This is a genomic window from Achromobacter sp. 1012554356, from assembly GCF_059760815.1.
In genome coordinates, this window is the sequence record NZ_JCBANC010000007.1 from 1 (window position 1) to 112300 (window position 112300).

The 112300-nt window shown below is 65.3% G+C and carries 113 protein-coding genes (1 of these 113 cut by a window edge); 66 read left to right on the plus strand and 47 right to left on the minus strand.

What is annotated here, in order from left to right; all coding sequences use genetic code 11:
- The 10 genes from AC6LJW_RS04750 to AC6LJW_RS04795 form a co-directional block, all read left to right on the plus strand.
- Positions 1–590 (plus strand): flagellar basal body L-ring protein FlgH (locus AC6LJW_RS04750; protein WP_498086640.1); only part of this gene is annotated, 590 nt, incomplete at its 5' end.
- 3 nt (positions 591–593) lie between these two features.
- Positions 594–1730, plus strand: coding sequence for a flagellar basal body P-ring protein FlgI (locus tag AC6LJW_RS04755; RefSeq protein WP_056570204.1), 1137 nt, complete (start codon positions 594–596; stop codon positions 1728–1730).
- A gap of 5 nt (positions 1731–1735) precedes the next feature.
- Positions 1736–2713, plus strand: coding sequence for a flagellar assembly peptidoglycan hydrolase FlgJ (flgJ, locus tag AC6LJW_RS04760; RefSeq protein WP_056570206.1), 978 nt, complete (start codon positions 1736–1738; stop codon positions 2711–2713).
- A 73-nt stretch (positions 2714–2786) separates the two neighbouring features.
- Complete coding sequence (gene flgK, locus AC6LJW_RS04765) at positions 2787–4460, plus strand: flagellar hook-associated protein FlgK (protein WP_056570207.1); 1674 nt, start codon at positions 2787–2789, stop codon at positions 4458–4460.
- A gap of 46 nt (positions 4461–4506) precedes the next feature.
- Complete coding sequence (flgL, locus tag AC6LJW_RS04770; protein ID WP_056570208.1) at positions 4507–5766, plus strand: flagellar hook-associated protein FlgL; 1260 nt, start codon at positions 4507–4509, stop codon at positions 5764–5766.
- Positions 5767–5907: 141 nt separating this feature from the next.
- Entirely contained in the window at positions 5908–7761 is a 1854-nt protein-coding gene (locus tag AC6LJW_RS04775) for a methyl-accepting chemotaxis protein (protein ID WP_498086641.1), read from the plus strand.
- Between the two features lie 101 nt (positions 7762–7862).
- Positions 7863–9728 carry a methyl-accepting chemotaxis protein gene (locus AC6LJW_RS04780; RefSeq protein WP_427988100.1) on the plus strand — a complete coding sequence of 622 codons (1866 nt, stop codon included), beginning with the start codon at positions 7863–7865 and terminating at the stop codon, positions 9726–9728.
- Between the two features lie 29 nt (positions 9729–9757).
- Positions 9758–10225 carry a hypothetical protein gene (locus AC6LJW_RS04785; RefSeq protein ID WP_056570214.1) on the plus strand — a complete coding sequence of 156 codons (468 nt, stop codon included), beginning with the start codon at positions 9758–9760 and terminating at the stop codon, positions 10223–10225.
- Between the two features lie 133 nt (positions 10226–10358).
- Positions 10359–12083, plus strand: a complete 1725-nt coding sequence (locus AC6LJW_RS04790) for a methyl-accepting chemotaxis protein (RefSeq protein ID WP_056570221.1) — start codon at positions 10359–10361, stop codon at positions 12081–12083.
- Between the two features lie 548 nt (positions 12084–12631).
- A complete protein-coding gene (locus tag AC6LJW_RS04795) occupies positions 12632–14227 on the plus strand; it encodes a methyl-accepting chemotaxis protein (RefSeq protein ID WP_498086642.1) in 1596 nt (531 codons plus the stop codon).
- A 57-nt stretch (positions 14228–14284) separates the two neighbouring features.
- On the opposite strand, the gene fliR is transcribed toward AC6LJW_RS04795, so the two are convergent.
- The 13 genes from fliR to fliF all read right to left on the minus strand — a co-directional run bounded on the left by fliR (position 14285) and on the right by fliF (position 25709).
- Positions 14285–15073, minus strand: a complete 789-nt coding sequence (gene fliR, locus AC6LJW_RS04800) for a flagellar biosynthetic protein FliR (RefSeq protein ID WP_056570225.1) — start codon at positions 15071–15073, stop codon at positions 14285–14287.
- A gap of 34 nt (positions 15074–15107) precedes the next feature.
- Entirely contained in the window at positions 15108–15377 is a 270-nt protein-coding gene (gene fliQ / locus AC6LJW_RS04805; protein WP_056570227.1) for a flagellar biosynthesis protein FliQ, read from the minus strand.
- Positions 15378–15395: 18 nt separating this feature from the next.
- Positions 15396–16187 carry a flagellar type III secretion system pore protein FliP gene (gene fliP / locus AC6LJW_RS04810; RefSeq protein WP_369818995.1) on the minus strand — a complete coding sequence of 264 codons (792 nt, stop codon included), beginning with the start codon at positions 16185–16187 and terminating at the stop codon, positions 15396–15398.
- A 34-nt stretch (positions 16188–16221) separates the two neighbouring features.
- On the minus strand, positions 16222–16545 hold the full coding sequence (gene fliO / locus AC6LJW_RS04815) for a flagellar biosynthetic protein FliO (RefSeq protein WP_056570231.1): 324 nt from the start codon (positions 16543–16545) through the stop codon (positions 16222–16224).
- Between the two features lie 11 nt (positions 16546–16556).
- A complete protein-coding gene (gene fliN, locus AC6LJW_RS04820; protein WP_056570233.1) occupies positions 16557–17105 on the minus strand; it encodes a flagellar motor switch protein FliN in 549 nt (182 codons plus the stop codon).
- Entirely contained in the window at positions 17098–18105 is a 1008-nt protein-coding gene (gene fliM / locus AC6LJW_RS04825; RefSeq protein WP_056570235.1) for a flagellar motor switch protein FliM, read from the minus strand. Before fliM ends, fliN begins: the two co-directional genes overlap by 8 nt.
- 2 nt (positions 18106–18107) lie before the next feature.
- Positions 18108–18749: a flagellar basal body-associated protein FliL gene (gene fliL, locus AC6LJW_RS04830; RefSeq protein WP_056570237.1), complete on the minus strand. Its 642-nt coding sequence runs from the start codon at positions 18747–18749 to the stop codon at positions 18108–18110.
- Positions 18750–18918: 169 nt separating this feature from the next.
- On the minus strand, positions 18919–20310 hold the full coding sequence (locus AC6LJW_RS04835; protein ID WP_498086643.1) for a flagellar hook-length control protein FliK: 1392 nt from the start codon (positions 20308–20310) through the stop codon (positions 18919–18921).
- A gap of 24 nt (positions 20311–20334) precedes the next feature.
- The gene (gene fliJ, locus AC6LJW_RS04840; RefSeq protein WP_400520476.1) at positions 20335–20787 is read right to left on the minus strand and encodes a flagellar export protein FliJ; all 453 of its coding nucleotides are present in this window, start codon (positions 20785–20787) and stop codon (positions 20335–20337) included.
- Positions 20780–22207, minus strand: coding sequence for a flagellar protein export ATPase FliI (gene fliI / locus AC6LJW_RS04845; protein WP_056570602.1), 1428 nt, complete (start codon positions 22205–22207; stop codon positions 20780–20782). Before fliI ends, fliJ begins: the two co-directional genes overlap by 8 nt.
- 86 nt (positions 22208–22293) lie before the next feature.
- Positions 22294–23037, minus strand: a complete 744-nt coding sequence (gene fliH, locus AC6LJW_RS04850) for a flagellar assembly protein FliH (RefSeq protein ID WP_056570243.1) — start codon at positions 23035–23037, stop codon at positions 22294–22296.
- Positions 23030–24040 (minus strand): flagellar motor switch protein FliG, encoded by a 1011-nt coding sequence (gene fliG, locus AC6LJW_RS04855; RefSeq protein ID WP_056316680.1) that lies wholly within the window; start codon positions 24038–24040, stop codon positions 23030–23032. Before fliG ends, fliH begins: the two co-directional genes overlap by 8 nt.
- Entirely contained in the window at positions 24030–25709 is a 1680-nt protein-coding gene (gene fliF / locus AC6LJW_RS04860) for a flagellar basal-body MS-ring/collar protein FliF (protein WP_498086644.1), read from the minus strand. The genes fliG and fliF overlap by 11 nt, the downstream gene beginning before the upstream one ends.
- A 332-nt stretch (positions 25710–26041) precedes the next feature.
- Between fliF and fliE the strand changes: the two genes are divergently transcribed.
- Positions 26042–26374, plus strand: a complete 333-nt coding sequence (fliE, locus tag AC6LJW_RS04865; protein WP_056570247.1) for a flagellar hook-basal body complex protein FliE — start codon at positions 26042–26044, stop codon at positions 26372–26374.
- A gap of 54 nt (positions 26375–26428) precedes the next feature.
- On the opposite strand, the gene AC6LJW_RS04870 is transcribed toward fliE, so the two are convergent.
- The 7 genes from AC6LJW_RS04870 to AC6LJW_RS04900 form a co-directional block, all read right to left on the minus strand.
- Positions 26429–27232, minus strand: coding sequence for a flagellar brake protein (locus AC6LJW_RS04870; RefSeq protein WP_056570250.1), 804 nt, complete (start codon positions 27230–27232; stop codon positions 26429–26431).
- A gap of 14 nt (positions 27233–27246) precedes the next feature.
- Positions 27247–27573: an EscU/YscU/HrcU family type III secretion system export apparatus switch protein gene (locus tag AC6LJW_RS04875; RefSeq protein WP_056570252.1), complete on the minus strand. Its 327-nt coding sequence runs from the start codon at positions 27571–27573 to the stop codon at positions 27247–27249.
- Positions 27573–28946: a flagellar hook-length control protein FliK gene (gene fliK / locus AC6LJW_RS04880; protein WP_056570254.1), complete on the minus strand. Its 1374-nt coding sequence runs from the start codon at positions 28944–28946 to the stop codon at positions 27573–27575. Before fliK ends, AC6LJW_RS04875 begins: the two co-directional genes overlap by 1 nt.
- Entirely contained in the window at positions 28943–29293 is a 351-nt protein-coding gene (locus AC6LJW_RS04885) for a flagellar protein FliT (RefSeq protein ID WP_056570256.1), read from the minus strand. Before AC6LJW_RS04885 ends, fliK begins: the two co-directional genes overlap by 4 nt.
- Before the next feature lie 47 nt (positions 29294–29340).
- Entirely contained in the window at positions 29341–29769 is a 429-nt protein-coding gene (gene fliS / locus AC6LJW_RS04890; protein WP_056570258.1) for a flagellar export chaperone FliS, read from the minus strand.
- A gap of 20 nt (positions 29770–29789) precedes the next feature.
- Positions 29790–31175, minus strand: coding sequence for a flagellar filament capping protein FliD (gene fliD / locus AC6LJW_RS04895; RefSeq protein ID WP_056570260.1), 1386 nt, complete (start codon positions 31173–31175; stop codon positions 29790–29792).
- 142 nt (positions 31176–31317) lie between these two features.
- Positions 31318–31695, minus strand: a complete 378-nt coding sequence (locus AC6LJW_RS04900) for a flagellar protein FlaG (RefSeq protein WP_056570262.1) — start codon at positions 31693–31695, stop codon at positions 31318–31320.
- Positions 31696–31835: 140 nt separating this feature from the next.
- On the opposite strand from AC6LJW_RS04900, the gene AC6LJW_RS04905 reads away from it, so the two are divergent.
- Positions 31836–32573 (plus strand): IclR family transcriptional regulator, encoded by a 738-nt coding sequence (locus AC6LJW_RS04905; protein WP_056570263.1) that lies wholly within the window; start codon positions 31836–31838, stop codon positions 32571–32573.
- A gap of 28 nt (positions 32574–32601) precedes the next feature.
- On the opposite strand, the gene AC6LJW_RS04910 is transcribed toward AC6LJW_RS04905, so the two are convergent.
- The 4 genes from AC6LJW_RS04910 to AC6LJW_RS04925 form a co-directional block, all read right to left on the minus strand.
- The gene (locus tag AC6LJW_RS04910; protein WP_056570264.1) at positions 32602–33768 is read right to left on the minus strand and encodes an acyl-CoA dehydrogenase family protein; all 1167 of its coding nucleotides are present in this window, start codon (positions 33766–33768) and stop codon (positions 32602–32604) included.
- Positions 33758–34999 carry a CaiB/BaiF CoA transferase family protein gene (locus AC6LJW_RS04915; RefSeq protein WP_498086646.1) on the minus strand — a complete coding sequence of 414 codons (1242 nt, stop codon included), beginning with the start codon at positions 34997–34999 and terminating at the stop codon, positions 33758–33760. Before AC6LJW_RS04915 ends, AC6LJW_RS04910 begins: the two co-directional genes overlap by 11 nt.
- On the minus strand, positions 34996–35967 hold the full coding sequence (locus tag AC6LJW_RS04920) for a Bug family tripartite tricarboxylate transporter substrate binding protein (RefSeq protein ID WP_056570268.1): 972 nt from the start codon (positions 35965–35967) through the stop codon (positions 34996–34998). Before AC6LJW_RS04920 ends, AC6LJW_RS04915 begins: the two co-directional genes overlap by 4 nt.
- A 70-nt stretch (positions 35968–36037) precedes the next feature.
- Positions 36038–36454, minus strand: coding sequence for a cupin domain-containing protein (locus tag AC6LJW_RS04925; protein ID WP_056570270.1), 417 nt, complete (start codon positions 36452–36454; stop codon positions 36038–36040).
- Positions 36455–36620: 166 nt separating this feature from the next.
- Between AC6LJW_RS04925 and folC the strand changes: the two genes are divergently transcribed.
- The 4 genes from folC to purF all read left to right on the plus strand — a co-directional run bounded on the left by folC (position 36621) and on the right by purF (position 40862).
- The gene (folC, locus tag AC6LJW_RS04930; RefSeq protein ID WP_056570272.1) at positions 36621–37931 is read left to right on the plus strand and encodes a bifunctional tetrahydrofolate synthase/dihydrofolate synthase; all 1311 of its coding nucleotides are present in this window, start codon (positions 36621–36623) and stop codon (positions 37929–37931) included.
- Between the two features lie 73 nt (positions 37932–38004).
- Positions 38005–38823 carry an SPOR domain-containing protein gene (locus AC6LJW_RS04935; RefSeq protein ID WP_056570273.1) on the plus strand — a complete coding sequence of 273 codons (819 nt, stop codon included), beginning with the start codon at positions 38005–38007 and terminating at the stop codon, positions 38821–38823.
- Positions 38823–39311, plus strand: coding sequence for a CvpA family protein (locus AC6LJW_RS04940; protein ID WP_056316730.1), 489 nt, complete (start codon positions 38823–38825; stop codon positions 39309–39311). Before AC6LJW_RS04935 ends, AC6LJW_RS04940 begins: the two co-directional genes overlap by 1 nt.
- Positions 39312–39341: 30 nt before the next feature.
- A complete protein-coding gene (purF, locus tag AC6LJW_RS04945; protein ID WP_056570275.1) occupies positions 39342–40862 on the plus strand; it encodes an amidophosphoribosyltransferase in 1521 nt (506 codons plus the stop codon).
- A gap of 81 nt (positions 40863–40943) precedes the next feature.
- On the opposite strand, the gene AC6LJW_RS04950 is transcribed toward purF, so the two are convergent.
- The 5 genes from AC6LJW_RS04950 to map all read right to left on the minus strand — a co-directional run bounded on the left by AC6LJW_RS04950 (position 40944) and on the right by map (position 46243).
- Entirely contained in the window at positions 40944–41465 is a 522-nt protein-coding gene (locus AC6LJW_RS04950; RefSeq protein ID WP_056570277.1) for a M48 metallopeptidase family protein, read from the minus strand.
- 16 nt (positions 41466–41481) lie between these two features.
- Positions 41482–41967: a disulfide bond formation protein B gene (locus tag AC6LJW_RS04955; protein ID WP_056570278.1), complete on the minus strand. Its 486-nt coding sequence runs from the start codon at positions 41965–41967 to the stop codon at positions 41482–41484.
- Positions 41968–42016: 49 nt separating this feature from the next.
- Entirely contained in the window at positions 42017–42730 is a 714-nt protein-coding gene (locus tag AC6LJW_RS04960) for a MarC family protein (protein ID WP_056570280.1), read from the minus strand.
- Positions 42731–42798: 68 nt separating this feature from the next.
- Entirely contained in the window at positions 42799–45405 is a 2607-nt protein-coding gene (locus tag AC6LJW_RS04965) for a [protein-PII] uridylyltransferase (RefSeq protein WP_056570282.1), read from the minus strand.
- Between the two features lie 16 nt (positions 45406–45421).
- Positions 45422–46243, minus strand: coding sequence for a type I methionyl aminopeptidase (gene map, locus AC6LJW_RS04970; RefSeq protein WP_105238529.1), 822 nt, complete (start codon positions 46241–46243; stop codon positions 45422–45424).
- An 878-nt stretch (positions 46244–47121) separates the two neighbouring features.
- Between map and rpsB the strand changes: the two genes are divergently transcribed.
- The 20 genes from rpsB (at position 47122) to AC6LJW_RS05070 (ending at position 64966) form a co-directional block, all read left to right on the plus strand.
- On the plus strand, positions 47122–47871 hold the full coding sequence (gene rpsB / locus AC6LJW_RS04975; protein ID WP_056570286.1) for a 30S ribosomal protein S2: 750 nt from the start codon (positions 47122–47124) through the stop codon (positions 47869–47871).
- Between the two features lie 180 nt (positions 47872–48051).
- Entirely contained in the window at positions 48052–48930 is an 879-nt protein-coding gene (gene tsf, locus AC6LJW_RS04980) for a translation elongation factor Ts (protein WP_056570288.1), read from the plus strand.
- Between the two features lie 178 nt (positions 48931–49108).
- On the plus strand, positions 49109–49825 hold the full coding sequence (pyrH, locus tag AC6LJW_RS04985) for a UMP kinase (RefSeq protein WP_056570291.1): 717 nt from the start codon (positions 49109–49111) through the stop codon (positions 49823–49825).
- 15 nt (positions 49826–49840) lie between these two features.
- Complete coding sequence (gene frr / locus AC6LJW_RS04990; RefSeq protein ID WP_056570293.1) at positions 49841–50401, plus strand: ribosome recycling factor; 561 nt, start codon at positions 49841–49843, stop codon at positions 50399–50401.
- Positions 50402–50576: 175 nt separating this feature from the next.
- A complete protein-coding gene (uppS, locus tag AC6LJW_RS04995; protein ID WP_498086649.1) occupies positions 50577–51341 on the plus strand; it encodes a polyprenyl diphosphate synthase in 765 nt (254 codons plus the stop codon).
- A 51-nt stretch (positions 51342–51392) separates the two neighbouring features.
- Complete coding sequence (locus tag AC6LJW_RS05000; RefSeq protein WP_498086650.1) at positions 51393–52250, plus strand: phosphatidate cytidylyltransferase; 858 nt, start codon at positions 51393–51395, stop codon at positions 52248–52250.
- The gene (locus tag AC6LJW_RS05005) at positions 52247–53446 is read left to right on the plus strand and encodes a 1-deoxy-D-xylulose-5-phosphate reductoisomerase (protein ID WP_056570298.1); all 1200 of its coding nucleotides are present in this window, start codon (positions 52247–52249) and stop codon (positions 53444–53446) included. Before AC6LJW_RS05000 ends, AC6LJW_RS05005 begins: the two co-directional genes overlap by 4 nt.
- A gap of 42 nt (positions 53447–53488) precedes the next feature.
- Positions 53489–54820: an RIP metalloprotease RseP gene (gene rseP, locus AC6LJW_RS05010; RefSeq protein WP_498086651.1), complete on the plus strand. Its 1332-nt coding sequence runs from the start codon at positions 53489–53491 to the stop codon at positions 54818–54820.
- Positions 54821–54873: 53 nt separating this feature from the next.
- Positions 54874–57207 carry an outer membrane protein assembly factor BamA gene (bamA, locus tag AC6LJW_RS05015; protein ID WP_056570302.1) on the plus strand — a complete coding sequence of 778 codons (2334 nt, stop codon included), beginning with the start codon at positions 54874–54876 and terminating at the stop codon, positions 57205–57207.
- 109 nt (positions 57208–57316) lie between these two features.
- Positions 57317–57877 carry an OmpH/Skp family outer membrane protein gene (locus AC6LJW_RS05020; protein WP_056570303.1) on the plus strand — a complete coding sequence of 187 codons (561 nt, stop codon included), beginning with the start codon at positions 57317–57319 and terminating at the stop codon, positions 57875–57877.
- Between the two features lie 17 nt (positions 57878–57894).
- Positions 57895–58992, plus strand: a complete 1098-nt coding sequence (lpxD, locus tag AC6LJW_RS05025) for a UDP-3-O-(3-hydroxymyristoyl)glucosamine N-acyltransferase (protein WP_498086652.1) — start codon at positions 57895–57897, stop codon at positions 58990–58992.
- 67 nt (positions 58993–59059) lie between these two features.
- Entirely contained in the window at positions 59060–59515 is a 456-nt protein-coding gene (gene fabZ, locus AC6LJW_RS05030) for a 3-hydroxyacyl-ACP dehydratase FabZ (RefSeq protein ID WP_056570307.1), read from the plus strand.
- A complete protein-coding gene (gene lpxA / locus AC6LJW_RS05035; RefSeq protein ID WP_056570309.1) occupies positions 59516–60310 on the plus strand; it encodes an acyl-ACP--UDP-N-acetylglucosamine O-acyltransferase in 795 nt (264 codons plus the stop codon).
- Positions 60307–61503, plus strand: a complete 1197-nt coding sequence (lpxB, locus tag AC6LJW_RS05040; protein ID WP_056570311.1) for a lipid-A-disaccharide synthase — start codon at positions 60307–60309, stop codon at positions 61501–61503. The genes lpxA and lpxB overlap by 4 nt, the downstream gene beginning before the upstream one ends.
- Entirely contained in the window at positions 61490–62098 is a 609-nt protein-coding gene (gene rnhB, locus AC6LJW_RS05045; RefSeq protein WP_498086653.1) for a ribonuclease HII, read from the plus strand. Before lpxB ends, rnhB begins: the two co-directional genes overlap by 14 nt.
- On the plus strand, positions 62095–62883 hold the full coding sequence (locus tag AC6LJW_RS05050) for a TrmH family RNA methyltransferase (RefSeq protein WP_056570315.1): 789 nt from the start codon (positions 62095–62097) through the stop codon (positions 62881–62883). The genes rnhB and AC6LJW_RS05050 overlap by 4 nt, the downstream gene beginning before the upstream one ends.
- Before the next feature lie 132 nt (positions 62884–63015).
- Complete coding sequence (locus AC6LJW_RS05055; RefSeq protein WP_498086654.1) at positions 63016–63483, plus strand: DUF2846 domain-containing protein; 468 nt, start codon at positions 63016–63018, stop codon at positions 63481–63483.
- A 167-nt stretch (positions 63484–63650) separates the two neighbouring features.
- Positions 63651–63983: a hypothetical protein gene (locus tag AC6LJW_RS05060; protein WP_498086656.1), complete on the plus strand. Its 333-nt coding sequence runs from the start codon at positions 63651–63653 to the stop codon at positions 63981–63983.
- The gene (locus AC6LJW_RS05065) at positions 63980–64453 is read left to right on the plus strand and encodes a DUF2846 domain-containing protein (RefSeq protein WP_498086657.1); all 474 of its coding nucleotides are present in this window, start codon (positions 63980–63982) and stop codon (positions 64451–64453) included. Before AC6LJW_RS05060 ends, AC6LJW_RS05065 begins: the two co-directional genes overlap by 4 nt.
- 33 nt (positions 64454–64486) lie before the next feature.
- Complete coding sequence (locus AC6LJW_RS05070) at positions 64487–64966, plus strand: DUF2846 domain-containing protein (protein ID WP_056570323.1); 480 nt, start codon at positions 64487–64489, stop codon at positions 64964–64966.
- Between the two features lie 45 nt (positions 64967–65011).
- Here AC6LJW_RS05070 and ppsR read toward each other — a convergent pair whose 3' ends face one another.
- Positions 65012–65839, minus strand: a complete 828-nt coding sequence (gene ppsR, locus AC6LJW_RS05075) for a posphoenolpyruvate synthetase regulatory kinase/phosphorylase PpsR (RefSeq protein ID WP_056570325.1) — start codon at positions 65837–65839, stop codon at positions 65012–65014.
- Positions 65840–66054: 215 nt separating this feature from the next.
- Between ppsR and ppsA the strand changes: the two genes are divergently transcribed.
- The 5 genes from ppsA to AC6LJW_RS05100 all read left to right on the plus strand — a co-directional run bounded on the left by ppsA (position 66055) and on the right by AC6LJW_RS05100 (position 75321).
- Positions 66055–68421, plus strand: coding sequence for a phosphoenolpyruvate synthase (ppsA, locus tag AC6LJW_RS05080; RefSeq protein WP_056570326.1), 2367 nt, complete (start codon positions 66055–66057; stop codon positions 68419–68421).
- 291 nt (positions 68422–68712) lie between these two features.
- Entirely contained in the window at positions 68713–70839 is a 2127-nt protein-coding gene (locus AC6LJW_RS05085) for a type VI secretion system Vgr family protein (RefSeq protein ID WP_498086659.1), read from the plus strand.
- Positions 70840–70847: 8 nt separating this feature from the next.
- A complete protein-coding gene (locus AC6LJW_RS05090; RefSeq protein ID WP_498086660.1) occupies positions 70848–71720 on the plus strand; it encodes a DUF4123 domain-containing protein in 873 nt (290 codons plus the stop codon).
- A complete protein-coding gene (locus tag AC6LJW_RS05095; RefSeq protein ID WP_498086661.1) occupies positions 71633–74326 on the plus strand; it encodes a T6SS effector BTH_I2691 family protein in 2694 nt (897 codons plus the stop codon). Before AC6LJW_RS05090 ends, AC6LJW_RS05095 begins: the two co-directional genes overlap by 88 nt.
- Positions 74326–75321, plus strand: a complete 996-nt coding sequence (locus AC6LJW_RS05100; RefSeq protein WP_498086662.1) for a DUF6708 domain-containing protein — start codon at positions 74326–74328, stop codon at positions 75319–75321. The genes AC6LJW_RS05095 and AC6LJW_RS05100 overlap by 1 nt, the downstream gene beginning before the upstream one ends.
- A 59-nt stretch (positions 75322–75380) precedes the next feature.
- Here AC6LJW_RS05100 and AC6LJW_RS05105 read toward each other — a convergent pair whose 3' ends face one another.
- Together AC6LJW_RS05105 and AC6LJW_RS05110 are read right to left on the minus strand one after the other, a co-directional pair.
- Positions 75381–76226 (minus strand): bifunctional transcriptional activator/DNA repair enzyme AdaA, encoded by an 846-nt coding sequence (locus tag AC6LJW_RS05105; RefSeq protein WP_056570336.1) that lies wholly within the window; start codon positions 76224–76226, stop codon positions 75381–75383.
- A 125-nt stretch (positions 76227–76351) separates the two neighbouring features.
- Positions 76352–77092, minus strand: a complete 741-nt coding sequence (locus AC6LJW_RS05110) for a glutamine amidotransferase (protein ID WP_056570338.1) — start codon at positions 77090–77092, stop codon at positions 76352–76354.
- 169 nt (positions 77093–77261) lie between these two features.
- On the opposite strand from AC6LJW_RS05110, the gene AC6LJW_RS05115 reads away from it, so the two are divergent.
- From AC6LJW_RS05115 to AC6LJW_RS05125, 3 genes are all read left to right on the plus strand, one after another.
- On the plus strand, positions 77262–77693 hold the full coding sequence (locus AC6LJW_RS05115) for an NfeD family protein (protein ID WP_400520428.1): 432 nt from the start codon (positions 77262–77264) through the stop codon (positions 77691–77693).
- Positions 77694–77789: 96 nt separating this feature from the next.
- On the plus strand, positions 77790–78716 hold the full coding sequence (locus AC6LJW_RS05120) for an SPFH domain-containing protein (protein ID WP_008167745.1): 927 nt from the start codon (positions 77790–77792) through the stop codon (positions 78714–78716).
- A 26-nt stretch (positions 78717–78742) separates the two neighbouring features.
- Positions 78743–79930 (plus strand): GGDEF domain-containing protein, encoded by a 1188-nt coding sequence (locus AC6LJW_RS05125; RefSeq protein WP_056570343.1) that lies wholly within the window; start codon positions 78743–78745, stop codon positions 79928–79930.
- A 1-nt stretch (position 79931) separates the two neighbouring features.
- On the opposite strand, the gene smpB is transcribed toward AC6LJW_RS05125, so the two are convergent.
- Positions 79932–80531, minus strand: coding sequence for an SsrA-binding protein SmpB (gene smpB / locus AC6LJW_RS05130; RefSeq protein ID WP_255357214.1), 600 nt, complete (start codon positions 80529–80531; stop codon positions 79932–79934).
- A gap of 60 nt (positions 80532–80591) precedes the next feature.
- Here smpB and AC6LJW_RS05135 point away from each other — a divergent pair, with 60 nt between their 5' ends.
- The 7 genes from AC6LJW_RS05135 (at position 80592) to AC6LJW_RS05165 (ending at position 86112) form a co-directional block, all read left to right on the plus strand.
- On the plus strand, positions 80592–81026 hold the full coding sequence (locus AC6LJW_RS05135) for a type II toxin-antitoxin system RatA family toxin (protein ID WP_056570347.1): 435 nt from the start codon (positions 80592–80594) through the stop codon (positions 81024–81026).
- Positions 81016–81363: an RnfH family protein gene (locus AC6LJW_RS05140; protein WP_056570349.1), complete on the plus strand. Its 348-nt coding sequence runs from the start codon at positions 81016–81018 to the stop codon at positions 81361–81363. Before AC6LJW_RS05135 ends, AC6LJW_RS05140 begins: the two co-directional genes overlap by 11 nt.
- Before the next feature lie 201 nt (positions 81364–81564).
- Positions 81565–82719, plus strand: a complete 1155-nt coding sequence (locus AC6LJW_RS05145; RefSeq protein ID WP_056570351.1) for an acyl-CoA dehydrogenase family protein — start codon at positions 81565–81567, stop codon at positions 82717–82719.
- Positions 82716–83891: an enoyl-CoA hydratase/isomerase family protein gene (locus AC6LJW_RS05150; RefSeq protein WP_056570353.1), complete on the plus strand. Its 1176-nt coding sequence runs from the start codon at positions 82716–82718 to the stop codon at positions 83889–83891. Before AC6LJW_RS05145 ends, AC6LJW_RS05150 begins: the two co-directional genes overlap by 4 nt.
- A gap of 126 nt (positions 83892–84017) precedes the next feature.
- Positions 84018–84908, plus strand: coding sequence for a 3-hydroxyisobutyrate dehydrogenase (gene mmsB, locus AC6LJW_RS05155; RefSeq protein WP_056570355.1), 891 nt, complete (start codon positions 84018–84020; stop codon positions 84906–84908).
- A gap of 1 nt (position 84909) precedes the next feature.
- Positions 84910–85347, plus strand: coding sequence for a PaaI family thioesterase (locus AC6LJW_RS05160; protein WP_056570356.1), 438 nt, complete (start codon positions 84910–84912; stop codon positions 85345–85347).
- Between the two features lie 75 nt (positions 85348–85422).
- Positions 85423–86112: a VIT1/CCC1 transporter family protein gene (locus AC6LJW_RS05165; RefSeq protein WP_056570606.1), complete on the plus strand. Its 690-nt coding sequence runs from the start codon at positions 85423–85425 to the stop codon at positions 86110–86112.
- 52 nt (positions 86113–86164) lie between these two features.
- On the opposite strand, the gene ygfZ is transcribed toward AC6LJW_RS05165, so the two are convergent.
- Positions 86165–87163, minus strand: coding sequence for a CAF17-like 4Fe-4S cluster assembly/insertion protein YgfZ (gene ygfZ / locus AC6LJW_RS05170; RefSeq protein WP_498086663.1), 999 nt, complete (start codon positions 87161–87163; stop codon positions 86165–86167).
- A 159-nt stretch (positions 87164–87322) separates the two neighbouring features.
- On the opposite strand from ygfZ, the gene mltG reads away from it, so the two are divergent.
- From mltG to AC6LJW_RS05225, 11 genes are all read left to right on the plus strand, one after another.
- A complete protein-coding gene (gene mltG / locus AC6LJW_RS05175) occupies positions 87323–88411 on the plus strand; it encodes an endolytic transglycosylase MltG (protein ID WP_498086664.1) in 1089 nt (362 codons plus the stop codon).
- Positions 88408–89031: a dTMP kinase gene (gene tmk / locus AC6LJW_RS05180; RefSeq protein WP_056570362.1), complete on the plus strand. Its 624-nt coding sequence runs from the start codon at positions 88408–88410 to the stop codon at positions 89029–89031. Before mltG ends, tmk begins: the two co-directional genes overlap by 4 nt.
- Positions 89028–90077 carry a DNA polymerase III subunit delta' gene (gene holB / locus AC6LJW_RS05185; RefSeq protein ID WP_427984975.1) on the plus strand — a complete coding sequence of 350 codons (1050 nt, stop codon included), beginning with the start codon at positions 89028–89030 and terminating at the stop codon, positions 90075–90077. The genes tmk and holB overlap by 4 nt, the downstream gene beginning before the upstream one ends.
- Positions 90078–90094: 17 nt before the next feature.
- The gene (locus tag AC6LJW_RS05190) at positions 90095–90865 is read left to right on the plus strand and encodes a TatD family hydrolase (RefSeq protein ID WP_056570366.1); all 771 of its coding nucleotides are present in this window, start codon (positions 90095–90097) and stop codon (positions 90863–90865) included.
- 38 nt (positions 90866–90903) lie between these two features.
- Positions 90904–91782 (plus strand): ankyrin repeat domain-containing protein, encoded by an 879-nt coding sequence (locus tag AC6LJW_RS05195; protein ID WP_498086665.1) that lies wholly within the window; start codon positions 90904–90906, stop codon positions 91780–91782.
- Between the two features lie 185 nt (positions 91783–91967).
- Complete coding sequence (locus tag AC6LJW_RS05200; protein WP_427984972.1) at positions 91968–92708, plus strand: IclR family transcriptional regulator; 741 nt, start codon at positions 91968–91970, stop codon at positions 92706–92708.
- 127 nt (positions 92709–92835) lie between these two features.
- Positions 92836–93579, plus strand: coding sequence for a transporter substrate-binding domain-containing protein (locus tag AC6LJW_RS05205; protein ID WP_427984971.1), 744 nt, complete (start codon positions 92836–92838; stop codon positions 93577–93579).
- Complete coding sequence (locus tag AC6LJW_RS05210; RefSeq protein WP_313701137.1) at positions 93576–94244, plus strand: amino acid ABC transporter permease; 669 nt, start codon at positions 93576–93578, stop codon at positions 94242–94244. Before AC6LJW_RS05205 ends, AC6LJW_RS05210 begins: the two co-directional genes overlap by 4 nt.
- Entirely contained in the window at positions 94241–95029 is a 789-nt protein-coding gene (locus AC6LJW_RS05215) for an amino acid ABC transporter ATP-binding protein (RefSeq protein ID WP_056570376.1), read from the plus strand. The genes AC6LJW_RS05210 and AC6LJW_RS05215 overlap by 4 nt, the downstream gene beginning before the upstream one ends.
- A complete protein-coding gene (gene hutG, locus AC6LJW_RS05220; protein WP_498086667.1) occupies positions 95026–95973 on the plus strand; it encodes a formimidoylglutamase in 948 nt (315 codons plus the stop codon). The genes AC6LJW_RS05215 and hutG overlap by 4 nt, the downstream gene beginning before the upstream one ends.
- A gap of 428 nt (positions 95974–96401) precedes the next feature.
- The gene (locus AC6LJW_RS05225; RefSeq protein ID WP_056570380.1) at positions 96402–97691 is read left to right on the plus strand and encodes a Glu/Leu/Phe/Val family dehydrogenase; all 1290 of its coding nucleotides are present in this window, start codon (positions 96402–96404) and stop codon (positions 97689–97691) included.
- 160 nt (positions 97692–97851) lie between these two features.
- Here the strand turns inward: AC6LJW_RS05225 and AC6LJW_RS05230 are convergent, their stop codons facing one another.
- The 6 genes from AC6LJW_RS05230 to AC6LJW_RS05255 all read right to left on the minus strand — a co-directional run bounded on the left by AC6LJW_RS05230 (position 97852) and on the right by AC6LJW_RS05255 (position 101988).
- Positions 97852–98670: an RsiV family protein gene (locus tag AC6LJW_RS05230; protein ID WP_056570382.1), complete on the minus strand. Its 819-nt coding sequence runs from the start codon at positions 98668–98670 to the stop codon at positions 97852–97854.
- Between the two features lie 28 nt (positions 98671–98698).
- The gene (locus tag AC6LJW_RS05235; RefSeq protein WP_056570383.1) at positions 98699–99475 is read right to left on the minus strand and encodes a lipoate--protein ligase family protein; all 777 of its coding nucleotides are present in this window, start codon (positions 99473–99475) and stop codon (positions 98699–98701) included.
- Positions 99472–99747 (minus strand): lipoate-protein ligase small subunit, encoded by a 276-nt coding sequence (gene lplB, locus AC6LJW_RS05240; RefSeq protein ID WP_056318682.1) that lies wholly within the window; start codon positions 99745–99747, stop codon positions 99472–99474. The genes AC6LJW_RS05235 and lplB overlap by 4 nt, the downstream gene beginning before the upstream one ends.
- Before the next feature lie 38 nt (positions 99748–99785).
- Positions 99786–100250, minus strand: a complete 465-nt coding sequence (locus AC6LJW_RS05245) for a GNAT family N-acetyltransferase (protein WP_498086669.1) — start codon at positions 100248–100250, stop codon at positions 99786–99788.
- Between the two features lie 17 nt (positions 100251–100267).
- Entirely contained in the window at positions 100268–100966 is a 699-nt protein-coding gene (locus tag AC6LJW_RS05250) for a glutathione S-transferase N-terminal domain-containing protein (RefSeq protein ID WP_056570388.1), read from the minus strand.
- Positions 100967–101082: 116 nt separating this feature from the next.
- Positions 101083–101988, minus strand: coding sequence for a DMT family transporter (locus AC6LJW_RS05255; RefSeq protein WP_056570390.1), 906 nt, complete (start codon positions 101986–101988; stop codon positions 101083–101085).
- Between the two features lie 123 nt (positions 101989–102111).
- Here AC6LJW_RS05255 and AC6LJW_RS05260 point away from each other — a divergent pair, with 123 nt between their 5' ends.
- The gene (locus tag AC6LJW_RS05260; protein WP_105238577.1) at positions 102112–102579 is read left to right on the plus strand and encodes an Lrp/AsnC family transcriptional regulator; all 468 of its coding nucleotides are present in this window, start codon (positions 102112–102114) and stop codon (positions 102577–102579) included.
- Here the strand turns inward: AC6LJW_RS05260 and AC6LJW_RS05265 are convergent.
- Positions 102576–103067 (minus strand): glutathione peroxidase, encoded by a 492-nt coding sequence (locus AC6LJW_RS05265; protein WP_056570392.1) that lies wholly within the window; start codon positions 103065–103067, stop codon positions 102576–102578. The two genes, AC6LJW_RS05260 and AC6LJW_RS05265, sit on opposite strands and share 4 nt — an antisense overlap.
- Positions 103068–103226: 159 nt before the next feature.
- On the opposite strand from AC6LJW_RS05265, the gene AC6LJW_RS05270 reads away from it, so the two are divergent.
- On the plus strand, positions 103227–103559 hold the full coding sequence (locus AC6LJW_RS05270; RefSeq protein WP_082579030.1) for a tetratricopeptide repeat protein: 333 nt from the start codon (positions 103227–103229) through the stop codon (positions 103557–103559).
- Between the two features lie 36 nt (positions 103560–103595).
- On the opposite strand, the gene AC6LJW_RS05275 is transcribed toward AC6LJW_RS05270, so the two are convergent.
- Positions 103596–105275, minus strand: a complete 1680-nt coding sequence (locus AC6LJW_RS05275) for a methyl-accepting chemotaxis protein (RefSeq protein ID WP_498086671.1) — start codon at positions 105273–105275, stop codon at positions 103596–103598.
- Positions 105276–105367: 92 nt separating this feature from the next.
- Positions 105368–106786: a deoxyribodipyrimidine photo-lyase gene (phrB, locus tag AC6LJW_RS05280; RefSeq protein WP_498086672.1), complete on the minus strand. Its 1419-nt coding sequence runs from the start codon at positions 106784–106786 to the stop codon at positions 105368–105370.
- A gap of 304 nt (positions 106787–107090) precedes the next feature.
- Between phrB and AC6LJW_RS05285 the strand changes: the two genes are divergently transcribed.
- Positions 107091–108539, plus strand: a complete 1449-nt coding sequence (locus tag AC6LJW_RS05285; RefSeq protein WP_498086674.1) for a CoA transferase — start codon at positions 107091–107093, stop codon at positions 108537–108539.
- A 68-nt stretch (positions 108540–108607) separates the two neighbouring features.
- Here the strand turns inward: AC6LJW_RS05285 and AC6LJW_RS05290 are convergent, their stop codons facing one another.
- The 4 genes from AC6LJW_RS05290 to AC6LJW_RS05305 form a co-directional block, all read right to left on the minus strand.
- Positions 108608–109144, minus strand: a complete 537-nt coding sequence (locus AC6LJW_RS05290) for a peroxiredoxin (protein WP_056570399.1) — start codon at positions 109142–109144, stop codon at positions 108608–108610.
- A 76-nt stretch (positions 109145–109220) separates the two neighbouring features.
- A complete protein-coding gene (locus AC6LJW_RS05295) occupies positions 109221–110645 on the minus strand; it encodes an adenylate cyclase (RefSeq protein ID WP_498086676.1) in 1425 nt (474 codons plus the stop codon).
- Between the two features lie 31 nt (positions 110646–110676).
- Positions 110677–110844, minus strand: a complete 168-nt coding sequence (locus tag AC6LJW_RS05300) for a hypothetical protein (RefSeq protein ID WP_200949468.1) — start codon at positions 110842–110844, stop codon at positions 110677–110679.
- 272 nt (positions 110845–111116) lie between these two features.
- Positions 111117–111524, minus strand: a complete 408-nt coding sequence (locus tag AC6LJW_RS05305) for a DoxX family protein (RefSeq protein WP_056570401.1) — start codon at positions 111522–111524, stop codon at positions 111117–111119.
- Positions 111525–111872: 348 nt separating this feature from the next.
- Here AC6LJW_RS05305 and AC6LJW_RS05310 point away from each other — a divergent pair, with 348 nt between their 5' ends.
- Positions 111873–112300, plus strand: the start of a protein-coding gene (locus tag AC6LJW_RS05310) for an SWIM zinc finger family protein (protein WP_498086678.1). The gene runs 964 nt beyond the window's last position; 428 of the gene's 1392 nt are visible here — the first part of the coding sequence; its start codon is at positions 111873–111875; the stop codon falls past the right edge of the window.

A 112300-nucleotide genomic window follows, 5' to 3' on the forward strand; every position in this document is an offset into this window, starting at 1 on the left:
CGCGGCGGCCCCCGCCGCCGCCGCCGATGCCGATGGCGCAGCCCACGGGCTCCATTTACCAGCCCACGACCTACGGCAATTACCCGCTGTTCGAAGACCGCCGGCCGCGCAATGTGGGCGATATCGTCACCATCGTGCTGAACGAACGCACCAACGCGTCCAAGAACGTGGCGACGAACACCAACCGCACCGGCTCGGCCACGCTGGGCATCGCTGCGGCGCCGTCCTTCATGGACAGCTGGGCGAACGCCAATCTGAACACCGAGGCCAATGGCGGCAACGTGTCGCAGGGCAAGGGCGACAGCAGCGCCAACAATGCCTTCACTGGCACCATCACCACCACGGTGGTGGGCGTGATGTCCAACGGCAACCTGCAGGTCGCCGGCGAAAAGCAGATCGCCATCAACCGCGGCAGCGAGTACGTGCGCTTTGCCGGCGTGGTCGATCCGCGCTCCATCACGGGCACGAACACCGTGTCGTCCACGCAAGTGGCTGACGCGCGCATCGAATACCGCAGCAAGGGCGTCATGGACGAAGTCCAGACCATGGGCTGGCTGCAACGCTTCTTCCTGATCGCTTCGCCGTTCTAAATCATGAAACAACAGACTCCGATATCCACCTTGCTGTCCCTGTTGGCGCGGGTGTGCGTGGCCGTCGGGCTGGCCGCGGGCGCCGGCGCGGCGCACGCCGAACGGCTCAAGGATCTGGCAAGCATCCAGGGCGTCCGGGGCAACCAGCTCATCGGCTACGGCCTGGTCGTGGGCCTGGACGGCAGCGGCGACCAGGTGCGCCAGACGCCTTTCACGCAGCAAAGCCTGACCAACATGCTGTCGCAGCTGGGCATCACTGTGCCCGCCGGCAGCAACATGCAATTGAAGAACGTGGCCGCGGTCATGGTCACGACCACCTTGCCCGCATTCGCGCGGCCCGGCCAGACGCTGGATGTGGTCGTGTCCTCGATGGGTAACGCCAAGAGCCTGCGCGGCGGCACGCTGCTGATGACGCCGCTCAAGGGCGCGGACAGCCAGGTCTACGCCATTGCCCAGGGCAACATCCTGGTTGGCGGCGCCGGTGCATCCGCGGGCGGTTCCAGCGTGCAGATCAACCAGCTGAACGGCGGCCGCATCAGCGCGGGCGCCATCGTCGAACGCGGCGTGCCCACCACGTTCGCGCGCGACGGCTACGTGCATGTCGAACTGAACAATACCGACTTCGGCACCGCGCAGAACGTGGCGACGGCCCTGAACCGCAAGTTCGGGCAGGGAACCGCCACGGCGCTGGACGGCCGCGTCATCCAGGTGCGCACGCCCATGGAGCAGGGCTCGCAGGCCCGCTTCCTGTCGCAGATGGAAGACCTGCAGGTCGCGCGCGCACCCACCGTCGCCAAGGTCATCATCAACGCCCGCACCGGCTCGGTCGTCATGAACCGCACGGTCATGATCGAAGAGGCCGCCGTGGCGCACGGCAACCTGTCCGTCATCATCAACCGCCAGAACGAGGTGGTCCAGCCGGACACGCCGTTCACGCAGGGTCAGACAGTGGTGGTGCCCAACACCCAGATCGAAGTGCGCCAGGACAACGGCTCGCTGCAGCGCGTGAGCACCAGCGCCAACCTGGCCGACGTGGTCAAGGGCCTGAATGCCCTGGGCGCCACGCCGCAGGACCTGCTGGCCATCCTGCAGGCGATGAAGACCGCGGGCGCCTTGCGCGCCGAACTTGAAATCATCTGACGGCCATGGCTTATACCAGCGACGCGGGACGCACCAACACCCGGCAGGATTCGGTCTTTGACATGGGCCGCCTGTCGGACCTGAAGCGCGACGTCAAGAAGGATCCCGCCGGCACCGAGCAGCAGAAACAGGTCGCCAAGCAGTTCGAGGCGCTGTTCCTGCAGATGATGGTCAAGCGCATGCGCGAGGCCACGCCCAAGGAAGGCCTGTTCGACTCCCAGCAGACGCAGATGCTGCAGTCCATGGCGGACGAGCAACTGGCCCTGCACTTGGCCTCGCCCGGCATTGGCTTGTCCCAGGCCATCCTGGCGCAGATGCAGCAGGGCAAGCCCGGCGAGATTTCGGACGAATCGGTCAAGCGCATCGGGCAGGGCGGCGATCTGGACTTCCAGACCGGCGGCTCGCGTGAAGTGTCGGCGCTGCTGAACGTGATGCGCAACAACCGGCCGGCCGACCGTGCGCTGGCCGCCGCCGAAGGCGCGCCCGAACACGTGGTCGACTTCGTGTCCAAGATGTCGCGCGCGGCCAACCTGGCGTCGCAGCAGAGCGGCGTCCCGGCCCGTCTCATCATGGGCCAGGCGGCCTTGGAGTCCGGCTGGGGCAAGCGTGAAATCAAGCACGAGGACGGCAGCACCAGCTTCAACCTGTTCGGCATCAAGGCCGGTGCGAGCTGGAAGGGCAAGGTCGTCAACGTGCTGACCACCGAATACGAAGACGGCGTCGCCCGCAAGGTGACGCAGCCGTTCCGGGCCTATGCGTCGTACGAGGAATCGTTCGCCGACTACGCCCGCCTGATCGGCAACAGCCCGCGCTACGAGAGCGTGACGACGGCCCGCAACGAGGTCGAGGCGGCCCGCCGGATCCAGGACGCGGGTTACGCGACGGACCCGCGTTACGCCCAGAAGCTCATCGGCATCATGGGTCAGCTGCGGGGCGCGGCATCCAACGTGGAAAATTCGCGCCGGATGTTGGAAGGACTCTAAATTTGGGTGATCCCCTGCCGTAAACGGGGTATCCAGAGATAACAGCTGCGGTTACATACGGGGCATTGTCAGCATGAATTTGTACAAAACGGCATTGGGCGGGTTGAACGCGGCGCAAGCCGGCCTGGCCACCACCGGCCATAACATCAACAATGCCACCACGGTCGGCTACAACCGCCAACGCGTCATGACCTCGACGGCGGGCGCGCAAGCGACCGCCAACGGCTACATCGGTCGCGGCGTCCAGGTCGACACCGTCGTGCGCAGCTACGACAGCTTCCTGTACAAGCAGCTCGTCGGCGCAACCGGCAGCGGCGCGCAGCTCCAGGCCCAGCTCGACCAGGTCTCGCAGATCAACAACCTGTTCTCCGACCGCACCGTGGGCATCGCCCCGGGTCTGACCAATTTCTTCACCAGCATGAACACGGTGGCCAGCAAGCCGGCGGATCCCGCCGCGCGCGCCGACCTGCTGGGCCAGGCCAACAGCCTGACCACGCAGATCCGCTCGGCCTACCAGGAGATGCAGAAGCAGCGTGAAGGCCTGAACTCGCAGATCAGCACCACGGTGGAACAGGTCAACAGCTACCTGACCCGTATCGATGACCTGAATCAACAGATTTCCGTCGCGGCCGGCAAGGCTGGCGGCAGCCCCCCCAACGACCTGCTCGACCAGCGCGATCAGGCCGTCATGGAACTGAACCAGCTCATCGGCATCACGACGTACGAGCAGGGCGACAAGATCAGCATCTCGCTCACGAAGGGCGGCCAGTCGCTGCTGTCGGGCAACACGATTTACCCGCTGCAAGCCGTGCCGTCCTCCGCGGACGCCGGCCGCACGGTCATTGCCTACACGCTGCCCGCGGGCACCGGCAAGACCATCGCGGTCGAAATGAAGGACACGGAAATCTCCGGCGGCAAGCTGGGCGGGCTGCTGCAGTTCCGCGCCTCGTCCCTGGACGTCATGCAGAACCAGCTCGGCCAGATGGCCGTCGGTCTGGCGCTGTCGTTCAATGACCAGCACAAGCAGGGTCTGGACCAGGGCGGCAATCCGGGCACGGACTTCTTCGGCATCGGTTCGCCCCAGGGCGTGCCGAACACGCAGAACAAGAGCAACGCGCAGATCTCGGGTGAATTCACCAACCTGGCAAACATCAATGCCAAGGACTACGAGATCTCGTTCGACGGCACCAACTACCAGGTCGTGCGCATGCCGGAAGGCTCGCAGGTCTACAACGGCCCGGCCACCGGCACGCCGCCCACCGCCACGCTGAACCTCGAAAGCGAGATGGGCCTGACGCTGACCATCAATGCGCCGCCCCAGGCCGGCGACAAGTGGTCGCTGTCGCCCACGCGCGATGCCGCCCGCGACATCAACGTCCTGATCACCGATCCCGACAAGGTTGCCGCGGCGGACGCGGACGGCGGCGACGCCAACGGCAAGAACGCCCTGAAGCTGGCGCAGCTGCAGACCAGCAAGGTGCTGGGCCACGGCACGATGAGCATCAACGACATGTTCGCGCAGGTCGTGAACACCGTCGGGGTGCAGACGCAGCAGATCAAGACGGCCGCCACTGCGCAGGTCAACCTGGTCAAGCAGACGACCGCGGCTCAGCAGGCGGTGTCGGGCGTGAACCTGAACGAAGAATACGTAAGCCTGTCGCTGTACCAGGAGCAATACCAGGCCAGCGCCCGCATCATCGATGTGGCAAGCACCATTTTTGACACGCTGTTGGGCCTGCGCGGCTGATCAGAACGTTGACTGTGAATACTAGAAAGCATTACGGAGCTGCACCATGCGTCTGAGCACCACGATGATGTACTCGAACGGACTGAGCGGCGTTCTCGCTCAGGAATCCGACATGAATCGCCTGGTCGAACAGGTTGGCAGCGGCCGCAAGTTCCTCTCGCCCGCGGACGATCCGCTGTCGGCATCCCTGTCGATCGGCGTCGCGCAGACGCAGAGCATGAACACGACGTACGGGCTGAACCGCAACACGGCCAAGACCAACCTCGGGCAGGAAGCCAACGTCCTGGACTCGATCACCGTCGCGCTGCAAGACGTGCGCACCCGCGTCGTGCAGGCGGGTAACGGCACGTTCGCCGACAGCGACCGCCAGGCCCTGTCGACGGCGCTGAAGAGCGCCCGCGACGCGCTGCTGGGCCTTGCCAACAGCACCGACGGCAACGGTCAGTACCTGTTCTCGGGCTACGAAGGCGGCGTCGTGCCTTACGCGCAGGATGCCACCGGCAAAATCGTCTACAGCGGCGCCACCGGCGAGCGTACCGTGCAGGTCGACCAATCGCGCCAACTGTCCACCAGCGACCTGGGCAGCGACATCTTCGGCCGCGCCAATCCGGGTTCGACCGCCTACGTCAGCACCGCCGCGCCGACCAACGGCGGCACCGCGCAGTTCGGCACCGTCTCGGTCACGCCGGGCAGCCCCAATATCGGCAAGAACTTCAGCCTGCAATTCGAATCGGATCCCGCCACGGGCAACATGGGCTATCGCGTCATCACGACCGACCCGACCGCCAACCCGCCCGTGCCGCCGGTGACCTCGCCCGCGCCGCCGGCCGGTCCGACCCAATACACGCCGGGCTCCAGCATCGACTTCGGCGGTGTCGCCGTGGTGGTCAAGGGCACGCCGCAGAACGGCGACGTGATCGACGTTGAAAGCATTCAGTCGGCCGATGTGGACATGTTCAACACGCTGGACAACCTCATCAAGGTGCTGGATTCGCCCATCGCGGGCGATGAGAAGGCGCTGGCCCGTCTGAACAACGAACTGGCGACGGCGAACAAGAAGCTGGCGTCCAGCTACGACAACGTCCTGACCGTGGGCGCCTCTGTGGGCGCGCGCTTGAACGAACTGGAGGCGCTGGACGCCACCGGCTCGCAGAAGGGCCTGTCGTACTCGAAGTCGCTGTCGGATCTGGAAGACCTGGACTACTACGCCGGCGCCAGCCAGCTCGCACTGCGCCAGGTGGCATTGCAGGCGGCCTCGGCCGCGTTCATGACCATCCAGGGTTCCAGCCTGTTCAGCCGCAAGTGATGCGGTAGCTTTCAGCGCGGCGCCGCTTGCGTGCGCCGCGGGTGGCGCACTTTTCGGACGCTGCCGGCCAAGGGCCGGGGCGTCCGTAGTGCGTATAGGGTAGGTTGTGTCGTTCTTCGTTGCTTAACGCTCGGATATTTCATGCTTGGTAATTTAAAAGTTCGCACCTGCATCATCCTGGTGCTGTTGCTCTTCACGGGCGCCATGTTCATTTCGAACGGTGTGGCGTGGATGGGATTGAATTCCAGCAACGACAAGCTGGAACGGGTCAATGACGCCTATTCGAATCAGGCGACGCAATTGCATCGCGGCTATAACGCCTTTCTGCGCGGCCGCCTGCTGCTTGCCACTTCGCTGATGGACATGCAGCAGGGCAAGACGGAGCAGTCCAACGCGCAGGCCAAGCGGGCAAACGAGCTGATGGCTGAAGGCGCCCGGTCGCTGGACGCGTTCCGCAAGGCGCCGCGCCTGCAGGGTTCCGATGAACTCGTCCAGAAGCTCGAGGTCGCCTACAAGCAGTTCGACGACGTCTACAAGCGCCAGGCCGCCGCATTGGCGAATCTTTCCATCCAGGAGTACCTGGATCTGAATGACGCCGGCAGCGCTGCCAACACCGCGTTCCGCGAAGCCGTCAACAATGTGCTGGAGTTCGTGGACACCCGCACCGACGATCTCGTCGTGCAGGCCGAAGCCGACCACTACATTTCGCGCACGGTCACCATCGTGCTGCTTGCCATCGCCCTGGTCCTGGCGCTCGGCTGCTGGATCTTCATCAATCGCACCGTGCTGCGTCCGCTGCACGAGGCTGGCGATCATTTCGAGAAAATTTCCGCTGGCGACTTCACTGGCCGCATCGAAGTGCGCAGCACCAACGAGATCGGCCACCTGTTCGGCGCGATCAAGCGCATGCAGGAAAGCCTGACCCGCACGGTGGCGACTGTTCGCCGGGGCGTGGAAGAAATCAACCTGGGCGCGCGTGAAATTTCCGCGGGCAACACGGACCTGTCCAGCCGCACGGAGCAGCAGGCGGCCTCGCTCGAGGAAACCGCGGCGTCCATGGAAGAGCTGGCGTCCACCGTGAAGCAGAACGCGGACAACGCCCGCCAGGCCAATCAGTTGGCGGCCAGCGCGTCGGACGTGGCCGAGCGCGGCGGTTCGGCGGTGTCGGAAGTGGTCAGCACGATGCAGGAAATCTCTGCCAGCTCGCGCAAGATCTCGGAAATCGTGTCGGTCATCGACGGCATTGCGTTCCAGACGAACATCCTGGCGCTGAACGCCGCGGTGGAAGCCGCCCGTGCGGGCGAGCAGGGCAAGGGCTTTGCGGTGGTGGCGGGCGAAGTGCGCTCGCTGGCGCAGCGCAGCGCCCAGGCCGCCAAGGAAATCAAGGGCCTGATCGAGGACTCCGTAAGCAAGGTGGGTGCGGGTTCGCAACAGGTCGAACGCGCCGGCTCCACCATGCAGGAGATCGTGTCCTCGGTGAAGCGCGTGACGGACATCATGGGCGAGATCTCGGCGGCGTCCGAAGAGCAGTCCAGCGGTATTGACCAGGTCAACCGCGCGGTGTCGCAGATGGACGAAGTGACGCAGCAGAACGCGGCGCTGGTGGAAGAGGCCGCGGCCGCCGCCGGCTCGCTGCAGGAACAGGCGCAGCGCCTGGCCGAAGCCGTGTCCGTGTTCAAGATCAACGCCGGCGAAGTCATCGAAGTGCCCGCGCGCCAGTTGGCGCAGCAACGCAGCGCGCCGCTGATGCCCGCGCCGAAGCCCGCGCAGGAAGCTGCCGCCGCGCCGGCCACGCAGCCCGAGCCTGCCGCCAAGGCCGCGCCCGCACCCCGTCTGACCCAGGTCGCCCGGCCCAAGCCGGCGGGCGCCACCGCCGCGCGCCCGTTGCGCCGGCCGGCCCCGCGCGCCGCCGATGCCGCGGACGTGACCGCGGCGGCGCCCAAGCCCGCCTCGCGTCGTCCGCCGCCCTCGGATGACGATTGGGAGTCTTTCTGACGGACCCGTTCCGCCAATGCATTGAACAGGCAGTAGAGAAAATCCCTTTTACGTGCTGACAGCCACGAAGCGCCGCCAGCACGATTACCGGAACTACGGAAATGTTTAGCAATCTGAAGGTGCGCACCGGCTTGATGCTGGCCCAGCTGGCAGTTGCATTGGCCGCGCTCGTTGCCATCGTCCTGGGTTGGAACAGCATGCAGTCCAACGCCCGGGCGATCAACACCTTGGATTCTCTGAGCGTTCAGCAGAGCAACCTGATCAAGGATTCGTACACGCAGATGCTGCGCGCCACTGTGCGCGCCGACATTGCCGCCGCCCAGCGCGCCGCAGGCGACACGAGCGGCGCTGCCGAAAACTCGCGCACCGTCCAGCAGCTGATCGCGGACGCCAAGAAGAAGATGGAGACCTTCAAGGCGATTCCGAAGACGACCGAAATCGGCAAGGCTTCGGAAGGCGAACTGCTGTCCGCCTTCAACGGCTTTTCGGGTTCCCTGCAAAGCATGATGGCCGCCCTGGACAAGGGCGATGCCGCGACCTACCTGTCGATCAAGAACACCCAGGCGGGCGCCGCCAGCGGTCTGTTCTTCAAGCAGCTCACCGATTTCGCCGCCAACATCAACACGTTCAGCGAACAGATGGTGAGTTCGTCGCGCGCGCAGGCGTCGATGATGACCTACGTCTACATCGGGCTGGCGCTGCTGATCCTGGTGGTGTCGCTGGGTGCGTTCCTGTTCATGAACCGCGTCGTGCTGCGTCCGCTGCGCGCCGTGGGCGAAAGCTTCGACAAGATCGCCGCGGGCGACCTGACCGTGCGGGTGGACGTCAATTCCACCAACGAGATCGGCGCGCTGATGGCGGCCGTCAAGCGCATGCAGGAAAGCCTGGCGCGCACCGTGTCGGCGGTGCGCCGCGGCGTGGACGAAATCAACGTCGGTTCGCGCGAGATCTCGGCCGGCAACACGGACCTGTCCAGCCGCACGGAAGAGCAGGCCGCTTCGCTGGAAGAGACCGCCGCATCGATGGAGCAATTGGCGTCGACGGTGAAGCAGAACGCGGACAACGCGCGCCAGGCCAACCAGTTGGCGGCCAGCGCGTCGGACGTGGCCGAACGCGGCGGCTCGGCGGTGTCGGAAGTGGTCAGCACCATGGAAGGCATTTCGGCCAGCTCGCGCAAGATTTCGGAAATCGTGTCGGTCATCGACGGCATCGCGTTTCAGACGAACATCCTGGCGTTGAACGCGGCGGTGGAAGCCGCGCGTGCCGGCGAGCAGGGCAAGGGCTTTGCGGTGGTGGCGGGCGAAGTGCGCTCGCTGGCGCAGCGTAGCGCCCAGGCCGCCAAGGAAATCAAGAGCCTGATCGAGGATTCGGTGTCCAAGGTCGGCGCCGGTTCGCAGCAGGTTGAACGCGCCGGTGCGACGATGCAGGAGATCGTGGCGTCGGTCAAACGCGTGACGGACATCATGGGCGAGATCTCGGCGGCGTCCGACGAGCAGTCCAGCGGCATCGATCAGGTCAACCGCGCGGTCGCGCAGATGGACGAAGTGACGCAGCAGAACGCGGCGCTGGTGGAAGAGGCCGCGGCCGCCGCGGGCTCGCTGCAGGACCAGGCGCAGCGCCTGGCAGAAGCGGTGGCCGTGTTCAAGATCAATGCAGGCGAAGTCATCGAAGTGCCGGCGCGCCAGTTGGCGCAGCAGCATCGGCCGGCCGCCCGCGTGGCCGCGCCCGCGCCCGAGGTTGCACCGCAACCCGCTGCGCCGGCCGCCAAGCCAGCCGCTGCTGTGCGCCTGACACACACTGCCCGCGCCAAGCCGGAACCGGCCGCCGGCGCCTCGGCAGCGCGCCCGCCGCGCAAGCCCGCGGCGACGCGTCCGGCACCCGCGGCAAAGGACGTTTCGAAGCCCGCGCCAGCACCGGCCGCAAGCCGGCGGCAGGCGCCTTCGGACGACGATTGGGAATCTTTCTGACGCCGGCGTTGCCGGCAAATAGGCAGGGTATGCGAGGTTATCTACATCTTCTGGCAGCGGCCGCTTTTGCGGCCCTTGTCGCTGGCTGTGCAGCAACGGGTCACAACTTCGACCCGAGCAAGCTGTCGACCCTGACGCCCGGGCAGACGACCATGGAAGAGGCCGCGCGCGCGCTGACCGCCCCGCCTGCCCAACAGTTCAAACAGAGCGACGGCACCGTGCTGGTGCTTTGGTCCCACAAAATCACCTTTGTCACCGACGGCCTGTACAGCCGTAAGGAAGCGCTGCTGCAGTTCGGCCCCGATGGGCGGCTGATGCGGCTCGTCGACAGCACCAATATTCTGCTGGAACCTTGGGAACGCCAGAAGTTGCTGGGACCTGCCCCCGCGCCTGCATTGACGCAGGACTGGGCACAACCTGCGACGGAGCCCGAGGTGCAAACCATCTACATTCCGGGCCCGGGCGAACCGGCCGGTCTGGCGCCGCAGGGCAAATAGCCTGCGGTTCGGCAGAAGACATCGGGCGTCAAGCCCGATGTTCGTCGCCCTGAGTGCATACCCTGTGTAACAGGGCGTGTCCACAGGGTGGTTTTTCATTTGGTCAGAGCAGTTCTGAGGGATGGGGAAATAAATGGAAGCGAGTCTCGAATCCGGGGGCAAAGCCGGCAAGGCCGGCAAGAAAAAAGCCGCGCGCGCACCCAAGGTCAAGCGCAAACTGAGGCTGCGCGATGCCCGCGTTGGCACGATGCTGCTGTGGGTGATGGCGTTTTTCGCGCTGCTGATTGCGGCGGTGGGCGGCTTGGCCGCGTACTTTCTGCAAAGCAACTATGAATCGATCCGCGAGGTCAACGCCCTGACGGCGCGCGCCAAGCAGGTCGAAATCATCAACAGCGACATGCTGCGCGCCCGCGTGAGCCTGATGGTGGCCGCCCGCCACCTGCAGGAATCCGGCTGGGGCAGCGGCGAAAACTCCGCGCGTGACGCGGCCGCTTCGCTCAAGGGCGCGACGGATCTCCTGACCGGCGTGCGCAGCCGCTTCGCCGACTTCCAGAAGAACATGCTCGAGGACGACACTGGCCGCCAGCTGTCGATGAACCTCGTGCGCCGCTATCGCTCGTACATCGACGACGGCGTGGACACGATGGTTGAAGCCCTGCGCAGCGAAGACTATTCGACGTTCTACATGGTGAACAACGAATACGGCACGCCCCGCAGCGCCGCCTTCATCGAGGCGATCGGCCAATTCGACAAGTACATCGCCGACCAGCAGCGCGAAACGATCGAGCAGGCCGAGGCGAACTTCAACCTGGCCATGATCGCCGTGGGCGTGGCGGTTGCGCTGGCGCTGCTGCTGATGGTGCTTGCCCGCATCCTGTTCGGCCGCCTGGTGGTACGTCCCTTGGTCGAAGCGGGTCAGCACTTCGACAAGATTGCCGCCGGCGACCTGACGGGCCGCGTGGAAGTGCGTTCGCACAACGAGATCGGCCAGCTGTTCGCCGCGCTCAAGCGCATGCAGGAAAGCCTGACGCGCACCGTGTCGACGGTACGCCGTGGCGTGGACGAGATCACCGTGGGTTCGCGTGAAATCTCGGCCGGCAACACGGACCTGTCCAGCCGCACGGAAGAGCAGGCCGCCTCGCTGGAAGAGACCGCCGCATCGATGGAAGAGCTGGCCTCGACCGTCAAGCAGAACGCGGACAACGCCCGCCAGGCCAACCAGTTGGCGGCCAGCGCGTCGGACGTGGCCGAGCGCGGCGGTTCGGCGGTGTCGGAAGTGGTCAACACCATGGAAGGCATCTCTGCCAGCTCGCGCAAGATCTCGGAAATCGTGTCGGTCATTGACGGCATCGCGTTCCAGACCAACATCCTGGCGCTGAACGCCGCGGTGGAAGCTGCCCGTGCGGGCGAGCAGGGCAAGGGCTTTGCGGTGGTGGCGGGCGAAGTGCGCTCGCTGGCGCAACGTAGCGCCCAAGCCGCCAAGGAGATCAAGGGCCTCATCGAGGATTCCGTGACCAAGGTGGGTGCGGGTTCGCAGCAGGTGCAACGCGCCGGCGCGACGATGCAGGAAATCGTGGCCTCGGTCAAACGCGTGACGGACATCATGGGCGAGATCTCGGCGGCGTCCGAAGAGCAGTCGAGCGGCATTGACCAGGTCAACCGCGCCGTGTCGCAGATGGACGAAGTGACGCAGCAGAATGCGGCACTGGTGGAAGAGGCCGCGGCCGCCGCCGGCTCGCTGCAGGAACAGGCGCAGCGCCTGGCCGAAGCGGTCGCTGTGTTCAAGATCAACGCTGGCGAAGTCATCGAAGTCCCGGCGCACCAGCTCGGTGGCTATGCCGCACCGTCGCTGAACTGATCGTCTTGATCCGAGCCGCGCCCGATCCTGCTGACGCGGGATCGGGCGCGGTTTTTTTTTGCGCTCGTTGGCACGGTGTCAGACACCCATGCGGCATTCCATCAGCTTGGCGGTCTTCTCTGGCGGGTGTCAGACACCTGGAATGAGCCAAGGTGTCTGACACCCACTGAATTGCCGCCACATGCCGATGACGCGCCACCCGGGTGTCAGACACCGTCCCGAGACACCCATGCGGCATTCCATCAGCTTGGCGGTCTTCTCTGGCGGGTGTCAGACACCTGGAATGAGCCAAGGTGTCTGACACCCACCGAATTGCCGCCACATGCCGATGACGCGCCACCCGGGTGTCAGACACCGTCCCGAACAAATACATGCCCTCCGGGTTGGGCTTGTTTTATATCCACAAGTTATATGCGCGTTGACTCAAATCATAAGCACGTTAAGTTTTCCGCTTTATGACCGTAAATAATGTCAACGCCTGATTTTTCAGGACGAAAACACAGTAATCGATGGTGGCCGGGGGATCGGGCGCCAGCTGGAGACAAAACGTGCGCGTCAATCTACCTGTCACCAATGTGGAAACCAAGCTGCGCGAGGACCAGTATCTGATCTCTCGCACGGATACCAAGGGCCGCATCGTCTACGCCAACCCGGCGTTTGTCGACGTCAGCGGCTTTTCCCGTGACGAACTCATCGGCAAGGCGCACAACATCGTGCGCCATCCCGACATGCCGCCGGAAGCCTACGCGGACCTCTGGGAGACCCTGGAAGCGGGCGAGTCGTGGCTGGGCGTCGTCAAGAACCGCCGCAAGGATGGGGGCTACTACTGGGTGCTGGCCAACGCCACGCCCATCGTCGAGAACGGCGAGGTCGTGGCCTATTCGTCGGTGCGCGTGCGGCCGTCGGAAGAACAGATCGAGATGGCCGAAGACCTCTACGCGCGCATGCGCGAGGGCACGGCCAAGGGCGTACGCATCCTGCGCGGCCGGCCCGTGCGCGCGGGCTGGCGCCGCGGCCTGGACGTGCTGGCGTTCCCGTTTCAGCCCGGCGTGCGCAACCGCATGCTGCGTCACGCCACGCTGTCGTCCGCCATCGTCGGCGCCGCCGGGGCGTATGGCCTGCATGCCAATTGGGCCGGCCTGAGCCCGTGGGGCGCGGCGCTGGGCTGCGGCGCGATCGGGCTGGGTATCGTCGCCATCTACGCGATGGGCTGGAGCCTGTCGCGTTCGCTGCTGGGTCCGATGCTCGACGCCGCGAACATGGCGCGCCAGGTTGCCGCCGGCAACCTGACCACGCAGATCGTGCCGGACTCGGATGACGAGGTGGGCAGCCTGAAGTTTTCGCTGGAGGTCATGCGCAAGAGCCTGATCGGCATCGCCCAGGACGTCTATCGCGGCATCGAGGGTACGACGCACGCCGCGGTGCACATCGCCCGCGGCAACCAGGAACTGGCCGGCCGCACGGAAGGGCAGGCGGCTTCGCTGCAGCAGACGGCCGCCAGCATGCAGCAACTGACGTCCACCGTGCGCCAGAACGCCGACAACGCGCGGCAAGCCAACAATCTGGCCGCCAGCAGCATGGACGTGGCGCGGCGCGGCGGCGTGGCCGTCGGGCAGGTGGTCAACACCATGCACGGCATCTCGGACAGCTCGCGCAAGATCGCCGACATCGTCACCATCATCGAAGGCATCGCGTTCCAGACCAACATCCTGGCGCTGAACGCGGCGGTGGAAGCGGCCCGGGCCGGCGAGTCCGGCAAAGGCTTTGCGGTGGTGGCGGGCGAAGTGCGCAGCCTGGCGCAAAAGAGCGCGCAGGCCGCCAAGGAAGTGAAGACGCTGATCGAAGACTCGGTGGATCGCGTGACCGAAGGCTCGGCCCAGGCGGAACAGGCCGGCGCGACCATGCAGGAGATCGTGGACGCCGTGCACCGCGTCACGGCCATCATCGGCGAGATCTCGCGCGCCTCGCAGGAACAGTCGACCGGCATCGAGCAGGTGGATACCGCCGTCTCGCAGATGGACGTGATGACCGTGCAGAACACGGCGCTCGTGCAGGAATTGGGCGGGGCGGTGATGCAACTGGGCGATCAGTCCGGCGCGCTGCGCGAGACCATCCGCGTCTTCCGCGTGGTGGGGCAGCACTGACAGGCGGCGGCCGGTTGAACGCGTTGCCGGCCGCTGGCCGCCGGCAACGTGGCGAAACTATCGGCCCGCCAGCGCGTCCACGACGCGGCTCATCGCCGTCAGGCCCGATTCAAACAGCGATTCCAGGAAGGGGCCGGCGTGGGGCAGCACGATCGCAAGCACCGTCACGCCGATGATGAGCGTGACGGGAAAGCCCACCGAAAACACGGAAAGCTGCTGGGCCGCGCGGTTCAGGATGCCCATCGCCAGGTTGATGGTGAGCAGGGCGCAGATCAGCGGCAGCGCCAGCAGCAGGCCTGATACGAATACCGTCTTGCCCCATTCCACGACCGCGCCCCAGCCGTTCTGGTGCAGCTGGATCATCGCGATGGGCAGGGTGTCGAACGAACGCACCAGCGCCGCCAGCACCAGCAGGTGGCCGTCCAGCGCCAGGAAGGTCAGCATCGCGACAATGTTGAACATGCGCGACAGCACGGCGGTATTGGCGCCCGAGCTGGGATCGAAGAACGACGCGAACGACAGACCCATCTGCAGGCCCACGAATTCACCCGCCGTCTGCACCGCCGCGAAGACGATGCGCATGGTGAATCCCATGGCGATGCCGATCAGCACCTGCTGCATCACCATCCACAGGCCGGCGTAGGAGCCGGGCGCGACAGGCGGCATGGCGTCCAGCGCCGGGCTGATGGCCACTGCCAGCACGAACGCCAGGCCGATCTTGACCTTGACGGGAATGAGCGATTCGGAGAACAGCGGCGCGGTCGCCACGAGCGCCAGGATACGCACGAACGGCCAGAGAAACTGGCCGATCCAGCCGTTGAGCTGCTCGAGCGTGAAAGAGAACATGGCGTGGCAACCCTTGTCCCGCGGCGGGCGCCGCTCAGGACACCAGCATGGGGATCTGGCCGATCAGTTGCCGGATGTAGTCGACCATGACGCCGATCAGCCACGGACCCAGCAGCACAAGCACGCCGCACATGGCCAGCAGCTTCGGAATGAACGACAGCGTCATTTCGTTGATCTGCGTGGCGGCCTGGAAGATGCTGATGACCAGACCCACGGCCAGCGTGACGAGCAGGAGCGGACCGGCCATCGCCAGAACGATCTTCATCGCCTGGTAGGTCATGGTCATGACGGTTTCGGCAGTCATGGCGATCTCCTTTCCGCGTTACTGGTAGAAGCTCTGGGCCAGCGAGCCCATGAGCAGGTTCCAGCCGTCGGCCAGCACGAACAGCATCAGCTTGAACGGCAGCGCCACGGTGACGGGCGGCACCATCATCATGCCCAGCGCCATCAGGACGCTGGCAACCACCAGGTCGATGATGAGGAAGGGAATGAAGATCGTGAAGCCGATCTGGAAGGCGGTCTTCAGCTCGCTGGTGATGAAGGCCGGCACCAGGATGCGCATCGGCACCTGCGAGGGGTCTTCCAGCGCGGGCTGGTTGGCCAGGTTGGCAAAGAGCGACAGGTCGTTCTCGCGCGTCTGGTGCAGCATGAAGGTGCGCAGCGGATTCGCGGCGCGTTCGACCGCGGCCTCGAACTGGATCGTGCCTTCGGACAAGGGTTTATAGGCGTCGGTGTAGATCTTGTCGAACACCGGCGACATCGTATAGAAGGTCAGGAACAGGGCCAGGCCGATCAGCACGTGGTTGGGCGGCGACATGGCCGTGCCCATCGCGCTGCGCAAGAGGCCCAGCACGATGATGATGCGCGTGAAGCCCGTCATCATCAGCAGCGCCGCCGGCAGGAACGAGAGCGACGTCATCAGCAGCATGGTCTGCATGCTGAGCGAGTAGGTCTGCGAGCCGTTCGCGCCCGGCGTGGCCGTCAGCGCGGGCAGCGTGGCCTGCGCCACGACGCCGGCCGGGAAGAAGGCCAGGCCCAGCACCGCGGCGGCAGCCAGCATGGGCAGCGCACGCTGGGCGGCGCGGGCGGTAGACGTGCGAGAAGGCAAACTCATGGGTATCGCTTGATTCGCGCCGGGGCGTACAGCCCTAGCGGCGCTTGAGTGCCTGGCCCAGCTTGGCCGCGAAAGCGGCCGTGGGCAGAGGCGAACCCTCCGGCAACTGGCCGGCGGGCAGGGTATGCAGCGTGGTGAGCTGGTTCGGGCCAACGCCCACCACCAGCCAGGTGTCTTCGATCTCGACGACGACGACGCTTTGGCGCGGACCGACCGGCATGCTGGCAACCTGGCGCAGCACGTTGCCGCCGCCGCGCTGGACCAGTCCGGCGCGCTTGGCAAGCCACGCGGCGGCCAGAATGGCGGCCACCACCAGCACAAGACCGATGATGACGCGCAGCAGGGCAGGTTCGGTCATGGCGCCAGGGATCAACGACGGTTGTTCAAGCGGTTGATCCGCTCGGACGGGGTGATGATGTCGGTCAGGCGGATGCCGTACTTTTCTTCGACGACGACGACTTCGCCCTGGGCGATCAGGTAGCCGTTGACGAAAATGTCCATCGGTTCGCCGGCCAGGCCGTCCAGTTCCACCACCGAGCCTTGGCCCAGCTGGAGCAGGTTCTTGATGGTCAGGCGGGTGCGGCCCAGCTCAACCGTCAGCTGGACGGGTACGTCCATGATCAGGTCGATGTCGGTGCCCTGGCCGGGCGTGGCGCCGGCCAGCGGCTTGAACACGGACGCGGCGGCCGATGCCGAGGCAGCCGGTGCCGCGGCGGGAGCCGGGGCCGGCGCCGGGGCGGGAGCAGGCGCCGCTGCTTCGGGTGCAGCGGCCTGTTCGGCCATCGCGGCGGCCCAGTCGTCCTGCGGCTTCAGACCGTCGGCTTGCGTGGGCGGGTTGGCGCGGGATTGTTCGGCGAGCGCGTCGGCCCAGTCGTCGGCCGGGGACGAGCCAGTGCCGGGCTCGTTCTTGTCAGTCATGGTCAGAGGCCTCGTTGGGTTCTGTATCGTGGGTAAACAGGTTTTGTACGCGCAGGGCGTATTGGCCGTTGAAGACGCCGTAGCCGCATTCCATCAGCGGCACGTCGTCGACGTGGGCGATGACGGTTTCAGGCACGTCGACCGGAAGGACGTCGCCGACCTTCAGGCTCATCAGTTCGCGGATCGACGACGGGATGCGGGCAAATTCCGCGACCACGTCGATGTCGGCGCTGCGCACCTGGCGGGAAAGCTGCTGCGACCAGCGCTGATCGACTTCCTCGAGCGTGGTTTCCTGCAGCGGACGCGTCAGCAGATCGCGCACCGGCTCGATCATGGAATACGGCAGGCAGATGTTCAGGTCGCCGCCGGTCGCGCCGAATTCGATGTGGAACGACGAGACGACCACCACTTCGTTGTTGCCGGTGATGCTGGCGAACTTGGTGTGCATCTCCGAGCGGACGTATTCGAACTCGATCGGATAGACGGGGTCCCAGGACTTGCCGTAGCTTTCCAGGGTCAGGTTGAGCAGGCGCCGGATGATGCGCTGTTCGGTGGTGGTGAAGTCCCGGCCTTCGACCCGCGTGTGGTAGCGGCCATCGCCGCCGAACAGGCTGTCGATGACCAGGAACACCAGGTTCGGGTCATAGGTAAAGAGCGCCGTGCCGCGCAGCGGCTTCATCTGAATCATGTTCAGATTGCTGGGAACAGGCAGGTTGCGCTCGAAGTCCGCGTATTTCTGGATCTTGATCGAGCCGACGGTGATGTCGGCGCTGCGGCGCATGAAGTTCAACAGCACGTTGCGCATGTTGCGCGCAAACCGCTCGTTGATGAGCTCCAGCGTCTGCATGCGGCGGCGCACGACGCGCTCGGGCGAGCTCAGGTCGTAGGCGCGCGCACCGGCGTTCTGGCCGTCGGATTCCTTTTTACTATCGCTCTCGCCGGTGACGCCAGCCAGCAGCGCATCGACTTCGTCCTGCGAAAGAAACGCCTCGTAGGCCATGCTTATTGCACCACGAACGCCGTGAACAGCACGTCGGTCACGTACTGGCCGTCAGGCAGGGGCGAGAAGGGACGGTTCACTGCCTGCTTGATGGCCGCGACCATGTCGTTCTTGCCTTGCTGCGTTTGCACGGCAGTGGGCGACTGGGACGACAGGACCATCAGGATGCGGCTGCGCACTTCCGGCATGTACTTTTCCAGACGCGTGCGGGTATGTTCGTCGCTGACGCGCAGGGTCAGGCCAACGTGCATGATGCGTTCCGTGTCCGCGTTCTGCAGCGTGACCGTGAAGGCTTCGATCGGCACGAAGATCGGCGCGGGAACGGCGATCGGGGTGGCGGACGGCGCGACGAAGGTCGTCGGCGTGGCCTGCGGGCCTTGGCCGGGCTGGCCTTGCACGCTGCCCGGCTGACCGGGTTGGCCAGGCTGGCCGGGTTGGCCGCCAGGCACCTGGCCGACGCCAAGCTGCACCGGAGCGCCGCCTTGCGGTTGCTGCAGGCGCTGCGTGATGAACCAGGTTGCGCCCGCACTGGCTGCGGCAACGAGCAGCAGCACCAGGATCGCCAGCAGCGGGCGAAGAATGCGGCCGATGCCGCCGGAGGACGCGCCGCGCGCCGGCGCGGGAATGGGTTTGATTGTCGCCATCTGGAGTTCGATGCGTGTTTGCCGCTGGTGAAAACGGATTCTTAGTGGATGAAAGCATTCTGCCCGAATTCACGCCGCCGCTTGGAGGCGAAAAACAGGGCGAAAGCCGCGTATCTCAAGCTATTGCTGCACTGCCCGCATCCGTTGCCGGATACGGGCCGCCGGATCATTACGCGAACGTGTCGACCAGCGCGTTGGCATTGCGCGACACCGTCACCGCGGGCTGGGCGGCATCCGCCCCGCCGTCCGCCACTGCGGCGCCGCCGCCTTGCTGACGCTGCGAGCCGTTGCCGCCTTGCTGCGCGAATTCCTGCTGCGCGGCCTGTTCACCGACGCTGGTCTGGCCCAGCGAGATGCCGGCCTGGGCAAGCGCCTGCTGCAACTGCGGAATCGCGACTTCGATCGCCTGGCGCACCGACGCATGCGCCGACACGAACGAGGCGGTGGCCACGCCGTCCGCCAGGTTCAGGCTGACGCGCAGCGGACCGAGGTCCGGCGGATCCAGCCGCAGTTCGGCGGTCTGCATGCCTTGGCGCACGTTGCTGCTCATCATGACCATCTGCTGGCCGAGCTCGGTGCCCCAGTGGGTGGCGCCGACCGGGGTGGCCACTTGCATGACGACGGGAACGATCGGCTGCGCGATGGCGGCCTGGTTGACGACCGGCAGCGCCTGGCGCTGCGTGGCGGCGGCCAGCGCGTGGGCCAGCGCCTCCTGCGGGTTGGCGCCATGCTGCGGCGCCTGGAATTGCGGGGTCGTGCCGGCCAGCAGGTCGGGCTGCTCTTCGTCGGCCATGTGGGCGGGCAGCGCGGGTGCGCCTTCTTTTTGATCCGCGGGCACATCTCGCGCGACGCGCGGCAGGGGCAGTTCCGGCGCGGCCTTCGAGGCGTCGGTCTTGACCGCTGCCTTGGGGTCGATGGGGGTCTGGGCAAGCGGGGCGGAACCCGGCTTGACGGCGGCGGTGACCACCGGCAGCGCGGCTTCGGCTTCGCGGGCGATTTGCGCTGCCGCGGCCTGCGCCTGGCCGGCGGTCGCGGCCACCGGCGTCTGCGCCTGTAGCGCGGCCTGCGGCACCAGCGTGTCGGCGGCGTTCAGCGCGGCCGTCAGCACGGCAGCGCCCTGGTTCATGGCGGTGGCGGTCGCAGCGGCATTGCCGCGCGCAAGCTGCACCTGCTCGGCGGCCTGGGCCGCGATCTCCAGGGCTTGTTGCGGCAGGTCGGACGCGGCCACCGGTTGCTGCGCGGCGACGGCGAGAGCGCCGGCTTCGGCCTGCGCGGCGCTTTGCACTGCATCATTGATGGCGCCGCCGGCAGCGCCTTCGGCCGTGCTGGCGGGATCGCTGGCCTTGCCGTCCTTGGACGGCGTCTTGCTGTTGCCGTTTGCGGGACGGGCGTCGGCGGCCTGGTTGGGCCGCTGCTGCGCCGGACGTTGCTGAGCCAGCACGTCCGAGAAGGAGGGTCCTTTGTCTTTCTTGTTCGCGGCAGCCGGTTTGGCGCCAAGCACGTCGTTCATCGACGTCGGGGCGGCCGGTGCAAGCGAAGGCAAGGGCAGGGGAGCGGTCATCTTGGGCTTCCTGTGTGGAACTGCTTAATGCATGCCGCTGGCCTGGCGCTGGACCAGACGGGCGGAGTATTCGTCGTTGGCGCGCTGTTCGCGGCGCGAATCCACGAGGGCCTGGGCGCGCTGCTCGCGCTGCGCCAGGGCATCGTAGGAGTTGAGCTTGCGTTTTTCCTGCTGCCAGTAAAGCTGGCCCTTAGCGAGGTTGTCCTCGGCCTGGCGCAGCACGCCCTGCTGCTGGCCGATCGCGTCGTCCAGCGTGCCGATGAAACGCTGATAGTTGTGGCAGTCGCTGGCCGCCATGCCGCTCGTCATCGCCGTCTGAAGGCGCTCGAGGTAGTCCTGGCGGTAGTCGTGCAGCATGGAAAGCTGGCGCTGCGCATTGCTGCGTTCGGCGGTCAGCCGGCCCAGGAGGCGGGCGGCTTCGTCCGTGCTCTCCTTGGCCAGGTTGATCAGCATGTCCAGAGGCAGTTGGCTAGGCATAGGTGTCCCGTGATTCGAAACTGGCTCGCAATTGATTGACGGCGTCTTCGTATCCGATGTTCTCGCCGATGTCCTGCTGCAGGAAGGCTTCCAGGCGCGGGTAGCGCGCGATGGCGTCGTCCAGCTGCGGGTCGTTGCCGGCGGCGTAGGCGCCGACGGCGATGAGGTCGCGATTGCGCTGGTAGCGCGACAGGCTTTGCTTGAAGCGGCGCACGATCGAGAACTGCTGCGGCGTGATGAGCGAGGTCATCGCCCGCGAGATCGACGCTTCGATGTCGATGGCGGGGTAGTGGCCCGATTCGGCCAGGTGCCGCGACAGCACGACGTGGCCGTCCAGGATCGCGCGCGCCGAGTCGGCGATCGGATCCTGCTGGTCGTCGCCTTCGGCCAGCACGGTATAGAACGCCGTGATGGAGCCCGCCTTGCCGGACGGACCCGGCGCGCCCATGCCCGCGCGTTCCACCAGCATCGGCAGCTTGGCAAATACCGACGGCGGATAGCCCTTGGTGGCGGGCGGTTCGCCGATGGCCAGCGCGATTTCCCGTTGCGCCATCGCGTAGCGGGTCAGCGAATCCATGATCAGCAGCACGTCCAGGCCCTGGTCGCGGAAATGCTCGGCCAGGCGGGTCGCATACGCGGCGCCCTGCAGGCGCAGCAGCGCCGACACGTCGGCCGGCGCGGCCACCACGACCGAGCGCGCGAGGCCTTCGGGGCCCAGGTTGTGCTCGATGAATTCCTTCACTTCGCGGCCCCGCTCGCCGATCAGGCCCACGACGATGACGTCGGCCTTGGTGTAGCGGGCCATCATGCCCAGCAGCACCGATTTACCGACGCCGGAGCCGGCGAACAGGCCCATGCGCTGACCGCGGCCGACGGTCAGCAGACCGTTGATGGCGCGCACGCCCGTGTCCAGCACCGTGTCGATGGGCGCGCGCGACAGCGGATTGATGGGCTGGGCCGACAGGGGAGCGAGTTCGGCGCCCGTCAGCGGACCCAGTCCGTCCAGCGGGCGGCCGGCGCCATCCAGCACGCGGCCGAGCAGCGCGTTGCCGACCGGCAGGTGGCGGCCAAGCTGGGGCTTGGCGTTGCCGTTCAGTTCGGCCTTGCGCGGCAGCGGAATCTGGCGCTGCACGGGCGGTTCACCGGGCACGACGCGCGCGCCGGGGGGCAGGCCGGAAATGTCGGCCTGCGGCATCAGGTACAGCGTGTGGCCGTCAAAGCCCACGACTTCGGCGTCTGCCCAATGGTCGTGGCCGCGCGCAATCTCGATGCGGGCGGCGGCGCCGACGGGCAGGCGCAGGCCGGTGGCGTGCAGCACGAGGCCGGTCGCGCGCGTGATCTTGCCGCTGACCAGCCAAGGATCGGTGGACGCCGCGCGGATCGAGCCGATCTCCAGCTGCGTCTGCCAGCGGTCGAGCACGGGCGCGGTCGGCTTGGCCGCCGCGGAAGCGGCTGCGGCGCCCGCAAGGGGCGCCTGGCCGGATTGCTCGGAGGCCGGATTGCCGTTCACACCGGCTCCTCCCAAGTTGCGTTGCGGCCGAGCGAGGCGGCCACGCGGCGCCAGCGGGTCTGCAAGGTGGCGTCGATGTCGCCGAAAGGCGTCTCGGCGCGGCAGCCGCCGCGCAGAATGGATTCATCGGCCAGCACGCGCCAATGGCCTTCCTTCAGTTCGTCGGCCAGGTGCAGGCGGATCAGCTCGATATCGTCCGGGTTCGCCCACAGGCGCATCTGGCCGCCAGCGGTCGGATTGATGTGCAGGACGTCGCGAACCGCGTTCACGACCGTCTCGGGCTGTTCGGCAAGGGTGGTGCGAACCACTTGCTGGGCAATGTCCAGTGCCAGCGTCAGCAGGCTCTGGCCCATCTTTTCTTCCAGCGCGCCGATCGACACGGCGCAGGCTTCGACCAGCGTGTGCAGGCGTTGCGCCTCGGCGGCGCCCTGTTCGCGGCCCTGGGCCAGGCCTTCCGCATGACCGGCTTCGCGGCCGGCGGCAAGGCCGGCCTCGTAGCCTGCCTGCTGGCCGGCTTCCTGGCCCGCGGCGTGGCCGCGCGCCAATCCTTCCTCGTGTCCTTCCGCGATGGCCTGGGCGCGCAACTGCGCCATGACCACGGCGGGATCGGGACCCGGATCGGGTTCGGGCTCGGGTTCGACTTCGACGGGCGCCGGCTCGTCGAACGACAGCATCTGCCAGCGACGCCAGGCGGCGCTGCGCGAGATGAGCGTCGCCGCGCCGTTGTCCGCGTCAGACATACGCGTCGTCTCCGGAATTGCCCAGCACGATCTGGCCGCTTTCCGCCAGGCGGCGGGCGATCTGCAGGATCTTCTTCTGTTCGGTTTCGACCTTCGACATGCGGATCGGGCCCTGGGCTTCCAGGTCCTCGCGCAGCATTTCGGCCGCACGGCTGGACATGTTGCGCAGGAACTTGGCGCGCAGCTCTTCCTGGGCGCCCTTGAGCGCGACCATGAGCGTGTCGTTGTCGATTTCCTTGAGGATGAGCTGGATGGCGCGGTCCTCGACGTCGAGCAGGTTGTCGAAGACGAACATCTCGTCGATGATCTTCTGCGCCAGGTCGTTGTCGCGTTCGCGCAGGCTGGCGACCACGGTCTCTTCCTGCGTCGAGTTCATCATGTTCAGGATCTCGGCCGCGGTGCGCACGCCGCCCATCTTGCTGCGCTTGGCGCCCTGGCCAGCCAGCACGGAGTTCAGCACTTCGGTCAGCTCCGACAACGCCGCCGGCTGCACGCCGCCGAACGTGGCGATACGCAGCATCACGTCGTTGCGCAGGCGGTCCGTCAGCAGGGCCAGCACGCCGGCCGCGCGGTCGCGCTCCAGATGAACCAGGATGGTGGCGATGATCTGCGGGTGCTCATCGCCGATCAGCTCGGCCACGGTGTTCGGGTCCAGCCAGTTCAGCGCGTCGATGCCGCTGCCGCCGTCGCCGGCTTCCAGAATGTCTTCGATCAGGCCAGCCGCGCGATCGCTGCCCAGCGCCTTGGTCAGTACGCTGCGGATGTAGTCGTCCGAGCCCAGCGTCACGGCCATGAATTGGTCGGCTTCCTGGCGGAACTCCTCCAGCACGACGGCGACGTCGTTGCGCGTGACCTGCTTTAAGCTCGCCATCGCGGCGCCGACCTGCTGCACTTCACGGGCGCTCAGGTACTTGAACACTTCCGCCGCGGCGTCTTCGCCCAGCGACATCATCAGGACGGCGCTGCGCGTCATGCCGTCCATTGGCAGGGAATCATTTTTCATCTTTGGTCATCCAGGTGCGCAGGACCATCGCGACGGCGCGCGGATCCTTGTTGGCCATGGTGCGTGCGCGCTCCAGGTTGTCCTGGTAGCGGTCGGTTTCCTTGGCGCGGGCCAGATCCTGGGCTTCGCGGGCGGCTTCGACGCGCTCGGCTTCGGCCACTTCCGGATCCACCGGCGGGTACAGGTACTCGGTCACCGAGCGGCGCAGCTTGCGATACAGCCACAGTGCCAGGACGCCACCAATCAGCCAGGCCAGGATCGTCTTGAACAGCGAGATCATTTCCGGATCGCGCCACATCGGCAACGGCGGCGGGCCATCGTTGAACTGGCTGTTGACCAGGTTGAGCGAGTCGCCTCGGCCTTCGGAATAGCCCATGGCTTCGCGCACCAGGTTGGTGAGCTTGTTCAGTTCTTCGGGCGGCAGGGCCTGCAGTTCGCCGTCCTTGTCGCGCACGTAGTTCACGACCACGGCCACCGACATGCGTTTGAGGTTGCCCGTCGGCTGCTTGATGTGGCTGATGGTGCGGTCGACTTCGTAGTTCGTCGTCGCGTCGCGGCGTTCGTTCAGGTTGGCCGCGGGGGCCTGGGTGCCGGTCTGCTGCTGCTGTTGTTGTTGCTGCTGCTGCGCGTTGGGCTGCGGCGGCTGGCCGGGGCGGGGCGGCTGTTGCTGCGGCGGATTGGTGATCGGCGCCTGCGCGTCGGCGGGCGCCTGGTTCGACAGCGCGCCGGGCACGCCCTGGGCGGGGCCGACGCCGCGCTGCGTGGAATCGCTGGTCTGCTGGCTGCGCACGGCGGCCTGGCCAGGTTCCTGGTTGGGACGGTAGACCTCGGACGTTTCTTCGCGGCGCGAGAAATCGACGTCCGCAGTGGCCTGGGCGTGCACGTTGCCGGGGCCGACCAGGGGATTCAGGATGGTGAGGATGCGCTCGACGGTGCGCTGCTCGATCTCGCGCACGAAGCGAAGCTGGTCGGCGTCCATGCCGCGGCCTTCGCCCAGCGGGGAGGACAGCAGCCGGCCGTTCTGGTCGACGATGGACACGCTTTCGGCGGTCAGTTCCGGCACGCTGGAAGCCACCAGCCAGGAAATCGCGGACACCTGCGCGTCGCTCAGGCTGCGGCCCGGATACAGGTTCAGCAGCACGGAGGCGGTGGGCGCCTGGCGCTCACGCACGAACAGCGACTGGCGCGGCATGGCCAGGTGGACGCGGGCGTGCTGCACGGTGTGCATTGCTTCTATCGAACGGGCCAGCTCACCCTCCAGACCGCGCTGGTAGTTGATCTGCTCGGCAAACTGGCTGGCGCCGAAGCGGGCGTTGTCCATCAGCTCGAAGCCGACGGAACCGCCGCGCGGCAGGCCTTGCGACGCAAGCTGCAGCCGGGCGTCATAGACGCGGTCGGCGGGCACGAGCAGCGCGGTGCCGTTTTCGTTGTAGCGGTAGGGAACGTTCATCGTGCCCAGGGCGGTCACGATGGCGCCGCCATCGCGGTCGTCCAGGTTCGAGAACAGAACCTTGTATTTCGGTTCGCTGCTCCACATGGCCACGGCGACGATCACCGCGACAAGGGCGGCGGCGGCGCCGATCAGGACGGGCTTGGGAAGCGCGCGGACCCGTTCCAGCACGGGGAACTTGGCCAGAAGCGACGAGCTCAGGGTAGCCTGCTGATTCATTGACGGCTCCCGCTGGCTTCGCGGAGCAGGGAAAATGACTTCATGTCTGGGTAGGGCCGATTACACATGCAACGTGCTTCTGGTCTGGGGAGAGCGTGGATTATTGCCCCTGAGACAGCGATCCCAATCGATGAAAACAGCCGTTTTTTGGCGTTACTTAATCCCTATGTCGGCGGCAAGACGCAAAGCGGGGCCGCATCCCCGGCCAGGGATGTCGGCATTCGTTGAAATGTCGGGTTTTTTGGCGGTTCTTGTCGGCTATGGGCCGGCCCGATCGGCGTTACGCTGCGTGTGCACTTTGGCGTAATCCACCCACCAGCAAGGAATAGGTAATGGCTGTATCAGGCTTGTCCGGCATCGAAGGCATGCTCCAGCAGATGCGCTCGGTCGTGAGCAAGGCGGAGACCGGTAATCTGGGCGCCGGCGACGCCGTTGCGCAGCCCGACGGTTTTGCCGCGGAACTGCAACGTTCCATTCGACGCGTGACCGCCGCGCAGAACGCCGCCAGCAATCAGGCCAAGGCGTTCGAACTGGGAGCGCCCGATATCTCGCTCAACGACGTCATGATCGACCTTCAGAAGGCCAGTCTCGGCTTCCAGACGGCGGTCCAGGTGCGCAACAAGCTGGTTGCGGCCTACAAGGAAATCTCGTCGATGGCCGTTTAAGGCCCGCGGCTTGGTAAAAGGCCTTCCCGCGGGAAGGCCTTTTGCGTTTCACGTTCAGTTGCGCTGCGCGCCTTTTTCCAGACGCCACACCACCTGCTGCAGCCAGTTCTCCTGGCGGGCGTTCAGGTTCATGAACAGCGCGCCCACGTGGCTGACCGGCGGTTCGCCCGTCAGCGACACGTGCTTGGGCGCTTCGCCATCGGTGCTGCTGTCGGCCGAGGCCATCGGCTGGCCCGACACCGGGTAGATGTTGCGCACTTCCAGGTCGGCGCTCAGCTTGCCAAGCTCGCCGAAATCCAGCTCCACGTCTTCCATCACCGCGCCGCGCTGGGGCAGCTCGCCCACCGCCAGGCCCACGCGCAAGCCCACCCCGTCCACCGAAATGTCGCGCACGGTGAAGCCCATCGGCTTTTCCGGCGCTGCCGGTTGCCAGGTGGCCATGCAGCGGTTGGCGCTGGAGATCATCGAGGCGCGGAACATCTTGCGGCGCTGGATGCGGGCAAGCCGATCGGGGAAGGGCGACATCAACGCCGCACTGCCGTCATCGAAATGAATGATTTCCGGTCGCTGGACGCGAAAGCGGATCTGCACGCCGCCATAGGCGGTGGCATTGAAGTGGAAGGTCGTGCCGCTCAGCAGGCCCATGCTGTCGGACTGTTCAAAATCCGCGCCGTCGTAGTCGCGCGGCCGCCAGAAAAATTGGCGGGTCTGCTTGTCGGCGCCCAGGATCAGCACGGCGATCTCCCGGTCCGCGGCATCGCGCACCAGGATGTGGCTGTCGGGGTGCGTCAGCTCGAAGAGCGCGGAGCGCATGTCTTCCGGCCGGGTCAGCAGGAATTCCGGATCGGCAGCATCCAACACGGTGATCGTCCTTAGGTAGAGATTTCGGGCCGCGCGGCCTGGGGGATGTCGCGCGATTCCAGGCGGTACAGCCAGGCGAGCAATTCTGCCACCGCGACATAGAGTTGGGGGGGGATATGTGCGTCCAGGTCGACCTGCATCAGCAGGCCCACGAGCTCGCGGGATTCGTGCACGTACAGCCCGTTTTCCTCGGCCGCCCGGACAATCGTGTCCGCCAGCTGGCCATAACCCTTGGCGACCACGCGCGGCGCGCCGTCGCTTTCGTCATACGAGATGGCGACCGCCGCGTTGCGGTTGGCGTTCGGGCCGGTGTCCGCGGGGGAGGAGGGGGTGTTCATCAGAAATCGGTCGGGATGACGGGACGGGGTTCAACCACGTTGACCGTCAGATTGCTCAGGGTCAGGCCGGCGGCCAGGAGGCGCGAGCGTAGCATGTCCGAGGAATCGTTGATTTCGGCCGCGCTGTGCGGCGCAATCAGCTGCAGCACGATCTGGTCGCCGGCGAGGTTCAGGCGGGCGTCGACCAGGCCAAGGCGCGGCAGGTCCAGCTTCACGCGGGTGGCCCAGGTTGGCACGGCCGATTCGCGGTCCTCGCCGTACGGGTCGCGCTCGACTTCCCACTCCATCTGCGTGCCGGGCCAGGCTTCGCCCTGCCAGTTCAGCGTCTGATTGGCCAGCACATCGAGCTGCTGGCGCACCAGCACGGTCAGATCCTGATGGATGCCGGCGATCGGCGTGCCGGGCGTGTTCGTGGAAGACGACGTGCCAGAGCCCGAGGGCGCATCGGCGCTGGCGCCCGAGCGGCCGGCGCCGGCGGCTTCGCCGCGGCTGCGCGCCTGGGTGCTGGCGTGCGCGGCGGTGTCGCGCGACATCCTGGCTTGGGGCTCGTTTTCCAGGGTGGACGGGTTCTTGCGCCCAAACACCATGTCGGTCAGGTGCGATTCGTAGAAGAGGCCGCTGGTCTGCAGGGCATTGCGCAACGCCTGGCCAAGGGCGCGGGCGGACGGGCCGCCGGCAGCCAATGAGGCATGCGATGCGGCTTGCGTCCCTTTCGCGCCGCCGGCCTGGTCCCCCGCATGCGCGGCGCCTGGCTTGGCGTTGCCATTCGCGGCATCCGCAGCGGCAGTGGCCGAAGGCGTGGCGGTGGCGGCGGGCAGGGTGGTCGACGCCGGAAGCTGGGCCGTCGTCGCGGCGGCCGGCTGTCCAGGCTGACCCGCCTGCGCGGGCTGGCCGGGTTGGCCGGCCTGGGCCGCGGGTTGGCCGCCTGGCGCGGCGCCACCGGGTTGCTGTCCGCCCTGCGCGTCGGCGCTCCAGAGCGGCGCGCGCCCCTGCACGGCCGGGGCCGCTTCGGGGTATTGGGCGAGCAGGGCGAGGATGGTGCGTGCGGTCGTGCCCAGCGTGGTTGGCGCCGAGGCGGTGGTATCGCTGCTGGTGACCAGGCCCCGGGCGGCCAGCGCTAGCGCGGCGGCGGTTTTGGGGTCGACAACAGTATTCTGGCGGTCGCCTCGGGCGCCGCCAGTTTGTATGCCTTGCCGGGTATCGCGGGCCGAGCCGTCCGAGGGCCCGGCTTTCTCCGGGCTGCCAGGCTGGCTGACCGCGTCGGGCCGCGCGCCCGAAATCTGGTTGGCGTTCGCGGCGGACATCGTCGTGCCCAGCACGGCGTCCAACCGCTGCACCAGGACGTTGCCAAGCGCGGCGGGACCGATGCTCATTGCTCAGACGCCTGGTTGCCGTAGGCCGACAGCAAGGTCTGCTGGCGCTTCATGCGTCCCAGCAATTCGCCCAGCCGTGCCAGTTGGGGCAGCGCCAGGTCACGCGTCAACGCGTCGTTTTCAAGAATGCGCACGAGCAGGTCGTACTTCATGGTGCGGCCGGCTTCATCCAGGGGGCTGGCGGGCTCGGCATGGCGCAGGCGCTCGACCTGCTCACAATAGAGCTGACCGTGCACGAGCGCGGTGTCCCAGTCGCCGGCCTGGGCGGCTGTCAACATCTCGCTCGTTGATATGGCGATCTCCTGATACTGTTCCAGGATGGCGGAGTACTGGGTGAGCGACGTCATAGAAATCTCGGGCGAGCGATGGCTGGCAATAGTTGTTGTAGGGGCCATCAAAGCGTTACGTCCGGGGCAGGCCGATCGATGGAAGTCTGCCAGGCGTCGGAAAGGTCCGCCAGCAGGCGGTCCGCGATGTCGAGCTGCTCGACGTCCGCTTTCAGGTTTGCCATGAGCAGCGTGCGGACGATGTAGTCGTACAGCCGGCTCAGGTTGGCGGCGATGTCGCCGCCGGCTTCCATGTTCAGGCCCATCTTCAGGCCTTCGTCGACGATCTTGATTGCCTTGGTGATGGCCGTGCCGCGCTCGGCCACGCGACCCTCCTGCATGTGCAGGCGCGCCTGTCCGATTGCCGCGCGCGCTCCCTGGTAAAGCAGGGTGATCAGCCTTTCCGGTGTGGCGCTCATCACTTGGGTCTCCAGGCCGATATCGGCGTAGGAGCGGACAGAGTATGAGCCTGTGGGGCGGCGCGCGGCGTACGTCATTTAATGCATCTTCTCGGTTATCACTTCGACGACTTGTTCATGGCCGCGAATTGCTGGGTCAGGTAGTTGGCCGTGACCGACTGCTGCGCAACGAATTTGTCCAGTTGGACGAACTGCGCGCGCATCAGTTCCAGCGATGCTTCGCCGGCGGCCTTGGCGCGCGTGTACTGGTCCTTCACGTTGGCGATCGACTTGGCCAGACCGTCGGTCTTGGTCTTGATCGAACCGGTGTCGCTCAGGATGTCCTTGGTGGCCTTGTCGAAATTCGCGGCCAGACCGTTCTCGCCGGTCAGCATGCGCGCGACGTCGGCGCTGTTCGTGGCCAGGGCCTTGTCCAGCTTGGTCTGGTCCAGCGTGAGCTGGCGCGTCTGCGGGTTGGTCGTGATGCCCAGGTCGGCCAGCGAACGCATCGTGCCTTCGCCCGTCACGAACTGCAGCGCGCTGGCAAGCGACGACTGGATCGCGCGCGTCGTGCCGTCGCCGGTCAGCGGCTGGTTGGTGGCGGCGGCGGCGTCGAAGGCCGTCAGGTTCTTGATCGTCGTCTGCAGCGTGTTGTAGGCGGTGACAAAGCTCTGGATGGCCTTGCTGGCCACCGAGGGATCGCTTTCCAGCTTCAGCGTGATCGGCTTGCCCGCTTCCGTCTTGGACGACAGGTTCAGCGTGACGCCGTCGATGGCGGTGGAAATGTTGTTCGTGCCGCTCTTGATCGTGATGCCGTTGATGTCGATCTCGGCATCGACGGCGGCGGTGGCCGTCATTTTGCTATTGGCGGCATCGGTGCTGCTGTAGGACAGGACGTCCTTGAGCGACTGGTCGCCCGTCACCGTGATGGACTTGACCGAGGCCTGCACGCCGGTGTCCTTGGCGGTCATCATCAGGTAGCTTTTGCCGTCGCCGTCGGTGATGACGGTGGCGCGCACGCCCAGCGTGTCGTCGGCGTTGACCGCCTTGACGATGCCGTTCAGCGAGGTGTCGTCCTTCAGGTCGACGGTCTTCTTGGTGCCGTCGGCCAGTTCGATTTCAAACGAACCCGTGGCGCCGTTGGACGCCTTGCGGTCGGCGACCGCGCCCGATTGCAGCGTCTGGGAAGTGGCAACGTTCTTCACGTTGATCGTGTACTGGCCGGCCACGGCGCCTTCGGCGGCCACGGTCGCGGTCAGGGCGTCACCGCCGGTCACGCTGCCTTTCACGGCGCCCAGCGTCTCGGGCTTGCCCAGTGCGGCGGCAGCCTTCTGCACGGCTTCCACGGCGCTCTTGAGCTGGCCGTATGCCGTAACGCGGGTTTCGAAGCTGGTCTGCCGTACGGTGTACTGCTGCAGCTTCTTTTCCTCGGCTGCTTGCAGCTTCGTGAGGATATCCTCCAGGGGCAAGCCTGAGTTCGCGCCGAGATTGGTGATGGTGGCCATTGAAATTCCTTCCTAGCGATGCAATTCTGACAAAAATGTGATCCCGGCTATCGGCCGGGTAAAGGCATAAGGCGGGCCTAATTCGGCGGTTCTCTCACCGGGCCGCGCGTCAATCTTGGCGAACGGTGTTTTAAGTGCCGGATCAGGCCGACGTCTTGATACCGTTCCCCTGCATGTTCACGATCATCTTGGCGATCTTCAGCACCGTTTCGCTCGGAATGGTGCGCAGGACATCGCCCGATTCCGCGTCGATCACCGACACCACGACCTGGTGCACGTTCGGGTCGATTTCAAACTGAAGCTGTGTCGACCAGGCCTTCATCTGGTCATTGATCTCATCCAGGGCTTTGTCGAGCGGCAACTTCTGCGCATTTGCCTGGTCGGACGTGGCGCCGCCGGAGGCGTTGCTGTTGGCGCTGGCCGGTGCCGGCGTGGCGGTGGCGGACGGGTCCGGCGTGGCGATAACGGTCGAAACCGGTAACGACGCGAACGCTGCGGGGGCTAACGGGGTTACGGCCATGATCACTCCAACGGCGAGGGGGGGCGTCTCGGAGAACGCGCTGTTTTCAGGAAATTCTCAGTTACCATAACGGCACCCTCGCAGGGAACTTTAGCCCCGCGCATATGGATGGTTCACGTGCTAAGAGTTTGGATCGGGCGATGAGTGTCAAGACGGCGTTGCGAGTGATCGAAATCATCGAAACCTACGCCCGCGAGAAACGCGCGCTGCCCTTGTCGGAGCTGGCCCGCCTGCTGGACGTGCCGGTCTCCAGTTGCCTGGCGCTGATCCGCACGCTCACCAGCCTTGGCTATCTGTATGAAACGGGCCGGCGCCAGGGCTATTACCCCACCGGCCGCCTGCTCGCCATGGCCCAGCGCATCGCGCGGGCCGACCCCGTCCTGGACCGGGTCTATCCCAGCCTGGTTGAACTGCGGGACGCCACGCGAGAAACCGTCGTCTTCGCCAAGCTGTCGCCGGACGGCCGCGTCGTCTATCTGGATGTGCTGGATTCGCCGCATACGATCCGATACGCGCCCGTTGCAGGCGAGTTCAAGGACGTTCATGCAAATTCGCTGGGAAAAGCGCTGCTTTCACTGCTGGACGAACCGGCGCGGGACGCCTTGCTGGCCAACATTCCCATGACGCGCTACAACGACCGCACCCTCGTGACCCGAGAGGCCTTGCTGGCGGACCTGGACGCCGCTCGGCAGCGGGGGTGGTTCATGAACAGCGGAGAATCCATCGCCGACGTGGGGGCGATTGCTTGGCCGGTCACGCTGTCCGGTGAACATTACGCCATTTCTGTTGGCGGCCCGATCTACCGGATCGAGCCAGAGCAGGAAACCTACGCCCGCATACTGCGGGCTGCCTGCACGGGGCTGGAGCAGCAGGCCTGAACCGCGCCTGCCTGCCGCCAGCTTCCGTCTAGTACGACTTGGGCAGGCCCAGCACCTTTTCGGCGATGAAGCACATGATGAGCTGCGGGCTGACCGGCGCGATGCGGGGAATGAAGCTTTCGCGCAGCAGCCGCTCCACGTGGTACTCCTTGGCATACCCCATGCCGCCCAGCGTCATCACCGCCGTCTGGCAGGCGTTGTAGCCGGCCTCGGCCGCCAGGTACTTGGCCGAATTGGCGGCGGGGCCGCAGGGCTTGCCCGCGTCGTACAGGCTGGCCGCCTTGAACACCATCAGGTCCGCGGCTTCGAGCTGCATCCAGGCCTGGGCGAGCGGATGCTGGATCCCCTGGTTCTTGCCGATGGGGCGGCCGAACACGGTACGTTCGCCGGCATACTTGACGGCCCGGTCCAGCGCCGCGCGGCCGATCCCCACGGCTTCGGCGGCGATCAGGATGCGCTCGGGGTTCAAGCCGTGCAGGATGTATTCAAAGCCGCGGCCTTCCTCGCCGATACGGTCGGCCACCGGAATCCGCAGGCCGTCGATGAACAGCATGTTCGAGTCCACGGCCTTGCGGCCCATTTTCTCGATCTCGCGCACCTCGATCTTTTCGCGGTTCAGGTCGGTATAAAAGAGCGACAGGCCCTGCGTGGGCTTTTCAACTTCGGATAGCGGGGTGGTGCGCGCCAGCAGCAGCATCTTGCTGGCCACCTGCGCCGTCGAGATCCAGATCTTGCGGCCGTGCACGACGTACTCGTCGCCCTGGCGCACGGCGCGGGTGCTCAGCTTGGTCGTGTCCAGCCCGGCATCGGGCTCGGTGACCGCAAAGCAGGCCTTCTCGCGGCCGGCAATCAGCGGTTCGAGCCAGCGGCCGCGCTGCTCGTCGCTGCCGAACACCACCACCGGATTCAGCCCGAAGATGTTCATGTGGACGGCGGAGGCGCCCGTGAAGCCGGCGCCCGACGCCGCGATGGTCTGCATCATCAGCGCGGCTTCGGTCATGCCCAGGCCCGCGCCGCCGTACTCCTGCGGCATGGCAATGCCCAGCCATCCGTCGCGCGCCAGGTCGGCGTGCAGGGGTTCCGGAAAGCCGCCCTCGCGGTCCCGTTCCAGCCAGTACTCGTCGGGATAGCGGTCGCAGATGCGGGAAACCGCGTCGCGCAGCGCCAGTTGATCGGGGGTGAATTCAAAGTCCATCGTTGTTTCCGTCCTGGGTAATGCCACGGGCAAGCATGGCGTCGATCTGTTCCTGTCCGTAGCCAGCCTCGGCCAGCACCTCGCGGCTGTGCTCGCCCAGCCGCGGGGCGGGACGCCGAATCGAGGTCGGCGTGCCGGTATAGCGGCCCAGCGTCCCGGTGGTGCGGATGCGGCCTTCCGAGGGGTGGTCCATTTCCCGGATGAACCCGGTAGCGGTCAGGTGCTCGTCCTGGATCAGGCCGTCGATGGTGTAGAGCTGCGAGGCCGGAATGTCGGCGCGAGCCAGTTCCCGCAGCCAGTCGTCGCTGGGGCGGGTGGCGATCACCTCGGCCACGAAGGCATAGACCTCGCTGATGTGCGCGGCGCGCGCGCCATGGGTGCAGAAACGCGGGTCTTGTGACAGCTCGGGCCGCCCGATCAGGTCAAAGAAATTGCGCCAGTGCTTGTCGTTGTAGATCAGCAGGCAGATGTACCCGTCCGACGTGGCGTACGGACGGCGATGCGGCGCCAGCAGGCGCGCGTACCCGGTGGGCCCCATCGGCGGCTCGAAAGTCGCGCCGCCCAGGTGGTCGCCCAGCACCAGGTGCGCCATGCCCTCGAACATGGGAATCTCCACCGGCTGCCCGCGCCCGAGCGCGCGGGCGCTCAGCACCGCGGACACCAGCGCAATGCCGACGTGCAGACCCACCGCCCGGTCCGCCAGCGTCAGCGGCGCGTAGCGCGGCACGTCGCCGCTTTGCTGCGCGGACAGCGCGGCAATGCCGGTCTGCCCCTGGATCAGGTCGTCGTAGGCGGGGCGGCCGGCGTAGGGACCGGCCTCGCCAAACCCATAGGCGCCCACATAGACGATGCGCGGGTTGCGCGCCGTCACCGCTTCGTACGACAGGCCCAACCGTGCCATCGCCTGGGGGCGGATGTTGTAGAGCAGGGCGTCGCAGCTTTCGGCCAGTTTCAGGCAGGCCTCAAGCCCCTCGGGGGTCTTCAGGTCCAGCACGATCGAGCGCTTGTTGCGGTTCAGGTGCAGGTAGAGGTGCCCCATGCCCGGGTTGCGCATGGGACCGACGGCCCGCATGTTGTCCCCCGCCGGCGACTCCACCTTGATGACGTCCGCGCCCAGGTCCGCCAGAACCTGGGTCGCGTACGGCCCCATCACCACCGAGCTGAGGTCCAGAATGCGCACGCCGGCCAGCGGTCCGGCAACCGGCGTGTCGGGCAGGGGCTGGTCGATCATTGCTGCTCGATCCCCGCGTCACGGATCAGCTTGCCCCACAGGTCGCGCTGTTCACCAACAAACTGGGCGAAGGCCTCGGGCGTGCTCGAGAAGGCGTCGAAGCCCAGTCCCGCCAGGCGCTTCTTCACGTCGGGCTTTGCCACGATCTGGTTGATGGCCCCATTCAGCTTGGCCACGATCTCGGGCGGCATGCCGGCCGGACCGAAGTAGCCGTTCCAGGAGTTCAAGTCGAAGTCGGGCACCCCCGCTTCCGCCATCGAAGGCAGATCGGGAATGATGGCGCTGCGCTCGGCGGTGGACACGGCCAGGGCGCGCAGTTGGCCCGACTGCACGAACGGCAGGCCAGAGGTCAGGTCCGTGAACATGAAGTCCACCTGTCCGCCCACCACGTCGGTCAGGCTCTGCGGCGTGCCTTTATAGGGCACATGCAGGATGTCGATCTTGGCGCGGTTGGCCAGCGTGGCGCCCGCGACGATGCCGGTGCTGTTGCCGCTGGCGTAGGTGATGCGGCCCGGGTTCTTCTTGGCGTCGGCCACCAGGTCGCCCACGGTCTTCCAGGGGCGCTTCGGGTTCACGACCAGGATGAAGGGCAGGTTGCCGCCGCGCGCGATCGGGGTGAAATCCTTGACCGGGTCATACGGCACGTTCTTCATCAGCCAGGGGGCGGCCGAATGGGAAGTATTGGTGGTGACGAACAGCGTGTAGCCGTCCGGCTTGGCGCGCGCCACGTAGTTGGCCGCGATCGTGGCATTGGCGCCCGGTTTGTTCTCCACCACGACCTGCTGGCCAAGGAGGGTCGACAATTCGGCCCCGAAGATCCGGCCCACGGCGTCCGTGCCCGATCCTGCCGGGAAGGGCACCACAAGGGTAATGGGCTTGGTGGGGTAATCGGCGGCGTGGGCGGGGCCAGCCGCCATCATGGCGGCGCCGCTGACCAGCGCGGCGCCAAGCAGGCGTAGGGATTGCATGGGTGTGTCTCCTGTCTTTATTGGAATAAGGCGCGGCTCTATCGGCCGCTGCCTCTCGCGAAGCGCCGCGTCAAGCGGCTGGGGGTGGCGCCGGAAAATCGCGGATCACGCGATCGGGGGATTCTTCGTAAGGCGGCGTGTAGATCACCAGCAGCCGGGCGGGTTCATCGCTCGTCACGGTGAAAACGTGGGGAATGTCGGGGGGGAAGTAACAGCAGTCGCCGGGGCCCATGTCGGCCCATTCGTCCTGCACCTGCGCGCGGGCGGTGCCCGAAATCAGGTAACAGACCTGCTCGATGCCGGGGTGCGCGTGCGGCAGGGCGCCTTTGCCCTTGTCGATGACGCCCAGCAGCACCTCCACGCCGCGGGCGCCGACGGTGTCCGGGCTGATCAGCCGGCGGTTGAGGGTGCCGGTGTGGTTGGCAGGGCTGTAGCCCGGCACGTCGGCTTCACGCACCAGCCATTTGGGAGTTGAACGCTGCGTCATGTCTCTTCCTGTTATTTTCCATACATGAATTTATTTTTACGTATGAGAAAAACATGGGCAAGCACTTTCTGCCGGCGGATACCGTGCCACACCCTAGGGGATTAGGGAAAACACCGGGCACACACTGCTAAAATCGCAGGCTGATTTCCTTTCGCGAACCCGTCTCATGTCTTCTGTCCGCACGCCTGACGCCGCTGCCAACCTGTCCGATTGGCTGCAGTACCTGGAGTCCATCCACGCCACCGCGATCGACATGGGGCTGGACCGGGTGCGCCAGGTCGCGGACCGCATGCAACTGTCGCTGCCCGGCGTCAAGTTCGTGGTCGGCGGCACCAACGGCAAGGGTTCCACCTGTGCCATGCTCGAGGCCATCCTCCTGGCCGCGGGCTACAAGGTCGGCTTGTACACCTCGCCGCATCTCATCGACTTCAACGAGCGCGCCCGCGTCAACGGCCAGATCGCCTCCGATCAGGACCTCATCACGCAGTTCCAGGCCGTCGAAGCCGCGCGCGGCGATGTGTCGCTGACTTACTTCGAATTCACCACGCTGGCCATTCTGCGCCTCTTCTCGCAGTCGCGCCTGGATGCCGTCGTCCTCGAAGTCGGCCTGGGCGGACGCCTGGATGCCGTCAACATCGTCGATGCCGACTGCTCCATCGTCACCAGCGTCGACCTGGACCATACCGACTGGCTGGGCGACACGCGCGAAAAAATCGGCTTCGAAAAAGCCCACATCTACCGCAGCGGCCGGCCGGCCATCTGCAGCGATCCGGTGCCCCCGCAGTCGCTGCTGGATCACGTCGAAGCCATCGGCGCGGACCTGTGGCTCTTCGGCCGCGACTACAACTATTCGGGCGACCGCCAGCAATGGGCGTACGGCGGGCGGGAACAGCGCCGCAGCGGGATGGCCTATCCGGCCCTGCGCGGCGCCAACCAGTTGCTCAACGCCTCGGCGGCGCTGGCCGCGCTGGAATCCGTGCGCGACCGGCTGCCCGTGCAGCAGCAGGCCGTGCGCCTGGGGTTGTTGCAGGCCTCGCTGCCCGGCCGCTTCCAGATCCTGCCGGGCCAACCCACCGTCATTCTCGACGTGGCGCACAATCCGCATGCCGCTGCCGTGCTGGCGCAAAACCTCGACAACATGGGCTTTCATCCGTATACCCACGCGGTGTTCGGCATGCTGAACGACAAGGACCTCGCCGGCGTGGTGGCCAAATTCGGCTCCCGCGTCGACTACTGGTATTGCGCCGGTCTTCCAGGGCCGCGCGGCACCCCCGCCCAGGCGCTCGCGGACCAGGTCGCCGCAGCCCTCCCGCCGCTGCCCGCCGGCAGCGAAAGCCCCAGCATCCAGCCCTATGCCGATCCCGCCCAGGCCTTTGCCGCAGCGCGCGAACGGGCAGGGGAGAATGATAGAATCGTGGTATTCGGATCGTTTCTCACCGTAGCCTCCGTCTTGCAGGCTCTGGGTCGCAAGGCATAGGCAAATCGGGCCATTCGCGTCATGGCGGCCCCGCCGCCTCAATGCCGCAAGGCGCCGCAAGGAATTCTCTTCCATGGGTTTTTTCAAACGCAAAGATCCCGCCGAGCAGGCGCAGGCCTCCAAACGGGCTGCCGTGCCAAGCGAGGTCCAGGCCGCCGAGTTGCGTGGCCGCGCGCGTCGCAGGCTCGCAGGCGCCGTAGCGCTGGTGCTGGCAGCCGTCATCGTCCTTCCCATGGTGCTCGATTCGCAGCCCACCCCGGTCGACGACAACATTCCCATCAAGGTGCCGGAACGCAATACGCCGTTCCAGCCGCAGGTCTCGGAACCGCAGGCCACCGCACCGGCCGAGCCGTCCGCGCCCACCGACCCCGCCGCCGTTCCCACGCCACCGGGCGTGACGTCCGTGCCGCCCGTGGCCGCTGCGTCCAACACGCCGCACGCCACCGCGCCCGCCGCACAGCCGGTCACGCCTGCAGTCCCGCCGGTCACGCCGCCCAAGCCCGAGGTCAAACCCAAGCCCGAGCCGGCCAAACCCGCGACGCCCGCCAAACCCGACTCGCGTTCGGACGACGGCGCGCGCGCCCTGGCGCTGCTCGAAGGCCGCAACGCTCCGGCGTCCTCGCCCAAGCCCGACGCGCCCAAGCCGGCTGCCTCCAAGGGCAATTTCGTGCTGCAGATCGCCGCGTACACCACGTCGGAAGACGCCCAGTCGCGCCGCGGCAAGCTGCATCAGGCCGGCGTCACCAATGCATTTGTCGAGCAGGCCACCATCAATGGCAAGCAGCAGTTCCGTCTGCGCGTGGGGCCGTTCCCCTCGCGCGAGGCGGCTCAGGCGGCCCAGGCGCGGTTGCGCACGCTGGGCTATGACAATGGTTTCATTGCCGCCCAATAGTGACCGGCTTCGACTTCGTCGTGCTGGCCATCCTGGTGGTATCGGGTGTGCTGGGCCTGGTGCGCGGCCTGCTCAAAGAGGTGCTGTCGCTGGTCGCCTATCTGCTGGCCTTCGTGGCCGCGATATGGTGGGGCCCCACGGTCTATACCTGGCTGGAGCCCTATATTGAAACGACGCTGCTGCGCATGGGAGTCTCCTACGCGGCGGTGTTCATCATCGTGTTGCTCGGCGTGGGGTTGGTCAATATGACGCTTGCCGCCCTGATCCGCAGCACCGGACTGAGCCCGGCCGATCACGGCCTGGGCGGAATGTTCGGGCTGGCCCGTGGTCTATTGATTGTGCTGGCGCTGGTCGCCGCCGCAGGGTACACGCCGCTGCCACAAGAGCCATGGTGGCAGGACGCCATGTTTTCGCATTCGGCCATCGAGGCCATCAAACATATCAAGACGTGGCTGCCGCCAACCCTGGCGACGTGGCTACCGTACTGATTAGCTTCAAATCAACCAGGAAATCTCACCATGTGTGGAATCGTAGGGGTCATCGGGCGCGGGCCGGTCAACCAGCTGCTCTATGACAGCTTGCTGCTGTTGCAGCATCGCGGGCAGGACGCCGCGGGCATTGCGACGTCGCAAGGCAACCAGTTCAATATGTACAAGGCGCACGGCCTGGTGCGCGACGTGTTCCGCACGCGCAACATGCGCGCGCTGCCCGGCACGTCCGGCGTCGGCCAGGTTCGCTATCCGACGGCCGGCTCCAGCGCCAGCGAAGAAGAAGCCCAGCCTTTCTACGTCAATGCCCCGTTCGGCATCATGTTGTCCCACAACGGCAACCTGACCAACTGGCGCGAACTGCGTGAATCGCTGTACCGCGTCGACCGCCGCCACATCAACACGAACTCCGATTCCGAAGTCCTCTTGAACGTGCTGGCGCACGAGCTGCAATCGGCCGCCAACGGCGTGTCGCTCGATGACGACGCCATGTTCCGCGCGGTTGCCGCCCTGCACAAGCGCGTGCGCGGCGCCTACGCCGTCGTGGCCCAGATTTCCGGCTACGGCCTGCTCGCCTTCCGCGATCCCAACGGCATCCGTCCGCTGTGCATCGGCCGCCAGGAAACCGAAGAAGGCGTCGAATGGATGGCCGCCTCGGAATCCGTGGCCCTCGAAGGCAGCGGTTTCACCTTCGTGCGCGACGTCGAGCCCGGCGAAGCCGTGTTCATCGATCTGGACGGCCGCCTGGTCGCCCGTCAGTGCGCCGACAATCCGCAGCTCGTTCCCTGCATTTTCGAATACGTCTACTTCGCCCGCCCCGATTCGATGATCGACGGCGTGTCGGTGTACGACGCGCGCCTGCGCATGGGTGAATACCTGGCCGACAAGGTCGCGCGCAACATGCGCCTGGGCGACATCGACGTCGTCATGCCGATTCCCGATTCTTCGCGCCCGGCCGCCATGCAGCTTGCCGCGCGCCTGAACCTGGACTATCGCGAAGGGCTCATCAAGAACCGCTACGTGGGCCGTACGTTCATCATGCCGGGCCAGGCCGTGCGCCGTAAGTCGGTGCGCCAGAAGCTCAATGCCATCGGCATGGAGTTCAAGGGCAAGAACGTGCTGCTGGTGGACGACTCCATCGTGCGCGGCACGACCAGCCGCGAAATCGTCGACATGGCTCGCGCCGCCGGCGCCAACAAGGTGTACTTCGCCTCGGCCGCGCCTCCGGTACGCTTCCCGAACGTGTACGGCATCGACATGCCCACGCAAAGCGAACTGATCGCCACCGGCCGCACGGACGAGGAAATCGCCCGCGCGATTGGCGCCGACAGCCTGATCTACCAGGACCTGCACGACATGCAGCAGTCGGTCCGCGACATCAATCCCAAGCTCACGCGCTTCGAGGCCTCGTGCTTCGACGGCCAGTACATCACCGGCGACATCACGCCCGAGTACCTGGCCCGTCTGGGGCAGTCGCGTTCCGAGCCCGGCAAGGACGAAGACGCGGGCGGCCTGCGCTTCAACATGGGATACACGTCCGACGACGCCTGATTCCTGCGGGCGTTCGCGCAAACAGAAATGCCGTCCCTCGGGACGGCATTTTTTTCGCCGGCGGCACCGCACCGGAAATGGTCAGCCTTGCGCTTCCCACAACGGCGTGCGCGTGGCCTCCAGATGCGTCAGGTACAGCCGCAGGTCGAACTCGTACTGATGGTAGTGCGGCTCCATGCGCAGACACATGTTGTAGAACGCCTTGTTGTGGTCCTTTTCCTTCAGATGGGCCAGTTCGTGCACGGTGATCATCTTCAGGAATTCGGCGGGCACGTTCTTGAACAGCGTCGCCACCCGGATCTCGTGCTTGGCCTTGAGCTTGCCGCCCTGCACGCGCGAGATGTAGGTGTGCTGGCCCAGCGCGTGCTGGATCACGTGGATCTTGCTGTCAAAGGCCACCTTGTTGATCTGGTCGCCGTTGCGCATGTAGGCGTTCTTCAGGTCGGTCACGTACTGGTACAGCGCCTTGTCGGTGCGCACTTCATGTGCGCCGCCCGGATACCGGGCAAGCAGGGCGGCGCCCAGCTTGTCCTGGTCCAGCAGTTTTTGCGCTTGCGCCAAGAGCGGCTCCGGATAGCCGGAGAGGTACTTCAGGGTCTGCACGATCTCGATGCGGCGTTCAGGCCGAGGCGCCGCGCCGGAACACCACCGGCAGCGCCATGAAGAACAGGATCACAAAGAGTGCCAGGCTCCACAGGGCGTATTCGACGCCCAGCACCGGCACCTTGGCGTCCATGCAGGTGGCGTAGATGCCGAACAGCGGCGGGATGGCGCTTTCCAGGCCGATGCCAGTCATGAAGCGGTCGGCAAACGTCTGGTCGCACGACAGCATGTTGGCGGCGACGCTGTACTGATACCAGGCGGCCACGATGCCGGACAGCGACAAGAGGGCAGCAAGAAAGCCGCAGATCCGCGTCAGCGCGCGTCCGCCGCCAAAGCCCCCGATCAGCGCGACCACGCCGATCACGAGATAGATCAGACGCTGCATCACGCACCAGGCGCAGGGCGGCATGTCGAAGACGTGCTGGGAAACGAGGGCGATGCCCACGGCGCCGAAAGAGAAAAGGGCGATCAGGCGGAGCAGGCGTTCTGAGCGAGATGTCATTGTTGCGTTGAAATGGGTTGGACGAAGCCGGCGCGGCGGCCGGACATGCTTAGGCCTTCGGGACGGGAATTGGTTGCATGACCTGGGTCAGCACGCTCAGGAGCAGTTCCCGCGCGCCTTCCCAGAAAATCTGCACCCCCAGGCACAGCATGATGAACGCCGACAGCCGCATGAAGACCGCCGTGCCGTTGTCGCCCAGGCGATGCAGCATCTGCGCCGCAAAGCGCAGGCAGACGTAAAGCGTCAACGAAACGACGATGATGCCGGGAATGGAGCCCGCCAGCCGCACCAGGCTCCATGCGTGGTTCGTGTCCCGCAGCGAGACGCCCACCGTGATGGCGGCCGCAATGGAGCCAGGGCCGCAGCTGATGGGGAAGGTCAGCGGATAGAACGCGCGGGCCTTGGCCATCTCGGGCGTGAACGATTCGGCCATGCGCGCCACCCGTTCGGTGTCGGCATCCGGCGAATTCACCAGCCGCCAGGCGCTGGCGATCACCAGCATGCCGCCGCCTACGCGCACGATCGACAGCGAAATGCCGAAAAAGCTCAGGAGCACGTTGCCTGCCACCATGGCGACGATCAGCATCAGGCACACATTGATCGCAACCCGCTTGGCCAGCACCACCCGCGTGGCGGAGGACGCTCCCTCGGTCAGCGATAGAAAGATGGGGGCGATCGCGGGCGGATTCAGGAACGGCAGCAGGGTGGCCAGCGCGAAAAAAAAGCTGCCACCGAAAATGCGCAGATAGTCGTTGAGCTGCATGTGAGCAAGCATCGCCTGGCCGAAAACCCGGATTGTATGCGTTCCGGGCCGGGTCTGGCGATGCGGGCTCAGGCGGCGCGCTGCTGGGCCTCGTCGCCCGAAAGCGCGTCCAGAATGTCGCGCTCGAACTGCATCTGGCTGCGGGGGCGCGCCAGCGCGGATCCGTCCACGATGAACACGTCTTCCACGCGGTCGCCCAGCGTCATGATCTTGGCCATGAGCAGGTTGATCTCGTGGCGCGCAAAGACGCGCGCCAGGGCGTGCAGCAGCCCGGGGCGGTCGGTCGCCGTGACGGACAGCCGCCACGACGTGCTGCGTTCGTCCGGCTGGAGTTCGGCCTGGGGCATGACTGGAAACACGCGCGACACGCGCGACTGCCGGCCGCGCCCGTACCACCCGCCGCGGCCGGGCTGGGCCTGCGCGGCCGTCTGCGGATCTTTCAGGCGTTCGGCCAGTTCGTGTTCAACCAGCGTGGCCTGCGCACGCAGGTCGCTCGCGCCCTCGGGCAGCAGGACGATGAAGCTGTCCAGCGCCCAGCCATGGCGGGTCGTGTGAATGCGCGCATCCTGAATGGACAGGGACTTGGCATCGAAATAACCGCAGATCGCCACGAACAGGTCGGGGGCGTCGCGCGTGTAGACCATGATCTGCAGGCCTTCGCCCTGCTCGGTGGGGCGCGCCTTGACCACGGCTTTGGCGGGAGCGACCTGGTGGTACAGGTGGCGCGTGTGCCAGGCGATGTCAGAGGCGTCATGGCGCAGGAAATACGCCACGTCGAGCTGATTCCAGAAGGCTTCGCGCGCGTCGTCGCGCAGTCCGGCCAGCCGGGTCAGCCGCGCCGCTTCTTCCTTGCGCTCGGCCAGGACCGTGTGGGCGTCGGCATGGGCGCCGCCCAGCGCCGCCAGCGTCAGCTTGTACAGGTCTTCCAGCAGCTTGCCCTTCCAGGCGTTCCAGACCTTGGGGCTGGTGCCGCGGATATCTGCCACCGTCAGCAGATACAGCGCGGTCAGGTGGCGCTCGTCTTTGACCGTGGCGGCGAACGACTGCACGACCTCGGGGTCGGACAGGTCGCGCTTTTGCGCCACCGCCGACATCAACAGATGCTGGCGCACCAGAAATTCGACCAGCTTGGCGTCCTCCGGGTCCATGCCGTGCTCCGCGGCGAACTTGCGGACTTCGCGCGCGCCCAGTTCGGAATGGTCGCCGCCGCGGCCCTTGGCGATGTCGTGAAACAGCGCCGCCACATACAGCAGCCAGTGCCGGTCCAGGCCGGCGATCAGTTGGCTGGCCAGCGGGTACTCCTGCGCATGTTCGGGCATGGTGAAGCGGCGCAGATTGCGCACCACCGCCAGCGTGTGCTGGTCCACCGTATAGGCATGGAAGAGGTCGTGCTGCATCTGTCCGACGATGCGGCGGAATACCGGCAAATAGCGCGGCAGGATGTTCAGCATGGTCATGCGCCGCAATTCATGGACGATGCCGCGCGGCTGCTGCAGGATCTGCAGGAACAGCTTGCGATTGACCGGGTTGCGGCGGAACTGCGCGTCGATGCGGTGGCGCGAATGCCAGATGGCGCGCAGCGTGCGGGCCGACATGCCGGTCAGCTCGGGGTGCTGCTGCATCACCAGGAAGGCGCGCAGCAGCAGCGTGGGATTGCGCTCGAAGCCGTCGTCCCGAATGATGTCCAGGCGGTCGCGCAGGTTGCGGAAATCGTCGTCGATGTCGCGCGCGTCGCTGTCGGGGCGCGGGAACAGCCGTTCCTCGATGTTCTGCACCAGGATGCCGTTCAGTTGCGTCACCAGCCGCGCCGCCCAGTAGTAGCGCTGCATCAGCAGTTCGCTGCCCCGCCGAGTGGCGGTGGCGTGAATGCCGTAGACCTCGGCCAGCGCGGGCTGCAGATCGAACAGCACCCGGTCTTCGCGCCGGTTGGCCAGCAGGTGCAGTTCAATGCGCAGGCGCTTGAAGGCCTGCTCGGCCTTGCGCAGGTCGCGCGCCTCGGACGAGGTCAACAGGCCCGCCTGCGCCACCGAACGCCAGTTGTTGCCGAAACCGGCGGCGCGCGCCATCCACAGAATGACCTGCAGATCGCGCAGGCCACCCGGCGATTCCTTGCAATTGGGTTCCAGCGCGTACGGCGTGTCGTGGTAGCGCGCATGGCGCTGCTGCATTTCGACGCGCTTGGCCAGAAAGAACGCCTGCGGATCGAGCCGGGACTTGGTCGCCGCATCGAATTTGCGCATCAGCACGCGGCTGCCGGCCAGCCAGCGCGATTCCAGCAGCGCGGTCTCTACCGTGATGTCCGCGTCCGCCTCGCGCTCGCAGTCCTCGATGGTGCGCACGCTGTGGCCGGGCTCCAGTCCCAGATCCCACAGCGACGCCACCAGTTTTTCGATCGCGCTTTCTTCGTCGGGCGTCGGCGCGTGCGGCAGCAGGATCAGCAGGTCGACGTCGGAGTGGGGGTAGAGCTCGCCCCGGCCATAACCGCCCACGGCCGCCAGCGTGGCGCCAACCGGCAGCGGGCAATGTTTGACCAGATCCCGTAGCGCGACGTCCACGATGCGGCGCAGCTCGGTCAGCAGGATGTCCGGCCGTTCGTGTTCCCGGAACTGGGCCACCACGGCCCGCCGGGATTCCTGGATGCGTTCGCGCAGCTTGGTGAGGATTTCGGCGGTCATGGGTGGCTGCGGGTCTTCAGACGGCGGGGATGACGATGGGTTCGGTGATGAACGCGGGCGGCTGGGGCATGCCGGGCGAGAGGGTCAGGACCTCGTAGCCGGTTTCCGTCACGCAGACGGCGTGTTCCCATTGCGCGGACAGGCTGTGGTCGCGGGTGACGACCGTCCAGCCGTCAGCCAGTTGCCGGATCTCGCGGCGGCCGGCATTGATCATGGGCTCGATGGTGAACAGCATGCCGGTCACCAGCTTCACGCCCGAGCCGGGCTTGCCGTAATGCAGCACCTGCGGATCTTCATGGAAGCGCTCGCCGATGCCGTGGCCGCAGAATTCACGGACAACGGAGAAGCCATTCGATTCGGCGTGCTTCTGGATCGCGTTGCCGATGTCGCCCAGCGTGGCGCCGTTCTTGACCTGCTGGATGCCCTTCCACATGCACTCGAACGTGATGTCGGACAGGCGCCGGGACAGGATGGACTGTTCGCCCACCGCGTACATCCGGCTGGTGTCGCCGAACCAGCCATCCTTGATGATGGTGACGTCGATGTTCAATGAGTCCCCGTTTTTCAGGACCTTGTCGCCGGGAATGCCGTGGCAGACTTGGTGATTGACCGAGGTACAGATGGCGCCGGGGAAGGGCGGGTAGCCCGGGGGCGCATAGCCGACCGTGGCGGACTTCACCTTCAGTTCGTCGGTCAGGTATTCCAGGCACAGGCGGTCGAGTTCGCCCGTGGTGACCCCCGGCTTGACGTGCGGGGTGATGAAGTCGAGAACTTTGGCGGCGTCCTGGCAGGCGGCGCGCATTTTGGCCAGGTCGGCCGGATTGGTGATTGTGCCCATGGAAAGCTTGCGATGAGTCGCTTGAATGTCTGCTTGAAAGAATAGTAGAATTATAAGCTTCCCTAAAAATTTGGGGAGCAATCGGGTTACCGGCAAGAAGGGTCAGGGTGAAAACATCCGTCAGGGTGAGAACATCTTGGCCCCAAGCCAAACCCGGCGGGTGCTGGCCTTTGGGTCCAGAGCACATCCGGCAGGATTTCTCGTTTCGCGCGGTTCTTTTCTAGGATCCCGCGGCAAGCCCTGAAGTTTCACCGCAAGCGAAGGTTGTGGAGCGAATTCGGGCAGGCTGCTGGGCATAGGGAAAGCCAAGTGTTGCATGGAAATCCAGCTGGGCAGGCTGTGGGCATGACTGCCGGCATTGGCTGGGCGCGGTGTGCTTGCAAGCCCGGAAGTGTTTTCGAGCGGCGATGCAGGTTCGGTATGGGCGCTGGATTAAGTTCTTGGAATTGCGCTGAAAAGCGTGCGCTGAAAAGCGCATCCTGAAAGGGATCCTTAAGAACTGCCACAGTGGCCTGATGCGCGGGCTGGCCTTGCGGCCAAGTTTGCGAAGAACTGGATTTCGCCGCCAACAAAACAATTCCGGGTGCGTCTCGAAGAAACTTCCAGGAACTTCCTGGAGTGTCGGACAGACGCAATGCAAGTCTCTTGTCGTGTGGCGGCCGTCTGGGTTTATCGCGGCAGCGTAGTAGAAGTCGTTAAAGGCGAGCCGCTACAGGCAACGCGCCTGGAGCGTCGTAGTTATTGCGGCAGTGATCGGCCGGCCCGGTTAAAATCTTTGTCATCCCGCGTTTTGCGGGAAATCGCGCGCAACACCACCCAGGGTGTCAGCAGGATGCTGATGCAGGTGCGGCGCAAGAAACCAACCCTTGGAGAATTAAATGTCTTTGATGCGCGAAATGCTGGAAGCGGGTGTCCACTTTGGTCACCAGACCCGTTACTGGAACCCCAAGATGGCTCAGTACATCTTCGGTCACCGCAACAAGATTCACATCATCAACCTCGAAAAGACGGTTGATAAGTACCAGGAAGCCACCAAGTTCGTGAAGCAGCTGGCTGCTCGCGGCGGCAACATCCTGTTCGTCGGCACGAAGCGCGCCGCTCGCGAACTGGTCGCCACCGAAGCCGCACGTTGCGGCATGCCCTTCGTCGACGCCCGTTGGCTCGGCGGCATGCTGACCAACTTCAAGACGGTCAAGACCTCGGTCAAGCGCCTGAAGGACATGGAAGTCGTCGTCGCCGAAGGCGGCGCCGAGCGCATGATCAAGAAGGAAGGCCTGCTGTTCCAACGCGAACTGGACAAGCTGAACAAGTCGATCGGCGGCATCAAGGACATGAACGGTCTGCCCGATGCCATGTTCGTGATCGACGTCGGCTACCACAAGATCGCCATCGCCGAAGCCAAGACCCTGGGCATCCCCGTGGTCGCCGTGGTTGACACCAACCACTCGCCCGAAGGCATCGACTACGTCATCCCCGGCAACGACGACTCGGCCAAGGCCATCGCGCTGTACGCCAAGGGCATCGCCGACGCCGTCCTGGAAGGCCGCGAGCAAAACCTGAACGGTCTGGTCGAAGAACTGGGCGAAGGTCAGGAAGAGTTCGTCGAAGTTCAAGACAACCAGGCCTAAGCCGGTTGTCATGTCCGGCGGTTAAGGTCTGGAAGCGGTGCCAAGACTGGCCCGCTTCCGCCCCGCCGGCGCTGCGAAGCTGGGCTCCCATCTTCCAGGCCCGCCCAGTGCGGGCGTCCCATCGAATCAAATCACAGCCCCGGCCCGCCGGGGCGTGTCTTAGCAAAATTTGGAGCAAACATGGCTGAAATTACCGCTGCCCTGGTCAAGGAACTGCGCGAAAAGACTGACGCGCCCATGATGGAATGCAAGAAGGCCCTGACGGAAGCCGAAGGTGACCTGGCCCGCGCCGAGGAAATCCTGCGCGTCAAGCTGGGCAACAAGGCCAGCAAGGCTGCTGCCCGCGTCACGGCCGAAGGCCTGATCGGTCTGTTCATCTCCGCCGACGCCAAGCAAGGCGCCGTCATCGAAATCAACTGCGAAACCGACTTCGTCGCCAAGAACGACGACTTCGTCGGCTTCGTGAACAAGCTGGCCGAACTGGTCGCCACGCAGAACCCGGCCGACGTGGCCGCGCTGTCGGCGCTGCCGTACGGTGAAGGCACGGTCGAAACCACCCGTACCGCCCTGATCGGCAAGATCGGCGAAAACATCTCGATCCGCCGCTTCGAGCGCATCCAGACCGCCAACTCGCTGGCCAGCTACGTGCACGGCGGCAAGATCGGCGTGCTGGTGGAATACACCGGCGCCGAAGAAGTGGGCAAGGATCTGGCGATGCACATTGCCGCCACCAAGCCCAAGGCCCTGAACGCCGACGGCGTGAACCCGGCCGACATCGCCGCCGAGCGCTCGGTTGCCGAGCAGAAGGCTGCCGAATCCGGCAAGCCCGCCGACATCGTCGCCAAGATGGTGGAAGGCTCGGTCGTGAAGTTCCTGAAGGAAGTGACGCTGCTGTCGCAGCCGTTCGTCAAGAGCGACAAGCACACGGTCGAACAGCACCTGAAGGAAAAGGGCGCCTCGATCAGCAAGTTCGTGCTGTTCGTCGTCGGCGAAGGTATCGAGAAGAAGACCAGCGACTTTGCCGCTGAGGTTGCCGCTGCCGCCGCTGGCGCCGCCTGACCTCTAGGTAGTGCTTAAAGGCCGGCGCTAGATTAAATTCTAGTCCGGCCTTTTTCGCCGCATGGGCCCCAAAAGGCAGACGCCTATGGGGCAGCCAACCCGCCTCGCGGGGCGGCGCTGGGGGTCAACCCCATTCTTGTCTTACACTTTCGTCGGATTGTTCTTCGGGATATCACCTATGAGCAGCAGGGCATACAAACGGGTTCTTCTCAAACTTTCCGGCGAGGCGCTGATGGGCGACGATGCTTTCGGCATCAATCGCTCCACCATCGTCCGTATGACCGATGAGATCGCTGAAGTCGCCGCCGCAGGCGTCGAACTGGCCATCGTCATCGGCGGAGGCAACATCTTCCGTGGCGTCGCCCCGGGTGCGCAGGGCATGGACCGCGCCACCGCCGACTACATGGGCATGATGGCCACCATCATGAACGCGCTTGCGCTGCAGGACGCGCTCAAGCACAAGGGTATCGACACCCGGGTACAATCCGCGCTGAATATCGATCAGGTCGTCGAGCCCTACATCCGGCCGAAGGCTTTGCGCTACCTGGAAGAGGGCAAGGTCGTGATCTTCGCCGCGGGCACCGGCAATCCCTTCTTCACCACCGATACGGCTGCGGCACTGCGCGGCGCCGAAATCGGCGCGGAGATCGTGCTGAAGGCCACCAAGGTGGATGGCATCTACAGCGCGGATCCCAACAAGGATCCCACCGCGACGCGCTACGCGCGCATCAGCTTCGACGAGGCGATCGTCCGCCGTCTGGAAATCATGGACGCCACCGCCTTCGCGCTGTGCCGCGACCAGAAACTGCCGATCAAAGTGTTTTCGATCAATAAGTCCGGCGCGCTCAAGCGAGTCGTGAGCGGCGAGGACGAAGGCACGTTGGTACACGTTTAAAGAAAAGGAAATTCCATGAGCGCAGCAGAAATCCGCAAATCCGCCGATGCCAGAATGGCCAAGTCGCTTGATACGCTCAAGACCAACTTGGCCAAGATTCGCACGGGCCGCGCCCACACCGGCATCCTGGATCACGTGCAGGTCGAATACTACGGTTCGCCCGTGCCGGTTGGCCAGGTCGCCAACGTGAACCTGGTCGACGCCCGCACCATCAGCCTGCAGCCGTACGAAAAGCACATGGCCGGCCCGATCGAAAAGGCCATCCGTGAGTCGGACCTGGGTCTGAACCCCATCTCCATGGGCGACACGATCCGCGTGCCGATGCCCGCGCTGACCGAAGAGCGCCGCCGCGACCTGACCAAGGTCGTGCGCAGCGAAGGCGAAGACGCCAAGATCGCGGTGCGCAACCTGCGCCGCGAGGCCAACGAAGCGCTCAAGAAGCTGGTCAAGGACAAGGAAATCTCCGAGGACGACGAGCGTCGTTCGCAAGATGACGTCCAGAAGCTGACGGATCGCGCCGTCGCCGACATCGACAAGATGGTCGTCCAGAAAGAAGCCGAAATCATGACCGTATAATCCCAGCACGCCACGAGGCGCCGCATTGCGGCCCGCGTGGCGTCAGGATTTCGTTGCACATGCGCCGTCCCGTCCATTGCCTCGCGGTACTTCCTCGTAGCGATGGAAACGACGGCGCAGGTTTTTTCCCGTATTCGTCTTTTTCGCCGGTCCGCCGTGCGCAGTCCCCAAACTAATGGCAACCAGTTCGACTCAGGCGGTCCCCGACATCCGTGACATCCCCGAGCACGTCGCCATCATCATGGATGGCAACGGCCGCTGGGCGACGCGGCGTCTGCTGCCTCGCACCGCCGGGCATGCCAAGGGCGTGCAGGCGGTCCGGCGCGTGGTCGAGGCCTGCGGACGCGCGGGCGTGCGCTACCTGACGCTGTTCGCGTTCAGTTCCGAGAACTGGCGCCGTCCAGCCGAAGAGGTCTCGCTGCTGATGCGCCTGTTCGTGCAGGCCCTTGAACGAGAAGTCGGCAAGCTGCAGGAGCAGGGCGTGCGCCTGCACGTGATCGGCGACCTGAGCGCCTTCGAGCCGCGCCTGCGCGAGCTCATCGCCGCCGCTCAAGAACGTACCGCGCACAACGACCGGCTGCACCTGACCGTCGCCGCCAATTACGGCGGCCGCTGGGACATCCTGCAAGCCACCCGCGCCATGCTGGCGGCAGAGCCGGCCTTGGCGGCCAACCCCGAACGGGTGGACGAAGAGCGCCTTTCCAGGCATCTTTCCATGGCATGGGCCCCCGAGCCCGACCTGTTCATCCGCACGGGCGGCGAACAGCGCATTTCCAATTTCCTGATCTGGCAGATGGCGTACGCGGAGTTCTACTTCACGGACCGCTACTGGCCGGATTTTGGCGCCAATGAACTCACGGCCGCCTTTGATTGGTACCGCACGCGCGAGCGCCGCTTCGGCCGCACCAGCGCCCAAGTCAGCGAAGCCGCCGCAAAATAGGCGCATCGCGACGCGCGCGTCTTTCCAGGCTGCACAAGAGGAGACCGTCACATGCTGGGCCAGCGTATCGTTACCGCCGTTGTTTTGTTGGCCATTCTGGCCGCCGCCATGGCGAGCGCCAATCCGTGGTGGTTCGTCGCGTTGCTGGCCCTTGCGGCCGCTTGCGCCAACTGGGAGTGGCTGCGCCTGACGCTGCCCCAACCACCGACCCCCGTCATCTCCATCGGCGTTGCCGTGCTGCTGTTTGCCGGCATGCTTGTGCTGACGTCCGCCTGGTTGGCGGGCGACCGCAGCGGCGCCGGCGATCCGGGCTGGGTGCTGCGCTATCTGGTTCCTGCCGTCTCGGCCGTCTGGCTGTTCGGCGGCGTGGCCGCCGTGGTGCGCGGGCGTTCCGATGCGCCGCCGGCCAGCCTGGCCTGGTCGGTCTTCTCCGTGCCAGCGGCGTTTGCCGCCTGGGCGGTCCTGGCGCAAATGTACGTGGCGCGCGGCGCGGTGTTCGTCGTGTCCCTGCTGGCCCTCGTCTGGGTGGCCGATATTGCGGCATATTTTGCCGGCCGGGCATTCGGCAAGCGTAAACTGGCTCCGCGAGTCAGCCCGGGCAAGACTATTGAAGGCGCCGTTGCCGGCGTCCTCGGCGCGGTGGTGTGGATCGGGCTGTCCAGCCTGTGGGACGGCACTTTCGGCCATGCGCTCGTCGAACGCTGGACGTTCGGGCTGGCCTTGCCGATCGCCGCGGTGCTGGGCGTGCTGTCCATTGTGGGAGACCTGTTCGAGTCGCTGCTCAAGCGCCGCGCGGGCCGCAAGGATTCCAGCACGCTCCTGCCTGGTCACGGCGGCGTCTATGACCGCATCGATGCGATCCTGCCCGTCGCGCCGTTCGCGCTACTTTTGTCTGGAGTCTTGTTTTGACGGCTTTTCAACGTGTCGTCGTGCTGGGGTCGACTGGTTCGATCGGTGAAAGCACGCTGGACGTAATTGCTCGCCACCCGGAGCGGATGGCGGTTTACGCACTGTCGGCGCATAGCCGGATGCAACGGTTGGCCGAGCAGGCGCTGGCCAGCCGTGCCGCGGTCGTGGTGGTGCCCGACACCGCCGCCCGTCAAAAATTCATCGATGCGTGGCCAAGTGGCCAGCCAATGCCCGAGATCCGCGTCGGCGCACAGGCGCTGGCCGACACCGCCGCGGATCCCCAGTGCGACGCCGTGATGGCCGCCATCGTCGGGGCGGCGGGCCTGCCTTCGGCACTGGCCGCCGCGCGCGCCGGCAAGCGTGTGCTGCTGGCCAACAAAGAGGCGCTGGTCGCCGCCGGCACCCTGTTCATGCAGGCAATTCGCGACAACGGCGCCGAACTTCTGCCCATCGACAGCGAACACAACGCCATATTTCAGTGTCTGCCGCATCAGGGCCGCGCCGACGCGCCCCATCTTCCCGCGAAGGGTGTGCGGCGCCTGCTGCTGACCGCGTCGGGCGGCCCGTTCCGCGGGCGCGACCTCGAAGACCTGCACGACGTCACCCCCGAGCAAGCCTGCGCCCATCCCAACTGGAGCATGGGCCGCAAGATCTCCGTCGATTCGGCCACCATGCTGAACAAGGGCCTGGAAGTCATCGAAGCCCACTGGCTGTTCGCAATGCCCGCCGATCGGATCGACGTGGTGGTGCACCCGCAGAGCGTCGTGCATTCGATGGTCGAATACGACGACGGCTCCGTCCTTGCGCAGTTGGGCCAGCCCGACATGCGCACGCCCATTGCTTACGGCCTCGGCTTTCCTGACCGCATCGAAAGTGGCGTCGGGCCGCTGGACCTGACCCGGCATGGCCGTCTCGACTTCGAAAAACCGGATCTGACCCGGTTTCCGTGTCTGGCCCATTCCTTCACCGCGATGCGGGCGGGGCAGGGCGCGTGCGTGGCGCTCAATGCCGCCAACGAGGTCGCGGTCGAGGGCTTTCTGGACGGCCGGCTGGCCTACACCTGGATCCCGCGAGTCATCGAGGCCGCGCTCGAGTGGCAAGCACGGCAGCCATCTGTTACCCTCAGCAGTCTTGACGACGTACTTTCGCTTGACGCCGAGGCGCGCGCATTTGCGGGCAACCTCGGACTGGCCTGATAGCGGGCCGCGCCTGCCTCTGATTTCCTAGATTCCGACCCCATGCTTTTCACCCTGCTGGCCTTTGCCGTAGCGCTTGGCTCACTGATCATTTTCCATGAGCTCGGGCACTATTGGGTCGCCCGCCTCTGCGGCGTGAAGGTCTTGCGTTTCTCGGTGGGCTTTGGCAAGGTCATCCTGCGCCGCACCGACCGGCACGGCACCGAATGGGCCGTTTCCGCGCTGCCGCTTGGCGGTTACGTCAAGATGCTGGACGATGCGCCGCCCGGTGCCTCGCCCGCGGTTGCGGCTTCCGCGTTCAATACCAAGCCGGTGGGCCAGCGCATCGCCATCGTGGCGGCGGGTCCCATCTTCAACCTGATTCTCGCGGTGTTCCTGTATGCGAGCCTGAACATGGCCGGCACCGAGGAACCCGTCGCCATTATCGCGCCGCCCGCGGCCGAGACCCCCGCCGCCCGCGCCGGCCTGCTGGCCGGTGATCGCATCCTGGCCATCGACGGCGCGGAAGTCGCTTCCTGGTCCGACGCCCGCTGGCGCCTGATGGACGTCATGTCCACCGGCGGCCGCGCCAGCATCGAGGTCAGCACCCCATCCGGCGCAGTCCAGCGGCGCGAACTCGACCTTCCCCCCAACACGATGGACCCGGCCGACGGCGATCCGCTCGCCGCCGCGGGTGTGCGTCTGGCCCAACCCAAGCCGGCAGTGCGCGCCGTGATCGATGGCGGCGAAGGGCAGGCCGCTGGCCTGCGCGCCGGCGATCTGGTCGTGGCCGTGAATGGCCAACCGGCGCCCGATACAGGCGCCCTCGTCAAGCAGATCCAGGAAAGCGCCGGCAAGCCGCTTGCCCTGACCGTCGTACGCGACGGCGCCAACGTCACCCTGAACGTCACGCCGCGTCCCGAAGTCGTCAATGGCCAGGAGATCGGCCGCGTTGGCGTGCAGTTGGGCGGCAACGTGCCCATGGTGACGGTGCGCTATGGCGTCTTTGACAGCCTGTGGCGCGGCGCGGTCCGCACCTGGGACACCGCTTGGTTCTCGCTGCGCATGATGGGCCGCATGGTGACGGGCGACGTGTCGTGGCGCAATGTCAGCGGTCCGGTCACCATCGCCGACTACGCCGGCCAGACCGCCCGGATCGGCATTGTTGCGTATATCGCCTATATCGCATTGATCAGTATCAGCCTGGGCGTTTTAAATTTGCTTCCCATTCCTATGCTGGATGGTGGCCATCTGCTGTACTATCTCGTCGAAATTGTGCGGGGTAGCCCCCCGCCTGCGAAATGGATCGACATCGGACAACGCGCCGGCATAGGTATATTGGCAAGCCTTATGGGGCTTGCGCTGTTCAACGATTTCACGCGTTTGTTCACTTGAACGCGATTTAGCATAAAATCCCCCGCCATTTGCACGACCGAGGATACTCAAGGATGTCTTTTCGCCGGATGTTTCAACACAAAAAGGGTCTACTGCCGGGTCTCGTTGCCGCGTTGATGTTGCCGGCCTTGGCCCACGCCTTCGAACCCTTTGTCGTGCGGGATATCCGCGTAGAGGGTATTCAACGAACCGACGCCGGCACCGTCTTTGGTTATCTTCCCGTCAAGGTCGGCGAGAAATTCACCGAAGAAGAAGCCACGGAAGCCATTCGCCGTTTGTATGGCACGGGCTTTTTCACCGACGTTCAGATCCAGACGGACAATAATGTCGTCGTCGTGGTCGTCCAGGAACGCCCGACCATCGCCTCCGTCAATTTCAACGGCATGCGCGAGTTCGATTCCAAGGCAATCACCACCTCGCTGGGCCAGGTCGGTTTTGCGGAAGGCCGCATTTTCGACCGCTCCATGCTCGAGCGCGCCGAATACGAACTGAAGCAGCAGTATTTGTCCAAGGGCAAGTACGGCGTCGAAGTCACCTCCACCGTCACGCCGCTGCCGCGCAACCGCGTTGGCGTCAGCTTCGACGTGTTTGAAGGTTCGGTCGCCCGCATCCAGGAAATCCGTTTTGTCGGCAACAAGGCCTTTTCCGAAAGCGACCTGCTGGACGAATTCAAGCTCACCACCCCGGGCTGGCTGACCTGGTACACGGATACCGACAAGTACTCGCGCGAAAAGCTCGAAGGCGACCTCGAACGCCTGCGTTCGTTCTACCTGGACCAGGGTTACCTGGAGTTCTCGGTCGAACCGCCGCAAGTCACCATTTCGCCGGACCGCCAGGACATCCGCATCACGATCACCGTTCACGAGGGCGAGCCCTACAAGGTGCGCAGCGTGAAGCTGGCCGGCAACCTGCTGGGCCTGGACAAGGAAATCAACGATCTGGTGCAGATCAAGGCTGGCGAGACGTTCTCGGCCGCCAAGACCAACGATTCCGCCAAGGCGATCACCGACTACCTGGGTGAATTGGGCTACGCATTTGCCAACGTCAACCCGAACCCGCAGCTCGACCGTGCCAAGCACGAAGCCGACCTGACGTTCTACGTCGATCCGAGCCGCCGCGTGTATGTACGCCGCATCCAGATCGGCGGCAACACGCGTACCCGCGACGAAGTCGTGCGCCGCGAAATGCGCCAGCAGGAAGCCGCCTGGTACGACGCCGGCGACATCAAGACCTCGCGCGACCGCGTCGATCGCCTGGGCTACTTCAGCGATGTCAACGTCAAGACCGATCCGGTCCCGGGCTCTCCCGACCAGGTCGACGTCAACGTCGACGTGAAGGAAAAGCCCACCGGCATGATCAACCTGGGCGTGGGCTACGGCTCGTCGGAAAAGGCCATTCTGTCGGCCGGCATCAGCGAAGACAACGTCTTCGGCAGCGGCACCAACCTGACGCTGCAACTGAACACCAGCAAGACGAACCGCGCCGTGGTGCTGTCGCACACCGACCCGTACTGGACCAAGGACGGCATCAGCCGCACCACGTCCGCGTACTACCGCGTGACCGAGCCCTGGAACAACAACGACGGTGATTACCGCGTCAAGGCCTTGGGCCTGGGCATGAACTTCGGTATCCCGATCTCGGAGTACGACCGCATCTTCCTGGGCGGCAACTTCGAACGCAACCAGATCGACCTGTACAACAACTCGCCGGCGGCTTACGAAAGTTTCGTCGACCAATACGGCGATGCGACCAATTCGGTGATTCTGAGCGCTGGCTGGTCCAAGGACACGCGTGACAGCGCTCTGGCGCCGACCAAGGGTTCGTACACGCGCCTGAAGGCCGACTTGTCGACCATCGACCTGCAATACACGATGCTGACGGCGCAACAGCAGTATTACGTGCCGCTGGGCGGCTCGTACACGCTGGCGCTCAATGGCATGGTCGATTGGGGCCAGAGCTACGGCAACAAGGATTACCCGGTCATCAAGAACGTCTATGCTGGCGGTATTGGCACCGTCCGCGGTTACGAGGGCTCGTCGCTGGGTCCGCGCGACGTCAAGACGGGCGACTACCTGGGCGGCACGCGCCGCATCGTGGCCAACGCCCAGCTCTACCTGCCGTTCCCGGGCGCCTCGAAGGACCGCACGCTGCGCTGGTTCATCTTCAGCGACGCGGGTCAGGTGTCGGCCGGCAGCGGCCTGAGCTGCACCCGCGGCCGCGACAACACCGAGATCGAGGATCCGTGCGGCTGGCGTTTCTCGGCGGGCGTGGGCCTGTCGTGGCAGTCGCCGATGGGCCCGCTGCAGTTGTCTTATGCGCGGCCGCTCAATTCCAAGCCGGGCGACGACAAGCAAAGCTTCCAGTTCCAGATCGGGACCGGATTCTAAGCAAGGCGTTACTCTTGAAAACAAGGGCAGGGCCGACCGGCCCAGCGTCCTTGCTGTTTAGTGGCACAATACACACTTTGGCTTTGCCTTACTGGAAGGTGAGATTTTCATGATGTCTGATTTCGCACTTAAATCATCGAAGACGCTGGGCGCGAAGCGCCGTGGCAAGCTGGGCGGCTCCATTGCCCTGGTGGGTGCGCTCATTCTCGGTTCGGCTGCCGCGATTCCCGCGCAAGCTCAAGGCACCAAGATCGGTTTCGTCAATACCGAACGCATCCTGCGCGAATCGGGTCCGGCCAAGACTGCGCAAAGCAAAATCGAAGCCGAATTCAAGAAGCGCGACGACGAACTTCAACGCCTGAACAACAGCCTGCGCTCGCAAGCCGAGAAGTTCGACAAGGACGCACCCGTCCTGTCCGAATCCGACCGCGTCAAGCGCCAGCGCGATCTGGCCAACCTGGACACCGACCTGCAGCGCAAGCGCCGCGAATTCCAGGAAGACTTCAATCGTCGCCGCAACGAAGAATTCTCGGGCATCGTGTCCAAGGCCAATGACGCCATCAAGCGCATCGCTGAACAAGAAAACTACGACCTGATCATCCAGGACGCAGTGACGGTCAACCCCCGCATCGACATCACCGACAAGGTGATTCAGAGCCTGGGCAAGTAAGCGATACCCGTCTAGTCATGCCGGTTTTACTGGATCTTGCCCGCGCGCCGACACTCGAAGCAATGTTGAGCGCCGCCAATACCCAGGGTATCGACTGGCGTATCAGTGCGGTTCCCGGCGCAGACCCCATGCGGGTCTGCGGCATCGGGACCTTGTCTTCGGCCGGTCCTCAGGAAATCTCTTTCCTGTCCAATCCCCGCTATCAAAGCCAGCTTGGCGCAACCGGAGCAGGGGCGGTCATCGTCTCTCCCGACGTCGCCGAAGCCCTTGAAGCCCAGGGTAGCGACCGGCCGCGGTTCGCATTGGTCGTCTGCAAGCATCCCTACCTGCTTTTCGCGCGCGTCGCGCAGTGGTTCGACACTGCCCGCAGACCCGCCTTGCCCGCTGAAACCCATCCCTCCGCCGTGATCGCGCCCGACGCCATCATCGAAGAGGGCGTGCGCATCGGCCCCAATTGCGTCGTCGAATCCGGCGCGCGGATCGGGCGCGGCACGGTGCTGGGTCCCGGCTGCGTCATCGGCGCCGGATCGACCATCGGGCCGGACGGGCGTCTGCATGCAAACGTCACGCTGTACGAAGGCGTCAAGATCGGCGCCCGGGTCATCCTGCATAGCGGATCGGTGCTCGGCGCCGACGGCTTCGGCTTCGCGCCGGATCCTTCGCTGGGCAAGGGCGCCTGGGGCAAGATTCCGCAGTTTGGCGGCGTGTCCCTTGGCGACGACGTCGAAATCGGCGCCAACACGACCGTCGACCGGGGCGCACTCGAAGACACCGTCCTGGCGGACGGCGTGAAGCTCGACAACCAGATCATGGTTGGCCACAACTGCCGCATCGGCGCGCACACCGCGATGGCGGCATGCGTCGGCGTGGCGGGGTCCACCACCATCGGCGAACGCTGCACCATTGGCGGCGCCGCAATGCTTTCGGGCCACCTGGTGCTGGGCGATGACGTGCACATCTCGGGCGGCACGGCAGTGACGTCCAATATTTCCAAGCCTGGCCGCTACACCGGGGTCTTCCCGTACGCGGAACATGGCGAATGGCAGCGCAACGCCGCCGTGATACAACAGTTGGCGCAATTGCGCCGCCGCTTGCGCACGCTGGAAAAGGACTAGGGCGCGTTCGCCGCCCTGGCGCGCGCGCGCCGCCACCTTATTTAATTTCGCAGGAACGCAGAGAAAAATGGAACTCGACATCAAGGGGATCATGGAGAGGCTGCCGCATCGCTACCCGATGCTGCTGATTGACCGTGTTGTGGAAATGGTGCCTGGCAAGTCCATCGTCGCCATCAAGAACGTCTCGATCAACGAGCCGTTTTTCAACGGTCACTTTCCTCACCATCCGGTGATGCCGGGCGTGCTCATCGTTGAAGCCATGGCCCAGGCCTCGGCGCTGTTCTCCTTCACGGACGAGAACGGTGGCCTCAAGTGCGACGGCGCCAAGACCGCCTATTATCTGGTCGGTATCGACGGCGCGCGCTTCCGCCGCCCCGTCGTCCCGGGTGACCAACTGCGCATCGAGGTCGAAGCTGAACGCCTGAGCCGCAGCATCTGTAAGTATCAAGCTCGCGCGACGGTCGATGGCCAGGAAGTGGCGTCGGCCAAGCTGATGTGCGCGATTCGCAGCCTGGAAGAGTAAATGGCAGGAAACATCCATCCCACCGCTGTTGTCGATCCGGCGGCAAAAATCGACCCGACCGCGGTCATCGGCCCGTTCGCAGTGGTGGGGCCCGATGTGACCGTCGGTGCGGGGACCGAGATCGGCCCGTACTGCATGGTCGACGGTGTGACCACGATCGGTCGCGACAACCGTTTCTACCGCTATTGCTCCATTGGCGGGATGCCGCAGGACAAGAAGTACGCGGGTGAGCCCACCCGCCTGACCATCGGCGACCGCAACACGGTCCGCGAATTCGTCACGCTGAACACCGGCACGACGCAGGATGGCGGCGAAACGACGCTGGGGGACGACAACTGGATCATGGCCTACGTTCACGTGGCCCATGACTGCCACATCGGCAGCCACACGATCCTGGCCAATTCGGTGCAGCTTGGCGGCCACGTCCACGTGGGCGACTGGGCGATCATCGGCGGCCTGACCGGCGTGCACCAGTTCTCGCGCGTGGGCGCGCACACCATGACGGGCGGCAACAGCTCCCTCATGCAGGACACCCCGCCGTTCGTGCTGGCCGCCGGCAATCCGTGCCGCCCGGTGGGCGTCAACGTCGAGGGCCTGAAGCGCCGCGGCTTTTCCGCAGCTTCCATTTCGGCCCTGCGCGAAGCCTACAAGATCATTTACCGCCGTGGCTTGTCCCTGGATGCGGCGCGTGCCGAATTGCGCGAGCGCCAGCAGGCCACCCCGGAAGCCGCGGAACACCTGCAGATGCTGCTGGATTTCCTGGACGTCGCCTCCCGCGGCATCATCCGCCCATGAGTACTCGGATCGGCATGGTGGCCGGCGAGCCTTCGGGCGACTTGCTGGCCGGTCGCATCATTGCCGGTCTGCAAGCGCGCGACAACGGCGTGCTTTGCCAGGGCATTGGCGGGCCGCAGATGCAGGCCCGCGACTTTGAGGCCTGGCACCCGATGCACGCGCTGACCGTCTTCGGCTACGTGGATGCGCTCAAGCGCCTGCCCAGCCTGCTGGCCACGTACCGCGACGTCAAGCGCCGCTGGCTGGCCGAGCCCCCCTCGGTATTCGTCGGCATCGACGCGCCCGACTTCAACCTGCGGCTGGAGCACCAGTTGCGGCAGGCGGGTACGCCGACGGTGCACTTCGTCGGCCCCTCTATCTGGGCGTGGCGCTACGAACGCATTCACAAGATCCGCGAATCGGTATCGCACATGCTGGTGCTGTTTCCGTTCGAGGAAGAGATCTACCGCAAGGAAGGCATTCCGGTCACGTACGTGGGCCATCCGCTGGCTGGCGCTGTGCCCATGCAGCCGGACCGCGCGGCTGCCCGCGAGCGCCTGGGCATCGACCAGAACGCCCGCGTGCTGGCGATCCTGCCCGGCAGCCGTTCGTCCGAGATCCGCCTGCTGGCGCCGCGCTTCCTGCAGGCGGCGCAGCAATTGCTGAAGAAGGATCCGGCCCTGCAGTGCATCGTGCCCATGGTCAACGACCAGCGGCGTGCGGAGTTCCTGGAAATTCTGGCGCAGCACCCGGTGCCCGGGTTGCGCTGCGTCACCGCGAACGACCTGCACGGCGAGGGCGGCGACCGCAAGGCGCCCGTGGCCTGGTCCGTCATGGAAGCCGCCACGGCGGTCCTGGTTGCCAGCGGCACCGCCACGCTCGAGACGGCGCTGTTCAAGCGGCCCATGGTCATTTCGTACGTGTTGTCGCCGTGGATGCGGCGCATCATGTCCTGGAAGTCCGGCCAGCAGCGCCCGTATCTGCCGTGGGTGGGCCTGCCCAACGTGCTGCTGCGCGATTTCGTGGTTCCCGAGCTTTTGCAGGACGACGCGACGCCCGATAAACTGGCCGAAGCGACCTGGCAGGCGTTGACCGACGACGCGCTGATCGCTCGCGTGGAGGCCCGATTCACCGCCATGCACCAAGACCTGTTGCGCGATACGCCGGCGCTGGCCGCGCAGGCGATCCTGGAGGTGGCCGATGGAGCAGCCTGAGCTTTTCGTGGCGCCCGAACAGCCCGCGTTGCTGACGGCGGGCGTTGACGAGGCCGGCCGCGGCCCGCTGGCAGGCGAGGTCTACGCCGCCGCCGTCATCCTGGATCCGGCGCGCTTCATCGACGGCTTGGCCGATTCCAAGGTCCTGACCGCGGTCCGCCGCGAGGAACTGGCGCTGCAGATCAAGGAGCAGGCGCTTGCCTGGTGCATCGCCAGCGCCACGGTCGCGGAAATCGACAGCCTGAACATCCTGCGCGCCACCATGCTGGCCATGCAGCGCGCGGTGCAGGGCCTGGCCACCGCGCCGCAAGTGGCCCTGGTGGACGGCAATCAGGCGCCCAAGCTGCGCTGCACCGTGCAGACCGTCATCAAGGGTGACGCGCTCGTCCCCGCGATCTCTGCCGCCTCCATTCTTGCCAAGACCGCCCGCGATGCGGATCTGCTGCGCCTGCATACGCTGTATCCGCAGTACGCGTTCGATCAGCACAAGGGCTACGGCACGGCGCTGCATCTGCAACGGCTGCGCGAGCACGGCCCGTGCGCCGAACACCGCCGCAGCTTCGCGCCCATCAAGGCCTTCGGCCTGGTTTCATGAAGCACATCAGTTCCCGGGACAACCCGGCGGTCAAGGCGCTGGTCAAGCTGGCCGGCACGGCCGGCAAGCGCGGCGCGCCGGTGCTGCTTGACGGCGTGCACCTATGCCAGGCCTGGTTACAGCACTTCGGCGCGCCCGATCGGGCGATCTTCGACGTGGAGCGGCTGTCTCAGCCTGACATCGCAGCGCTTGCCGCAGCCGTCCCCGACGATGTCAGCCTCGCATTGGATGCGCGGCTCATGCACGCGGTAGCCGCAGTGGAAAGCGGGCAGGGCGTCGCCTTCCTGGTCACGCCGCCCGTTCCGGCACTGCCTGAGCAGGTGGATGACACCTGTGTCCTGTTTGACCGCATCCAGGATCCCGGCAACGTGGGTACGCTGTTGCGCACGTGCGCCGCGGCGGGCATCAAGCGCGTGTTCCTGGCCACGGGGACGGCGGCGGCCTGGTCTCCCAAGGTGCTGCGCAGCGGACAGGGCGCGCATTTTGCCCTGGACATCCACGAACACGCCGATCTCGAGGCCTTGCTGCCCCGTTTGCGCGTGCCGCTGGTGGCGACCGCCCTGGACGGTTCGCGCGACCTGTTCTCGGACCGGTTGCCTGAACAATGCGCATGGGTTTTCGGCCACGAAGGCCAGGGCGTGGCGCCCGCGCTGTTGGCGGCTGCCAGCCTGAAGGTGCGGATACCGCACGACGCCAAGGCCGTGGAGTCGCTGAATGTCGGGGCCGCCGCCGCGATCTGCCTCTTCGAGCAGCGCCGGCAGGCAAGTGTGCGCCACCCCGCCTGATTCCCCGCAGGACCCCCCGCTTTTCCGCCGATTGAAGGGTGATCCATCCTCTTATACTGCCGCGCTCGTGCAACACGGGGCCGCGCCGAGGATGGACGCTGCCCGCCTATCTGAAACCCGGGGAGGGGATACGTGAAGAACTGGATCAAACTCAGCTTGGCAGCGCTCGGCGCTGCAACTTTGCTGGCGGGCTGCGCCGGACCGCGCTACGCCGACGTGTCCGCAAAGATCTCCGCGCTGGAACCGGGCGAAGGACGGATCTATTTCTACCAGCCCAAAACGGCCAATGGTGGCAAGGTCGGGCATCCGGCGATCCTGGTGGACAACGTCCGCGTCGGAAAATCCAAGGCGGGCCACTTCTTTTTTGTGGATCGCCAAGCCGGCACGCTCGACGTGATCACGGCGACCGACCGCAAGGAACGCAAAGACCCGCTGGTGGTGCCGCTTGCGGCGGGACAGACCCAGTACGTGAGGGTCGACATCGACGGCGGGAAGCAGGTTCTGCGCCTGGAACCCTTTGCCGAGACGGCGCAACAGGCCTGGTCCGAACTGCGGTATTGGGGCGCCAGCCGCCGCGATCGCGAGCCGCTGCGGTATTGATCAGATGACACGTTTTGTAGATTTCTGACGCACCCCTATACTTACGCACTTCGTTCGTAGCCGGGGTAACCATGGTCTCGTCGGTAGTTCCGAAAGTCGCGGGCCTGGCCCGCGTTGGCAAGATTGCAGCGTTGGCCGTTGCGGGGATGCTGTCTTTGAGCGCCTGCATGTCCGTTTCCACGCAAAAGGTCAGCCTTGTTCCCGTGGCGGCTTCGGAGCCGGCCAGCGTGATCCAGTTGTCACGCATGGTCAGTGCCCAACTGCCGAATGACAGCGTCGTCAGCCTGCCTGCGGCATCGCAATGGCAACGCGTAGGCGCCTTGGTGCAAGGCGATGTCTACCGTTCACTCGGCGGGCTGTTCACGATCCAGACCCGGCGCCAGGGCGAGGCCTACCTCGTGGCGTCTTCCGGAAAGCTTGTCGGCTTCTACTTGCCTGGCGAAACGGCTTATATGCCGCTCAACCGTCCCGTCACCTTGCCCGTGGAAATGCGTCAATGAAGATCTGGCTGAAACTGGCGGCGACGGCCGCGACGGTGGTTGCGCTGGCCGGCTGTGCCGGCGCTCAGTACCAATCCTTGCAGGGACGCATGCCGCCCGTCGCGCAAGGCAACGGGCGCATTTACTTCTATCAACCCCAGACCTCGCCGGTGGCATCGGCGCAGCAGAAGCTGCGCGTGAACCGGGACGTCGTCGGCCGCAACAAGCCGGGCAGCTTCTTCTTCGTGGACCGTCCGGCGGGCAATTACGTCGTGACCAACCTGTACTGGACGGGCGATGGGGTCAGCTTCAAGCTCGATCCCGGCCAGACCCGCTACGTGCGCATCACGGCCGAGTCGCTGGGCAGCACTGGCGCGGTGGGCAAGCTGTCCATGGAACTGGTGGATCCCCCGGAAGTCGCCGAGACCGAGCTCCTGAAGATGCGCTATTGGGGCGCGGCTTCGTCCGAGCAGATTCCTGGCTTGCGCTAGGTCCGAACAGCAAAGAAACAACAGAGAGCTTCTATGACCCGCAGCATCAAGATGATCGCCGCCGCCGCGCTGGGCGCCGCCCTGTTGGCCGGTTGCGGCGGTCCCCGCTACAAGGACGTGGCGGGCACCATCCCGATCATGGTCCCGGACACGGGCCGCATCTATTTTTATCAGCCGCCGGCGCCGATTGGCGTGGTGTCGAATCAGCCGTATCTGCGCGTCAATGGCGTGAAGGTCGGCCGGTCCAAGCCCGGCAGTTTCTTCTACGTGAACCGCCCCGCAGGCAAGTATGAGATCGATACGCTGCGCGATGGCGAGTCCCTGACGTTCGATTTGGCTCCGGGACAGACGCGCTACGTGCGCCTGAGCATCGAAGGCGCCACCGGAAACAGCGCCAGTGTGGGCCGGCAGGACATGCGCCTGGAAGCGTCCGAAGCGGTGGCTCAGCAAGAAATGTCGCCGCTGAAATATTGGGGCGCGGGATCGCGCGAACGCGTGAAGCTGCGTCCCTGATTTTTTCGCTGCGGCAAGCAGGGCGCGCCTTGGCGCGCCCTTTTTTTATCCGCGATCCAGCCCGACTTCCTGCAGCACGGTGGTCGCGATCTCTTCGATCGACTTGGTCGTGCTGGACAGCCACGAAATGCCCTCGCGGCGCATCATGCGTTCGGCCTCTGCCACTTCGTAGCGGCATTGCTCCAGTTGCGCGTAGCGGCTGTTGGGGCGGCGCTCGTTGCGCACCTCGGCCAGACGTTCCGGCTGGATCGACAGGCCGAACAGCTTGGCGCGGTGCGGCGCGATGGTGGAGGGCAGGGTGCCGCGTTCGAAATCGTCCGGCGTCAGCGGGAAGTTGGCGGCTTTGATGGCGTACTGCATGGCCAGGTACAGGCTGGTGGGCGTCTTGCCGCAGCGCGAGACCCCGACGAGGATCACGTCGGCCTGATCCAGCTGGTTCACGAACTGGCCGTCGTCATGCGCCAGGCTGAAGTTGATGGCGTCGATCCGGTTCCGATATTTTTCGGAGTTGGCCTGCATGTGCGAGCGGCCAATGGAATGGCTGGACTTCAACCCCAGCGCCTGTTCGATGTGGCTGACAAACGTGCCGAACAGATCCAGGAAAATTCCGTTCGCCTGTCGAACACGAGACAGGATTTCCGGGTTGACCAACGTGCTGAACACAATGGGTGGAACGCCCGCGTCCTGGGCGCTCCGGTCAATCCGCATGGCGACCTCCGCAGCCTTTTCGAGTGTGTCCACGAAGGGCAGGCGGATGGGCTTGAAATTGACCTCCTCAAACTGCGAAAGCACAGACTGGCTGAACGTCTCCGCGGTGATGCCGGTACTGTCGGAAACGATGTAAACCGTGCGTACGATAGGGGTAGATGTCATGTGTAAAAAATTCCAACCAGGCAGATGGCCGGACGTACTCCACCGAGTACAATCAGGCCCCTATAAGTCACCCCAAGGGCGGTCCAAGGCCAGTTTGGTCAGCGTCTGAAAACGTGTCTGCAAAGCCCGGAAAACGCGGTTTTTCCGGCGGCAAAAACAGCACGATTCAGCCATTGACCAAACTCGCTTTCATTCCATTGTAAAAGGTGACTTCAATGTCGTATGTTGTTTTGTTCGAGCAGCTCCGCATGACGGATGTGGACTCGGTAGGAGGCAAGAACGCATCTCTTGGCGAAATGATCAGCCAGCTGTCTGGCGCGGGCGTCCGCGTGCCGGGCGGCTTTGCCACGACCGCTGACGCCTTCCGCGATTTCCTGAAGGCCTCTGGCCTGGACAAGCGGATCGCTGAACGGCTGACCACGCTGAACCCCGAAGACGTGCGCGAGCTGGCCACCGCCGGCGCGCAGATTCGCCAATGGATCGTCGACGCGCCGTTCTCGCCTGAGTTCGAAGCGCAGATCCGCGAAGCCTTTGCCAAGCTCGACGCTGACGGCAAGGGCTCGTTTGCCGTGCGCTCCTCCGCCACCGCCGAAGACCTGCCCGACGCCTCGTTCGCCGGCCAGCAGGAAACCTTCCTGAACGTCGTGGGCATCGACGACGTGCTGGACAAGATCCGCCACGTGTTCGCGTCGCTGTACAACGACCGCGCCATTTCCTATCGCGTGCACAAGGGCTACGCCCACGCCGACGTCGCCTTGTCGGCCGGCATCCAGCGCATGGTGCGTTCCGACAAGGGCAGCGCCGGCGTCATGTTCACCATCGACACCGAATCGGGCTTCCAGGACGTGGTGTTCATCACGTCGTCGTACGGCCTGGGCGAAACCGTCGTGCAGGGCGCCGTCAACCCTGACGAGTTCTACGTCTTCAAGCCCACCCTGGAACAGGGCCACTATCCCATCGTCGGCCGCCGCATTGGCTCCAAGCTGATCAAGATGGAGTTCGATCCCGAGCGCCCCGAAGGCCGTGCCGTGCGCACGGTGGACGTGCCGGTGTCCGAGCGCAACCGCTACTCGCTGACCGACGACGAAGTCAACGAACTGGCCCGCTACGCCGTCATCATCGAAAAGCACTACCAGCGTCCGATGGACATCGAGTGGGGCCGTGATGGCGTTGACGGCAAGATCTACATCCTGCAGGCGCGTCCGGAAACCGTGAAGTCGCAGCAGGGCGCCAACGACGTGCAGCAGCGCTACCGCCTGAAGGCGACGGGCCAGGTCCTGATCACCGGCCGTGCAATCGGCCAGAAGATCGGTTCGGGCCCGGTGCGCGTGGTGGGCGACATCTCCGACATGGACAAGGTCCAGCCGGGCGACGTCCTGGTCACCGACATGACGGATCCCAACTGGGAGCCCGTGATGAAGCGTGCTTCGGCCATCGTGACGAACCGCGGCGGCCGTACGTGCCACGCCGCCATCATCGCGCGTGAGCTGGGCATTCCGGCGGTGGTGGGCTGCGGCAACGCGACCGACCTCCTGAAGGAAGGCCAGGCCGTGACCGTGTCGTGCGCCGAAGGCGACGAAGGCCGCATCTATGACGGCTTGATCGAGACCGAGGTCGAGGAAGTGCGCCGCGGCGACATGCCCGCCATCGATCTGAAGATCATGATGAACGTCGGCAACCCGCAACTGGCGTTCGACTTCGCCCAGATTCCCAACGGCGGCGTCGGCCTGGCTCGCCTGGAATTCATCATCAACAACAACATCGGCATCCACCCGAAGGCGGTCCTGGACTACCCGAACGTGGACGGCGAACTGAAGAAGGCCGTGGAATCGGCCGCTCGTGGCCATGCCAGCCCGCGCGCCTTCTTCGTCGAGAAGATGGCCGAAGGCGTGGCGACCATCGCCGCCGCCTTCTATCCGAAGCCGGTCATCGTGCGCATGTCGGACTTCAAGTCCAACGAATACCGCAAGCTGGTCGGCGGCTCGCGCTACGAGCCCGAGGAAGAGAACCCCATGCTGGGCTTCCGCGGCGCATCGCGCTACATCGCCGAAGACTTCGCCGAATGCTTCCGCATGGAATGCGAAGCGCTGAAGAAGGTGCGCGATGAAATGGGCCTGACCAACGTCGAGATCATGGTGCCGTTCGTGCGCACGGTGGGTCAGGCGGAAAAGGTCGTGAACCTGCTCGCCAAGCACGGCCTGGCGCGCGGCGAGAACGGCCTGAAGCTGATCATGATGTGCGAGGTTCCGTCCAACGCCATCCTGGCCGACGAGTTCCTGCAGTATTTCGACGGCTTCTCGATCGGCTCGAATGACATGACCCAGCTCACGCTGGGCCTGGACCGCGATTCCGGCATGGAACTGCTGGCCGCCGACTTCGACGAGCGCGACGAGGCCGTCAAGTTCATGCTGCGCCGTGCGATCAAGGCTTGCCTGGCCGCCAAGAAGTACGTCGGTATCTGCGGCCAAGGCCCCAGCGACCATCCCGACTTCGCGCAGTGGTTGAAGGACGAAGGCATCCTGTCGATGTCGCTGAACCCGGACACCGTTGTCGATACGTGGCAGCGTCTGGCCAAGAACTGATTGGCTGGTTGAAGTAAAAGCCCCGCGTCCTTTTTGGGACGCGGGGTTTTTTTTATTCTCCGTGGGAATAGGCCGCAGCCGCGTTGAGGGAAAAGCGCTGGTTGAGCGTCGGCGACGAATGCTTTCTTCAGATGACCCGATCAAAGTAAGAGTCTTCTGATATCCATAGATAGGATCGTGTGACGTAATGGACCCATATTCCATTCGCGTCCATTGCGAGATTCTTTATTTGCAGCGGACGCGTTTTTATAGGCGGACCGCGCGCTCCTTGCGGGTGCTAAAGGTCTGTCGATGCGGGAGCTCGTCATTCCTACCCAATCCGACCTGCGGTTCACTTTCACCATCGGCGACGAGTCATTTGAGGTCGTCGAATTTACGCTGCAGGAAGGGTTGTCGGAGACCTTTCTGCTCGAAGTGGACCTGGCCAGCGCCAATCCCGCTCTCGATTTCGGCGCAGTCCTGGAGCGCGCCGCACTGCTGACCATCTGGCACGGCGACACGCCGGTGCGGTACGTGCACGGCGCGGTCTCTGCTCTTGCTCAACGCGACACGGGCTTTCGCCGCTCACGCTATTGCGCGATCGTCGAGCCGCGTCTGGCGCGCTTGAAACTCAGTTCCGACTGGCGCATCTTCCAGTCGCAAAGCGTCCCCCAGATCACCGAAGCGGTGCTCAAGGCGCATGGCCTTACCCAGGATTACGAGCAGCGCAGCACCACCGAACACCAGGCGCGCGAATACTGCGTGCAGGCGGGCGACACCGACTACCACTTCGTCGAGCGCGTCATGCGCGAGGAAGGCTTCTTCTACTCCTTCCGCCATACCGCTGAAGGCCATCAATTAATCCACAGCGACCGCCTGTTCATCCATGGCCGCGTCGGTGATGAGCCGGTGCAGTACAACGCGATCCCCGGTGGCGACCAGCCGCAGCCTGCGTTGCGGCGGTTCGCCTACACCGAGAACGTGCGTACCGCACGCCAGACCCAGCGCGACTACACCTTTCATCATCCGCGCTACAGCCACCAGCACAGCCGCGACGGACGAGATCTGGACCATCAGGGCCGCCGTTACGAACGCTATGACTATCCTGCTCGGGCTAAATTCGACGAAGCCGGCGGACCTTTCGCCGAAAACCGCCTGCGCGGCCATCGCCGCGATGCGCGCGTCGCTTTCGTTGAAGGCGATGACCCGCGGCTCCAGCCGGGCATTTCATTCAGCCTGGCCGGTCATCCGCGCGAAGACCTGAACCGCGGCTGGCGTCCGGTGCGCATTGTCCACCGCGGCATCCAACACACGAGCCAGGCCGAGGAAAGTGCGCAAGCCCCGTTGGGAACCCACTACAGCTACGAAGCCGAACTGGTCCCGGACGACGCCGAGTGGCGCGCGGAACCGCTACCCAGGCCCCGCATCGACGGTCCGCAGAACGCCGTGGTGGTCGGCCCGCCCGATGAAGAGATTTATACCGACGAGTATGGCCGGGTGAAGGTCCGGTTCCCGTGGGACCGGCTCGGCGAGGAGGACGAACGCAGCTCCTGCTGGATCCGCGTTTCACAGGACATCGCCGGCGCCACTTGGGGGCACATGGCCATCCCGCGCATTGGGCAGGAGGTCATCGTCTCTTACTTCGATGGGGATCCGGACCAGCCCGTGGTCACCGGCCGCGCCTACAACCGCCTGCAATTGCCGCCCTACGAGTTGCCGCGTCACAAGACGCGGATGACGATCAAAAGCAAGACCCACAAAGGCGAGGGATACAACGAACTGCGCTTCGAAGACGAGAAGGAACAGGAAGAAATCTACGTCCACGCGCAGAAGGACCAGAACATCCACGTCAATCACGACGAAACCACGTTCGTGGGCCATGACCGCAGCGAACAGGTCGAGCACGACGAGACCATCACGATCGGCCGCGACCGTAAGGAAACGGCGGGCAACGACGAACAGGTCACCATCGGCCAGGACCGGCGGCATGACATCGGACGGGATGATTTTTTGACTGTGGGGCGCAATCACACGATCTACACCACCAAGGACCGCACCGAAGAAGTGGGCAACAACCGCCGCGACAAGACCGCGGCGAATCATTGGGTGAGTATCGGCGGACACCAGGAGCTCACGGTCGAGGGGCAATCGGAATTGCAGGCGGGGCAGGCGATCCGGCAGCGCACGAAGGATTTTGAGAGCCAAGCGGCAGAGAGCCTGACTATCAAGGGACCGGGGGGAACCATCCGAATCGATGCATCGGGTATCACGCTTGATGGGGTCGCCATTCTGATCAAGGGTCCGATAAATCAAAAGCCCGGTGGCGGCACGAACTCGATCTCCGTCAACGGCACGCCGGAACCCGGCGAACCCGTTTGTGTGGGATGCCTGCTGAAGGCCATCGCGGAGGGCCGCAGCGTCGTGCGGTTCGGTGGATAAGACTACATATGAATCCATTTTCTGAAAGTGTTGTGAACGAACTGCGCCGGCTCCCCGATCATGGACTGACAGCCATCGTTGAAATGGCTCGCCTGAAGACAAATGTCCGAATGCAGCTTATGGAGCGATTTTCCGGCTGGCCGCTACTGCAGCAGCGAGAGTTGGAGAATCTCCGCGAGATTGGCCCATGGCTTTTTGCGCCTTCTACGCAGGAAAGCCTGCAAGGCCAGTACGACTTTCTCTGCGACGCTGCCGAGATGGCGGGCGACGCGATCAGCGCCTGGCTGACCAGTGCCATGTCTCCAGCCCTGCTGGCCGAGCACCTTAGCTGCGCCACAACCGCGCAGGGGCCGGACGGTGCCACTTACTTGCTGCGCTTTCATACGGAACTGGCCTTTCCCGTGCTTCATGCGCGTCAGGATCTACCAGGAATCGCCGATTGGCTGGCGCCGGTTCGCCATTGGTGGCTCGTATTTCCCCACCGAGAGCGCAAGGCCTGGAAACACTTCACAGGTCACGGTTCAGCCAGGCCGTATCCCGCACCGGCCATCCAACTGGACGAGTCATGCTGGGTGGCGCTCGCGGGCGACCCGCTCGCGTACCGGCTGGCGGACCAGCTTCGGGTGCCCCTTGAAATGAAGGGCGACCGCGAAAACTGCCATGGCACTCGGCTTGGACTCGTTCATGACTTGCTGGCTCAAGCGGATCGCATTGGCTTGAGCCAACAGAGCGACCGAATCGACTACGTGACCTTGATGGCGTTGCAAGGCAAGGCGCTAGAGGGTTCATCGGCATGGAACGACGCATTGCAGGAAGCGAAAGCGCTGCGAGAACCCCTGGCGCAGGCTCTGCAAGTGCGCATGCGCAGAAAAAATGGTTGAGGACGTCAATGTTCGGTTGGAACGACACCTTTAATGAATGTGCGGAGAATCGCACGCTTCTCGATGGAATCTTGAATCGTGGGGCGGAGGTAACTTGCACTCGCACCTTCACCATACTTCCGCTGCGGTATGGCGCCGTGGGAGGCAGCGCCGAACAGCGCAAACTCCTTCCGTCTATGCCCGAGCATTTGAATAAGCCAAGCAGCGTGGGCAGTCTGAGCGAATCCACTTACGCATTACGCCCGCTGCGCCAGGGGTTTCTGTATGTCCTTGTCCAGCGCGTGAGCGCAGGGACTTATGAATGGCATAGCCAGTACCGGGTATCGGAAGCCGGAACGCTGACCTATATGGATGCTGAGGAACCGTGGAAGCGCAAAGCCGCAGCTGTCCCGGGCATGGATGACCCACCTGGCTGGAGCTGGATGTTCAAAGTCCATGACGTCGACGACATCAAGGACCTTCGCCTGTTCTTTAGCCCATGCCCTTTGACCAAGGAAACGCTGCGCCGATATCGCACGCTCCCGGCAAGCCGGAATAAGTTGGTGCCGGTGGATATCGCCAAACTTGCGTCGCAGGCCCCCGAGGAAATGGATTGTGTCCGCCCGCAAGACGGCGTGCTGACTTTTGATCAGCTTGATTGCGTAGCGGACTTCGCGGCTGTAAACCAGCCCAGATTGAGCATGCTGCTTAAAGCGCAGGCGTTTAACCCTCTTGCGCCACCCCTGCAAGCCACTCAGGCAGAAATGCGACCAACGGCCACGCACAATCGGTTCCGTGGCGCGGCCATCGTAGTGGATGACGCCCTCGGAATTACTCAGGAACTGAACGCGTGGCGAAATGCGAGTGTTGAAGCACTTGAAGGCTTCATGGCAGCGGAGGACGGCGAAAGACTCACCAACCATCGCAAGTTCACTATCGCATTTGGCATTGAAAACATCAGAAAGCTTGTAGAAGACGAAGCCGAGAAGCTCTATTACAAAGAGCAGTGGGACTTCGGAGTGCGTTACTCGGACCGCGGGTACGAGATGAGCAACAGCCACATGGTCCCGCAATCGGTGCGCGGCTACTACAACTATCGCAACCCACAGCATCAGCGGGAAGTTCAGGAGGCCACCGCCAGGCGGAGGCGTGCCAAAAGTTGGAGCAAGTACGCTGGCTACATTGATGAGGATATGCGTCAGGATTTCCTGAACCGCTACCGAGACGAAGTTAGCAAAGCGGACGCGGCCAAGGACGCGCGCGCTTCGGATCACCTTCTCTGGTTGCAGAGCGAACCGCTTCTCGACGCACTCGAAGTCTTTGATCGCGATGATACCGAGCAGGCCCTGCTGTTTGAAGACCAAATGGGAAAGGCCGTCGTCGGCATGAACGCCACTGCGGTCGGCGAGGAACTGCTTGATCGCTGGCGTAAGGCGGGGGTGTCGCGAGAAAACTTGTTCTGGCGGTCGTTGGCGCAGAACCAGGAGAGCGTGGAAAGCGAAGTGGACCAACTTTTCGGTGAGAGCGATACGCTGAAATCCGTCGACCCTGCCGCGTTGCAAAACCGGCTAAAGAAACTGGCGGATCTCTACGAAAAGAGCCACGCCATGCTCGATTCGCTGGCTGATGCCTCGACGGGCGGAGGGCCACCGTCCGGCTATCTGGTCGGCGGCGCAATGCTGATCAATACGCTAGGAAGCTCATTATTTCAAAGCAAGACCGCTGCTGCCATTGTGGACGCCCCACTCAATAAGCTCGCGGCGTCAGTGTTGCTCGCGCGCCTGGGTCGGTACTCGCAGCATTATCGTCTCGAATTGCGGAACGGCAAGGAGCTCAGTCGAGGATCAACGGCACGCATGGAGCGCTCCGCCAGCCGACAGTTCGAGAAGGCCCTGCAGACGGGAGTAAAAGGGCCGATGACTGAAATCCGCATTGGAAGCACTCTGGTGTTCTTGGAGATGTGGAACCTCTATAACAGACTGACCGCGGCAAACAAGCGAAGCAGGGAGTATGTGGAGATTGTCGCGGCGCTGGTGGCGCTAACTGCAACGGGTTTCGAAGTGGGCGCGGGCGCGGTGACCTTTGCTGAGAGAAGTGGCAGCGCTGCTGTGCAGCAAGGTGCCAAGGTATTCCGCAGTGGCCTTCGCTTTACGGCGGGGGTCTTGGCTGGCACAGCTTCGCTAGTCGGGGCAACCTATGACTTCCAAGACTTCAATAAAAATCTCGTCTTCAGAAGATTCTCAATCGCTGGCTTTTACTTTTTGCGCGCTAGCGCCCAGCTAGGTGCAGCCACACTATCCGTTGCGGTCGGGTTGGGTGCGGCGGGCGCTTACTTAGAGCACTTATCGAAGAGGTATGGAACCAGTCGAATGTTTGGGCGTGCGCTCAACGCGGGCTCCAAGGTGTCTGCTGCTCTTGCTGGCCGGATGATCTTGATGCTTCGTATATTCCTGAGCGTCAATCTCACGATTTTGGCTTTGGCGGCGGTTGAAATATGCATCCTTCCTGATGCTCTGGAACTATTTCTGGATCACTGCTCGTTTCGTAAAAACCGCAGCAACGGTCCTGTGGCGACAGAAGAGATGGAGACCGAACTCATGCAACGAACGGTGAAGGTGGTGCACTAATGTATTTATTAGAGCGCGGTTTTCAGTGGTCAATAAATTTGATGAGCTACGAGGAAGCGACCGAAGAATTGGGCAAACAACAACGCCAGCCGGGGCAGTCTGAAATTCAAGCTCCTGAAGGTGTTGGCGAGTGTGTTTGCAGCGACGTCTACGACAATGAGTCGGTATATGCATTGACCGAATCGGCTATGGACCTTCGCACGCCAAATGATGAGAAGAGAGGAGTAATCACCGCGTTTTTAGGATGGATTTATGGGTTTCTGATCTACGCGTGCTTGCGTACCGTAATCGTATCCGTGGACTACATCCTGCAAGGTCATGGCTACTATGACAATTTGCCGCTGGATGGTGAGGATTACTTTTTCCTAATACTCTTTCCGGTGCTCTGGTTTGCGGTGCTATGCGTTTTCTTAAAATACACATTACGGTATTTTCGGTTGGAGTCGCTCACTGCCCGTCGCATCATCGTTCGTTTCAACCGCGTCACCCGCAAGGTTTACTTGCTACGGCCCGAGCATCTAGGCGGCATTCGTATCATGGATTGGGATAAAACCGAGGTGCTTATGGACAAAAGCATGAGCGAACTGGAGGGCACCGGAGGCTTCGTCATTTTGGTCTGGGACAGGGGCGATGGTGTGGACTTGCAGGGAACTCCTACCGACAACCTCGAAGTCACTTTCGTGGGTAAACCTACTCGCAACGCCAGCGAGCTCCTCGCGTTTTGGGAGTACATCCGCCGCTACATGGAGGATGGCCCCGCTGCCGTGCCGGCGCCCGAGAAGTTTGTTAGCAAGTTCCCGTGGCCCTGGCTTTCGTTCAAGGCGGCATGGGGCCTGGACACCCAGTTCCTGCGCCACAGCGGCTTATGGGTGTTTGTCGTAGCGAACCTGTTGATGTTGCCCGCTATCTTGATCCATGCTGCCGGCCACTGGCTTTCGTTGCTGCTGTGCTATGAACCCCGATTTCCCCGCGACATTGAAGAGGTGGGACGATAATCCCGAAGCTGCTTTCAGCGCATCGAGGTGTCTGGGGCCCGGACCAGGCCGCGCCCAGATCAGGCGGCCCGGGCTTCGCGGGCGATGAGTTCGCGTTTGCGGTCGATGCCCCAGCGGTAGCCCGCCAGCGAACCGTCGGTGCGCACCACGCGGTGGCAGGGAATGGCCAGCGCGATGTTGTTGGTGGCGCAGGCGCGGGCGACGGCGCGCACGGCGGCGGGTGCGCCGATGCGTTCGGCCACTTCCGAATAGGTGGCGGTGGCGCCGAGCGGAATCTCGCACAGGGCCTCCCAGACCTTACGTTGGAATGCCGTGCCGCGCACGTCCAGAGGCAGGTCCAGGCCGCGCGCCGGATCTTCGACAAAGCCGACCACGTCGGCCACCCAGCTTTCGAATCGGGGGTCGGCGCCGATCAGTTTGGCGGCGCGGAAGCGGTCCTGCAGGTTCTGGACCAATCGGTCCGGATCCTCGTCCAGCGCGATTTCGCAGATGCCGGTGCTGCTTGCGGCCACCAGCAGTGCGCCCAGCGAGCACTGCGCGACCGCGAACCGGATATCCACGCCTTCGCCGTTCTTGCGGAACGCGGTGGGCGTCATGCCCAGGATGGCGGGGGCGGCTTCGTAGAAGCGTCCGCTGGAATTGAAGCCGGCGTCGTACATGGCGTCGGTGACGCTGGCGCTTTCTTCCAGGCTTTGGCGCGCGCGGCTGGCGCGCAGGGCGTTGGCGTAGGCCTTGGGCGTGATGCCCGTGGCGGCCTTGAAAATGCGGTGAAAATGGAAGCGGCTCATGCCGGCCTGTTCGGCGAGCGTCGACAAATCAGGCGGCTGCTCGGCCTCCAGTGCGCGGCAGGCGCGTTCCACGGCGGCGGCGTGCTGTTTGCTCAAGGGGACGGCGGCGGGGCTCATAAGGGACTCCTGGCTTCTCGCGTGATGGCTTTACGCATGACGCTATCGTCTCAAGGCAAGCCGGCCCGCGCACTCCGCTTGTTGCGGCGGTCTCTGACGCAGCCGATGGGGCGCGCTGGCAGGGCTCAGGCGCCGGGCGCGTAGGTCTCCAGAAAGCGGCGCAGCAGGCCAGCCGCCACGGGCGTGGCCCGCACATTGGCCGACAGCCCCGGTATGTCGAGGTTTTCGGCGGCGTAGCGGCGGCCATAGCGGTCGAGATGGGCCCGGATGAAGTCGGGGCCGAACTCAGGGTGGAACTGGGTGGAAAAGACGTTGCGGCCGATGCGGATCATCTGGTGCTCGTCCAGGTCCGAACGCGCCAGCACCGTCGCGCCCGCAGGCAGTTGCAACACGGTCTGCGCATGCAGCATCTGGGCAGGGAACGTGGTCGGCACGCCGGCCATGAGCTGATCGCCGCCGGCGGTGGGCAGCAATTCGACGGTCTGGGTGCCGACTTCGCGGCCAGCCGGGTTGTAGCCGACCTTGCCGCCAAATGCGTGCGCCAGCAACTGATGGCCGTAGCAGACGCCGAACATGGGCAGGCCGGCTTCCAGGGCCTCGCGCAGCCAGGCGGCGGTGTCTTCGCTCCAGGGTTCCTTGTCGGAGACCATGGCGGGCGAACCGGTAATCAACGCGGCGCGGTAGCTGGAGGGCGCCTGCGGGCGTTGACCTTCGTAGACCGCGACGATCTCGGCGGCGCTGGCGGCCAGACCGGCCGCCAACATGATTTGTTCGGCATAGCCGCCGAACTGGCTTTTGAGCGTATCGTCCGGATCGCCGGTGTGCAGGATCAGGACGGGGAGAGCAGAAGGAGTTGCAGCGGTCATAAATGCGTGTGCGTGGATAAGGGCGGCGCGGAAGTCTCGCGACCGGGCGCGCCAGGGGCACATCATAATCCAGCGAAAATGTTCCCGTCGGTGCACGACAAACCCCGCTCCGTCCCGGAAATACGTACAATCCGCTCAGATACTCATCCTTACAGACGATCTTGAGACTATGTGGATTTGGCTAGGATTGGCCGCGCTGGCCCTCATTGGTGAGCTGGCGACAGGAACCTTCTATTTGCTGCTCGTCGCCTTGGGTTTGGCCGCCGGCGGTATTGCCGCCTGGCTGAATGCGGGCCTGCAATGGGAACTGGTGGCGTGCGGCGTCGTGCTGCTGCTGGGGCTCCTGGTGCTGCGCAAGACCCGGGTGCTGAAAAAGCGCGAGGTCAACTCCGCCCGCAACGCCGACGTCATTCTGGACATCGGCCAGACCGTCATGGTCGAAGCCTGGTCCGACAGCGGGGCCGCGCGCGTCTGGTACCGCGGCGCGCATTGGCAGGCTGAGCTGGCCAAGGGGCATGCCGCCCAGCCCGGCGAACACACCATTACCGAATTGCGCGGTTCGATCCTCGTGCTTACTCCCAAGCGCGGCGGCTCGGCATAGCAGAACGCGCCCGCGCAGCGCCGCGGGCAATCGCTGGAACCCTGGCCGGCACGGCGGGGCAAGCCGGCGCATCTACTCCAAAAGAGGCTTCACACCATGATCGATACTTCAACCATCGTGCTGCTTGTCATCGTTGCACTGGCAATCCTGATCGTCGTCAAGGCGATCGCCATCGTGCCGCAGCAGCATGCCTGGGTGGTCGAGCGGCTCGGCAAATTCGACCGCGTCCTGTCGCCGGGCGCCGGATTCGTGATTCCGTTCATCGAACGCGTGGCCTACAAGCATTCGCTGAAGGAAATTCCGCTGGACGTGCCCAGCCAGGTCTGCATCACGCGCGACAACACGCAGCTTCAGGTCGACGGCGTGCTGTACTTCCAGGTGACGGATCCGATGCGTGCGTCGTACGGTTCGTCCAACTACATTTCGGCAATCACGCAGCTGGCCCAGACGACGCTGCGTTCGGTCATCGGCAAGATGGAACTGGACCGCACCTTTGAAGAGCGCGACTCCATCAACAGCAACATCGTTTCGTCGTTGGACGAGGCGGCGCTGAACTGGGGCGTGAAGGTGCTGCGCTACGAAATCAAGGACCTGACGCCGCCCAACGAAATTCTGCGTTCGATGCAGGCGCAGATCACCGCCGAACGCGAAAAGCGCGCACTGATCGCAGCCTCCGAAGGCCGCCGCCAGGAACAGATCAACATCGCCACCGGCGAACGCGAAGCCGCCATCGCGCGTTCCGAGGGCGAGAAGCAGGCGCAGATCAATCAGGCCCAGGGCGAAGCCGCTGCGGTGCTGGCGATCGCTGAAGCCACGGCCAAGGCCATCACGCAGGTTGCCGATGCCGTGCGCCAGCCGGGCGGCATGGAAGCCGTGAACCTGAAGGTTGCCGAACGCTACGTCGAGGCATTCGGCAACGTGGCCAAGGAAGGCAACACGCTCATCCTGCCGGCCAACCTGTCCGACGTGGGCGGCATGATCGCTTCCGCCATGACCATCGTGAAGTCCACGCGCAACACCTGATACCGCGCCTCGCTGCGCGCCCGCCCATGATCGCTCCCGTTAATTTGCTTCTGATAGCAGCGCTGGCGGGAGTGCTTTCCCTTTGCGTGCTGGGGTCGCTGGCGCGCAGCGGCATGGCCGGCATCCGCGAAACCATCCGCGCCAACCTGCTCACGCTGTTGGCGTTTTCTACTTTTGCGCTGCAAAACACCAAGGCGCCGCTGTGGGCATCCATTCTGGTGCCCAACACGGCCATCGCGCTCGCCCTCTGCGCGTACTACGCGGGCGTGCGCCGGCTGCTCGGGCTGACGGTGCCCCGGCATCTGATGACGCTGGGCTGTGTGGCCGCGCTGTCGGTCGTGGCGGTCTATACGTACGTGGACTGGCAGGTGGGGCCGCGTATCGTGGCGATGTCGCTGCTGCAGATGGGGTTCATGCTGGCCGTGGCCATCGTTGTCCAGCGCAACATGCCCGCGCACCGCTCGCGCTACAGCTACCGTTTCGTGTGGGTGGTGACGCTGATCTCCGCCATGGTCTGCGCGCTTCGCGCCGCGGTGTACCTGGTCGAACTGGACATGGTGTCGGCTTTTCTGGAACCCACGCTGTGGAGCGTCGCCTTCCTGACGCTGGGCGTGCTGATCATGCCTTGCCTGACGCTGGGCACCATCATGATCATCCACGACCGCATGCTGGCCGATCGCGAACAGGAAGCCAACACTGACTTCCTGACGGGTCTGATGTCGCGCAAGGCGTGGTGGCTGCAGGCCGAGCGCTATTGCGCGCAGGCCCTGCGCATGCGCCGTCCGCTGACCTTGCTGCTGCTGGACATCGATCATTTCAAGCGCATCAACGATACGCACGGCCACGCGGCCGGCGATGCGGTGCTGCGCCATTTTGGCCTGCTGGCGACCGCGACGCTGCGCACCGGCGATCACGTGGGCCGGGTGGGTGGTGAAGAATTCTGCGTGCTGTTTGCGGACATGCGCAGCGACGCGGTGCTGGAGGTGGCCGAGCGGCTGCTGGATTCGGTGCGGCGCACGCCGTGTGCGCATGGCGGCAGCACGATTTCGTACACGTTCAGCGCCGGCGTCGAAGACTGGATACCTGGTGAGAACCTGCAGGTGCTGTTTGAACGGGCGGACCGCAAGCTCTATGCGGCCAAGTCGGCGGGGCGCAACCGCATCGTGGGCCCCGGCCACGAGGCCGAGCGCCCGGCGCTGCCGGTGGCGGCGTAAATCAGTCGTCCTTGCTGCGGCGCGGGGCGCGGGTGTCGTGCTTCATGATGCGTTCCTTTTCGCGCGCCCAGTCCTTTTCGCGCGCGGTGTCGCGCTTGTCGAACTGCTTCTTGCCGCGGCCCAGCGCGAAATCCAGCTTGATGCGCCCGTTCTTGTAGTGCAGATTCAGCGGCACCAGCGTATAGCCGCGCTGCTCGACCTTGCCGATGAGCTTGCTGATTTCTTCCGCCTTGAGCAGCAGCTTGCGCGTGCGCATGGCGTCCGGATGGATGTGCGTGGAGGCCGTGGGCAGGGGGCTGACGTGCATGCCGAGCAGGAACAGTTCGCCATCGCGCACGATGACGTAGCTTTCCTTGAGCTGCACGCGGCCGTCGCGGATCGCCTTGACTTCCCAGCCTTGCAGGACAAGTCCAGCTTCGTAGCGGTCTTCGATGAAATAGTCGTGCGTGGCCTTGCGGTTGTCGATAATGCTCATAAAGCCTTCTTGCTGGGATTCTGCGAATCTGGCTATCCGGCCGATTGCGGGTTGTTGCGAACGGGGATTGCTCGTTATTCTGCGCGATGTGCCGGTCCGGGGTTTAAGCCGAGTGTTTCGGCCCATTTAGGCCCACAAAGCGCTGTGCCGGTAAAATCTTGCCATTCTAGCCATTTGCGATAGTCGATGCACAAAGTACAACGATCCGTCCTGGTGCCTTACAGCGCCGCCCAGATGTTCGACCTGGTTGCCGACGTGGAGAAGTACCCCGAGTTCATGCCGTGGTGTGGCGGCGCCGAGGTGCAGACCCGCGACGAACACGGCATGCAGGCCTCCATCCTGATTTCCTTTGCGGGGATGAAGCAGCGGTTCACCACCCGCAATGTCCATGTCTATCCCGAACGGATCGACCTGGAACTCGTGGATGGTCCCTTCTCCAGCCTGGTGGGGCATTGGGTGTTCCAGCCGCTGGCCGAAGACGCCTGCAAGGTTCTGTTCACCATGGAGTATGCGTTTTCGAACCGGCCGCTCGAAATGGTGGTGGGGCCGGTCTTCAACCGCATTGCGACCAGCTTCATTGATTCCTTCACCAAGCGCGCGCAGGCCAAGTATGGCGAATGAGGCGTCCGCGGCAGGGCAGATCGGCGTCATCGTCTGCTACGCCTTGCCCGGCCACGCGTGGCAACGGGAAGTGCGCCTGCCCGAGGGGGCGACCGTCGAGGACGCGTTGGCGGCCAGCGGGTTTGCGCAGGCGTTTCCGGTCGTCAAACCGTGGGAACGGGGCGTGGGCGTCTTTGGCCGCGCTACTGAGCCGCACGCGTTGCTGGCCGACGGCGACCGCGTGGAAATCTATCGCGGTCTGACCTTCGATCCCAAGGAGTCGCGCCGCCGTCGCGCCGAGCACCGCCGTACCAAGACCGCCCGCAACGGGCGCGTCCGGCCGGCCGGTTTGCTGTAGCGCGCTGAGGGGCGGCCGTTGCCGCCGGCCCGTCCCCGCACATTGTCATCAATAAGACAAAGCGCCCGGCCGCTTCGGGCGTAACATTAACCCGGGTTCGTGCTTACGTTTACGTCAACGTCATGTCAAAATCGACGAGCTGGCGTTCACGAGACGGCAGCAACGCCACGAGACAATACCGACTACATCAGGAGACAGGCTGTGGACTTGGAACTGACCGACGAGCAGCGCGCGTTCGCGCAGGCCGCGCGCGATTACGCAGAGGGCGAGCTGGCTCCCCACGCCGCGCGCTGGGATGCCGAGGGCATCTTCCCCCGCGAAGCCTTCGCCCGGGCGGGCGAGATGGGCTTTTGCGCGATCTACGCCAGCGAAGACATCGGCGGCCTGGGTCTGCCGCGCCTGGACGCCACACTGGTGTTCGAGGAAATGGCGGCGGTGGACCCGTCCACCACGGCGTTCCTGACGATTCACAACATGGCGACCTGGATGGTGGGCAAGTGGGGCCAGCCGGGTCTGCGAGACGCCTGGGGACCCTTGCTTGCCAGCGGCGAAAAGCTGGCTTCCTATTGCCTGACGGAGCCGGGCGCCGGTTCCGACGCGGCATCGCTTTCCACGCGGGCGCAGCGCGACGGCGACAGCTACATCGTCAACGGCGCGAAGGCCTTCATCTCCGGGGGCGGCGACACGGACCTGCTGGTCGTGATGGCCCGCACCGGCGGCGAGGGACCGGCAGGCATCAGCGCCTTTGCGATCCCGGCCGACAGCGAGGGCATCGGCTACGGCCGCAAGGAAGAGAAGATGGGCTGGAACAGCCAGTCCACGCGCCCCATCACCTTCGAGAACGTCCGCGTGCCGGCCGCCAACATGCTGGGCGTGGAGGGCGAGGGCTTCAAGATCGCCATGAAGGGCCTGGACGGCGGCCGGATCAATATCGGAACCTGCTCGGTGGGCGCCGCGCAAGGCGCGCTGGACGCAGCCCGCCGCTACATGGATGAGCGCCGCCAGTTCAACCGCCGCCTGGCCGAGTTCCAGGCGCTGCAGTTCAAGCTGGCGGACATGGCGACGCACCTGGTGGCGGCGCGCCAGATGGTGCGGCTGGCGGCCTGCAAGCTGGACGCCGGCGCGGCCGATGCGTCCACCTACTGCGCAATGGCCAAGCGCTTTGCAACCGATATGGGCTTCCAGATCTGCCTGGACGCGCAACAGATTCATGGTGGTTATGGTTACCTGAAAGACTATCCCTTGGAGCGTTTGGTGCGCGATACTCGCGTTCATCAGATTCTGGAGGGCACCAACGAGATCATGCGCGTGATCATTGCCCGCCAATTGTTGGAAAAAGGAGCCGACATAAGATGAATGCACCGGTGTTGTTCGAAGAAAGATCCGCTGCCAATGGAATGCGTTTCGGCATTGCGACGCTGAATGCGCCGCAAACCCTGAACGGCCTGTCGCTCGAGATGGTGGACCTGCTGGCTGACCGTCTGGACGCGTGGGCGCGCGATCCCGGTGTTGCATTGGTGGTGCTGCAGGGTGCGGGCGACAAGGCGTTCTGCGCCGGCGGCGATCTGCACGGCCTGTACCGCAGCATGACCGAGAACGCGGGCAAGCCTAGCTGGAGCAACGCCTATGCGCGCCGCTTCTTCGAACACGAATACCGGCTGGACTATCGCATTCATACCTATCCCAAGCCCGTTCTGTGTTGGGGCCACGGCATCGTCATGGGCGGCGGCATCGGCCTGATGATGGGCGCCAGCCACCGCGTTGTCAGCGAGACCTCGCGCCTGGCCATGCCGGAAGTGTCGATCGGGCTGTTCCCGGACGTGGGCGGAAGCTGGCTGCTGAACCGCATGCCGGGCCGCAGCGGCGTGTTCCTGGCGCTGACGGGCGCGCAGTTGAATACGTCCGACGCCTTCTTCGCGGGTCTGGCGGATTTCCGCCTGAACAGCGCGGACTGGCCCGCGTTGCTGTCCTCGCTGGAGCAGCAGCCGTGGGCCGGGCAGGCCTCGGGCGCCGCCGAAGACGCCATTCCGCCGCGCTCCATCAACGACGGCCTGCTGCGTCGCGCGCTCACCGCGCTTGAGCCGCCCACGCCGCTGGAACCCGGGCCGTTGCGCCAGCACTCGTTCGTCGTCAACAACCTGTGCAACGGCAACCGGCTGGACGACATCTACGAGGAGCTGTCCTTCCTGAAGGACCACGAGGATCCGTGGCTGTCGCGCGCGGCCAAGACCATGCTGGCGGGCTCACCCGGATCGGTGCGCCTGGCGTTCGCACTGCAGCAGCGCACGCGTTTGCGGTCGCTGGATGACGTGTTCCGCGTTGAGTACACGGCCGCGTTGGCGTGCACCGCGCATGGCGATTTTGCCGAGGGCATCCGCGCGCTGCTGGTGGACAAGGACAAGAACCCGCGCTGGAACCCGGCCGTCATCGACGTAGCCACCGACGCGTGGGTGCAGAAATTCTTTGAGGAACCCTGGCCGGAGGGCGAGCCGCATCCGCTTGCCGATCTGGGGCAGGAAGGGCGCTGAGCGGGCCCTGACAGGGCGGCCGGCCCGCCCGCTGGCCCCTGGTCCCCGCCTGCCGCGCAGGTCACGCAGTTACGCAGGTCACGATGAATCCATACCTACAGCAATAGCAACAGGAGACAAGACATCATGAGCAGCATCGCGTTTATCGGTTTGGGCAACATGGGCGCGCCCATGGCATTGAATCTGGTCAAGGCCGGCCACAGCCTGAAAGTGTTCGATCTGGTGCCGGCGGCCATCAAGCTGCTGACCGACGCCGGCGCGACGGCGGCGGCGTCCGCGTCGGAAGCGGTTGAAGGGGCCGAAGTCGTGATCTCGATGTTGCCGGCCAGCAAGCACGTCGAGGGCCTGTACCTCGATCAGGATCTGCTCGGCAAGATCGCCTCGAGCGCGCTGGTCATCGAATGCAGCACGATCGCGCCCGACTCGGCGCGCAAGGTGGCCCAGGCGGCCGAGGTGCGCGGCATCGCCATGATCGACGCGCCGGTCTCGGGCGGCACGGGCGGCGCGGCCGCAGGCACGCTGACCTTTATCGTGGGCGGCGCCGAAGCCTCGCTGCAGCGCGCGCGCCCCGTGCTGGAAAAGATGGGCAAGAACATTTTCCATGCGGGTCCGGCGGGCGCGGGGCAGGTGGCCAAGATCTGCAACAACATGCTGCTCGGCATCCTGATGGCCGGCACGTCCGAGGCATTGGCGCTGGGCGTGGCCAATGGACTGGACCCGAAGGTGCTGTCGGACATCATCGCCAAGAGCTCGGGACGCAACTGGGCGACCGAGCTCTACAACCCCTGGCCGGGCGTCATGGAACATGCGCCGGCGTCCAAGGGCTATGCCGGCGGTTTTGGCGTGGACCTGATGCTCAAGGACCTGGGGTTGGCGGCCGAGGCGGCGCTGTCGGCGCGCGCCTCGATTCCGCTGGGCGAGCTGGCACGCAACCTGTATTCGCTGCACAGCGGGGGCGGGTCGGGCAAGCTGGACTTTTCCAGCATCGTCAACCTGGTCAAGCGCGAGCAGGACTGACATGGCGCCGTCCCACGCACCTGCGGACCCGGCCGCGCGGGTCCAGGCCAGTTTTGGCCAGCAAAGCATCATGGCGCTGCTGGGCGCCAAGCTCGACGCGGTCGAGCCGGGCAGGGTGGACATCGTTCTGCCTTACCGCGCCGACCTCTGCCAGCAGAACGGCTTTCTGCACGCGGGCATTTCCACCACCATCGCCGACAGCGCGGGCGGCTATGCCGCGTTCACGCTGTTCGGACCGGATGAGGACGTGCTGACGTCGGAATTCAAGATGAACTTCCTGGCGCCCGCCAAGGGCGACCGCTTTGTCGCGACCGGGCGCGTGGTCAAGCCCGGCAAGCGTCTTTCGGTCTGCCAAGTGGAGATGCACGCGTACGACGGCGAACATGCCACGTTGTGCGTGATAGGCTTGCTGACCGCGGTGCGCGTGACGCCGCGATGAATTCCGCGCGGGGCGCGCCGGGCCACTGGCCGAGCGTGCCCCGCGCTTGTCGCGCCTCGCATGGGTTTTCCGGCAATGCCAGCAAAAGAACATCATCGAATTTTCCGCAGCAACTGGCTGCGCGCCGCAGTGCTGGGCGCTAACGACGGCATCGTCTCGACAGCCAGCCTCATCACCGGCGTTGCCGCGGCCCAGGCCTCGCACGGCGCCATCCTGACTTCCGGACTGGCGGGCCTCGTGGCCGGCGCATTGTCGATGGCGGCCGGTGAGTACGTGTCGGTGCGCTCGCAGGCCGACACCGAAGCCGCTGACCTGCGCATGGAGCAGCGCTCGCTCAAGCGCAATTCCGGCGAAGAACTGGCCGAGCTGATCGACATCTACGTGGCACGGGGACTGACGCGCGAGCTGGCGGAACAGGTGGCGCGCCAACTCACCTCCCATGACGCGCTGGACGCGCACGCCCGAGACGAATTGGGCATCTCGCTGCATAACCGTGCGCGGCCGGTGCAGGCGGCGCTGGCCTCGGCTGCGTCGTTTGCCGGGGGCGCAGCGGTGCCGCTGGCGGTGGCGGCGGTATCGCCGGGACCGCATCTGATCGGCTGGGTCATCGGCGCGTCGGTGTGCTGTCTGGCGGCGCTGGGCACCATGGCCGCGAAGGCGGGCGGCGCGCCCAAGCTGCCCGCGGCATTGCGCGTCACCGTGCTGGGCGCGGCGGCGATGGCCGTGACGGCCGGCGTGGGGGCGTTGTTCGGGGTGGCGGTCTGACAATGACCGCAAGGCCTGCGCGCGGAAATCAGCGCGAGCAGGCCCGGACGGATCAGGGATTGATCGAGTACGGCAGCGGCGCCGCCGCGATGCGGGGACCGTCGGCGCTGGCCAGGCGCAGGTCTCCTTCGGGCAGCGCGGCCAGCGTGGTTTCAAACAGCACCGACACGACGCCGGCGTCGCTGGCGGCCTGCACCACGCGGCCAATGGCCTCGCCGGGCTGCGCGGCGTCAAACACGTCCACCCCCGCGAGCGCCGGGCCTTTCAGGCCGGCGTCGGCAATGGTGCCGTAGGCCATGCGCCGCTTGACGGTGCCCCGGTAGTGGCTGCGCGCCACGACTTCCTGGCCGGGATAACAGCCCTTGGTGAAGCTGACGCCCTGGATCAGGTCCAGGTTGACCGTTTGCGGAATGAAGACGTCCTGCGTGGCCGCGGCAATCCAGGGAATGCCGGCCGCCAGGTCTCCCGCTTGCCAGTGCGCGGCGGGCGCCAGTCCCAGCGCCTGCGTGAGCGCGCCGGATTGTTCCAGCTGCGCGTCCGACGCGATCCACCACCAGCGCAGGCGGTCGTCGGCCGACGGCGCGACGATCCACGTACCGGACGGCAGGTCGGCGCGCTGCCAGGTGGCGCGCGGCAGGGGGCCCGTGAGGGCCTCCAGCGCGGCAGCCTGTTCCGAGGTGGCCTGCACCCCGGCTACGTGCAGCGGCGCGGCCGCCAGTTTGACCTTGGCGCGCAGGACGAACATGGACAGGCGCTTGATGAGGGCCTGGGAGAGGTCCTGCCGGACCATGCCGTAGAACTGTAGCGCGTCGTCGGCATTGCCCGCGCCGCGCCACATGACCAGCGTGGCCAGCAGGCGACCCTTGGCGGTGCAATAGCCGGCCAGGCGGGCGGCGTCCGGGGGCAGGCCCGTGACGTCCTGCGTGAGCTGGCCGTGCAGAAAGGTGAGGGCGTCGGCGCCCGAGGCGGTGAAGACCGCCAGATCGTCCAGCGGAGCGCATTGCGCGCAACCTTCGGCGCGGACGGGAATCGAAGCGTAATAGGCGTGCATGGCGGCGGGGTTATCGCGTCATCAAAGTGCTGATGATAGCCCCGATCCCGGCCTTGCCCCGCCATGTCCCCGATGACCAAAGGGGCGCGCCGCTCGATCCGGCCCCGGTTGTGTCCCGGGCGAGGCCCGCGATCCATTAAACTTCCGACACTTATGAAGATGCGACTCCGAAATTTCGTCCTGTGGTTCCTGCTGCTCATCGTTCTGGCCGTAGGCGGCGCGGTGGGCGCCGCCTACACCTGGATGCACCGCCCGATGACCCTGCCGGCCGACAAAATTGACTTCGTGGTGGATCCGGGCAGCAGCCCGCGCACCGTCGCGCGCGCGCTCAACGCGGCCGGCGTGCCGATGTGGGAGCCCGGTTTCGTGTGGATGGCGCGCCTGTCCGAACGCGACAAGCTGATGAAGGCGGGAGGCTACCAGGCGATCAATGGCGATACGCCGTGGCTGCTGCTCGAGCGCCTGGCGCGCGGCGACATGACCCAGCGCCAGATCACGTTCCTGGAAGGCTGGACCTATCGCCAGATCCGCCAGGCGCTGCGCGAAAACACGGACGTCAAGCAGACGCTGGGTGACGTCAGCGACGAAGAATTGCTGGAACGGCTGGGGTCGACCATCAAGCATCCCGAAGGCCTGTTCTTCCCCGACACCTATGTCTTCACGCCGGGCAGCACCGATTTCGACCTGCTGCGCCGCGCCTACCAGGAAGGCCAGCGCATCCTGAACGACACCTGGGACAAACGCCAGTCCGACGTGGCCGTCGCCACGCCCTATGAAGCGCTGGTGCTGGCGTCCATCATCGAAAAGGAAACCGGCCACGGCCCGGAGCGCCGCCGCGTGTCGGGCGTGTTCACCAACCGGCTGAAGATCGGCATGCTGCTGCAGACCGACCCGACCGTGATCTACGGCATGGGCGAGGCCTATCAGGGCCGCATCCGCAAGCGCGACCTGCAGACCGACACGCCCTGGAATACCTACACGCGTCCGGGCCTGCCGCCCACGCCGATCGCCGCGCCGGGCCGGGCCGCCTTGCTGGCCGCCGTGCAGCCCGAACAGCACAAGTTCCTGTATTTCGTCTCGCGAGGCAATGGCACAAGCGAGTTCTCGGCCAATCTGTCCGAGCACAACCGCAACGTTGCCCGCTACATTCTCGGTCAGGGCCAGCGTTCCACGCCTGCGCCCACCCCCGCGCCCGCCGCCGCGCCGGCAACGCCCGAACCCGAATCAGCACAAGGACAAGATCAATGACCTCACGCGGACGTTTCATTACGCTGGAGGGTGTGGACGGCGCGGGCAAAAGCACGCACACGGACTGGATCGCGGACTTCCTGCGCGGGCAGGGCGTAGAGGTCGTGTCCACCCGCGAGCCCGGCGGCACGCCGCTGGGCGAAAAACTGCGCGCGCTGGTGCTGAACGATGCCATGGGGCTGGATACCGAGACGTTGCTGATGTTTGCCGCCCGGTGCGAACATGCGCGCCAGGTCATTGAACCGGCGATTGCGCGCGGCGCGTGGGTCGTCTGCGACCGCTACACCGACGCCAGCTACGCCTATCAAGGTGGCGGCCGCGGCCTGGGCGCCGAGCGTGTCGCGGTCCTCGAAGACTGGATGCGCGCCGGCCGCCCGGACCGGACCTGGCTATTCGACGTGCCGCTTGAAGTCGCGCGGGCGCGGCTGGCCGACGCGCGCGAGCCCGACCGCTTCGAGCGCGAAGGCGCGGCGTTTTTCGAGCGCACCCGCGAGGCCTATCATGCCCGCGCCAAGGCCGACCCCGACCGCATTCGCGTCGTCGATTCCACTCGTTCCATCGCCCAGATCCGCACCGAGCTCGAGGCGGGCCTGCGCGAGCTGCTGGCCGTTCCTGCATGAGCGCGCCCCAGTTCCACCCCTGGCAGATGGAGACGGCCCGTGCGTGGCTGGGCAATCGCGACCGGTTCGCGCACGCCTGGCTGGTGCACGGGCTGGCCGGCATCGGCAAGCTTGATTTCGCCATCGCCGCGGCAGCCAGCCTGCTGTGCGAGACGCCCGAGAACGGACTGGCGTGCGGCCACTGCGCCGCCTGCAACTGGTTTGCTAGCGGCAATCACCCCGACCTGCGCCGTATCCGCCCCGAGGCGGTGGCCGTGGAAGAGGGCGCGGACGCGGCCGAACAGGCCGAAGACGCCGAGCCGGCGGCGGGCGCCGCCAAGCGCGCGCCTTCCAAGGAAATCCGCATCGACCAGATCCGCTCGCTGGAATCCTGGTTCAACACCGCCACGCACCGCGGCGGCTGGCGCGTGGCGCTGTTGTACCCGGCCCACGCGCTGAACGTCGTGTCGTCCAACGCCTTGCTCAAGGTGCTGGAAGAACCGCCTCCCCATACCGTCTTCCTGCTGGTCGCGGACGCACCGGACCGGCTGCTGCCCACGCTGGTGTCGCGCTGCCGCCGCCTGCCGCTGCCCGCGCCCGACGCGGATACGGCGCTGCAATGGTTGCGTGACCAGAACGTGGAACCGGCGCGCGAGTGGCTGGCCGCTGCGGGTGGCGCGCCGCTGGCGGCGTTGCGGTTGGCGCAGTCGGGCGAGTCGGCCTGTCCGGCCTGGCTGGGCCAGTTGGTCAATCCGCTGTCCAAGGGCCAGACGCCCGATGTGGGCACGCTGGCCGAATCCTTGGAAAAGGTGGCGGCGGCTGAATGGATCGATGCCTTGCAACGGCTCTACACCGACCTGATGCTTGCCAGCGCCGGGGCGCCGGTGCGCTATTTCCCGTCGCTGCAAGCCGGCGTGGCGCAGGTTGCCGCCCGTATCAATCCCGCGCGCGTGGCCGAATCGGCCCGCTGGCTGACGCGCCAGCGCGCCTTGGCCACGCACCCCCTGAACGCCAAGCTGTTCGCCCACGCCACCCTGCAGCGCGTGGTGCTATCCTGCCAGGCGTAAGCCCTACCAGACTCTCCATGTACGTCGATTCACACTGTCATCTGAATTTTCCCGAGCTTGCCAACGATCTGCCGGCCATTCTGGACCGCATGACGGCCAATCAGGTCACGCACGCGTTGGTCGTCAGCGTCAACATGCCGGAATGGCCCGGCCTGATGTCGCTGGTCGAGCCCGAGCCGCGCCTGTGGGCGTCGGTGGGCGTGCACCCCGATTACGAAGACACGCCGGACCCGACGCCCGAGGAACTGGTGCGCCTGGCCGAGCATCCCAAGGTCGTGGCCATCGGCGAAACTGGGCTCGACTACTACCGGCTATCCGAACCGCTGGATTGGCAGCGCGAACGTTTCCGCCGCCACATCCGCGCCGCGCGCGACGCCGGCCTGCCGCTGATCGTGCACACCCGGTCGTCCGCCGAGGACACCGTGCGCATGCTGCGCGAGGAAAAGGCGGCCGAGGCGGGCGGTGTCATGCACTGCTTTACCGAGACCTGGGAAGTGGCGCAGGCCGCGCTGGACCAGAATTTCTACATTTCGCTGTCCGGGATCGTGACGTTCAAGAACGCGCAGATCGTGCATGAAGTGGCGACCAAGGTCCCGCTGGACCGGCTGCTGATCGAAACCGATTCGCCGTACCTGGCGCCGGTGCCGTTTCGCGGCAAGCTCAATGATCCGTCCAAGGTGATCCACGTGGCCGAGAAGATCGCGGATCTTCGCGGCATCACGGCGGCCGAGGTCGCGCGCGCGTCCACCGACAATTTCTTCAAGCTGTTCAGCAAGATCAAGAAATAGGTCATCCCGATTCACTGAATCCGCATTCAAGGACAGCCATGGCCATCCGCATCGCCTTCGCCCACAAAGCCTTCCTGTCATGCAGCCGCGCCGGCCTGCTGGCGCTGGCCATTGGCCTGGCCGCGCCCGCTGCGCAGGCCGCCAATCCCACCGACTGGTGGGTCTACGTCGCCAACGACTACCCCGACGACATCCGTGATCTGCTGGCGCAGGGCTCGGACCCCAACGTGCGCTACAAGAACGGCCAGCCCGCCATCATGCGCGCCGTCGTGGACAACGCCTGGAAGGTTTTCGACGTGCTGGCCGCGGACAAGCGCACCGACGTCAACGCCGAGAACCCGGCGGGCGAGACGCCGCTGATGTACCTTGCCATCGCCGGACAGACCGAGCGCGCCAAGAAGCTGATTGCGCGCGGCGCGCAGGTCAACCGCCTGGGCTGGACGCCGCTGCATTACGCCGCGTCCAAGGGGCAGATGGAGATGGCGCGCCTGCTGCTGGCGAACAAGGCCATGATCAATGCGCCCGCGCCCAATGGCGAGACGCCGCTGATGATGGCAGCGCTGTCGGGCCGCAAGCCCATGGTCGAGTTGCTGCTCAAGTCCGGGGCCGACGTCACCACGCAGGACACGAAGGGGCAGGACGCGGCCGCGTGGGCGGCCACGGGCAAGTCGGAGTCGCTGGCCGCCGAGCTGACGGCCTTGGTTCAGAAGGAAGAGGACGCCAAGCGCAAACGCCGCGCGGCGGCGCAGGGCGCGCCGCAGCAAGCGGATATCGCGCCGACGACCGATGTGCCGTCGGCGGTTCAAGCGCCCGCGGCCCCGCCGACGCCTGCGCCGGCTGCTGCGGCGCCCGGTGGCGGGGTGAAGGGGGTCTCTGGCGTCGGCCTGTCGGATTACGAGAAGCCGCCCGCGCCGTGACGAACGCCCGGTAGGCAGTCGCTCGAACACCCAGCTGCCGACCTATCAAACCCGCCTTCCGGCGGGTTTTTTTACGCCGGAAATTCGGGGTTTTCCCTTGCGATTCTCAACTGGTGGGAAAAATCAGAAGTAAAACCGCCACAAATTGATAATCTCGCTTCGATATTGCTGGGAGTTGAATCGATATGTCGGAAACCTCTGTCGGGGCGGGCGCGGATCGCGTCCTGTATGTGCTGGCCACCCTGGCCCGGCACGACGGCCCGCTGAGCATTGCCGCGCTGGCCGACAAGACGGGCTTGGCGCAGAGCACGCTCTACCGGCAGATCGCGCTCCTCAAACGCTGGGGCTTCGTTGCCGAACACGAGGGCGAATACGGACCGGGCCCCCTGTGCGTGCAACTCGCATGGGGCTTTGACCAGTCGTCGTTCCTGATTCACGAAGCGCAGCCCGACATGGCGGCGCTGGCCGCGTCGTCCGGCGAAACCATCGGTCTGCTTGTCGCCGTGAAGGACCAAGCCGTGTGCCTGGACATGGTGGAAAGCCAGCATCCGCTGCGCTGCTCGTTCACCAAGGGTCGCGGGCTGCCGCTGGCGCGGGGCGCGTCGGCCAAGTCGCTGCTGGCGTTCATGCCGCAGGCCCGTCTGCAGGCCGCGCTGGCCTATCTGGCCGACGAGGCCGGCGTGGATGCCGCCCGGCTGACCGGCGAGCTGGACGCCATCCGCGCGCAGGGCTACGCCGTGACCGACAGCGAGGTCGACGCCGGCGTCTGGGGCGTGAGCGTGCCGATCTTCCAGCGGCCGAACCAGGCCGTGGCCTCGATCACGCTGATGGCGCCGTCCACGCGCGCCGCGCAGCATCCGGACGCGCTGATCGACATGACCCTTGCCGCCGCCCGCCGCATTTCAGAACGCTTGAAGGCCGCCTGACGCCGCAGTGCCTGCCGCATCCGATTATCTGATTTACCCGCTTTACCGCTAAGCCCGTTCCTAGCCGCAACGATCGTCGTACCCACCGTCGTACCACCTGCCGCACCCACCTCCATAGGACCCCACCATGACCACTCGCCGCACCCTGCTGTCCGCCGCCCTGACCCTGAGCCTTGCCTGGGCCGCCGGCGCCGCGCACGCTCAGGAAACGATCCGCGCCGTCACCGACGCCACCTTCCCGCCGATGGAATTCGTCAAGGATGGCAAGCGCACCGGCTTTGACATCGAGCTGGTCGAAGCGCTGGCCGGCGCGATGGGCAAGAAGGTCGAATGGATCGACATCGACTTCAAGGGCCTGATTCCGGCGCTGCAGGCTGGCCGTGCCGACATCGCGGTATCCGCCATCTACATCACGCCCGAGCGCAGCAAGGTCGTCGATTTCACCGACCCGTACTATGCGGGCGGCCTGGTGGTGCTGACCAAGGCCGACGGCCCCATCAAGACGATCAAGGACCTCGATGGCCGCAAGGTGTCTGTGCAGGTTGGCACGAAGTCGGTGAACTACCTGAAAGAGCATTTCCCCAAGGTGCAGCGCGTGGAAGTCGAGAAGAACCAGGAGATGTTCAACCTGGTGCAGATCGGCCGCGCCGATGCCGCGGTGACGGGCAAGCCCGCCGCCAAGCTGTTCGCGCAGAGCACCAACGGCCTGACCGTCCTGAACGAGCAGGTCACGACCGAGGACTATGGCATCGCCGTGCCCAAGAGCAAGCCTGAGCTCACGCGCGATCTGAACGCCGCGCTGCAGAAGCTGAAGGCCGATGGCAGCTACCAGGCCATCGTGAACAAGTGGTTCGAGGCGCCCGCGAAATGAACCTGGAATTTTCACCCGTCTTCGCCGACTTCGACGCGCTGATGCGGGGCGCGCTGGTCACCGTCGAGGTGACCGCGGGCGCCTTGCTGCTGGGCTGCGTGATGGGGCTTTTGGTCGGTATCGGCCGGCTCAATCCGCAGCGCCGCATCACATATCACCTGTGCAGCACGTACCTGCTGTTCTTCCGGGGCACGCCGCTGCTGGTGCAGTTGTTCATCTGGTTCTTCGGCTTGCCGCAGTTTGGCGTGACGCTGCCGGCGTTCGCTTGCGGCGTGCTGGGCCTGGGCATGTATTCCGGGGCCTATGTGTCGGAGATCGTGCGGGGCGCGATCCAGTCGGTGGATCGCGGCCAGACGGAGGCGGCACGCTCGTTGGGCATGTCGTCCGGCCAAGCCATGCGCATCATCATCCTGCCGCAGGCTTTCGTGCGCATGATTCCGCCGCTGGGCAACGAGTTCATCGCGCTCATCAAGAACTCGGCGCTGGTCTCGCTGTTGACCATTCACGATCTGATGCACGAAGGGCAGAAGATCATCAGCGTGTCATACCGCTCGCTGGAAACCTACCTGGTGGTGGCTTTGATCTATCTGGCGCTGACCACGACCGCCATGGTGATTTTGCGCAAGATCGAGCATCGTCTGCGCGCGGGAGGAATGGTGCAATGAGCCTCGTCATCGAAGGTCAGGAAATGATCCGCATCCGCGGCCTGCACAAGTCCTACGGCGATCATGCCGTCCTGCGCGGCATCGATTTCGATGTGCTGAAGTCGCAGGTGGTGGTGGTCATCGGACCCAGCGGTTCGGGCAAGAGCACCTTGCTGCGTTGCTGCAATGGGCTGGAAGTGGCCCAGCGCGGCACGGTCGATATCTGCGGCCAGACGCTGCAGGCGGACGGGGCGATGTTGCCCGAAGCCGAACTGAACCAGTTGCGCACGCAGGTGGGCATGGTGTTTCAGGGCTTCAATCTGTTCCCGCACCTGTCGGTGCTGGACAACGTGACCGTCGGCCCCCGCACGCTGCTCGGCATGGGGCGTGAGCAGGCCAATGCGATGGCGTCCGACCTGCTCAACAAGGTGGGCCTGTCGCAGAAGATGGCGGCCATGCCCGCCAGCCTGTCGGGAGGCCAGAAGCAGCGCGTGGCCATCGCGCGTGCGCTGGCCATGCAGCCGCAGGTGATGCTGTTTGATGAGCCGACGTCGGCGCTGGACCCGGAATTGGTGGGCGAAGTGCTGCAGGTCATGAAGCTGCTTGCCCGCGAAGGCATGACCATGATGGTCGTTACGCACGAAATGGGCTTTGCGCGCGACGTGGCGGACGTGGTGGCCGTGATGGACGGCGGCGTCATCCTGGAATCCGGCCCGCCGGAGGTGATCTTCAGCGAGCCGCGCGAAGCCCGCACCCGCGAGTTCCTGCAGGCGGTCCTGAGCGCGGGTCCGGGGGCGGCAGCATGAGCGCGCCGCAACTGGACAAAAGCCTGTGGAAGGCGCGCGACGACAGCGCCGAACAGGGCGACACGCGCCGGCTTGCGCACATCGTCCAGGCCGAAGCAGGGCAGGCCGAAGCGGGCGAGGCCGTGGTGCTGGGCTTTGCGTGCGACGCGGGCGTGGCGCGCAACCAGGGCCGGGTGGGCGCCGCCGCGGGGCCAGCCGGCATCCGCAGGTATCTGGCGGGCCTGCCGGCGCACGGTCTGACGCGTCTGCTGGATGCCGGGGACGTCGAATGCCACGGCGACAAACTGGAGGACGCGCAGGAGCGCCTGGGCCTGCGTCTGGCCGAACTGATGGGGCGGGGCGCCCGGCCGGTCGTGCTGGGCGGCGGGCATGAAATCGCCTGGGGCAGTTTCCAGGGATTGGCCCGCTGGCTGGACGCGCGCGGCGACGCCGGCGCCGTGCTGGTGCTGAACCTGGACGCGCACTTCGATCTGCGTACGGGCCGCCCCGGCAGCTCCGGCACGCCGTTCGACCAGATTGCGACAGACAGCGAGGCGCGCGGGCGCGACCTGCAATACGCCTGCCTGGGGGTCTCACGGCTGGCCAATACGCCGGCGCTCTACGCCCGCGCCGCGGAAATCGGGGCCGCGTGGATCGAAGACCGCGACATGCAGGAGCGTCATCTTGAGGCGCGGCTGGCCGATGTGGACGCGCTGCTGGCCAAGGCGCAGCATGTGTACCTGACGATCGACCTGGACGTGCTGCCCGCGGGCGTGATGCCGGGGGTGTCCGCGCCGGCGCCCTATGGCGTGCCGATGTCCGTGGTCGAGGAGATCGTCCTGCGGGTCAAGGCAAGCGGCAAACTTCGGCTGGCGGACCTGGCGGAGTTCAACCCCAAGTTCGACGTCGACGGGCACGGCGCGCGCGCGGCGGCGCGTCTGGCCTGGCAGTTGCTGTCGGTGTGATTTGAGGCTGGCGAGGTGTCTGACACCCTTGCCGCGGCAGTGCAGGCTGTAGACCGTCTCGCCAGGGTGTCAGACACCGGGTGATGCGGTGTTCTTGCTGCGATGGGCAGGATGCCAATGGAGGTGTCTGACACCCTTGCCGCAGTGGTGCAGGCTGTAGGCCGTCTCCCCAGGGTGTCAGACACCGGTGCACATGAAGGGCGGCTCCCAACGCGGGGGGCTGCCCTTTTTATTGGCCCCGTGGCGGCCAGCGCAGGCTGGACGCCGCCACATTGCGGGCTTAGGATAGGTGCAGCTTCCGGCCCCGCCTGCGACCCGTTCGGTATTCGCAACGATTATGCGTCCCTATTTAAAATATTTAAACTTTAAATAGGGACGCTATAACTTTCGTGGATAAAATGGCGCAACTTTGTCAGGAGAGCATGCTCATGTCTCAAACTCCCACCCATGCCTTGCCGTCTTATCTGAATGCCGAGGACCTCGGCCCCTGGGGTAATTACCTGCAACAAGTCGACCGGGTCACGCCGTACCTCGGTTCCCTGAGCCGGTGGGTCGAGACGCTGAAGCGTCCGAAGCGCTCGCTGATCGTCGATGTGCCGATCGAACTCGACAACGGCACCATCGCCCACTTCGAGGGCTACCGCGTGCAGCACAACGTGTCGCGCGGCCCGGGCAAGGGTGGGGTGCGTTTCCACCAGGACGTGACGCTGTCCGAAGTGATGGCGCTGGCGGCCTGGATGTCGGTGAAGAACGCGGCGGTCAACCTGCCGTACGGCGGGGCCAAGGGCGGCATCCGTGTCGACCCGCGCAAGCTCTCCGCCTCGGAACTCGAACGCATGACGCGCCGCTACACCAGCGAAATCGGCGTCATCATCGGACCGTCCAAGGACATTCCCGCCCCTGACGTGAACACCAACGCCCAGACCATGGCCTGGATGATGGACACGTACTCCATGAACGAAGGCGCCACCGCCACCGGCGTGGTCACCGGCAAGCCGATCGCGCTGGGCGGCAGCCTGGGCCGCGTCGAGGCCACCGGCCGCGGCGTGTTCGTCGTGGCGTGTGAAGCCGCGCGCGACCGGAACATCGATGTAGCCGGCGCGCGTGTCGTCGTGCAGGGTTTCGGCAACGTGGGCGGCACCGCCGCCCGCCTGTTTCATGAAGCCGGCGCCAAAGTCATTGCCGCGCAGGATCACACCGGCACCGTGCACAACGCGGCTGGCCTGGACGTTCACAAGCTGCTGTCGCACGTGTCGCAGACTGGCGGCGTGGGCGGCTTCTCGGGCGGCCAGGCGCTGGACAAGAACGAATTCTGGACGCTGGAAACCGAATTCCTGATCCCGGCAGCCCTGGAAAGCCAGATCACCGTCGACAACGCCGCCAAGGTGCGCGCCAAGATCGTGGTCGAAGGCGCCAACGGCCCCACGACCCCGGAAGCGGACGACATCCTGGCCGAGAACGGCGTGTACGTCGTGCCGGACGTGCTGGCCAACGCTGGTGGCGTGACGGTCAGCTACTTCGAATGGGTGCAGGATTTCTCCAGCTTCTTCTGGAGCGAGGAAGAGATCAACCAGCGCCTCGAACGCCTGATGCGTGAAGCCTATGCCGCGGTGGCGCAGGTGTCTCGCGAGCACAAGGTGACGTTGCGCACCGCCGCGTTCATCGTTGCTTGCACGCGCATTCTGCAGGCCCGCCAGGTGCGCGGCCTGTATCCGTAAAGACTGAATCGACGATGCGTCCTCGGGCGCGTCGCCGAGGAGGCAGAGAGAGACAAAAAAAGGAATCGCTCCGCAAGGAGCGATTCCTATTTGTGGCGCCAGAAAATGCCGAATGGATGTCGGGCGTCTTCGCTTGAGGACGCCAGCCGCGATGGTGGCTTCACGAAGCCGGCAGCAGCTCCGGCTTCAGGATGCCGCGCAGGTCCTGGTACGAAATCGCCAGTTCCGGCTCGCCGTGCGAATACGGCGCGATCGAATAGGCGTCGTACTTGACCACGATGCCGTCGCGCGTGAGCGCGAAGTTGTCGCTTTCCTGGAACGGCCACATCTTGTTGTAGGCCGCCGGGTCGCGTTTGGCGTCCGGGTTGCCGGTCAGCCATTTGGCGTGCGCGCGCTGCAAGGCCGCGACGTACTCGGCGCGGCGTCCCGGGATCAGCGCTTCGTCCAGGCTCATCACGCGGCCGCGGCTGCGTTCCCAGTTCAGATATTGCGTGGCCGGGATGCCGTGCGCGGCGCCGGTCAGATACTGTTCCGTGTGCAGTTCGATGGAGACGACGTCCCCCACCGTGTCTTTCACGCTGGCCTTGAAGTAGGTCGCGTCGCGCGGACGGGCCGTGGACCAGAAATACGTCGTGTATTCCGACAGCGTGTTGTAGGGGCCGCGGCGATTCGCGTCGGTGCCGGTCATGTAGGCGAGCACGTGGTCCACCAGCGCGGTCAGCTTCGGGATGCCGGGGAAGGCCACGCTGTCGATCTCGATGCGCGGGCAGTCGCCCTCGCAGCCCGGCTTGCTGGCGGCCCACTTGATGCGCTCGGTGGACAGGTCGCCCACCTTTTCCGGCGTGGCCGTTGACTGGGCATCGGGCGTTGCCAGTGTGATGTTCGACGGGGGCGTGCTGCTGCACCCGGCAAGGGCCAGCAGGGCGGCGCCCAGAATCAGACCGCGTATCGCGCCAGGCGGCGTGAATGTGCGATTCATGCAATTACCTCCAAAAACCGAGGCGCCGTCAGGGCACGACGCCTGTCCACTCGGCGCGGGAGAACTTTTCGTCCGCCTGCGCCTGGGCGCGCGCGAGCGTCTCGCTGCCCACGCTGCCCGGGGTCAGACGGTGCAGGCCGGCAAAAGTTTCCACCATGCGGTCGATGATGACCTCGCGCGCCAGGCCGGTCTGCGTGCGCAGGGGATCGACGCGCTTCTTGGCGCTGGTGGTGCCCTTGTCGGAAAGCTTCTCGCGGCCAATGCGCAAGACCTCGACCATCTTGTCGGCGTCGATGTCGTAGGACATGGTGACGTGATGCAGCACGGCGCCCGCGCGGCGGGCTTGCGCCGCGCCGCCGATCTTGCCGATGTCGGAGGCGATGTCGTTGAGCGGCTGATACCACGCCTTGATGCCCAGGCCCTGCAGCGCGGTCAGCACCCAGGCGTCGAGGAAGGCGTACGACTCCTGGAAGCTCATGCCGTGGACCAGCGCCTGCGGGGCGCTCAGCGAATAGGTGATGGAGTTGCCGGGCTCGATGAACATCGCGCCGCCGCCGCTCACGCGCCGCACCACCTCGATGCCGTGGCGCGCGGCGCCTTCCGGATCGACTTCGTTCTTCAGGGATTGGAAGCGGCCGATCACGACGGCCGGCGCCGACCATTCCCAGATGCGCAGCGTGGGAGGCCGCTGTCCGGCGCCGACTTCGTCGGTAATGACCGCGTCCAGCGCCATGTGCAGCGCGGGCGGCTGCGGGCCTTCATGGATCAGTTGCCAGTCGTAGTCGTTCCAGTCGGTGCGGGTCATGCCAGCGCCCTCCGCAGCACCACCGCGATGGCTTCAGCCGAGAAGCCGAACATCTCGGCGTCGGCCGGCAGGGCCGATTGCACGGCCACCGCCAGCTCGAGTTCGCCGGCGTCCGCGGGCATGCCATTCAGGCCGCGGTTGATGGCTTCGAGGGCTTCGGGCGGTTCAAGAAAAAAGTCGCCGCTGATGCGCACGTCGGCCAGACGGCCATCGCGCACTTCGAGATCCGCGACGACCAGTTTGCCGCCGGGGACTTTGTATTCGCCATGCAAGGGCATTGGGCGCTCCTTTCGAAAATCAGAATCAGACGTTACAGGCTGAGCTTCATGCCGTCGTGGCTGGCCTTGAAACCCAGGCTTTCGTAGAACCGGCGCGCATCGGGACGCGCGCGGTCCGTGGTGAGCTGGACCAATCCGCAGCCCTGGCTGCGGCACTGTTCGATGGCCCATTCGAACATGGCGCGGCCCAGGCCCGCGCCGCGGAATGCCGACGCGATGCGCACGCTTTCGATCTGGCCGCGCCACAGGCCCAGCCGCGACAGGCCGGGTATGAACGATAACTGCAAACAGCCCACCAGTTGTGAATCCTGCTCAACCACGGCCAGGAATTGATTGGAATCCTGTTCAATTGCCTCGAAGGCGGCGACATAGCGCGGGTTCAACGGGATGGACGCGTCCTCGCGTCCGGCGCCCAGGTCGTCATCGGCCAGCATGGCCACAATGGCGGGCAGATCGGCCGCGCGCGCGCGGCGAAAGACGCGTTGCGGTGCATTCATGGCGCGCTCCTTGGGCGTTAGCGGACGTGTTGGGCGGTCTGGCCGAACAGGATGCGGCGCGCTTCGTCGTCGCTGAGCGGGGGCGTGGTGTTGATCGTGTCGGCCAGCGCGTAGGCGCGTTGCGTCGCGGGGCGTGCGCGGATGGCGTCGAACCAGCGCTTGAGGTGCGGAAAGTCGTTCAGGTCCTGGCCCTGCTTGGCGTGCGGCACGATCCACGGGTAGGCCGCCATGTCGGCGATGGAATAGTCGCCGGCGACGAATTCGCGGTCGGCCAACCGTTTGTTCAGCACGCCGTACAGGCGATTGGTTTCGTTGACGTAACGATCGATGGCGTAGGTAATGCGTTCCTGCGCGTAGCCCGAGAAGTGGTGGTTCTGGCCGGCCATGGGACCCAGGCCGCCCATTTGCCAGAAGAGCCATTGCGACACTTCAGCGCGGCCGCGCACGTCGGCGGGCAGGAACTTGCCGGTCTTTTCGGCCAGGTATTGCAGGATGGCGCCGGACTCGAACAACGGGATCGGCGCGCCGCCATCGGCGGGCGCCTGATCCACGATCGCGGGGATGCGGTTGTTGGGCGCGATGGCCAGGAATTCGGGTTTGAACTGGTCGCCGCGGCCGATGTTGACGGGGTGGATCTTGTACGGCAGGCCGGTCTCTTCGAGGAACATCGTGATCTTGTGACCGTTGGGGGTAGTCCAGTAATAGAGATCGATCATGGGGGTGTCCTGTTCGTCATGGCGCCGCGGGCAGCCGCCCGCGGATGGGAAGGGCCATGATAGCGGCGCGAACCGGACGCACGCCTGAATAACCGGGGACCGGGTGCGGGTTTGCCCTAAACCGCACCCGCCCGCGGGCTGCGCGGCAGGCGCCAGCTCCAGTTCAGGCTGACGGCGGCGGCGGCCAGGAAGATCAGCGCCACGCCAGCCACTTGCGTCACATCCATGCGATGGCCGTAGACCACGAAGTCCAGCAGGATGGCGACCGCGGGATAGATGAAGCTGAGCGCGGCGGTGGAGGTGGTGGGCAGCTTCTGGATGGCCGAGTACATCAGGATGTACATCAGGCACGTATGGATCAGGCCCAGCGCCACCAGATACCCCCATTGCACGGGCTGCGCGGGCAGGGCGTTGAAGTCCGCCATGGGCAGCAGCATCACCGCGCCCAGCGTTACCTGCACCAGCGCCAGCACCTGCGGCGGGATGCCCTTCAGGCGCTTCACGATAATGGCGGTGATGCCATAGAGCGCGGCCGCGCCCAACCCCAACATCAGTCCCGACAGATACGCGCCGCCGCCCGCCGCGCCCGCGTCGCCAAGACGCAGCACCAGCAGCAGGCCCGCAAAGGCCACGAGCGACCACGCGACCTTGCCGCGCGAGGGGCGCTCGCCCAGGAACAGCACACCCAGGCCGATCAGGAAAAACGGCTGCACGTTGTAGACGGCGGTGGCCAGCGAAATGGACGCCAGGCGGTAGGCCGAAAACAGCAGCACCCAGTTCAGCACCAGCGCCGCGCCGGCGATCAGCGCCAGGGCCAGCGTCTTCGGGGTGAACAGGCCGGGCTTGAGCAGGCCGCGCGCCCAGCAGTATAGAAAGAGCGACAGCGCGCCGAACACACAGCGGAAGAAGACGACGTTCCAGGCGCTTTGCCCGGACTCCAATACGAAAACGCCCAGGGTGCCCGACAGGGTCATCGCGGCCGCCATCTGCAGGAGGCCCGTGCGTTCGGTCGAGGGGATCATGATGGTTCTCCGATAGGCCGTCTGGCCAGGAATTTGATGGAGAAATTATCCCAGGCAGTTCAATCTGCTTATATGATCTTGCGGTGGCAGTTTTGGGTTTCAACCTTGCTTTGGGTGGAATTTATGCAGAACGACCTAAAAAATGAAAGTCCGGTTCTGGATGGAATTGACCGCCGTCTGGTGGAGATGCTGTCGGCCAATGCGCGCACCACCACGGCCGATCTGGCGCGGCAGGTCGGCATGTCCGCGCCCAGCGTCGCGGACCGCATGCGTCGGCTTGAAGAGTCTGGGGTGATCCGCGCGTACACGCTGGACGTGGATCCGGTGGCGCTGGGTTATACGCTGGAGGCAATCGTGCGCATCCGGCCGCTGCCCGGGCAGTTGCGCCACGTCGAGGGCCTGATCCAGCAGATTCCGGAATTCGTGGAGTGCGACAAGGTGACGGGCGATGACTGCTTCATCGCCCGCATGGTGCTCAGGTCGATCACGCATCTGGACGGCATCCTGGAGCGCGTGACCGAATTCGCCGAGACCAACACCGCCATCGTCAAGGCGCACACCGTGCGCAGGCGGCTGCCGCCGCTGCGCTAGACGGGGGCGGACAGGGCCTGTGTGATGTCCTCGCGCAGGCTGGCGGGCGTGTCGGTAGGGGCATAACGTTTGATGACGCGGCCGTCGCGTCCCACCAGGAACTTGGTGAAATTCCACTTGATGCCTTCGGTGCCGAAGACGCCGGGTTTCTCGCCCTTGAGCCACTGGTACAGCGGGTGGGCGTTCGCGCCGTTGACGTCAATCTTGGCGAACAGCGGAAAAGTGATGTCGTACTGGGTGCTGCAGAAATTCTGGATCTCGGCTTCGTCGCCGGGCTCCTGGTGGCCGAACTGGTCGCACGGAAAACCCAGCACGGTCAGCCCGTCGTCGTGGAACGACCGGTAGAGCTCTTCCAGGCCCGCATACTGCGGCGTGAACCCGCATTTGGACGCGACGTTGACCACCAGCAGCACGCGGCCGCGATACGTTTCTAAAGACTGTTCCGTGCCGTCGATGGCGCGGGCGGAGAAATCATGGATCGTGCTCATGCGGGCTCCTGAAATCGGGCGTCCGAACGCGGCGGCGCGGGCGCGAGGGCAGACCTGCGAGTGTAGCGCCGGACAGCGGCGTGGGGGCTTTCCGGCTGCGCGGCCAAGCCCGTCCTATGATGCGGTGTTGCCGAAGACCCGGTTTGAAAGGAGCCCCGCATGGAAGGAATGATCGAGCGACTTGAGGCCATGCTGGCCAAGGGCACGGACAACCTGCTGCTGCGGTTTTCGCTGGGTAAGGCTTATGCGGAGCAGGAAAGCTTTGCCGATGCCGCGACGCATCTGCGCGCGGCGCTGGCCTTCGATCCCACGTATTCCGTCGCCTGGAAATGGCTGGGCAAGGCCTGCCTTGGGCTGGGCGACAAGCCGGGCGCGCGCGCCGCCTGGGAGTCTGGATTGCAGGCGGCCCAGGCGCGGGGCGACCAGCAGGTCGTCAAGGAATTGCAGGTGTTCATCAAGCGCCTGAACAAGGAAGCGGCCGCGGGCGCCTGACCGACCCGCCGCGCGCGGGGGTGAAGTCCCCGCATCCTATATCCCGCGATCGCCCGTCAGGGCAAATGGGGTTTGCGGTGCGGGCAACAGTTGTCTGGCTTCAGCGGCCAGGGGCGCCAGCGGCACACCCGACACGCGGAATACCTCAATTGCGTGCCGCAGCCGGGCGCCATCCGTGCGCAGATTCTCCACCGCCTGCGACGCCTGCTCGACACGCGCGGCGTTGCCCTGCGCGGCGCTGTCGGTTTCGGTGATCGTGCGGCTTACGGTGTCGATGCCCGCGTGCTGGTCAGTGGAGGTCGCAGCGATCTCGTTGATGATGCGGGTGACCTGCTGCACCGAGTTCACGATGTCGCGCATGCTGGCGCCTGCCCGTTCGACGTGCCGCACGCCTTCGCCGACCCGCGCATCCGAGCTTTCGATCAGCGCCTTGATTTCGCGCGCGGCGGTGGCGCTTTTCTGTGCGAGGCTGCGCACTTCGCTGGCGACCACCGCGAAGCCCTTGCCGGCCTCGCCAGCGCGCGCGGCTTCGACCGCGGCGTTCAGCGCCAGGAGGTTGGTCTGGAAGGCGATGCCGTCGATGATGCCCACGATCTCGGCAATGCGAGACGAGCTTTGGACGATGCCCTGCATCGCTTGCGCGGCCTCGTCGACCACCTGGCCGCCTCGCCGCGCAAAATCGCTGGCCTGATTGGCCATGGCATCGGCGTCGAGCGCGTTCGCCGCGTTCTGCTTCACCGTCGCCGCCAGTTGTTCCATGCTGGCCGCGGCCTCTTCCAGCGACGCGGCCTGACGTTCGGTGTGGGCCGACAGGTCGGCGTTGCCGTCCGCGATGTCGGCGGCCGATTTCAAGGCGTTTTCGATGCCGGCATGCACGTCGCGGGTGATGCTGACCAGACTTTTGCGCATGACTTCCAGGGAGAATTTCAGTTCGCCGATTTCGTCCTGGGCCAGGGGGCCGGAGAGCGGGGTGCTCAGGTTGCCCGCCGCGATCTGGCGCGTGAAGTCCGTGGCCGCGCCCAGCAGCCCGGCGATGGACCGGGCAAAGCCCCAGCCCGCCGCGAAGATCAGGCCCACGCCGCCTGCGGTCAACGCCGCGGCAACGGCCAGCGCCTCGGAAGAGAGGCGCGTGTGCAGACCGTAGATCGCCGCTGCCGCCGCAGTCAGAAACAGGGAGGCCGACAGCACCGCCCACGCCAGCATGCGCGAGCGCACGCCGGTCAGCCGGCCGCGGGTCAGGCGTGCCAGGACGCCGCGCAAACCTGTGGGCCGGACCTGGCCGGCGTGCAGCCGGATGCCAGGCGCCGTGCCCAGACGCAGGCTGTCGTAGGCGGCTTGCGCGGCCTCGATCTGCGCGCGTGCCGGCTTGACGCGCACCGACGCGTAGCAGACCGTCACGCCGCGCTCGATGATGGGCGTGACATTGGCCAGCACCCAGTAGAACCCGCCGTCCTTGCGCCGGTTCTTGACCATGCCCGTCCAGGGTTCGCCGCGCTGGAGGGTGCGCCACAGGTCTTCGAAGGCGGCCTGCGGCATGTCCGGATGACGCACGATGTTGTGGGCCGCGCCCACCAGCTCTTCGCGCGAGAAGCCGCTGACCTCGACGAACGCGGGATTGGCATAGATGATCCGGCCGCGGGAATCGGTGCGGGAGATCAGATACTGCTCGTCGCGGAGTACGGTTTCCCGGTCGTTGACCGGTTGATTGTTGCGCATGCGTCGCTCGTCCTGTGATGGGCGAGGGCATCATCGGGGACGGGCGCGGTGGCGGCAATGATGTACGTCAACGCCGTCACAGGTTCGGCGGCTTATACGGCGGGCAGATTGCCGAAGGCTTCCAGCGCCCGCAGCCGGCTTTGCGCCAGATCGACGATCGGCTCTGGATACCCGGCGGCGGCGCGCTCCATCGGGTTGGGGTCGTGGATCGCCTTGTCGTCCAGGTGCGCCAGTTCGGGCAGCCATTCGCGCAGGAATGCGCCGCTCGGATCGAACCTGCGCGATTGCGACAAGGGATTGAAGACGCGGAAATAGGGTACGGCGTCGGCGCCCGTCGAGGCGCTCCATTGCCAGCCGCCGTTGTTGGCGGCCAGGTCGCCGTCCACGAGCTGGCCCATGAACCACGCCTCGCCCAGACGCCAGTCGATCAGCAGGTTCTTGGACAGAAACATCGCCGTCACCATGCGCAGCCGGTTGTGCATCCAGCCCAGCGCCAGCAACTGGCGCATGGCGGCGTCCACGATGGGAATGCCGGTCTTGCCCTGCTGCCAGGCCGCCAGATCGTCGGGCGCGTCGCGCCACGGCACGGCGGCGGTTTCCGGCTTCATGGGCTGGTGCATGGACAGGGCGGGAAAGGCGGCCAGGAGGTGCTGGTAGAACTCGCGCCACAGCAATTCGTTGATCCAGGTGGCGACGCCGGCCTTGCCGCTGTCGATCTCGCCCTGGTTGGCCGTCAGCGCGGCGCGCAGCGCCTGTCCCGGGGACAGGACGCCCGCGGCCAGATAGGGCGACAGGCAGCTTGTGGCGGGCAGCGAGGGGAAATCGCGCTCGTCCTTGTACGCAAAGATCGCGTCGTCGGCAAAGGCGGCCAGCCGCTCGCTGGCCGCGGTTTCGCCCGCCGGCCACAGCGCGCGCACCGCGTCGTTGGGCGCGTCGAACCCGTCGAACGATGCCGGCAGGGGGTCGGACTTCCAGCGCGGCGGGGTCTGGGCGCGCGGCGCGGCGATGGGGCGCAGCGGGGCGCTGCGCAGTCGCTCGCGGCAGGTGCGGGCGTAGGGCGTGTAGACGCGGTAGCACTCGCCCTTGCCGTTCAGCACGGTGCCGGGACGCAGCAGCGTCGCGCCATGGTGCAGGGTCCAATCGACGCCGATGTCCGCCAGGGCGTTTGCGACCGAGTCGTCGCGGCGCCGTTCGTTGACGCCCCATTCGGCATTGGCGTGGACCTGTTCGATGGCGTACTCCTGGCAGAACCCCGCCACGGCCCGCGGCGCGTGGCGCCAGTCGTCCACGGTGACCAGCTTCAGGGGAATGCCGGCCTGCGCCAGGTCGTGGGACAGCTCGCGCAGGTTGCGCAGCCAGAAATCCACCTTGGCCGGGGCGTCGCCATGTTGGCGCCATTGGCCCGGTGCAGCCAGGAAAAGGGCGGTAACCGTGCCGGCCTCGGCCGCCGCGGCCAGCGCGACGTTGTCGTGCATGCGCAGGTCGGTGCGTAGCCAGAGCAGCGTATTCATGGGAGGGCTCCAGGGACGGGGCCGGGCAAGGCGGGCCGGCGAGGCTGCGATTCTATCCCGAGCCCGCGCGTGGCCCCGCAGGGGCATGGAATACGATGTAAAAACTACGAGGAGATGTGACGGATGTTGCGGCGCAACCCGCTGCGCCGCGGCCTCGCAAGGGGGAGAGCCGAGCGGGCGTCCGGGCGGCCGAGACGCCCGAATTTGCCGTCAAACCATGAAACACGCTGGCCTGCGGGGCGTATTGACGCACGCGGGACCCCGCCATGTAATGCAAATAAACGACTAAGAGCAGGCAAACGCTATGGGAAACCTGATGGACTTCCGACCGTCCTTTCTGAAGGGGCGCACACCCGCAGGCAAGACGTCCCGCGATGTATTGCAGAAGCTTTGGCAATCGGTCGATTTGCCGGAGGAGTCGCTGGAGCACGTGGTGCTGACGGGCGCCGAGCCTGTCGTCCCATCTTCATTCGCCGTGGGTACGGCGGCGCAGGCCAGCATGGCCGCCGCCGCGCTGGCTGCTGCCGAGGTCTGGCATCTGCGTGGCGGCGCCCGCCAACAGGTCAGCGTAGACATGCTGCATGCGGCGCAGGAGTGCCGCAGCCACTTCACGATCAACGGCGTCACGCCCAATATCTGGGATCCGATTACGGGCGTCTATCGTTGCGGCGATGGAGGCTGGGTGCGCATCCACGCCAATTTCGCGCATCACCGTGACGGTGCGTTGGCGTTGCTGGGCTGCCCGACGGGCGACGGCGCGACGCGCGAGGCCGTGGAACGCGCGCTGAGCCGCTGGAAGGCGCTGGATTTCGAACAGGTCGCGGCCGATGCCGGCATGGTGGTGTCAGCCATGCGCTCATTCGAGGAATGGGATCGCCACCCGCAAGGGCAGGCCGTCGCGGCGCAGCCCCTCCTGACCATCGAACGCATTGGCGAGGCCGATCCGCGCCCGCTGCCCAAGTACGCGCAGATCGCGCGTCCGCTGCAGGACATCCGCGTGCTCGACCTGACGCGCATCATCGCCGGACCGGTGTGCGGCCGCGCGTTGGCTGCCTATGGCGCCGACGTGATGCTGGTCAACAGCCCGCAATTGCCCAATATCGACAACATCATCGACACCAGCCGCGGCAAGCTGTCGGTGCTGGCCGACCTGGATACGGCGGATGGCCGCATCGCGCTTGGCAATTTGCTGCGCAGCGCGCACATCTTCGTGCAGGGTTACCGTCCGGGCGGGATGTCCGCGCTTGGATTCGGTCCCCTGGACGCGGCGCGCATCCGTCCCGGCATCGTCTACGTGTCCTTGAATGCGTATGGCACGACGGGTCCGTGGGCCAACCGCCGCGGTTTCGATTCCCTGGTGCAGACGTCCACCGGTTTCAACCACGCGGAAGCGCTGGCGGCCGGGCAGGCGACGCCCAAGGCGTTGCCCATGCAGATCCTGGATCATGCCTCGGGTTACCTGATGGCGTTCGGCGCGCAGGCGGCGCTGGCGCGCCAGGCGACCGAAGGCGGCAGTTGGCACGTGCGGGTGTCGCTTGCCCAGACGGCGCACTGGCTTCGTGGCCTTGGCCGGGTCGATGGCGGGCTGGACTGTGCGATGCCCGGGTTTGACGGCCTGATGGAAACGTCGCCGTCAGGCTTTGGCGAACTGGTCGCCGTGCGGCATGCGGCGCGCTTCTCGGAAACGCCGGCGCGGTGGATCCGGCCGTCCAGCCCCCCGGGTACGCATCCGACGGTCTGGCCGTTCAATTAAGTCGGGCAGATTAAGGCGGGCAGTTTAAGTCGGGAAGTTGGCGCGCGCGGTGAGCGCGCGCCATGGCCTTATTGCTTTGCCTTCCAGGCCCGCAGCGCCCGCATCGTGTTCGTGACGTGCGATTCGGGGCTCATGTCCGTGAATTCATACAGGATCTTGCCTTCCGGCGAGATCACGTAAGACACGCGCTGCGCATACTCCGGCCGCCTGTCGTGCACGGCGTCATAAGCCTTCATCACTTTGCCGTCGCTGTCCGCCGCGACGGCAAATTTGTTGCGGCATTCGCTGACGGAGAACTTCTTGAGCGTGTCGATGTTGTCGGTGGATACGCCGATGACGGTGGCGCCAAGCGACTTGTATTCGTCCGTGGCTTCCGCAAAGTTGTGGGCTTCGATGGTGCAGCCCTGCGTGAAGGCCGCCGGAAAGAAATACAGCACCACGGGACCTTGCTTGAGTGCTTCGTTCAGCTTGAACGTGTATTCGTTGCCGCCCAGCGAAGCGGGCACGCTGAAGTCCGGTGCGGGCGCGCCGACGGGCAGTGCGGCATTCGCCGCCGTGCCGGCCAGCAGGCCGCATACCAGGAACCAGGGGGCAAGGCGCTTCATGGGAGTCTCCAGTTGGGACCGCGAAAAAGCCGCGGCAAGCTGCCTACTGTAGCGGCGCGGCGGGCGAGGGTCCAGTTCAGCCGCCATCAGGCCCGCCACGGCCATTGCCCCGGGATTGGTCGCGCTGCTGCTGTTGCTGCTGTTGCTGCTGCCGGGCCTGCTGGTCGCGCTGCTGTTGATGGCGTTGCTGTGTCTGCTGCTGGTCGCGTTCCCGTTGCTGGCGCGCCTGCTGTTCGTGCTCTTGACGGTCCTGCGCCATTTGCCGCGCGCGGTCATCGCGTTCGCGCTGCTGGCGCGCCTGTTGATCCTGCTGCCGCCGCTCACGCAGATCCTGCTGGTTCTGCTGGTCGCGCTGCAATTGCTGGCGGGCCTGTTGGTCGCGCATCTGCTGTTGGCGAAGCTGCTGCTGCGCCTGCGCGTCGTTCTGCTGGCGGTTGCGGTCCTGCTGCTCACGGGCTTGCTGCTCGCGAGCCTGCTGCTGGCGCTGCTGGTCGTTTCTGAGTTGATCGCGCGCCTGCTGGTCGCGGACCTGCTGCTGGCGGTCTTGCGCCAGGCGGTCGGGCTGTGCGGAAGGGTCGCGCGGACGCTGCCCAGGCCGTCCGTCACGCCCGCGATCGTCGGTCAGGGCTGACCCAGGCGGCGGGTTGTTGCCCTGCGCGCGGCCATCCCGGCCCGGTCTGCCGTTGTCAGCATGGTCCAGATACGCCTGCGGCGGCCGTCCCTTGTTGTGTTCGTAGAACTGCGCACGGTTGCCGCCCGCATCGCGCACGTAGCCACGCTGCACGGCCGTGGGTCCGGAGTGGCGGTCGTTGCGCGCGGCCAATTCGCGCGGGTCGGCCGTCCGGCGCACGCCTTGCGGGCCACCGTGATAGCTGACACGGCGGTTGTCCACATTGTTGATGACAATGTCGCGGTGGTAGACGTTGGTCACGCGCGTCACGTTCACGTTCGTCACGGACCGGTTGTAGTAGAAGCGGTCGCGCTTCCAGTAGCCGCCGACATACCCCAGACCGGTATAGCCGAAGCCATAGTTGATGCCGCCGTAAAACCCCACATGCGGTCCCCAGTAGCCCGTGTTCCAGAGATACACGCCGTTGGAGAAGCCCCAATATCCGGGCGTCCAGAGCGCGCCCTGAAACGGAGCCAGCACCCAGGCGCCAGGCACCCAGAAAAAGCCGTAGCGGTTGCGGCTCCAGTAGCCCGGCACCCACAGATAGCCATCGGATGGCGCTGGCGGCTGTACATACACCGGCAGGGGCGGCGGCGGTTCCGGGCTGCGGTCCACCAGCGCAAGGTTCGCATTGGCGGGGTCGCCCTCGTCGTAGGCTGGCTCATAGGCGGACGGAACCGGCGCCTGCTGCGTGGAATAGACGTTCGGGGCGGACGGCGCCGGCACCTGCTGCGTCGAATAGACGGTCTGCGCGGTAGCGGCCGCGCTGGCCGCCAAAAGGGCTGCGGTGGCCAGGGGGCGCAAGCGGGCGATCTGGAAGGAAGGGCTCATGAGAATGTCCTCTGCGCAGCAAGTCCGCGGTTCAATAGCCGCGATAGTAATAATGCGGGGCGGGATACGCCGGGTAATAGTAATAATGCGGCGTGTAATAGACCGGAGCGGGCCGGTAGTAGGCCGGCCGCGCCGGCACGACCACACAGCCGCTCAGGGCGCTTGCCATCGCCATCAACAACAACACTTGCTTCTTCATTTTCGGCTCCCGCCGGGCGCAAGGCGTGAGATACGCCTTTCCTGCGCTCATGGGAATTAGGCCACGGCCACGGGGTCGAGTTCGGGACTGTAATCGTTCCGAAACAGCTTTCGCGTGACCAGTGATTGCGGGTGCGTGACGGTCGATGTCGTTCGTATCAATGCCTGCGTGAATGCGTTATTTGCGTCGCAAAAAGAAAGGGGACCGCGTGATGCGGTCCCCATGACGTCGCCTTGATCGGCCGCGCTATTTGCGGCGGGCAGGTCGGGCGGTCAGTTCCAGCGGCCGCCGTTGCCGGCCAGGCTGAAACGGCCGGCGCCCATGAAGGCAATTGCCAGGCCGGTGAAGAGGAACATGCCTTGCAGTTCCAGTGCCCAGCCGCCGTTGTTGGTCATGCTGGCAATACTGCCGCTGTGTGCAAGCAGGATGGCGACGACCATGTTGATGGCGATGATCAGGCCGCCCAGACGGGTGTAGACGCCGATGATCAGCAGGACGGGGGCAATGATTTCGCCCACGTAGACGCCGTAGGCCAGGAAGCCGGGCAAGCCGTGGGAGGACAGCATGCCGCTGATGCCGCCGACGCCGCCGCCGGTCAGTTTGGCCAGGCCGTGGAGCAGAATCAGAATACCGAGGGTCAGGCGCAGGATCAGCTTGCCGGTGTCATCGGACTTCATCATGGTGAGTTTCTCTTTTGATGGTTAAGGGGGACAGTGCGCCAGTTGGAACGCACCGCTTGCCTTTGGTTCCGTGCCCGCCGCACATTCGAAAAATCCAGCATACGGGCGTGCAGGCGGCGCCATTATGGCAAAGCCGGTACAAAACCCACAAGCTTTGCCCGCAGCCGGTAGCCGGGTGCCTGCCCATGCCAGTTAAGATGTGTCCCCAATGAACAAGCAGCTGAAAGTCTCATTGGCGCAGACACCCCACGGCAGGTGCGCGCCCCAGCCAGATCACGGGCCTACTTCCCTGCCGATGTCGGCAACGGATCCGCGCAGCGTGCCGCGCCGGTCCCGGAGCCACGAATCATGACGGCGCTGGCCTATGCGTATCTTGCCCCCTCCGAAATCGCCCAGCGGCAGGGCCAGGCCGACCTGAACCTGGCCACCAGCGGCGGTCTTGCGCCGTCGGGCGCGGTGGTGCATCCCTTCTTCTTTTCCGGATTCGTCGCGCAGCCCGCCGTGGTGGCGCAAGCGCTGCTGATGCTGGCGCGGGTGGCGCGCACGCGCTTCTACGTGCCGCCAAATACGCTGGCGGCGGTGCTGCGGGCGGCGGATCCGGTCGTGACGTCCACGCCCGAAGGCCTGCGCTTCGAGTCCTTCAGCGTGTGCTGCGGCGTGTATGCGCGGCTGGACGTGGACGCGGCGGCGCTGGACGCTACGCACCTGGCGGCGGGCGTCACCAACGTGGACGTGAATCCCCCGTTGCGCCAGGCGCTGGCAGGGCTGCGACCGTC

Excerpts from the sequence above, each read along its gene's own strand:
- AC6LJW_RS04755 (WP_056570204.1), top strand. The coding sequence starts at position 594 with ATGAAACAACAGACTCCGATATCCACCTTGCTGTCCCTGTTGGCGCGG.
- flgJ (WP_056570206.1), top strand. The coding sequence starts at position 1,736 with ATGGCTTATACCAGCGACGCGGGACGCACCAACACCCGGCAGGATTCG.
- flgK (WP_056570207.1), top strand. The coding sequence starts at position 2,787 with ATGAATTTGTACAAAACGGCATTGGGCGGGTTGAACGCGGCGCAAGCC.
- flgL (WP_056570208.1), top strand. The coding sequence starts at position 4,507 with ATGCGTCTGAGCACCACGATGATGTACTCGAACGGACTGAGCGGCGTT.
- AC6LJW_RS04775 (WP_498086641.1), top strand. The coding sequence starts at position 5,908 with ATGCTTGGTAATTTAAAAGTTCGCACCTGCATCATCCTGGTGCTGTTG.
- AC6LJW_RS04780 (WP_427988100.1), top strand. The coding sequence starts at position 7,863 with ATGTTTAGCAATCTGAAGGTGCGCACCGGCTTGATGCTGGCCCAGCTG.
- AC6LJW_RS04785 (WP_056570214.1), top strand. The coding sequence starts at position 9,758 with ATGCGAGGTTATCTACATCTTCTGGCAGCGGCCGCTTTTGCGGCCCTT.
- AC6LJW_RS04790 (WP_056570221.1), top strand. The coding sequence starts at position 10,359 with ATGGAAGCGAGTCTCGAATCCGGGGGCAAAGCCGGCAAGGCCGGCAAG.
- fliR (WP_056570225.1), bottom strand. The coding sequence starts at position 15,073 with ATGTTCTCTTTCACGCTCGAGCAGCTCAACGGCTGGATCGGCCAGTTT.
- fliQ (WP_056570227.1), bottom strand. The coding sequence starts at position 15,377 with ATGACTGCCGAAACCGTCATGACCATGACCTACCAGGCGATGAAGATC.
- fliP (WP_369818995.1), bottom strand. The coding sequence starts at position 16,187 with ATGAGTTTGCCTTCTCGCACGTCTACCGCCCGCGCCGCCCAGCGTGCG.
- fliO (WP_056570231.1), bottom strand. The coding sequence starts at position 16,545 with ATGACCGAACCTGCCCTGCTGCGCGTCATCATCGGTCTTGTGCTGGTG.
- fliN (WP_056570233.1), bottom strand. The coding sequence starts at position 17,105 with ATGACTGACAAGAACGAGCCCGGCACTGGCTCGTCCCCGGCCGACGAC.
- fliM (WP_056570235.1), bottom strand. The coding sequence starts at position 18,105 with ATGGCCTACGAGGCGTTTCTTTCGCAGGACGAAGTCGATGCGCTGCTG.
- fliL (WP_056570237.1), bottom strand. The coding sequence starts at position 18,749 with ATGGCGACAATCAAACCCATTCCCGCGCCGGCGCGCGGCGCGTCCTCC.
- AC6LJW_RS04835 (WP_498086643.1), bottom strand. The coding sequence starts at position 20,310 with ATGACCGCTCCCCTGCCCTTGCCTTCGCTTGCACCGGCCGCCCCGACG.
- fliJ (WP_400520476.1), bottom strand. The coding sequence starts at position 20,787 with ATGCCTAGCCAACTGCCTCTGGACATGCTGATCAACCTGGCCAAGGAG.
- fliH (WP_056570243.1), bottom strand. The coding sequence starts at position 23,037 with ATGTCTGACGCGGACAACGGCGCGGCGACGCTCATCTCGCGCAGCGCC.
- fliG (WP_056316680.1), bottom strand. The coding sequence starts at position 24,040 with ATGAAAAATGATTCCCTGCCAATGGACGGCATGACGCGCAGCGCCGTC.
- fliF (WP_498086644.1), bottom strand. The coding sequence starts at position 25,709 with ATGAATCAGCAGGCTACCCTGAGCTCGTCGCTTCTGGCCAAGTTCCCC.
- fliE (WP_056570247.1), top strand. The coding sequence starts at position 26,042 with ATGGCTGTATCAGGCTTGTCCGGCATCGAAGGCATGCTCCAGCAGATG.
- AC6LJW_RS04875 (WP_056570252.1), bottom strand. The coding sequence starts at position 27,573 with ATGAACACCCCCTCCTCCCCCGCGGACACCGGCCCGAACGCCAACCGC.
- fliK (WP_056570254.1), bottom strand. The coding sequence starts at position 28,946 with ATGAGCATCGGTCCCGCCGCGCTTGGCAACGTCCTGGTGCAGCGGTTG.
- AC6LJW_RS04885 (WP_056570256.1), bottom strand. The coding sequence starts at position 29,293 with ATGACGTCGCTCACCCAGTACTCCGCCATCCTGGAACAGTATCAGGAG.
- fliS (WP_056570258.1), bottom strand. The coding sequence starts at position 29,769 with ATGACGTACGCCGCGCGCCGCCCCACAGGCTCATACTCTGTCCGCTCC.
- fliD (WP_056570260.1), bottom strand. The coding sequence starts at position 31,175 with ATGGCCACCATCACCAATCTCGGCGCGAACTCAGGCTTGCCCCTGGAG.
- AC6LJW_RS04900 (WP_056570262.1), bottom strand. The coding sequence starts at position 31,695 with ATGGCCGTAACCCCGTTAGCCCCCGCAGCGTTCGCGTCGTTACCGGTT.
- AC6LJW_RS04905 (WP_056570263.1), top strand. The coding sequence starts at position 31,836 with ATGAGTGTCAAGACGGCGTTGCGAGTGATCGAAATCATCGAAACCTAC.
- AC6LJW_RS04910 (WP_056570264.1), bottom strand. The coding sequence starts at position 33,768 with ATGGACTTTGAATTCACCCCCGATCAACTGGCGCTGCGCGACGCGGTT.
- AC6LJW_RS04915 (WP_498086646.1), bottom strand. The coding sequence starts at position 34,999 with ATGATCGACCAGCCCCTGCCCGACACGCCGGTTGCCGGACCGCTGGCC.
- AC6LJW_RS04920 (WP_056570268.1), bottom strand. The coding sequence starts at position 35,967 with ATGCAATCCCTACGCCTGCTTGGCGCCGCGCTGGTCAGCGGCGCCGCC.
- AC6LJW_RS04925 (WP_056570270.1), bottom strand. The coding sequence starts at position 36,454 with ATGACGCAGCGTTCAACTCCCAAATGGCTGGTGCGTGAAGCCGACGTG.
- folC (WP_056570272.1), top strand. The coding sequence starts at position 36,621 with ATGTCTTCTGTCCGCACGCCTGACGCCGCTGCCAACCTGTCCGATTGG.
- AC6LJW_RS04935 (WP_056570273.1), top strand. The coding sequence starts at position 38,005 with ATGGGTTTTTTCAAACGCAAAGATCCCGCCGAGCAGGCGCAGGCCTCC.
- purF (WP_056570275.1), top strand. The coding sequence starts at position 39,342 with ATGTGTGGAATCGTAGGGGTCATCGGGCGCGGGCCGGTCAACCAGCTG.
- AC6LJW_RS04955 (WP_056570278.1), bottom strand. The coding sequence starts at position 41,967 with ATGACATCTCGCTCAGAACGCCTGCTCCGCCTGATCGCCCTTTTCTCT.
- AC6LJW_RS04960 (WP_056570280.1), bottom strand. The coding sequence starts at position 42,730 with ATGCAGCTCAACGACTATCTGCGCATTTTCGGTGGCAGCTTTTTTTTC.
- AC6LJW_RS04965 (WP_056570282.1), bottom strand. The coding sequence starts at position 45,405 with ATGACCGCCGAAATCCTCACCAAGCTGCGCGAACGCATCCAGGAATCC.
- map (WP_105238529.1), bottom strand. The coding sequence starts at position 46,243 with ATGGGCACAATCACCAATCCGGCCGACCTGGCCAAAATGCGCGCCGCC.
- rpsB (WP_056570286.1), top strand. The coding sequence starts at position 47,122 with ATGTCTTTGATGCGCGAAATGCTGGAAGCGGGTGTCCACTTTGGTCAC.
- tsf (WP_056570288.1), top strand. The coding sequence starts at position 48,052 with ATGGCTGAAATTACCGCTGCCCTGGTCAAGGAACTGCGCGAAAAGACT.
- pyrH (WP_056570291.1), top strand. The coding sequence starts at position 49,109 with ATGAGCAGCAGGGCATACAAACGGGTTCTTCTCAAACTTTCCGGCGAG.
- frr (WP_056570293.1), top strand. The coding sequence starts at position 49,841 with ATGAGCGCAGCAGAAATCCGCAAATCCGCCGATGCCAGAATGGCCAAG.
- uppS (WP_498086649.1), top strand. The coding sequence starts at position 50,577 with ATGGCAACCAGTTCGACTCAGGCGGTCCCCGACATCCGTGACATCCCC.
- AC6LJW_RS05000 (WP_498086650.1), top strand. The coding sequence starts at position 51,393 with ATGCTGGGCCAGCGTATCGTTACCGCCGTTGTTTTGTTGGCCATTCTG.
- rseP (WP_498086651.1), top strand. The coding sequence starts at position 53,489 with ATGCTTTTCACCCTGCTGGCCTTTGCCGTAGCGCTTGGCTCACTGATC.
- bamA (WP_056570302.1), top strand. The coding sequence starts at position 54,874 with ATGTCTTTTCGCCGGATGTTTCAACACAAAAAGGGTCTACTGCCGGGT.
- AC6LJW_RS05020 (WP_056570303.1), top strand. The coding sequence starts at position 57,317 with ATGATGTCTGATTTCGCACTTAAATCATCGAAGACGCTGGGCGCGAAG.
- lpxD (WP_498086652.1), top strand. The coding sequence starts at position 57,895 with ATGCCGGTTTTACTGGATCTTGCCCGCGCGCCGACACTCGAAGCAATG.
- fabZ (WP_056570307.1), top strand. The coding sequence starts at position 59,060 with ATGGAACTCGACATCAAGGGGATCATGGAGAGGCTGCCGCATCGCTAC.
- lpxA (WP_056570309.1), top strand. The coding sequence starts at position 59,516 with ATGGCAGGAAACATCCATCCCACCGCTGTTGTCGATCCGGCGGCAAAA.
- lpxB (WP_056570311.1), top strand. The coding sequence starts at position 60,307 with ATGAGTACTCGGATCGGCATGGTGGCCGGCGAGCCTTCGGGCGACTTG.
- rnhB (WP_498086653.1), top strand. The coding sequence starts at position 61,490 with ATGGAGCAGCCTGAGCTTTTCGTGGCGCCCGAACAGCCCGCGTTGCTG.
- AC6LJW_RS05050 (WP_056570315.1), top strand. The coding sequence starts at position 62,095 with ATGAAGCACATCAGTTCCCGGGACAACCCGGCGGTCAAGGCGCTGGTC.
- AC6LJW_RS05060 (WP_498086656.1), top strand. The coding sequence starts at position 63,651 with ATGTCCGTTTCCACGCAAAAGGTCAGCCTTGTTCCCGTGGCGGCTTCG.
- AC6LJW_RS05065 (WP_498086657.1), top strand. The coding sequence starts at position 63,980 with ATGAAGATCTGGCTGAAACTGGCGGCGACGGCCGCGACGGTGGTTGCG.
- AC6LJW_RS05070 (WP_056570323.1), top strand. The coding sequence starts at position 64,487 with ATGACCCGCAGCATCAAGATGATCGCCGCCGCCGCGCTGGGCGCCGCC.
- ppsR (WP_056570325.1), bottom strand. The coding sequence starts at position 65,839 with ATGACATCTACCCCTATCGTACGCACGGTTTACATCGTTTCCGACAGT.
- ppsA (WP_056570326.1), top strand. The coding sequence starts at position 66,055 with ATGTCGTATGTTGTTTTGTTCGAGCAGCTCCGCATGACGGATGTGGAC.
- AC6LJW_RS05085 (WP_498086659.1), top strand. The coding sequence starts at position 68,713 with ATGCGGGAGCTCGTCATTCCTACCCAATCCGACCTGCGGTTCACTTTC.
- AC6LJW_RS05090 (WP_498086660.1), top strand. The coding sequence starts at position 70,848 with ATGAATCCATTTTCTGAAAGTGTTGTGAACGAACTGCGCCGGCTCCCC.
- AC6LJW_RS05095 (WP_498086661.1), top strand. The coding sequence starts at position 71,633 with ATGGAACGACGCATTGCAGGAAGCGAAAGCGCTGCGAGAACCCCTGGC.
- AC6LJW_RS05100 (WP_498086662.1), top strand. The coding sequence starts at position 74,326 with ATGTATTTATTAGAGCGCGGTTTTCAGTGGTCAATAAATTTGATGAGC.
- AC6LJW_RS05105 (WP_056570336.1), bottom strand. The coding sequence starts at position 76,226 with ATGAGCCCCGCCGCCGTCCCCTTGAGCAAACAGCACGCCGCCGCCGTG.
- AC6LJW_RS05110 (WP_056570338.1), bottom strand. The coding sequence starts at position 77,092 with ATGACCGCTGCAACTCCTTCTGCTCTCCCCGTCCTGATCCTGCACACC.
- AC6LJW_RS05115 (WP_400520428.1), top strand. The coding sequence starts at position 77,262 with ATGTGGATTTGGCTAGGATTGGCCGCGCTGGCCCTCATTGGTGAGCTG.
- AC6LJW_RS05120 (WP_008167745.1), top strand. The coding sequence starts at position 77,790 with ATGATCGATACTTCAACCATCGTGCTGCTTGTCATCGTTGCACTGGCA.
- AC6LJW_RS05125 (WP_056570343.1), top strand. The coding sequence starts at position 78,743 with ATGATCGCTCCCGTTAATTTGCTTCTGATAGCAGCGCTGGCGGGAGTG.
- smpB (WP_255357214.1), bottom strand. The coding sequence starts at position 80,531 with ATGGGCCGAAACACTCGGCTTAAACCCCGGACCGGCACATCGCGCAGA.
- AC6LJW_RS05135 (WP_056570347.1), top strand. The coding sequence starts at position 80,592 with ATGCACAAAGTACAACGATCCGTCCTGGTGCCTTACAGCGCCGCCCAG.
- AC6LJW_RS05140 (WP_056570349.1), top strand. The coding sequence starts at position 81,016 with ATGGCGAATGAGGCGTCCGCGGCAGGGCAGATCGGCGTCATCGTCTGC.
- AC6LJW_RS05150 (WP_056570353.1), top strand. The coding sequence starts at position 82,716 with ATGAATGCACCGGTGTTGTTCGAAGAAAGATCCGCTGCCAATGGAATG.
- mmsB (WP_056570355.1), top strand. The coding sequence starts at position 84,018 with ATGAGCAGCATCGCGTTTATCGGTTTGGGCAACATGGGCGCGCCCATG.
- AC6LJW_RS05160 (WP_056570356.1), top strand. The coding sequence starts at position 84,910 with ATGGCGCCGTCCCACGCACCTGCGGACCCGGCCGCGCGGGTCCAGGCC.
- AC6LJW_RS05165 (WP_056570606.1), top strand. The coding sequence starts at position 85,423 with ATGCCAGCAAAAGAACATCATCGAATTTTCCGCAGCAACTGGCTGCGC.
- ygfZ (WP_498086663.1), bottom strand. The coding sequence starts at position 87,163 with ATGCACGCCTATTACGCTTCGATTCCCGTCCGCGCCGAAGGTTGCGCG.
- mltG (WP_498086664.1), top strand. The coding sequence starts at position 87,323 with ATGCGACTCCGAAATTTCGTCCTGTGGTTCCTGCTGCTCATCGTTCTG.
- tmk (WP_056570362.1), top strand. The coding sequence starts at position 88,408 with ATGACCTCACGCGGACGTTTCATTACGCTGGAGGGTGTGGACGGCGCG.
- holB (WP_427984975.1), top strand. The coding sequence starts at position 89,028 with ATGAGCGCGCCCCAGTTCCACCCCTGGCAGATGGAGACGGCCCGTGCG.
- AC6LJW_RS05190 (WP_056570366.1), top strand. The coding sequence starts at position 90,095 with ATGTACGTCGATTCACACTGTCATCTGAATTTTCCCGAGCTTGCCAAC.
- AC6LJW_RS05195 (WP_498086665.1), top strand. The coding sequence starts at position 90,904 with ATGGCCATCCGCATCGCCTTCGCCCACAAAGCCTTCCTGTCATGCAGC.
- AC6LJW_RS05200 (WP_427984972.1), top strand. The coding sequence starts at position 91,968 with ATGTCGGAAACCTCTGTCGGGGCGGGCGCGGATCGCGTCCTGTATGTG.
- AC6LJW_RS05205 (WP_427984971.1), top strand. The coding sequence starts at position 92,836 with ATGACCACTCGCCGCACCCTGCTGTCCGCCGCCCTGACCCTGAGCCTT.
- AC6LJW_RS05210 (WP_313701137.1), top strand. The coding sequence starts at position 93,576 with ATGAACCTGGAATTTTCACCCGTCTTCGCCGACTTCGACGCGCTGATG.
- AC6LJW_RS05215 (WP_056570376.1), top strand. The coding sequence starts at position 94,241 with ATGAGCCTCGTCATCGAAGGTCAGGAAATGATCCGCATCCGCGGCCTG.
- hutG (WP_498086667.1), top strand. The coding sequence starts at position 95,026 with ATGAGCGCGCCGCAACTGGACAAAAGCCTGTGGAAGGCGCGCGACGAC.
- AC6LJW_RS05225 (WP_056570380.1), top strand. The coding sequence starts at position 96,402 with ATGTCTCAAACTCCCACCCATGCCTTGCCGTCTTATCTGAATGCCGAG.
- AC6LJW_RS05230 (WP_056570382.1), bottom strand. The coding sequence starts at position 98,670 with ATGAATCGCACATTCACGCCGCCTGGCGCGATACGCGGTCTGATTCTG.
- AC6LJW_RS05235 (WP_056570383.1), bottom strand. The coding sequence starts at position 99,475 with ATGACCCGCACCGACTGGAACGACTACGACTGGCAACTGATCCATGAA.
- AC6LJW_RS05245 (WP_498086669.1), bottom strand. The coding sequence starts at position 100,250 with ATGAATGCACCGCAACGCGTCTTTCGCCGCGCGCGCGCGGCCGATCTG.
- AC6LJW_RS05250 (WP_056570388.1), bottom strand. The coding sequence starts at position 100,966 with ATGATCGATCTCTATTACTGGACTACCCCCAACGGTCACAAGATCACG.
- AC6LJW_RS05255 (WP_056570390.1), bottom strand. The coding sequence starts at position 101,988 with ATGATCCCCTCGACCGAACGCACGGGCCTCCTGCAGATGGCGGCCGCG.
- AC6LJW_RS05260 (WP_105238577.1), top strand. The coding sequence starts at position 102,112 with ATGCAGAACGACCTAAAAAATGAAAGTCCGGTTCTGGATGGAATTGAC.
- AC6LJW_RS05265 (WP_056570392.1), bottom strand. The coding sequence starts at position 103,067 with ATGAGCACGATCCATGATTTCTCCGCCCGCGCCATCGACGGCACGGAA.
- AC6LJW_RS05270 (WP_082579030.1), top strand. The coding sequence starts at position 103,227 with ATGGAAGGAATGATCGAGCGACTTGAGGCCATGCTGGCCAAGGGCACG.
- AC6LJW_RS05275 (WP_498086671.1), bottom strand. The coding sequence starts at position 105,275 with ATGCGCAACAATCAACCGGTCAACGACCGGGAAACCGTACTCCGCGAC.
- phrB (WP_498086672.1), bottom strand. The coding sequence starts at position 106,786 with ATGAATACGCTGCTCTGGCTACGCACCGACCTGCGCATGCACGACAAC.
- AC6LJW_RS05285 (WP_498086674.1), top strand. The coding sequence starts at position 107,091 with ATGGGAAACCTGATGGACTTCCGACCGTCCTTTCTGAAGGGGCGCACA.
- AC6LJW_RS05290 (WP_056570399.1), bottom strand. The coding sequence starts at position 109,144 with ATGAAGCGCCTTGCCCCCTGGTTCCTGGTATGCGGCCTGCTGGCCGGC.
- AC6LJW_RS05295 (WP_498086676.1), bottom strand. The coding sequence starts at position 110,645 with ATGAGCCCTTCCTTCCAGATCGCCCGCTTGCGCCCCCTGGCCACCGCA.
- AC6LJW_RS05300 (WP_200949468.1), bottom strand. The coding sequence starts at position 110,844 with ATGAAGAAGCAAGTGTTGTTGTTGATGGCGATGGCAAGCGCCCTGAGC.
- AC6LJW_RS05305 (WP_056570401.1), bottom strand. The coding sequence starts at position 111,524 with ATGATGAAGTCCGATGACACCGGCAAGCTGATCCTGCGCCTGACCCTC.